This is a genomic window from Pseudomonas sp. PvP100, from assembly GCF_017833055.1.
GTDB classification, from domain to species: Bacteria; Pseudomonadota; Gammaproteobacteria; order Pseudomonadales; family Pseudomonadaceae; genus Aquipseudomonas; species Aquipseudomonas syringae.
This window is the reverse complement of the sequence record NZ_JAFIBO010000001.1, coordinates 4039494-4154836: the sequence shown is the minus strand read 5'-3', so window position 1 is coordinate 4154836 and position 115343 is coordinate 4039494. Positions and strand designations below refer to the sequence as shown.

Sequence of the window (115343 nt, the reverse complement as noted above, 5' to 3'; positions counted from 1 at the left end):
CACTCCGAACGCGTGGTGCGCAAGATCATGGGCGAGAACTGGGTCAACGTTCTGGCCGACGTCTGGGGCGAGTAACCCGCCCGCCATACCTTATCGAATTGAACCCCCACGGCCCTTCGAGCGGTGGGTGTAGCCCGAATCATCTGGAGTTTGACCGCCATGGCTAAAATCGCCCCGCAACTGCCCATCGAAGTCGACAGCGAAACCGGCGTCTGGACCTCCGATGCGTTGCCGATGCTCTACGTGCCCCGGCACTTTTTCGTCAACAACCATAGGGGCATCGAGGAGGTGCTGGGCGCCGATGCCTACGCCGACATCCTCTACAAGGCGGGTTACAAATCCGCCTGGCACTGGTGCGAAAAGGAAGCCGAATGCCATGGCCTGGAAGGCGTTGCGGTGTTCGAGCACTACATGAAGCGTCTGTCGCAGCGCGGCTGGGGCCTGTTCAAGATCCAGGACATCGACATCGAGAAAGGCACTGCCAGTGTGAAGCTGGAACACTCCTGTTTCGTGTACGTCTACGGCAAGGTCGGGCGCAAGGTCGATTACATGTTCACCGGCTGGTTCGCCGGGGCCATGGATCAGATCCTCGCTGCCAGCGGCAGCGCTGTGCGCACGGTTGCCGAGCAGGTTTACGGTGGTTCCGAAGAAGGTCATGACGACGGTCTGTTCGTCGTCAAGCCGCTGTAAATCGAGGATCGGGTTATGGCTTTCGAAGCGATGTTCCAGCCGATCCAGATCGGCAAACTCACCATCCGCAATCGCGTGCTGAGCACCGCGCACGCCGAGGTTTACGCCACCGATGGCGGCATGACCACGGATCGTTACGTGAAGTACTACGAGGAGAAAGCCAAGGGCGGCATCGGTCTGGCCATTTGTGGCGGCTCTTCAAGCGTGGCCATCGACAGCCCGCAAAGCTGGTGGAAGTCGGTCAACCTGGCGACCGACAGAATCATCCCGCACTTCCAGAACCTCGCCGACGCCATGCACAAGCATGGCGCCAAGATCATGATCCAGATTACCCACATGGGCCGTCGCTCACGTTGGGATGGCGATCACTGGCCGACCCTGCTGTCGCCATCGGGCATCCGCGAGCCGGTACACCGGGCAACCTGCAAAACCATCGAGCCCGAAGAAATCTGGCGGGTGATCGGCAATTACGCCAGCGCTGCGGCGCGTGCCAAGGCCGGTGGTCTGGACGGCGTCGAGTTGTCGGCGGTGCATCAGCACATGATCGACCAGTTCTGGAGCCCGCGCGTCAACAAGCGTACCGACGAGTGGGGCGGCAGTTTCGAGAACCGCATGCGTTTCGGTCTGGAGGTGATCAAGGCGGTGCGCAAGGAAGTCGGCCCCGACTTCTGTGTGGGGCTGCGCCTCTGCGGCGACGAGTTTCATCCCGATGGCCTCAGCCACGAGGACATGAAACAGATCGCCAAGTATTACGACGACACCGGCATGATCGACTTCATCGGCGTGGTGGGCTCTGGGTGTGACACCCACAACACCCTGGCCAACGTCATTCCGAACATGAGTTATCCACCGGAGCCGTTCCTGCACCTGGCGGCCGGGATCAAGGAAGTGGTCAAGGCCCCGGTGCTGCACGCGCAGAACATCAAGGACCCGAACCAGGCAACCCGAATTCTGGAAGGCGGTTATGTCGACATGGTCGGCATGACCCGTGCGCACATTGCCGATCCGCACCTGATCGCCAAGATCAAGATGGGCCAGATCGATCAGATCAAACAGTGCGTCGGTGCCAACTACTGCATCGATCGCCAGTATCAGGGCCTGGATGTGCTGTGCATCCAGAACGCCGCCACATCCCGCGAATACATGGGCGTGCCGCACATCATCGAGAAATCCGCCGGACCCAGGCGCAAGGTCGTGGTGGTCGGCGCCGGTCCTGCCGGGATGGAAGCTGCGCGCGTCTCTGCAGAACGCGGCCATGACGTGACCCTGTTCGAGAAAAAGGACTTCATCGGCGGGCAGATCACCACCGCATCGAAGGCACCGCAGCGCGACCAGATCGCCGGCATCACGCGCTGGTTCCAGCTGGAGCTGGCGCGCCTGAAAGTCGACCTGCGTCTGGGGACCGCCGCGGATGCGGCAACCATTCTCGACCTGCGCCCGGACATCGTGGTGCTGGCGGTCGGCGGTCATCCGTTTCTGGAGCAGAACGAACACTGGGGGGCCGCTGAAGGCCTGGTGGTCAGCAGTTGGGATGTGCTGGACGGCAAGGTGGCGCCGGGCAAGAACGTACTGGTCTACGACACGATTTGCGAGTTTACCGGCATGTCGGTGGCCGACTTTCTGGCCGACAAAGGCTGCCAGGTCGAAATCGTCACCGATGACATCAAGCCGGGCGTCGCGATTGGCGGAACCTCGTTCCCGACCTACTACCGCAGCATGTACCCCAAGGAAGTGATCATGACTGGCGACATGATGCTGGAAAAGGTCTATCGCGAGGGCGACAAGCTGGTGGCGGTGCTGGAGAACGAATACACCGGCGCCAAGGAAGAGCGGGTCGTCGATCAGGTAGTGGTGGAAAACGGCGTGCGTCCAGACGAAGCGATCTATTACGCGCTCAAGGAGGGTTCGCGCAACAAGGGCCAGATTGACATCGACGCGCTGTTCGCCATTCAGCCACAGCCATCGTTGAGCCAGCCGGGTGACGGTTACCTGCTGTTTCGTATCGGCGATTGCGTGGCGCAGCGTAATACCCACGCGGCGATCTATGACGGCTTGCGGCTGTGCAAGGATTTTTAAAGGCAGCTGCAAGCTGTGAGCTGCAAGCGGCAAGTAAAAGCGTTTGCCCCGTGCTTTTTTCTTGAAGCTTGTAGCTTGACGCTTGCAGCTCGCACCTGAGGTCAACGTGATGCTAGACACCCTTCTTCCGATCCTGCTGTTCAGCGCCCTGGCCCTTGCGGCGCTGGGCGCCTGGCGGCGGGTAACCCTGTGGCGCAACGGTCGGTCCTCGAAAGTCGATTGGCTGGGTGGGCTGCTGGCCATGCCCAAGCGTTACATGGTCGATCTGCATCATGTGGTCGCGCGTGACAAATACATCGCCAACACCCACGTGGCCACCGCAGGCGGCGCGGTGGCCTCGATTGTGCTGGCGATTCTGGTGCACGGTTTCGGTCTGCATAATCGCCTGCTTGGCTATGCGCTGCTGTTGATGACGGCGGTGATGTTTGTCGGTGCGGTGTTTGTCTATCTTCGTCGTCTCAACCCGCCTGCGCGTCTGTCGAAAGGGCCGTGGATGCGCCTGCCGAAAAGCCTCATGGCGTTTTCCGCGAGCTTTTTTCTGGTCACGTTGCCGGTGGCGGGCATTCTTCCAGAGCACTTCGGCGGCTGGGTGCTGGTGGTCGTTCTTGGGCTGGGCGTACTGTGGGGCGTGAGCGAACTGTTTTTCGGCATGACCTGGGGCGGGCCGATGAAGCACGCCTTCGCCGGGGCGCTGCATCTGGCCTGGCATCGCCGGGCCGAGCGTTTTGGTGGCGGACGTTCTACGGGCCTGAAACCGCTGGACCTGAACGATCGCAGCGCGCCGCTGGGCGTGGAGAAACCCCAGGACTTCACCTGGAATCAACTGCTGGGCTTCGACGCCTGCGTGCAGTGCGGCAAGTGCGAGGCTGCCTGCCCGGCGTTTGCGGCAGGCCAGCCACTCAACCCCAAAAAGTTGATTCAGGACATGGTGGTCGGCCTTGCCGGTGGCACTGACGCAAAATTTGCGGGCAGTCCGTATCCATCGCTGGACGGCAAAGGCAAGCCGCTGGGCGAGCATGGCGGCAATCCTCATCAACCCATCGTCAACGGACTGGTGGATGCCGAAACGCTGTGGTCCTGCACCACATGCCGGGCCTGCGTCGAAGAGTGCCCGATGATGATCGAGCACGTCGATGCCATCGTCGATATGCGCCGCCACCTGACCCTCGAAAAAGGCGCAACGCCGAACAAGGGCGCCGAAGTGCTGGACAACCTGATCGCCACCGACAACCCCGGCGGGTTTGCGCCGGGCGGGCGAATGAACTGGGCGGCGGATCTGAACCTGACGCTGCTCAGCGAGAAAAAAACCGTGGATGTGCTGTTCTGGGTGGGTGATGGCGCGTTCGACATGCGTAACCAACGCACCCTGCGCGCGTTCGTCAAAGTCCTCAAGGCGGCCGGTGTGGATTTCGCCGTGCTGGGCCTCGAAGAACGCGACAGCGGCGACGTGGCGCGACGTTTGGGTGATGAAGCGACCTTCCAGACGCTCGCCCGACGCAACATTCAGACCCTGTCCCAGTACAGTTTCCAACGTATCGTGACTTGCGACCCGCACAGCTTTCATGTGCTGAAAAACGAATATGGCGCTTTTGGCGGTGACTATCAGGTGCAGCATCACAGCACCTTCATGGCCGAGCTGGTGCGCAACGGCGCCCTGACGCTGGGCCAGCACAAAGGCGCCAGCGTGACCTATCACGATCCGTGCTACCTGGGCCGTTACAACGGCGAGTACGAGGCGCCGCGTGAAGTGCTGCGTGCGCTGGGGATCGAGATCAGGGAAATGCAGCGCTCGGGCTTCCGTTCCCGCTGCTGCGGTGGCGGTGGCGGTGCGCCGATCACTGACATTCCCGGCAGACAACGGATTCCTGACATGCGCATGGACGACATTCGTGAAACGGCTGCCGAAGTGGTCGCGGTAGGTTGTCCACAGTGCACGGCCATGCTCGAAGGCGTTGTCGAACCGCGACCGCTGATCAAGGACATTGCCGAACTGGTGGCCGATGCGCTGATTGAGGACGTTATCCCCAACACGCAAGCGTCTGCCAAACGCGAACCTGCGGAGGTGCTCTGATGAGCGACATTATCCGCCGTGATCCACGCGCCGAGTGGATCGCCCGCAATCGACTGCATCCGTTGCACGCGGCCATGCAGCCTGCGCAGAGCAGCTGGATGGGACCGAACGGCCTGATGCGCAAAAACGTGCATGGTCAGGGTTTTATCGGCCCCAACGGTATCAAGCGCATTGACCGCAGCGGCGCTCAGCAGGGCGGCGCGGTCAAGCGTTCGGTTGCTGCCGATGTGCAGCTGCCGCTGCATACGGTGGCCGAGCCAGCGTTCTATATCACGGTGGTGCCCGATATGGTCGGCGGCCGCCTGAGCAGCCACGACCGTGACTTGCTGGGGCTGGCGCGTCAGTTGGCGGGGGCCGACGGTGCGGTGCTGGCGGTGGTGTTCGGCGAACACAAGGAAGCTGCATTCGACACCGCGGGCGTGGATCGGCTGTTGCTTATCGACGGTGCGGAGTTCGACGGTTACTCACCAGAACAGCGCGTGCAGGGTTTGCGGGCTGTGGATAACCAGTTCAACCCGCGCCATTGGCTATTGCCGGACAGCCGCAGCGGCGGTGGCGAACTGGGTAGACGTTTTGCCGCCAGCATCGGCGAGCGACCTGCAACGCGGGTCTGGCAGGTCAAGGACCAGCTGTGCACAAGTCGGGCGGGAGCGGGGCGCGAAGACCTGGTCCGGCCTCTGGGGCGCTTGATTCTGGCCGCTGTGGAGTGCGCCGAACCGGTCAGCGAAACCCGTCACGAGGTATTACCGGTCGAGTTGTCCACAGGCGTGGCGCGCAGTCTGCCGCGTATCGAGGACCTGGGGGCGGTAGCCGTCGATCCCCGGGTTATCCCCATGGCTGAGGCCGAATTCATTCTGTCTGGCGGCAATGGCGTCAGGGACTGGGACCTGTTTCATCAGGCCGCTTCGGCTCTCGGTGCCACCGAAGGGGCGTCGCGGGTGGCGGTGGACGATGGTTTCATGGGCCGCGAGCGTCAGGTAGGCGCGAGTGGCACCTGGGTGACCGCAAGGGTGTATGTTGCCGTCGGTATTTCCGGAGCCATTCAGCATCTGCAGGGCATCGGCGCCTGTGACAAGGTAATTGCGATCAATCTGGATGCGGGGTGCGACATGGTCAAGCGCGCTGATCTATCGGTCATCGGCGAGAGCGCCGAAGTGCTCACTGCGCTGATCGCCGCAGTCGAAGCCTGGCGCAGCGGAGGTAAACGCGATGCAGCTTGAAGTGTCTGTGGATAAGCATGCGGTACAGATCATCAGTCTGGTGTCCATCGGAGCGCACCCGACATCAGGTCGTGCGCGCCGCGCCGAACAGGATGCGCGGGCCGTCGAGCTCGGTTTGCAACTGGCTGGGGATAACTTGCAGGTGCTGCACGCCGGCAATGCCGAAGAACCGGCGCTGCGCGCTTACCTTGGCATGGGGCTCAACGAGCTGCATGTGCTGGAGCAACCCGAGGGCGCCGATGCGCTGGTTGCGTTGACTGACTACCTTCGCGATTCTGCCGCACAGGTGGTGTTGGCCGGCAGTCAGGCTGAAACCGGTGAAGGGTCGGGCATGCTGCCCTTTCTGTTGGCTGAGAGGCTGGGCTGGCCATTGGTGACCGGTCTGGCTGAAGTCGAGTCGCTTAACAACGGCACCGCGCTGGTCTTGCAGGCTCTGCCTCGCGGCCAGCGTCGCCGGCTGAAGGTTCGTCTGCCGTTTCTGGCCACTGTGGATAACGCAGCTCCCAAACCTCGACAGAGCGCGTTCGGGCCTGCACAGCGTGGCACGCTGGACACCGAAATCGTTCAGGTCGTTGCCGATGAGTTATTGACGCATCAAGCGCTGCAGCCCGCCAGACCGAGGCCCAAGCGCCTGAAGGTCATCAAGGCCAAGAGCGGCGCGGACCGTATGAAAGCCGCGACTGCCAAGGCCAGTGGCGGGGGGGGCCAGGTGCTTAAGGGGCTGCGCCCTGAAGAGGGCGCAGCCGCGATTCTGAAGCTGTTGATTGATGAGGGCGTCGTAAAGTAAGACTAGGGTCCTGTGCTGGCCTCTTTGATGGGCGGTTTGCCTTTCTGTTCGGAGGCGGGCCCGAAGTAGGCATAGGAAACACTCCCGTCCAGACCACCGCCATGGCTGACTGCAACTTTGACATCCGCGTTTTCGTAACTGCGATTGAAACTCGGAATCGTGATGGGTACCAAAATGGCTCGTTTGAACCTCACTTCTGTGAAGCCTTGACCAAAGGTTCCATCCGGCTTGCCAGTTACCGAAAACCACGATCCCTTGCCGGCCTTGAGTATTTTGGCAGAGCGCATTTCATCGTTGTCGCAGCCGTAGCTGTTATTGCCACTGCCCATCTTGAATTGCCTGTCGACGTTGAAGGGGACCGTGCAGACAATATTCTCTGTTGCCCCATTGCCTTCATAGAACACAATACTCGCGTCGCTGATGTCGTTATCGTCTGGCTTGTTAAACACTTTTATTCGGGAAACCTTACCGTCGAGCCCGTTATTGCGAGAGGCGAGCTTACGGTAATAGAACGTATCGCTTGTGCCCTCGAATGAATCGATTCGCACCCTTTTGCCCATGGGGATCGATTGTTTGACGTCGATGATTGTGAAGTCATCCTGCCGGTCCCCGTTGGGGTTGTCGTACAGTTCAATACGTGTGCCCGCTCGAACGCCCTCAAGTTCCATTGACTTGAGTTCGTCGTTCTCACACCCGCGCGAGGCAAGCTTCAGGTCATATTGAACGCCGCTGGTACCCCCGCTCTGATTGACCGGCACTACGCAGGACGTGTCCTCTGCACGGTTGGCCCGGTTGTCTTCATAGAAATAAAGACCGCCTTGAGAAAGCGTAGCGGCATAGGGAAGTGCGTCACCCACCTGGTTGAAATCAATGGCCAGGTAGTTGGGTTTGCGCCAACCGGTCGCTTCGCCGCAATAGTTTTCCACCCGGCGCTGCAACCAGGTCAGGTTATTGTCCATGTCTCCTGCATGCAGCGTGGTACTGCCCCAGGAATGGAATTGATTGAGAACGAATAACCGCGGCAGGCGGCCGTCACGGCGACGCAATGAAAGGTCCATGGAAGTGAAGCGGCTTTTGCATTGCCAGTCATGAACCAGCGACGTTGCACCCAGATCGTAGGTATTCTCAACCTGCGTTTTGGGTGCCCAAAGAACCTCGGCTTGTTTGCCGGCCAGCGTGTACCGCTTCGCCACCTCTCCTTGCGATAACATGACGAGGCGCTTGTTAGTGTCGATCATGTCCCCCAGTACTGGCCAGCTGTCGCCGTTGGACACATGGCTGTAGTCGGCTATTTCAGGGACTTGTTCCAGCACCGGGCGCAGCTGGTCTGAGGTCAACGTCGATTCGAACAGCAGGGAAATGACGGCGTTTCGATCTTTCTTCAAATAGGCAATGAACTCTTTGAGCACATCTTTTAACAAGGGAGCGCTCGACCAGCATCCGTAGTCCGCCGGCAGATGGCATACCCGAACTTGTTTTTTCCCGTTTTCATCGCCCCTATCCAGGTGGATATCCAGCATGAACCCTCTGATCCCACGCTCCAGTTGCGGGGTAATGGCGTCCAGATAGGCGTTGTGCGCGGTGACCCATGTGTACTGATCGAATGTCTTGGTAAAGTCATTGATGCCCGGTGCTGCATAGGCATCTTTGTTGACAATGAACCACTGGGCGTTTTCTTTTCCGGAGGTCGGGTAATACCAGTTATGCGCGGCCGCGTTGCCGGAAAATTTCGAACGGTAAAAGGTGATGTTATTCTGCGCGTGAATGGCACCGGGGTAAGTAGGTTCGTCCCATTCCTTCGGATCCTGCCATGTTCCCGCATGCTTGCCGACATAGGTCCAGTACATGTTGTTGGTGCCACCCGCCGGGTAGTACCAGTTAAGTTTGGCTGGGCTGCCTTCGTGCAAGGCCTGTAAGAACAATGCTTGGCCATTAACCTCGTGACGATGAATTTCCCCCTTACGCGTAAATTCGTTCCATGTTTTGGGATCGGCGTAATTACCTTCATTTCTGTAGAGGTATGTCCAGTCTGCCGTACTGTATTCCGAGGTTGGAAAGTACCGGCCATGGGCGGCTGGACGACCTTCTTTTTCAGCGCGGAATAACAACCGCTCGCCTTGGTAGTCGTAGCTGTAGATATCATCCGGATAGGCGTAGTCGTACCAGGTTTTGGGCTCTTTGAAGGTACCCTGTCCCTTGCTGAAGAACGTCCACCACGTAGAACTCTTGTCGTCAACGGGATCTTCTTTAGCCGGCTTATCCTGGGGGTAGTCTTTTTTCCCTGTAAATTTCGACGTGAACAACATGTTTTGATAAGCGATGCTTGTCTGATGGATAAGACCGTTCTGCGTCCAGTCAGACAGGCTTTTGGGCTGGTCGCGTGTTCCGTTAAGGTGCGTGACCTGAAGAAATTTCCAAGCGGGATACTTTGGGTCTGGAGCCGGAGGCTTCACTTCGTCAGCGTCCAGCGGCTGGCTCGGAGGCAGGGTCCATTTGTCCTGAGAAGGTATGCCTTCCCTATCGGAATTTACGCTAAACAATAAACGCATCCCTATGACTTTTCGCACATGCACGGCACCACGCCAGCTGACTTCGTCCCACTCCTTGGGGTCATCGAGCGTACCTGGGTTTCTCGAAATACCATAAAAAACCCAGTTTTCGGTGTCTACTTGTCCCGCGGGGAACGGCCAGTTGTTCGCTGAAGGAACGCCGCTGTTTTTGGCTATAAAATAATAATCACCGTCCTTACGCGCTTTTATTACATAGTCGCCGGGTATGACGGGCTCGTTCACCTCCTTGGGATCGCTGATGGTACCGGCGTGTCTTGCGGTTGCTATGTATATGTAATATTCATTGCTCGTGGCGCTTGTGGGGTAGGCCCAGTTCTGCTCGTTGGGTATACCCGCGATCCTCGCTTTGAAATAGAAGCGTATGCCGTCTTTTTCTACGCGATGAATCGCTCCGCCCCACGTGACTTCGTCAGCTGTATGAGGGTCGGCAAAAGTGCCTGCATGCAACGTCGTGCCGTAATAGGCCCACTGCTCTGTGCTGCTTTCATCGGTCGGGTAGTACCAGTAATGGTCTGAGGGTGTCCCCGTCATCTGTGCATGGAAATAGAGTGTTTTGCCACCATGCTCATAGCGGTGCAGCCGGCCGGGCCAGGTATATTCGTCCCATTCTTTGGGATCGCGCAAGACGCCTGAGTGCTTGCTGATGCCCAGGAAGTGCCAGGACTCGTTATCCGTCGGCGTCGTTGGGTGTTCGCCTACTTCTACACCCATTTGGCCGGATTTTTTGGCCTCGAACAGAAACTGTGTTTCCAGGTCCTGATGGATGGCGCCCACCCAGGTGGGTTGATGGAACATCTTGGGACTGTTCAGCGTGCCCTGGAAAATCGAATAACCAACGTGTTCGAAGTTGTTCGGGTTCAAGTAGCCGTATTCATCGTCCATGACATACCCCCAGATTTTCGATCTGTAAAACCATCGGGTAAAGCCTTCGCCAATGCCGGTGGGGATCTTCACCACATGCAGTGCGCCGGGCCAGGTTGCATCGAAGTCAGGTTTCGGATCGAGCCAATTGCCCGCGTGAATGCCCATGTCCAGATAAGACCATTGCTCGTTACTGTCAGGCGGTGCCGGATAGTGCCATCCGTCCTGGCCAGGTGCGCCCTCTACGAGGGATTTTGCGAAGTAAGCCTTTCCATCGACTTCAAAGCGGTGAATCGCGCCAGGCCAGGTGATTTCGTAAGCATCCTTGGGTGATTGCAAGGTGCCGGCGAACGCACTTTTGCCGATATACGACCAGTCTTCATTGTCTTTCTGCGAGTCGGGCAGTGCGCGTTCAGCGTTGAAAACCCCGGCAAAACGGGCCTGATAATACTCGTCTGCTGTGCGGGTAACCCTGACGGTTTCTCCAGGTCTGATCACCTCACCCGACTGGACCGGATCGCTCTGCGTGCCAGCGTGGGCAGCCCGGCCTATGAAGGACCACCAGGCATTGTCGGTTTCCGCCGCAGGCAGGGGATGGTCGGCGCCGATTGTTGCCAGGTTGCCCACAATTTTCGAGCTGTAATAGCGTCTGGTGTTTTCGTCTTGCCTCATGTGGATGGCACCGGTCCAGGTCACTTCCTGCTGGTCCTTGGGATCGATAATCTCGCCCGAATGCCTGGATGCCCCGACCACTGTCCAGTAATCATTTTCTCCGTCCAGCGGGATCGGCCAGTCGTTCTCGGCAAACAGCCCATCGACTTTGGAGAGCAGATACAGCGTACGGTCTCTGGCTTGCACCGCATGAATTCTTCCGGGCGATGTGAAACCAGAGGAGCCTTTCGGATCGGCCCAAGTGCCTTCTGGAACGTTTGCGCCCAGAGACTCCCAGTGTTCGTTGTCAGTCCCGGGCGCGGGGTAACTCCAGTTATTGGCTTGAGGTACGCCTCGTGCGAGGGAGCGGTAGTAGACGTCTTGGCCTTCAATAGTAGTGGCGTGAATCAACCCTTGGCTGGTCATTTCATCCAAGCCTTTCGGATCGGCAAAAGTACCTTTGTGTCGCACCAGGCCCATCACTTTCCAATACTCTGTGTCGCCCGCAGTCGGGAGAGGCCAATTGTCGGCGATCGGGTTTCCCGACTGCTGAGCGATGTAAAGCTGGCTCCTGCCTGATGAGCTGTACTCATGAACAGCGCCAATCCAGGTTTGGCCGCTCAATGATTTGGGGTCGGCGTAAGTGCCGGCCTGATCGGAAGTAAACATGAATTCCCAGAAGTCTGTGCTTGTCAGCCCTTCGGGGTAGGGTGTTTGCGAAGAGGGCTTTCCGGTCATCTTCGATTTGAGAAACGCCCGTTGCCCATTGATGGTGGCCACGTGTACCGCATCCGGCCAGGTAGGGTCGGTGAAGGGTTTGGGGTCAGAGAAAGTGCCTGCATGTTCTCCGGCGTACTCATAGAAGTCGTTGGACTCTTCACCGGAGGGATATATCGCTCCTGCATCCTGAGCAAATCCGGAAAACCTGCTGCGAAAGAGTTTTTGACGGGTCAGGCCAAGCTGGTCGGCAAAGATTGCGCCGGGCGTGTTGATGTCGTTACGTTCGCGTGGTGTTTCGGCGGTGCCGCCGTTGAGTGAGGACACGTAGCTCCATTGATCATCACTTGTTTCGCCCACCGGATAAACCCACCCCCCTGCAACCGGTTGAGCCTGCTGCCGGGCCGCAAAAATGAGGTGCTGATCTTCATCCAGGTGCAGCGCGCCCGGCCATGTGGCGTCATCACGGCCTTTGAAATCGTCTGCCGTACCGGCGTGTTTGAACACGGTGACGAACTCCCAGTGGGTGTTACTGGCAAGATCACTTGGGTAAGGCGTCGCGGCAGAGGGCATGCCGTCGAACAGTGAGCGCAGCGCTACACGCTGACCCTTGATCGAGGCTTCGTGCAGTGCACCGACCCGGGTGATGTCATCGAAAGGCTTGAAGTCACTCCATGTGCCTGCATGCCGGCCTGCGTAGATCCAATAAGGATCGACGGTACCCACCGTCGATAAGCTGTCGAGATCGTTGGCGGGATAGCCTTCGTAATTGGAAACATAGAATGTGCGCGAGCCTGGAACAGTGTCATCCACGTAGACCGAACCTGCCTGGCTGTAGTCATCGAAGCGCCTCGGGGCTTCGAAAGTGCCCAGCGGTTTTATCTCCGGAATATATGACCAATGCTCGTTGCTTTCTGGTGTGACTGGCAGCGGCCAGTCATGCTCGGAGGGAAAGCCTTCTGCCAGCGAGACAAAATAGACCGGGTTGTGGTCAATCAGCATTTCATGCACTGCACCGGGCCAGGTAAATTCTTGTTGGGTCTTCGGGTCGGCTACTGTTCCTGCATGGAGGGAAGTTCCCAGTGACTGAAACTCGTCGGTCTGGCTGTAATCCCAGCCGGTTTCGGGCGCGGTCCAGGATTTCAGCGCTCGGTACAGTGCTTTCCCCTGGCCCAGCGGTGTTGAATGGATAGCGCCTACCCAAGTGTCGGTGTCCAGATCAGTCCTGGGGTCCCACCAGGTTCCGGCATTCTGGGTGATGTGGCGCACCCCCCAATAAGTGGTATTGGTGGGCGACGTCGGGTAAGGCTGTTCAACCGGCCCTGAGAAATGGGCCGCGAACGAAACCCATTTGCCCTGCATTTTGGCCCGATGCAGTTTTTCCCGCGCCGTGTTTTCTCCAAAGGCCTTCTGGTCTATGTTTGAGCCTTCATGTACACCCCGATAATCCCAGTACTGATTGCTTTGCGGGCCGCTTGGGAATTCTGCGTTCAGAAGGGGCGCAAATCCGATAAACGTGGAGGCGTAGTAGCGACTGCGTAGCGGGGTCAGCGGGTTGCGGTAATAAGAGCCTTGCGACACGCTCATGTCGGTCCAGGGCTTGGTAAGGGCGGCCGGAATGTTTGACCGGGTTCCCGCCAACTTCCAGTACCCAGCGCCTTGCTCTGTGTCGGGTGCAGGCCATCTATCGACGCTTGGGCGTCCGGTGTGCTGCGCCAGATATACGGTCTTGGACTGTTCGAAATACACGAAGACGCCAGGCCATACCAGATCCTGATCGGTCTTCATCGCTTCAGGCGTGCCGGGCTTGTCAAAGAATCCGATGAAGTCCCAAAAATCATTGCTCTGTGCTGTCACCGGATAGGGCGTTTGCGGACCGGGGGCTCCGTTGATTTTCGAGCTCAGCAAGGCGTTTTTGCCTTCGATCATTGCCAGGTGAAGTGCCCTCTCTCGGGTTGGCTCGTCGAATGGCTTCAGGTCAGGGCCCAGACCTGAATGCTGACCTGCATAGGTCCAGAATTCCGTCGAATGGGGTGTGTCTGGAAGGGCTGGATCGAGTTGCTCAGGCTGGCTGTCGAAAGCTGCGATGTAGAACGCAGCAAACTGGCCCGTTTGGGCGAAGAACACGGCTCCCTTGAAAGCGGGTTCTCCGGCCAGTCGTGGTTGTTCGAACGTGCCCGCATTCACTTCTACGCCGACGGCCTGCACCTGCGCAACCGACACCGCTGGTGATGCTGTAGAGGAGGGGCCGTTATCTGGCGCAGCACTGACGAGCCAGGCCACTAGCAGGCCTGTGACGAACGCCACTGACCATACAGTCCTTTGGTATTTTTTCATGGTGATCGCGTCCATTCGCAGTGGCTCGGAATTGCGTTTTTGATTGAATAGAAGAGCGCTAAGACGAACCTATGCGCATGGCGCGCATCGAGATACTCGCAACCTTGATAGGTTGACGTGACTCCCCGCCTGGGTGGACTTACACACAATCCCTGTGCGTGTGCTTGTGGATAAAGTGTTCGTTAATCCCTGAAACTCCGGTGGGACGTGGCTTGTGTCATAGCGCTCAAAAATTGATCAATTCCAAGTTGTTATTTCCATTGAGCTTTTTGTGGATAAGCGTGCAGGTGCGTTCCTTCAAACGCTAACTTTGCCCACAATCTCTGTTGGTGTGACTGTGGACAACTTGTTCGTGGTTGTCTGCAGGCCTTATATTTAGAGGGTCTTGAGCTATTGTTCAAAAAATGATCAGGGTCGTGTGTTGCTCGTGAAATCTTCTAGAAAGCGAGGTTTTTTTGGCCATTTCAGATATTGTCCACAGCGGATTAGGGATCTGGATAAAGTTGTACCCAAAGTCTGTTGGCGCTTCTGTGGATAAGGTGTTCGTGCTCGTCTGTAGCCCAATGAAATGAAGCTCTACAGAGATTTGGTTAAAAAACATACAGACTCTGTGCCTAAGGTGTTCCACGGTAAGTCGTTGTTGTCCTGGCTATTTCCGGGTCCATGAAAAACGACTTACCCATAAACGCTGTTTGGGCGCTGTGGATAAGTCGTTCAGTTATTACATCGTCACCGTCTGTTTATGAGCCAGGATAGGGACGCACGAGGTTCACTGCCATTCTTTGGGCCAGTCGCGGAAACCTCTGCCGCCTGCTTGCTCGGTCCAGGGCGCCCATAGCGTCGGCGCACCGCCTGGGTACCAGTCTATTTGTGAATGGTGAGGATTGAGACAGATGTAAGAGGCACCAGCATGCATCACCTTATCCCCCTTGGCGTAGTCGGTATCTGTTTTCCATTCAGGCAATGCGGCGCTGGTTGAGGCCTGCACAACATTGCTGGGCCCAGACAATTCTGCATTTGCGTCACGCGCGCCGACCAGATGCTGATAGTTCTTGCCGGGACTCAGGCCTTCGACGGTATAAGCGAGTACCGTTGAGTCGACGTACACAGTAGGCGCGTTGAAAGTGTGAATCTGGTAGGAAGCAAGGTCCCCGTGACTGGCAGGTTCATCCCATGCAAGCGATATACTGGTGGTCGTCGAGCCTGTGTGGCGCAAATTTTGTGGAGGGCTAGGACGGTCCACGGATGGCTGGGAGTCTGTGGTGGCCAGAAGTTCTTCAGAGCGCTCTGAGCTGTTGCCCAGACCGTCGGTCGCTATGATGCGATAACCATAAAGTCGGCTTTGCCAAAGGCCTTCATCGACAAAGGGGGGAACCTTGTCCGTGCCTATCGAAATATCATTGCGGAACAGTTCGTAGTGATACGGACCGTTGGCATTCGCTGAAACACTCCAGTCCAGCGTCAACGATGTGGTGGTCCGTGCGGTTGACCTGAAGTCGACAGGCACTGAAGGTTTTTCGGGTGCTGGATCGGTTGAGACTTCCAACAGGTTACTGACCTCTGACCACTGAGACTGTGTGTCTTTTGCAACTACGTAGTAGGTGTACTTTTTACCCGCTGTAAGGCCAGTATCGGTATATTCGGGCGGCTGATCAGCGAGGACCGCTGCAATAGGCCAGCCATCCCGGCCAATTTGATACTTGTCGATTCCGTTTCCGTTTCCGATGTCGCTGGAAGACAGTGTCCATTTCAGCGATACACTTTTATCGGTGACGCCTGAAAGGCTCAAGACCGGTGTGGTCGGTTTCTCCCCCCCTCCACTTTCTGCCTGGGTACTCACGCTGATTGCTGCGGAGAATGCCGAGGTGTTGCCCATGATATCAATGGCACGTACCTGATAACTGTAAGTGGTGCCGGGCTGAAGGCCGATATCGTCATACGAAGGACTGTCCGCAAATAACGACACGCTGTTGTCGCGGCGCAGTTCATAGCGCAATACCGGGGGCACGCCCACTGACAGCGACCAGACGAGTTTCACCGACGTTGGGGTTTGCTCGATTGACCTGAGGTCAGCAGGGACTGTTGGCTTGCCGGGTACAGGCGTTTCGCCGCCAGTGAGATAACTGTAGCGTTTGGCAAACTCCCAGTTATAGGCGTGATCATCTTTACTGATGCCGTTATCCCAGTTGACCGACCAGGTCATCAGGCCGCGAATCGGGTTACCGTCGTGTTCCAGTTCTCGCAGTGCGTCTTTGACGTCCTGAGGGTTAATCACATAGCCGCTGCCGGCTGCGTCTTTATTGCTAGGTAAACCAATGGCCAGTCTATCGGCGGGGATTGTTGTGAAACCACGTGTTCCGTGGATCAGGCTGTCAGTCAGGTAGTAGAGAAACTCTTTCTTGACGGTGTCGTCGTTTTGAGGAATCCACAGGCCGTTGCCGTTGTTGGCTTCATCGGCCCATATGCCATCGGCGCCCTGGTTGTAATACTGCGGCGCGATAAAGTCATAAATGTCTTCGAGAGCATTGATGTAGGCCAGGTAAGCCCCGCCGCTTGTCAACGATTCCAGAAACGTCACAAAGTCTTTTAGAAACGGAAAGTACGTAGTGATTTCTTTCAATACAGGAAGTTTTTTGCTGGCTCTAAGGTAAGGAAACTCAGGGGCCATGCTGATAATGAAGTGCTTGCCTTCGGTGTTGTAATGCTCGCGCACCATTCTCAATGCGGCGGGTAATACGGTGCGGTTATCGGCAAAGGTTATGGCAGTCTGTTCGAGATCGATATCCAGGCCGTCAAAGCCATAGACTTCGACCAGCCGAATGATCTCGTACGCCAGCGCTTCTTCCTGACCGGCATGCAGCTCGATATGCGCATCAGCTCCGCCAAGAGAAATCAGCACCGCACGGCCTTGTGCATTGAGGGCTGCTACCTCGGCGCGAAACGCTTCATCACTCAGGTTATAAGGCTTGAAGGTCGGTATGCCGGAGCCTTTCATGAAGGCCACCGCCACGACGTTGTACGCTTCATGTATGCCTGTCAGCGCCATTTCCTCGAACATACCTTGCTGGTAACCCTGACCGGATTCGGAGGGCCAGTTATGCCAGAAACCCATGAGGATATTTTTCCCTGATATATCCGTCATGGTCGATGCGGCGTCGACCTTCTTGTTTTTATATTGATTGATGATTTTTGGGTTGAGCATGATTCGTGTCTCCGTCCGTTGGATTGACTGCAACGGGAGTTGATCACGAAAGTTTTTTTCACGTAACTGTCAGAAATGACGGTATCGGCGGGAGGGCTTTTATGTCGGCTTGGTCTGGGCAGACTCCCTTCCAGAATGAAGTGAGTCAGCCCTTGAGGATCGCGTTGCGGGGTAAACGCTACTCGTGATTGACCGCTACGCCTTTCAAATACGGCGCAGGTTCTGCTCCGAGGTTTTCCAGCATGCGCGAGCTGTACCAGTCGACGAAGTTGACCACGCCGAACTCGTAGGTTTTCGAGTAAGGGCCGGGTTGATAGGCGCTGGAGTTGATGCCGCGCTGGTTTTCCTCGGCCAGACGACGGTCCTGATCATTGGTGGCGTCCCAGACCTGGCGCATACGCTCGACGTCGTAATCCACACCTTCGACAGCATCCTTATGGACAATCCATTTGGTGGAGACCATGGTTTCCTGTGCACTGATCGGCCACACCGTGAAGACGATGATGTGATCGCCCATGCAGTGGTTCCAGGAGTGCGGCAAATGCAGAATGCGCATCGAGCCCAGGTCAGGGTTCTGGATCCGGCCCATCAGTTTCTTGCAGCCGACCTTGCCATCCATGGTCATCGACACTGTGCCTTTGAGCAGCGGCATGCGCACGATACGGTTACGCAGGCCGAAACTGGCGTGGGCGTAGGGAATTTTCTCTGCGTCCCAGGCCGCTGCGGACGCGGCCACATGATCCTTGAAGGTCTGATCGGCGCGGGGATCGGTGACGTCGTCCCATTCCAGCAGCGTCTTGAGCAATTCCGGGTGCGAGCCACTGCAGTGGTAGCACTCGCGGTTGTTTTCAAGCACCAGCTTCCAGTTGGCCTTCTCCATCAAGGTGGTTTGCACCGCCACCTTGGTGTTTTCCATGTCATAGGGTTCCATGTAATGGCGCAGTGTCGACAGGAACTCGTCGATGGCAGGCGGGTTCTCGGCCAGGCTGATGAAAATGTAGCCGCCCGCGGTCTTGACGTGGACCGGCTTGAGGCCGAACTGCTTCATGTCAAAGTCGTCGCCCATTTCAGTACCCGCATACAGCAGGCGACCGTCCAGTTCATACGTCCACTGGTGATAGTGGCAAACCAGTTTGGCGACTTTGCCTTTTTCGGCCGTGCACAGGCGCGAGCCGCGATGGCGGCATACGTTATGGAATGCGTTGACGGCACCGTCCGGGCCACGCACGACCAGGATCGGGTTCTTGCCGATCTGCAGCGTCAGGTAGTTGCCCTTGGTCGGGATTTCGCACGTCATCCCGGCAATCAGCCACTCTTTGTGAAAGATTTCCTGCATGTCGATTTCAAACAGTCGCTCATCACTGTAGAAGGGCTGCGGCAGCGAGTACGTGCGCTCGCGATTCTGCAGCATCTCGGCAGTGGCCTTGCGTGCAGGTTCTAGCGGATCGCCCAGGCTCAAGGTTGCGGTGACGTCCATCGATTGAATCCCTCATGACCGCGGCATGGGCGGCCTGCGAATGTGGCTGATACGGGTGTGATCGCGTTTCAAGCATGAGGATAGATCAGTCGATCATGCTGATGACCCTTGGTGGCGAGTGTGGAGCCGGGCGCGCAGTGAACCTTATCCATGGGCGACATGGCCGCATCCGTTCCCGACGCGACAGGCCTTGTTGGACGGGGCTGGTCGCGGTAAGTACGTGAATGTCGTTGATAGATAAATGGCCGCCTCGGGCGTTACGCAGAATCCGCAGCATGAGAGGCCGACAGTCGGCCGTGGAGATCGAGTATGTCCCAAAGTTTCCTGAGCCCGGTCACGACCCAGACATGGGCCAACGGGCGTCACCTGGTACGTGTCGTCAAAGTCATCCAGGAAACCTGGGACGTGCGCACGTTTTGCTTCATGGCCGACCAGCCGATCATGTTTTTCTTCAAGCCGGGCCAATTCGTGACCCTGGAGCTGGAGATCGACGGCCTGCCGATCATGCGTTCTTACACTATCTCCAGTTCGCCATCGGTACCGTACAGTTTCTCGATCACCGTCAAACGCGTGCCGGGCGGCAGGGTTTCCAACTACCTGCATGACACGCTGATTGAAGGGCAGGAGCTGGCGGTACATGGGCCGGTCGGGCTGTTCAACGCCATCGATTTCCCGAACCCGAAGATTCTCTACCTCAGCGGCGGTGTCGGTATCACGCCGGTGATGTCCATGGCGCGCTGGTTCTACGACACCAACGCCAACGTCGACATGGTTTTCGTGCACAGCGCGCGTTCACCGAAAGACATCATCTACCATCGCGAGCTGGAGCACATGGCGTCGCGGATCGACAACTTCAACCTGCACCTGGTCTGTGAAAAACACGGGCTGGGCGAGCCGTGGGCGGGTTATCGCGGCTACCTGAACCAGAAGATGCTTGAACTGATGGCGCCCGACTTCATGGAGCGCGAGGTGTTCTGCTGCGGGCCGACGCCGTACATGACCGCGGTCAAGCGTCTGTTGCAGGAAAACGGCTTCAACATGGCGCAGTACCATGAAGAGTCGTTCGGTGCGACACCGCCAGAAGCCCGCGCCGACGCCGTCGAGCAGGCCGAAATCGCTGCCGACGCGCCGGATGTCGATGCTGCTGACCTGCATCAGGTGGAGTTCACCGACACTGGCAAGAGCATCCGCGTGGGACCGGGCGAAACCGTGCATGCCGCCGCCGCCAAACTCGGCCTGATGATCCCCAAAGCCTGCGGCATGGGCATCTGCGGGACCTGCAAGGTCATGAAACTGAGCGGAGAAGTCGAGATGGAGCACAACGGCGGCATCACCGACGAGGATGTTGCAGAGGGGTACATTCTGTCCTGCTGCAGCGTGCCGAAGGGCGATGTGCGGATTGAGTATTGAGCACGCCTGAAACCCTGTGACGCAGCGCATCACGAACGGCATACCCACGCGGAGCATGGGTACGATAGACGTTCTTGAGGGCGCCTATCGGCTAAGATCCACTGTGACTCTGCTTATAAGCCGCCAGCGCGGGCAGCAGTTGCTGGTCGATGGCCTGGCGGACGGCGGGGAGGAGGGTGGCGCTGCCGGTCAGGAGTTGTTCTACCAGGCGTCGCAAGGCGGTCGCGCGTTCGGCGTTGAGGCCGCAGACGGCGTTTGCGCAGGCTTGTTCAGCGGTTGCGCCGCCGGGTGCTTCGAAGCCCAGGGCTCTGAGCTGGCCGAGCAGGTCTTCCTGGTCAATCAAATCCGCATGCATCATGACGTCTGTTCCTTTGATCGGGCTTTTTCCGATTCTGGAAGGACAACCGCCTGCGGGCAACCCCTGCCTGTCGTGAGTGGCAGGATTGGCTACAAGTGCGTCGTTTTCAGTTCATGCGGTCATTCGGTTTGCAGGTTGTCTATGGTTCTGTCGACCATGACCTTGGCCATTTCCACCAGGTGCATGATCGACAGCGTCATGTCGCGCTGGGTGCCGGTCATGCTGTCGCTGAATTCACAGGCGCTGGTGGCTGCGCAGCGCAGCAAGTCACTGGCATGCATCAGGGCGTCTTCAGGGCTGACATCGGGGTTGGCGGTGAAGAGGGGCGGATCGGGGACGATTTTCAGCATGTGATGTATCTCCTGGAGTTTTAGAAGACCATCACCGTCGGCTACTAATCGAGGGTGGTGATCATGCGCAGGTAGTAGCCCGGTCCAGGAACCCCGGTGCATCCAAAGATGCCCCACGCACGACCACCATAAAAGCGCAGGCCGTGAAAGGGCACCTGCACAAGGTGGCGCAATGCGCCTGGATAACGAGGGCTACTAATCCTCACCGCTGAATATGCAGCGACGGGCGCAGAGTAGAGATCGAAACAGGCAGGCACAAGGGGCCGGGAGTTTCTCGGAAATTTCCTTCAAGTGAAAGAGACGAGTCCCGCAAATTCGTTACAAATTCTTGTTCATTGCTCAGGTTTGCTAAACTGCGCTGCTTGCCAGGAGCTGCCATGAATTATCGTCACGCCTACCACGCCGGCAACCACGCCGACGTCTTCAAACACCTGACTCTGACTCGCCTGATCGCCCTCATGGCGCGCAAGGAGCAGCCGTTCGCCTATCTCGACACCCACGCCGGGCTCGGCCTGTACGACCTCAAAGGCGATCAGGCCTCGCGCACCGGAGAATGGCTGGAAGGTATCGGCCGTCTGTGGAACGCCACGGATCTGCCTGCGCTGGCGTCCGACTATCTGCAAGTGCTGCACGACATGAACCCGGATGGCGAGCTGCGCTACTACCCCGGTTCGCCGGAACTGGCTCGCCGCCTGACCCGCGAGCGCGAGCGTGTGCTGCTCAACGAGAAGCACCCCGAAGACGGGCGTCTGCTCAAGGAGAACATGAAAGGCGACCGCCGCGTGGCGGTGCATCTTGGGGAAGGCTGGCATGTCCCGCGTGCCTTGCTGCCTGTGGCTGAAAAGCGCGCCGTGATGCTCATCGACCCGCCATTCGAGCAACTCGATGAAATGAAGCGTTGCGCGGTTGCGCTCAAGGAAACCATCGGGCGCATGCGTCAGACAGTGGCGGCGATCTGGTACCCGATCAAGGATACCCGCCTGCTGCGCCGCTTCTATCAGGACCTGGCGGAAACTGGCGCGCCCAAGCTGTTGCGCGTTGAATTGTTCGTCCACCCGCTGGACACCCCGGCCAGCCTCAACGGTTCAGGCCTGGCCATCGCCAACCCGCCATGGGGTCTGGAAGAAGAACTGCGCGAACTGATGCCATACCTCGCCCAGAAACTGGGCCAGACGCAAGGCGGCTGGAAGATGGACTGGTTGATTGCGGAGTAGGCGTGTTCATAGCCAGGCCGAGTTGCGCTGCCTAGCGGACGCAGAGCGTCCAGAACTGCATTCCCACGCGGAGCTCAGCGTTATACATAAGCCCGCTTTTGATTCTGACCGTAGGTCGTAGGAGCGAACTTGTTCGCGAAAGGGCCAGTATATTCGGTGAAAATGCGTCACCTGGACTACTATCTTCGCGAACAAGTTCGCTCCTACGCCCTGCGGGCAGAAGCCTGAAAAACGCTGTTTTCGGGCCGCCAGGCGCGAATCAAGCCGGCATGCAGACCCCGGTGCCGCCCAGCCCGCAGTAGCCCTGTGGGTTCTTGGCCAGGTATTGCTGGTGGTAGGCTTCGGCAAAGTAAACCGTCGGGGCCTGCTCGATTTCGGTGGTGATGGTGCCCTTTCCGGCCTTGGTCAGTTCCGCCTGGAACGTTTCGGCACTGGCTTTGGCTGCGTCGAGCTGTTCGGGCGTCGTGCAGTAAATCACCGAGCGATACTGGGTGCCGATGTCATTGCCCTGACGCATGCCTTGAGTCGGGTTATGCACTTCCCAGAACACTTTCAGCAGTGCTTCATAGCTGATTTTTGCTGGCTCGTAGACCACCAGCACCACTTCGGTGTGGCCGGTCAGCCCGGAGCAGACTTCTTCGTAAGTCGGGTTCGGGGTAAGTCCGCCCGCGTAGCCGGCGACAGTGCTCACCACACCTTCCTGTTGCCACAGACGACGTTCTGCGCCCCAGAAGCAACCCATGCCGAAGATGGCGAATTCGACATCGCTCGAAAACGGCCCCAACAGCGGATTGCCGTTGACGAAGTGAGTTTCCGGAAGCGCCATAGGTATTTCACGACCCGGTAGTGCTTGTTCGGCGGTAGGCAGTACGTTTTTATTCACTAGAATTTCCGAGCGCAAAGTCATGAACCAAATCCTCTCGTGTGGAGACAGGCAGCGGCGGTCAGGACGGATGATCAATACAAATGTATAGGTCCCGTTACACGCAGAAACAAGTGCTGCCGTGTAATAACAGATCGACAGTGTGCCCGAGACAGCGGGGTGCAGGGAAGGTTGTCAGGCGGATGGGCGACGAGGGTAACGCTTCAGTTTCTCGATCAGCTCTTCGCCGGGGATAGGTCTGTCGAACAGATAGCCCTGGCCGACATCGCAGCGATGGCGCCGCAGGAAGGCCAGCTGAGCCGCGGTTTCAATGCCTTCGGCGACCACTTTGAGCTTTAGGTTGTGGGCCATGGCGATGACCGCAGAGGTGATTTCCATGTCGTCTTCATCATCCGGAATATCGCGGATGAAACTGCGATCGATCTTGATCACATCGATGGGGAATTTCTTCAGGTAACTGAATGACGAGTAACCGGTGCCGAAGTCGTCCATGGCCAACGACAGGCCGAGCTTCTTCAACGAGTCGAGTTGCTGGCGGGTGTCTTCTGTCGCTTCCAGCAACAGGCCTTCGGTCAGCTCCAGCTCCAGCAGCGAAGGGTCAAGCTCTTCTTCTTTGAGGATGGCGGCAATCGACGACACCAGTTCCGGGTCGGAGAACTGCTTGGGCGATACATTGATGGCTACTTGCAGGTTGCCGAACCCTGCGGCGGTCAGGTCCTTGCTCATGCGACAGGACTGACGCGCGACCCATTTACCGATGGGGATGATCAGGCCGGTCTCTTCGGCCACGCTGATGAACTGGTCCGGTCGGATCATGCCTTTTTCAGGATGGTTCCAGCGCAACAGCGCCTCCATGCCCAGCAGACGACCGGTCAGCAGGCACAGCTTGGGCTGATAGAACACCTCCAGCTCGTTCTGGGTCAGGGCGCGGCGCAGGTTGTTTTCCACGAACAGTTTGTAGCTGGCCTCGGCATTCAATGCTTCGGTGAACACCTGAACCTGATGTTTGCCGTTGGCTTTGGCCTTGTGCAGGGCCAGACCGGCGTTTTTCATCAGGGTCTGCGGATCACGACCATGCAGCGGCGCGCAGGCGAGCCCCACCGAACCGGTGACGCTGATCAACTGATTGTCGACGAACATCGGCTTGTCCAGCGTGGCCAGCACCTGGGTGGCGGTGGCCTGTCCGGCTTCCTGATCGGTGTTGTCGATCAGCACGGCAAATTCATTACTGGCAAAGCGCGCCAGCACATCGGACGGGCTCAAGGTGTTGCGCAGGCGCCGCGCCAGGCTGATCAGCAGCTTGTCACCGGTCTGGTGGCCGAGGCTGTCGTTGATGCGCTTGAAATTATCGATGTCGACCAGCAACAGGCTCATCGGCGTATCGGTGTCGCGTGCAAAGCGTTCGTCCAGATTGCGGATAAAGGCCGGACGGTTGCCGAGGTTGGTCAGGTTATCGGTGTACGCCAGGCGCTCGATGCGCTGCTGGGCCAGCTTGCTCTGGGTGATGTCTTCGTAGATGCCGATATAGTGGGTCAGCTCGCGATTATCGCCATACACCTTGGAAATCGACAGCTGGCCCCAGTAGGGTTCGAGGTTCTTGCGCCGGCTTTTGAACTCGCCCTGCCAGCTGTTGCTGTTGGTCAGACTGGAGTTTGCTTCCAGCAGCAACTGGTTGAGGTTTTCCAGCGCGGGCAATTCCGACAGCTTGTGACCGGAGACTTCCTCCGAACTGTACTGGGTGATCGCCGTGAAACTCGGGTTTACGTATTCGACCACGCCGTTGCAGTTGACCAGCAGAAAGGCGTTGGCGCTTTGTTCTACCGCGCGCTGGAACAGGTGCAGTGCGTTGGTCGCAGCGCGACGGTTATGGTTGTTGATGACCTGGGCAAACTGGTCCGCCAGCTCGCCGGCGAAGGCGATCTCGTCGGACTGCCATTCGCGCGTCGAGCCGGACTGTTCCAGACACAGCACACCGATCACCTGACCATCGATGCGAATACTGGCATCGAGAACCGCCCTGGTTTCTCCCGGGTTCAGGATTTTGGCCATTTCGCAGGTACGCGGGTCAGTCTGGATATTGCTGGCGTCGATCGCCCGGCTGGTATTCAGCGCTTGCAGGTAGGTGGGGTAGGGGCTGATATCCACCGGCGTGCGCGACTGGTAGTCGCCGGTTTCGCGGCTGTAGTCGGTAATCGGCTCCAGGCGCTTGTCGTTGAGGTTCCAGATACTGACGTGGTCGACATCGTAAATATCGCAGGCGCTTTTGGTGATCAGCTCCGCCGCTTCGAGCAAGGTGTTGGCCGTGGTGTAGCGATGTCGGGTCAGGCGCAGGATCAGATCCTGCTGGGCACGCACGCGTTCCAGGTGGGCAAACTGGTCGCGCTGGGCGCGCTGATTGAGTTCCAGGGCAATCTGCAGGCGCAGGTTGCGGGTTTCCAGATCGGAGTCCGTGACGGGTTCGCCAGTCGTGACAAGGCCTTCGACGATCAGAAAATAACCACGTAATAGATGGCGGTTGTGCTGTTTGTAGGCTTCGCCGATTTCCAGCAGGCCAAGGGGGCCTTTGGGGGTGTGAAGGGTGTAGCGGATCAGGTAATTCGGGGAAGAGGCCAGTTGCTGCTGGATGTCATCGTGCAGTTGATAACGAGCTTCCGGCTCCATGAGGCTGGCGTAAGGGGATCCAATCAAGGCACAAAGGTCAACGGCTGCCAGTCCGAACTGCCTTTCGCAATTTGGATCGAGAAACAATAGCGCCCAATTGGCTTCATTCAGCCGCTCGAAACGCAGCATTCCCAGGCGCGAAGGCACTGGCAATTGCGTCACTACCTCGGCTGCGGATCTACCGGCAGCATCGGTTTGGCTTTTCATGAACAAACTCGCTTCCGAAATACTAGTCGCGACGGGGGTAAAACCCACTTTCGCGTATGGCAAGGTTGCATCATGCGGCCCGTGCTTACAAGAGACCACAGTGGCTTAGTGCTATAAAAGTGTCGGCCGATTGTCCAGGTTCTTCAGTGTATCTGGTCGGATACTCAAATTCGTTGATTTTTCGGGCGAACCCCCCGTTTTTCAGGGGAATTCGCTTTGCAGATTTGCTCTAGTCACGTGCCGTTGTCAATCAGGCTTTGGCCACGCGGTGTTCCTTCGCTGGCAATTGCAGAAAAATACCTGCTGCAAACATCGCCAGCACCCCGACACTCAGGAAGGTCAGCTGGAATGCCCCCAACATGCTGCTGACCTCGCCGGTGGCAACTTCTTCGCTGAAACCACCCAGCAAGGCTGCTGCGCTTGCCACGCCAAGACTCAGCGACAGCTGTGCCACCACCGAAAGCAGGCTGTTGCCACTTGCTGCACTGGCATCGTCCAGATCGATCAGTGTGACCGTATTCATGGCCGTGAACTGCAAGGAGTTGACCGCGCCGAGCAGTCCCAGATGCACGAGCAATACCCAGTAGGGGGTTTGCACATCCACCAGCGCCAGGCTGGCCAGGAGGATGCCCAGCAGCAGTGTGTTGCCGGTCAGAATCGTGCGATAGCCCAGCCGCTCGATCAGCCAGCGGGCGACGGTCTTGGCGAACATGCCCGCGGCCGCCAGCGGCAACATGCTCATACCCGCCTGAGATGGCGAATATCCCAGCGCTACTTGCAGCAGCAACGGCACCAGAAACGGCAGGGCACCGCTGCCCAGGCGGGCGAACAGGTTGCCCATGATGCCGACCGCAAACGTCCGGGTACGGAACAGTGACGGGGCAAACAACGGCGATTCTATGTGCCCGGCACGCAGCCAATACGCTGCCAGGCAGCCCATTCCGGCAAACAGCAGCAGCACCACGCGCATGTGTGGCAGGTGCAGCTCGCCCAGGCCCTCCAGGGCAATGGTGATCAATACCATCGCCGCGCCAAACAGGATGAAGCCGACGCCGTCAAACCGCGTTCGACCGCCTCCCGGAAGATCAGGGATGAAGTGTTTGACGGCATAGCAACCGAGGATGCCGACCGGAATGTTGATCAGGAAAATCCAGTGCCAGCTCAGGTACTCGACCATCCAGCCGCCAAGCGTCGGGCCCAGCAACGGACCCAAAAGGCCCGGCACGGTGATAAAACCCATGATCCGCACCAGCTCCGATCGCGGATAGGCGCGCAATACGATCAGGCGTCCGATGGGCAGCATCAGCGCGCCCCCCAGCCCCTGAATCACCCGGGCGGCCACCAATACGTTCAATGACCAGGACAGCGCACACAGCAACGATCCGAAGCTGAACAGCAGAATGGCGCTGAAGAAGATGCGCTTGATCCCGAACCGGTCGGCGATCCAGCCCGAAGCCGGGATCAGCAGCGCAATGGTCAGCATGTAGGCGATGACGACCGACTGCATGCGCAATGGGTCTTCTGCCAGCGAGCGGGCCATGGACGGCAAGGCGGTGTTGAGAATCGTGCCGTCCAGGCTTTGCATGAAGAATGCGATGGCGATGACCCAGGGCATCCAGCGCAGGGTCTTTTCGTCCATGATCGGCGCTGCTGAGTTCTGCATAGGCTCCTGCTATAGCGTGAGGGTAAGTCGGCTGATCAATGCGCCAGGCAACTGGATTGAACCAGTCTGGCGCTGACTGTAGGTACTCGATTGGAGAATCAGTTCCCTTTCTTTGGTCAGGTCCTCCAGTGCGCTGCCCAGCAGGCTGTAGGCGCTGTCATCGAAACGCATGGTGCTCACCGGCGCGACGATCTTGCCCTCTTCGACCCAGAACGTTGCGAAACGTGTCATTCCGGTGAGGCGCGCAGCGGCGCGGTCGGAGAAGTTCAGGTACCACAGGTTACTGATGTAAAGACCGGTACCGAGCCTTGCAAGGATCTGATCCAGCTCCAGCGAACCGCCGGCAATGCTCAACGCGCTTGGACCTTCGCCATCATCCGCGCCGTTGGCAGGCAGGTCGTATTCGGCAGCGCTGCTCGAATCCACCAGTCGATCGCGGGCTTGCCCGTCGACGATCAGTTTCAGGTCCTTGCGTGGGTAGCCTTCGCGTGAAAACGCCGGCGAGAGCGAACCGCTGACTTGCTCGTCGAAGTTGACCAGCGGGCTGAAAAGCGTCTCGCCGTCATACAGCCTTTGTAGCGGGCTGCGTTTACTGGCCAGTGACTGCGCGGAAAATCCGCCCCAGGTGAGCATGCCGATGACTTCGTCCAGAGCCGCTGGCGCCAGGTACGCGCGGTATTGTCCGGGCTTTAGCGCATGCAGCGGGCGGCCGAGAAATTCGAGCTGTTCGCGGGCCTGCTGAAAACGCTGCGCGAAGGCTTCGTCGCTCCAGTGGTGACCCGCGTAGTTGGCTTTCACTGCCTGGCCGTTTTCGTGAAACAGGCTCCAGTCGAAATTGAAGCTGTTGGCCTGATGCCAGCCCAGCGCGCCCCAGGAACTGGCGAAGCCCCGGTAAAGCGGGCCTGCCGCATAAAAGCCTACCAAGTCCAGATCGCCTGCCAGTTCGCTGATCTGCTCGATGACCCGGGCGCTGTCCGGCAGCGGCAAGTCCTGAACGTTACTGCTTTGCCAGGCATTCGTGTTGGGCAACAGATAGGGATCCCTGGCCAGCGACGGCAGTGTTTCGCGCAGTTGTTGCAGGGCGTCGACAAGGCGCTGCTGGTCGGTCTCGGCGTCGCCGGACAAGGTCAGTTCCAGATTGGCATGCCGGCCGTCATCGATCAGTTTGAACGTCACGATGACCTGCTGGACGCTCCCGGCCTGTCGAACCTGGCCGTGGTTGAACCGGATGAAGTCAGACGCCTCGGCGTCGTAGGCCAGAGTGAAGTGTTCCGTTGGGCTGATGGCAGCCTTGAGCACGGCGACCAGCGCCTCGAACTGCTGTTGGTGCGACATCAGGCATCTCCTCCAAACACATCGACATTGGCAAACACGCACGCCGGAGAGGCATGACCTACACGGATCACCTGGTTGGGTTCGCCCTTGCCGCAATTCGGTGTGCCGAGGACCTGGAAGGTGCTGGCATCACCGACTGCGCTGAGGTTTTTCCAGAATTGCGCAGAGATCGCCCGGTAATTGGGGTTCTTCACCACGCCCTTGAGCTCGCCGTTCTCGATCAGTTGGCCCCATTCGCAGCCGAACTGGAATTTGTTGCGTGCATCGTCGATGGACCAGGAGCGATTGCTCGACATCAGAATGCCGTGCTCGATGTTGCCGATCAGACTGTCCAGCGACTGGTTACCCGGTTCGATGTTCAGGTTAGCCATGCGATCGATGGGGGCACGGTTCCAGCTGGAGGCGCGGCTGTTGGCGACGCCCGCCAGGCCGCTGCGGTATTGCGACAGGGCACCGCCGAGCGGGCGTTGCAGCAGGCCGTCACGAATCAGGAACTGCTTGCTGGCTGACGTACCATCGTCATCGTGCGCGTAGCTGGCCAGCTGCTCGGGAATCTCCGGGTCGAAAGTTACGTTCAGCAGGCTGGAGCCGTACTGCAGGGTGCCGAAGTCAGTCGTTTTGACGAAACTGGTGCCTGCGTAATTGCGCTCGTCACCGAGAATCCGGTCCAGCTCCAGGGGATGGCCGATGGACTCGTGAATCTGCAGGACCATCTGATCGGGCATCAGCAGCAGGTCGCGTGGGCCTGATGGCGTGTTGGGGGCGAGGATGAGCTGCAACGCTTCGTCGGCGACGTTGGCGGCAGACCCGATCAGGCCACAACTGCTCAGCACTTCGATGCCACCTTGCTGGCCGAAGTTATGCCCGCCCAGAGTGCGCGTCTGGCTGTCGCGACCGTCGTAGGCCGTCACGCTCATGCCCGGAAACACAAAGCGCTGCGCCTGACGCAATTGCGCGCCCGCGCTGTTGAGGTAGATTTGCTCGACGGTTTCCAGCCCCAGTATGGCCTGCCAGTTGACCAGGCGTTCGTCTACAGGGACCGCGCTGCACTCGGCCATCAACAGGCCGATGCAGTCGCTCAGCGGCGGGAAGGCTCGATCCATGTTGGGCGACAGGTAGTCAGCTTTGGCGGTCGAGACAGCTTGATCGCTCAGGTCCAGCAGCGCATGCGGCGCCAGACGGCGGGCCAGCGTTTCGGCCTGCTGCAAGGCAGCCTGCAAACCCTTCAGGGAGATGTCGTTGGTGGCGGCGTAGGCTTCAACGCCATTCAGGCGCACGGTCAGCATGGCGCCCTCGTCGCTGATCAGTGACGGCGGCTCGGCCACATTCTTGCGCACGCACAGGCGTTGGCCGGTGCGGTGCACGTAACGTACGGAAAAGAATTGCGCTTCACTCTGCAGGGCAGCGAAATGCTGCTTGAGCCGGGCGGAGAAATCGAACATGCAGACAAGCTCCTTCTTGAGGGCGGTCGGTAAAGTCCGGACGGCCTTGTGGGCCGTTTGCCGTTGAGAAGGAGATTACCCCGTCGCTCGTCAGGCTGCACCTGCAAGCTTGATTTAGACGCTTCAGCCCTGCATCACCAGCCTGATATCGGCGGCCAGTTCACGCACGCGCTCTTCTTCGGTGTCCCACGAGCACATGAAACGTGCGCCGCCGTTGCCGATGAAGGTATAGAAACGCCAGCCCCGCGCGGTCAACGCAGCAATGGCCGGCTCCGACAGCTGCAGGAACACGCCATTGGCCTGTACCGGGAACATCAGCTCCACGCCAGGAATGTCCTTGACCAGTTCGGCGAGCAGTTGCGCGCAGCGGTTGGCATGACGGGCGTGTTTGAGCCAGGCGTCGTTTTCCAGCAGGCCGACCCACGGTGCAGACAGGAAGCGCATCTTCGACGCCAGTTGCCCGGCCTGCTTGCAGCGATAGTCGAAGTCTTCAGCCAGATCATGGTCGAAAAACAGAATGGCTTCGCCCACCGCCATACCGTTTTTGGTGCCGCCGAAGCACAACACGTCAACGCCGGACTTCCAGGTCAGTTCAGCCGGGGAGGCCTCCAGAAAGGCGCAGGCATTGGAGAAGCGGGCACCGTCCATGTGTAGATGCAGGCCCAGTTCTTTGCAGGTCGCGCTGATCGCCTTGAGTTCTTCCGGCTGATAGACGCCGCCCACCTCAGTGGCCTGGGTGAGGGTCACCACGCGCGGCTTGGGGTAGTGAATGTCCTGACGCTTGAGCGCCACTTCACGAATCGATTCCGGGGTCAGCTTGCCGCCCGCGCTGCGTGCGGTCAGCAGTTTGGAGCCGTTGGAGAAAAACTCCGGCGCACCGCATTCATCGGTTTCGACGTGAGCCGTTTCCGAACAGATGACACTGTGGTAACTCTGGCACAGCGATGACAGCGCCAGCGAGTTGGCCGCCGTGCCGTTGAAGGCGAAAAACACTTCGCAGTCGGTTTCGAACAGTCGGCGGAAATCATCCGAAGCGCGTGCAGTCCATTGATCATCACCATAAGCGCGTTGATGGCCCTTGTTCGCCTGCTCCATGGCTGCCCAGGCTTCAGGGCAGATACCGGAATAGTTGTCGCTGGCGAACTGTTGGCTTTGGTCTGTCATGGCCGATTCCTTATGGGCAATTATGGTGCGCACTGTAGCGACAATATAAGGTTCGGTCATGTGTTGGCTGCATGACGCAATTCCCCGTTCAGGAGCACTATGGATCTTTCCAACCCGCCTTTTCTGCCCGGACGCAACAAGGCGCTGGACCTGCTCAAGTGGCTGGCGATGTTGAGTATGGTGCTTGACCACCTTCGCTATGTGGGCTGGTCAGTCGATTTTCTTTACGTGCCGGGGCGTTTTGCCTTTCCCTGGTTCTGCCTGGCAATTGCCGTGAATCTTTCCCGGCGCAGCGCAGCGATTGTGGCCCCGCGGGTGCAATGGCGCTATCTGGGCTGGCTGCTGGTGTTTGCCGGGTTGTCGGAGATCCCGTATCGGCTGTTCATGGCTGACGCGAGCGTGCTGAATGTGATGCCGACCCTGCTGTTGGGGCTGGTGATTGCTCAGGGCTGGCAGCAGCGCAATCCGACAACCCGAGTGATGGCCCTTGTTGCACTGCTGCTGACGGCGATCCTCCAGAAATACCTGATGTTTGGCTTTGCCGGTGTGTTGCTGCCGCTGGTCTTTGTGCTGGTGCTGGAAAAGCGACTTTGGTGTGCGTTGTTCCCGGCGGTCTTTTGTCTGGCGGGTAATGCTTGGCCCCAGATGTTTGCCGGTGCGAGCTGGGGCGATCCGATTTCCATCGGTTCGATAGTGGCTTGCGTGTTGGCGCCTTTACTGGGCATCGCGCTGCTGCGGGCAAAGCCCGGGTTCGCAGTGATCCCGATGCGGCGCTGGGCCTATGCGATCTATCCGCTGCACTTTCTGCTGTTGCTGGGCGTGCGGGGAGTGTTGGGCAGGGTTTGATTGGGAGGACGCAGAGCGTCCTCACACACTTCTCGTTCCTCCGCGTGGGAATGCAGTTCGTGACGCTCTGCGTCACACAGGGGTTCTGCGATGTCAGGTGGATGGGGGGTCGGCTCCGGTCACCTTTTCGCCCCTCGGCGAGTTACTTTGATGAGGCCAAAGTAACCAAAACCTTTCGCTCCGGTTTCCGGCCCGACTTCGTCGGGTTCCTTCGCCCTGTCACTGATCCGGGGGTCGCCGCAACGCGCCATCCATGGCACGGTGCGGCTAGCCTGGCGTCCTGCCAGGCTACCCCCGGATCAGCGCCAGGACTCAGCCGTCACTAACGTCGCACTCTGCGTCGTCAGCGCCACCGTGGGAGAAAAGCACTTTTGCGGCAGTGGCTGCGGTCTTGACTATCGTTCCCATGCTCCGCGTGGGAATGCATTTCGCGACGCTCTGCGTCGCAAGAGGACGCAGAGCGTCCGGAACGGCGTGCCGACGCAGAGCATTGGCACGATAGTCATAGTCATAGTCAGGAACAGCGAGCGCTTGTAGGCGCGACGAGGCCGGGCGCTTCGGTGTCAGCTGTTGGGCAGCAGCCGGCAGGTGATGCTCTTGATGTAGCGCGTTTCGGCAATGGCCGGGTGTACCGGATGGTCCGGGCCCTGGCCGCCGCGTTCCAGCAGCTGGATGTTGCGGTCCAGATGGCGGGCGCTGGTCAGGAGGATGTTCTGCAGGTCGTCTTCCGGCAGGTGCATCGAGCACGACGCGCTGACCAGAATGCCGTCCTTGCTGAGCAGGCGCATGGCTTGCTCGTTCAGGCGGCGGTAGGCGCCTTCACCGTTTTTCATGTCTTTCTTGCGTTTGATGAACGCCGGCGGGTCGGCGACGATCACGTCGAAACGTTCTTCAGCGGCTTTCAGTTCCTTGAGTGCTTCGAAGACATCGCCTTCGATGCAGGTCATCTTTTCTGCAAAACCGTTCAGGGCTGCGTTGCGCTCCACGCCGTCGAGGGCGAAGGACGACGCGTCGACGCAGGTGACATCGCTGGCACCGAAAGCCGCTGCCTGAATCCCCCAGCCACCGATATAGCTGTAGAGGTCGAGCACCCGCTTGCCTTTGACGTAAGGGGCGATGCGCGCGCGGTTCATGCGGTGGTCATAGAACCAGCCGGTTTTTTGCCCGGCCATGACCGGTGCTTCGAACTTCACGCCGTTCTCTTCCAGCGCGACCCATTCCGGTACCAGACCGAACACGGTTTCGACGTAACGATTCAGGCCTTCCGCGTCGCGAGCCGCCGAATCGTTTTTGAACAGAATGCCGCTTGGCTTGATGACCTGGACCAGCGCCGCAATGATGTCTTCCTTGTGGTTTTCCATCGTGGCCGAGGCCAGCTGAACGACCAGAATGTCACCGAAACGATCGACCACCAGACCCGGCAGCAGGTCGGAATCTCCGTAGACCAGGCGATAGAAGGGCTTGTCGAACAGACGCTCACGCAGCGACAGCGCAACATTGAGGCGGTGGACGAGCAGAGACTTGTCGAGCGGCAGCTTGATGTCGCGGGACAGCAGGCGTGCGCAGATCAGGTTGTTGGGGCTCATGGCGACGATGCCCAGCGGCTTGCCGCCCGCAGCTTCGAGGATGGCTTGGTCACCGGCTGCAAAACCATGCAGTGGGGTGGCGGCTACATCGATCTCGTTGCTGTAGACCCACAGATGACCGGCGCGCAGGCGGCGGTCGGCGTTGGCTTTGAGGCGCAAGCTAGGCAGGGACATGACGTCGCTCCTGAAAAAAGAGCGGGATTATAGCGCGTCATCCCGGCGCTGGGCCGGGATGACTGCAATTAACTGACGGAATCTGTCAGGCAGACAGTGCTTCAATCAGTTTGCTGTTGAAGGCGGGGATGTCGTCGGGCTGGCGGCTGCTGATCAGCTTGCCGTCGGTGACGACTTCCTGATCGACCCATTTTGCGCCCGCGTTGACCAGGTCGTCTTTCAGGGAGTTGAAGCTCGTCAGCGTCTTGCCCTTAACCAGGCCGGCAGAAATCAACAGCCAGCCGCCATGACAGATGACGGCCAGCGGTTTGCCGGAAGCGTCTATGTCTTTGACGATTTGCTGCGCGTCAGTGTCGACGCGAATGGTGTCGGAATTCTGTACGCCGCCCGGCAGGACTACGCCGTGGTAGTCGCTGGCATTGGCAGCCTTGAAAGTCCGGTCGACCTTGAAGTCGTCAGCTGGCTTGTCGTGATTCCAGCCTTTGACTTTGCCTTCTTCAGCGGAAAGGATTTCCACAGTGGCGCCTGCTTGCTCCAGCGCTTCTTTCGGACCGGTCAATTCAACCTGTTCGAAACCGTCGGTTACAAGTATTGCGATGCGCTTGCCAGTCAGTGCTTTGGACATGGGATCCTCCAGTGTCAGGCTTGATGGATGACGCACGGCAGGCCTTTTTGAGGCTGCCGTCTACGCCATGTACTTAGGGTCCGAAGCTATATACAAGGCAAAGTTCCGAGAAAATCTTCGTCCGGAGTGATGGACCGTTCACGTCCAAGAGGGGAGAATCCAGCCATTACTGCGAGTGAATACCTATGTCCGAAGAGCTTACCTCCGAGCAGATACAGCTAGCGTTGCAGGGCATCAGCGTGCCTCCCCAGCCACAGATCATGGTTGATCTGCAGATGGAGCAGTACATGCCTGATCCGGATCTGGGTGCCATCGCGCGCTTGATTGCACAGGATCCGGGGTTGTCCGGGGCGCTGCTGAAGATCGTTAATTCGGCGCATTACGGTCTGTCCAGCAAGATCGCCTCGATCGATAAGGCGGTAAATCTGCTCGGCAGTCGTACCGTCATCAATCTGATCAACGCACAGTCGATCAGAGGCGAGATGACTGACGAGGCCATTGTGACGTTGAACCGCTTCTGGGACACGGCCCAGGATGTGGCGATGACCAGTCTGACGCTGGCCAAGCGCATCGGCTCGCAAACGGTGGATGAATCCTATGCGCTGGGTCTGTTTCATGACTGCGGTATCCCGCTGATGCTCAAGCGCTTTCCCGATTACATGACGGTGCTGGAGGAGGCCTACGCCAATGCCGGACCTGACTGTCGGGTGGTCGACACTGAAAACCGTGCGTTCGACACCAACCATTCTGTGGTGGGTTATTACACGGCCAAATCCTGGCGTTTGCCGGAGCACGTCACCAACGCCATCGCCAATCATCACAACGCATTGGCGATCTTTCAGGACGACTCAAGCCGCGATCCCACGCTCAAGAATCTGCTGGCTCCGCTGAAAATGGCTGAACATATCTGCCAGTCCTACCGTGTGCTGGGCAGTCAGGATGTTGATCACGAGTGGGAAAGTGTCGGGCCGCTGGTGCTGGATTACGTCGCGCTGTCCGAATATGACTTTGAATACCTGAGGGAAAGCATTCGCGAGCTGGGCGCGCGCTGATCCGGCGCCGTCCCGGCCTGTCCTTTCTGCACGACCGAGTTGTCCATGCCTGAATTACCTGAAGTCGAAACCACCCGTCGCGGCATTGCGCCGCATCTTGAAGGTCAGCGCGTCAGCCGCGTGATCGTGCGCGACAGCCGCTTGCGCTGGCCCATTCCCGAAGATCTGGATGTCCGCCTGTCCGGCCAGCGCATCGTGCAGGTCGATCGGCGCGCCAAGTACCTGCTGATCCAGGCTGAGGTGGGCACCTTGATCAGCCATCTGGGCATGTCCGGGAATCTGCGTCTGGTCGAAGCCGGGCTTCCGGCGCTCAAACACGAGCATGTCGATATCGAACTGGAGTCCGGGCTGGCCTTGCGTTACACCGACCCGCGTCGCTTTGGCGCGATGCTCTGGAGCCTTGATCCGCACAACCACGAACTGTTGATCCGCCTGGGGCCGGAGCCGCTGACCGATCTGTTCGATGGCGAGCGTCTTTACGAGCGTTCGCGTGGCAAGTCGATCGCGGTCAAGCCGTTCGTCATGGACAACGCCGTTGTGGTCGGGGTGGGCAATATCTATGCGACCGAAGCGCTGTTCGCCGCGGGCATCGACCCGCGCCGCGAAGCAGGGAGTGTGTCCCGGGCGCGTTACCTGAAGCTGGCCATCGAGATCAAGCGCATTCTGGCCTACGCGATAGAGCGTGGCGGCACCACCCTGCGTGACTTCATTGGCGGCGACGGCAAGCCCGGGTATTTCCAGCAGGAATTGTTTGCGTATGGGCGTGGCGGTCAGCCATGCAAGGTATGCGGTACGACGCTGCGTGAGGTCAAGCTGGGCCAGCGCGCCAGCGTTTACTGCCCGAAATGTCAGCGCTGAAATACGCATGACAGGGGCTCTGGGCCATTTGCTTAACCCACAGCCCTGTTTATAGTGATGGCACCTTAATTATTTGCTACGCCTGAAGGATCAAGCCATGAGCCCGTTTCGTATTCTCGCTGCCACGCTGGTGTTGTTCACCGGCCTGCAGGCGCTGCCAGCGGTTGCCGCCGATGTCACCACAGGCAGCGGCGATCCGGTCTACACCATCCAGAACCCGCCGGCGTTTGCCATGATCGGTGACTTGCTGATTGCCCGACCCTTGTTGATCGCGGCCACCGTTATCGGCACAGGCCTGTTCGTGATAGCCGCGCCTTTTGCGGCGGCAGGCGGCAACCTCGGGGCAACAGGCAAGGCGCTGGTGGTGGATCCGGGCAAGGCAGCCTTCGTGCGTTGTCTGGGTTGCACGGGCGACGGGTACGGCAAGCAGCAGTAAAGGCCGTTATCAGGCCTTGCTGGTGATGATCCGGTACTTGTCCATCAACTGTTCTTTACTCTCGACGTGATTCTCATCCAGAGGGATGCAGTCGACCGGGCAAACCTGCTGACATTGAGGCTCGTCGTAGTGACCGACGCATTCGGTGCACAGGTTCGGGTTGATCACGTAGATCTCCTCACCTTGTGAAATCGCCTCGTTTGGGCACTCGGGTTCGCAGACGTCGCAGTTTATGCAATCGTCAGTGATGATAAGGGACATGAATTGCTCCTGCCGCGGCCGACGCCGGGGCACATTAAAACCAATGCGGCGAATTGTGCCGCATTAGGCTTCGGGATGCACCTTCACATGCAGCGAGTCTAGCGCTTGAAGCGCTCGGTCAGCGCCTGGGCAACTGCAGGATGTACGAATTTGGTGATATCACCGCCCAACGCGGCGATTTCCCGCACTAAGGTCGAGGAAATGAACGAGTAGCGCTCCGAGGGCGTGAGGAACAGGCTTTCGACGTCCGGTGCCAGCTGACGATTCATATTGGCCAACTGAAACTCGTATTCGAAATCCGACACGGCACGAAGTCCGCGCAGAAAGACATTGGCATTCTGTTCCTTGGCAAAATGCGCCAGCAGGGTCGAAAAACCGACCACTTCCACATTGGGCAAGTGCTTGGTGACTTCGCGGGCCAGCTCGACGCGTTGCTCCAGAGGGAACAGCGGGTTTTTCTTCGGGCTGGCGGCAACCGCAATGACCACTTGGTCGAACAGGCGCGAGGCGCGCTCGACCAAATCTCCATGGCCCTTGGTAATCGGGTCGAAGGTGCCTGGGTACAACACTCGGTTCATCGCGTCGTCCTGGTCGGAGTCCGTTGTGGGACTCGGATGGTATCGCAGCCTTCCCGATGGGCCAAGCTGCGTAGCGGGTATCAAACGTCGTATTGCGCCGATTATCGGCCATGTTTCTGCTGAAATCCCTGACTTTGGGGCTATTTGGCGCAGTCATAGATGGCTGGTCAGCGGATGAAAAAGTTTGTAAGACGGACGCTGATTGACGAGCGGGGTGTTCTCGGGTTTTTCGATCCGTCCGGTATTGACCCAGATGTGTATGCCTGCGTCGACATGACACTCTCAACGCAACGATTCTGCCACCATTGCAGCATCAGCCTGCGCTAAGATTGCCATCATCTGATCAGCATAGAGTGGTCCGACCCAGCATGGCACCGCGTACCAAAACCCGTGAACGAATCGTGCAAACCAGTCTGGAACTGTTCAATCAGCAGGGCGAGCGTAGTGTGACCACCAATCACATCGCTGCGCACATGGAAATTTCGCCCGGCAATCTCTATTACCACTTCGCCAACAAGCAGGCGATCATCGCCGAACTGTTCTCCGAGTACGAGGTGCTGATCGGCAGTTTCCTGACCCTGCCAGCCGACCGTACGCCGACCATCGAGGACAAGCGCGATTATTTCCTGGCGATCATCGACGCCATGTGGCGCTACCGTTTTCTGCACCGTGACCTTGAGCACCTGCTGACGTCGGATGAGGAACTGGCGCGGCGTTATCGGCGTTTTTCATACCGCTGCCTGATGCAGGCGATGACCATCTACCGGGGATTCATCAAGGCAGGCATCCTGAAGATGGATGAGTCGCAGATCGAATGGACCAGTCTCAACACCTGGATCGTCCTGACGTCGTGGGTGCGTTTTCTGTGCACCAATCGGGAAAACTCCACGGAGATCAACCAGTCGGCTATTCGACGTGGCGTCTATCAGGTACTTATGCTCGAATCTGTTTTTGTCGCGCCTCAGGCTCGCGAAGCGTTCGATTCACTGTGCGAAACGTTTCACGCATCGCTGCCAGAGGTTCTGATGTGAATTCCGGGACCGACGAGCAGCCAGCTTGTCGGTTCTCTGCCACGGGAGAGTGTCATGTCCATTGCGCAACTGATCAACCCTGAGCAACTGGCTGAACGCCAGAAAACTCCAGGCCTGGTGATTCTCGATTGCCGCTACGCGCTCGAAGATTCCGACTATGGTCAACGCAGTTATGCCCAGGGGCGTATCGAAGGCGCGTCTTTTGCCGATCTGAAGCGCGACCTCAGCGGGCCTGTGATCAAGGGCAAGACCGGACGTCATCCACTGCCCGATCCCGCCGCTTTGCTGCAATGCTTTCAGGCATGGGGCATCAACGCCGACAGCGACGTGGTGCTCTATGACGATGGTCCGGGAATGTATGCCGCACGGGCCTGGTGGTTGCTGGCCTGGATGGGCAAGCGTGAAGGCGTCTACCTGCTAGATGGCGGGCTGAAGGCCTGGCACGCCGCGGGGCTGCCGTTGAGCCTGGATGCGCCCAACCGTGAAACCGGTCATTTCAGCGGTGAGCCGGACATGTCCATGGTGCTCAGCGGCAGTCGCTTGCAGGGGCGTCTGGGACGCCCGGAAATGACCTTGATCGACGCGCGCGCCGAAGCCCGCTTTCGAGGCGATGTAGAACCTCTGGATCCGGTGGCCGGGCATATTCCCGGTGCGCAGTGTGCGGCCTGCACTGACAACCTTGGCGCGGATGGACGATTTTTGCCGCCGGAGCAGCTCAGGCAGCGTTTCGCTGAAAAGCTGCAGGGCCGCCCGCCCGAGAGCCTGGTGTCCTATTGCGGTTCAGGTGTCACCGCCTGCCACAACCTGTTCGCCCTGTGTCTGGCCGGCTATCCGCTGGCAACGCTGTATGCGGGTTCGTGGAGCGAGTGGATCAACGATCCTGAGCGTGAAATCGCCACGGGCGCCGATTGATTCGTTATCAGTTATCAACTAGTGGGCGAGCCGTCGCGCTCTTGGGTGGCGCATAGCCACAGCGGGATGCGACGTTCGAGGTAATAGCGCGGATTACGAAGCGAGCCTTCGACGAAGCCTACATGCCCGCCCTTGGTGTGCAGTTCGAATTCGGTGCAGGACGATAGCTCGCTGGGCTCCGGCAGGCTGTGAGGGAACACGAACGGGTCGTCGCTCGACTGGATGATCAGCGTCGGCGTCTGAATCTGGCCCAGGTAGTAGCGGCTGGACGCCCTGCGGTAATAATCCGTGGCATCGGTAAAACCGTGCAGCGGCGCAGTCACCCGGCCATCGAAGTCCCAGAAGGTGCGCATGTTCTCCAGTGAGCCCAGCGCGGCGAGTTCGGCCAGGCCCTCGCTGATGCCTTCATGCTGGAACCGATGCTGCTTGTCACGGATATAGGCCAGCATTTCGCGCATGAAGTGGCGCTGATAAACCCGCGAGAAGCCTTGACCGATACGGTTGGCGCATTCGTCCAGACGAAACGGCACAGACACCGCCACGGCGCCCTGTAAATCACTGCCAGCGCCGGATTCGCCGAGGTACTTGAGCAGCACATTGCCGCCCAGCGAATACCCCGCCGCATAAATCGGGGCCAATGGCCGCAGCGAACGCAAATGGGCGATCACCTCGGCCAGATCCTCGCTCGCCCCGGAATGATAACTGCGCGACAGCAGGTTGGGTTCTCCCGAGCAACCGCGCCAGTTCAACGCCACACTCGGCCAGCCCAGCGCTGCCATGGCCTTTTGCAGGCCGGCAACATAGGGCGAGTTGGACGACCCGGTCAGGCCGTGCAATACCAGCACCAAGGGTTTATCGGACTCATCCGGACCATGCCAGTCCATGTCCAGAAAGTCCCCGTCCTGCAACCACAACCGCTCGCGCGTACGCGCCAGCAACGTCGGCTTGCGCAGCAGCGGCCCCCAAAGCGTCTGCAAATGCGGATTGCCCATGCCGACGGCCGGGACGAATGGATTGGCATGGGACAGAAAGGTAGGGCGTGTGGACACGTGCTTGCTCAACGATCAGTTCAGGGGTGACTGGCTATACGTTGCCACTAAGCAGTCCGGGATGTAAGGGGGAAGCGCCGGAATGTATTCATGACACTCTGCATGACCACGAGGACGCAGAGCGTCCAGAACTGCATGCCGACGCAGAGCATCGGCACGATAGTTACAAGAGTCTCGTTCCGCACGCTCCAGCGTGGGAATGCCGTTCATGACGCTCTGCGTCGTCAAGAGCTGCATGCCAAACGCGGAGCATTGGTACGTGAGCTGTCAGCCCTTGCCCCGCTGCCACAAGGCGTAATACACCTGCCCGGCCTTTTTCTCGCGGTGCAATCGCCAGCTGCCCGGCAAGCCGGTGGTCGATGGCGGTGTTTCGCTTTCGGTGTAGATCCAGGCGGTGTCGGCCAGCCAGCCGTGGCTTTCCAGCAGGTTGCAGGCTGATGCCAGCAGGCCCTGATGGAAGGGCGGGTCGAGGAACACGACGTCGAAGGGCGACGCGGTGGCGGTTTCCAGATGGCGCAGGGCGTCGGTCTGGGAGACCTGGCCGCTGGTGCAGTTCAGTGCATTGAGGTTCTGGCGCAGGCTGGCGATGGCTGCCGCGTTGCTGTCCAGGGCCAGGCCCATGCTGGCGCCACGCGACAAGGCTTCGAAATACAGCGCGCCGCTGCCCGTGAAAACGTCCAGCACCCTGGCGCCGGCGATGTAGGGGGCCAGCCAGTTGAACAGGGTTTCGCGCACGCGATCAGGTGTCGGGCGCAAGCCTGGGGCGTCGGGGAAGGTCAGGCGGCGGCTGCCCCACTCTCCGCCGATGATACGAAGCTGACCCAGGCCGTTGTGGCCCTTCGGACGTGGATTGGCCATCAGTGTTCCGGGACCCCTGCAGGTTGGCGGACGGGTTTGTCGGTCGGCGCCGGCAATGGTTTTTGCTCAACGGTCGGACCCACGGTGACGATGACCATCTTGTCGGCGCTCAGGTGCTTGCTCATTGCCGCTTTCACCTGTTCGACGGTCACGTTCTGGGCGGCGGCCATGTAGTCCTCGAGGTAGGTCAACGGCAGGTTGTAGAAGCCGATGGCGCCCAACTGTCCCACGATGGCCGAATTGCTGGCTGCGGTCAGCGGGAAGCTACCGGTCAGTTCGCGCTTAACATCGTCGACTTCTTTCTGGGTCGGACCATTGGCGAGGAAGTCTCGAATGATGTCCTGCACCAGCTTGAGGGTGTTTTCGCTCATTTCCGCGCGCGTCTGCAGGCCGATCATGAATGGGCCCGCCACCTGCATGGCGGTGAAGCCGGAAGACACGCCGTAGGTCAGGCCGCGTTTTTCCCGCACTTCGGTCATCAGCCGGCTGCCGAAGCCGCCACCGCCCAATACCGAGTTACCCACGGTCAGCGCCGCGTAGTCCGGATCGTTGCGGTCGACACCCAGCTGCGCGAGCATCAGGTGCGTCTGGTTGGAGGCAAATTCGATGTGCGTAGTGCCGGCCTTGGGCTCGACCGGATCAGCGACCTTGGCCAGCGCCGGGCCTTTGGGCAACGAGGCAGAGACCTGTGCCGCGATGGCCTGTGCTTCGTCTCGCGACAGGTCACCGACCAGAGCAATCACTGCATTGCCCGCCGCATAGCCCTTGGCGTGGAATGCCTTGAGCTGAGCCAGGGTGATGGCATTGACGCTCTTGGCGTCGCCTTCGCTCGGGTGAGCGTAGGGGTGATCACCGTACAGACGATTGAACAGTTCCTTGCTGGCGATAGCGCCTGGGTTCTGTTTCTGAGTCTCGAAGCTGGCGATCAACTGGTTCTTGATGCGGGCCAGAGAGTCGGCAGGGAAGGTGGGCTTGCCCACCACTTCACTGAACAGCTTCAGGGCCGGATCGCGCTTGTCCGCAGCGCTCAGGCTGCGTAACGAAGCCACCGCCATGTCGCGGTAGGATCCGTTGCTGAAGTCGGCGCCCAGACCTTCGAAACCCTGGGCGATCGCGTTGACGTCCTTGCCTTTGATGCCTTCGTTGAGCATGGCGTTGGTCAGCAGGGCAATGCCGGGCGATTTCTGGTCCTGGCTGCTGCCCGCAGCGAACGTCAGACGCATGTCGAACATCGGCAACTCGCGGGACTCCACGAACAGCACGCGAGCGCCCTCGGCGGTATTCCAGGTCTGGATATTCAGGGCGCGACGGGCCGGAGCCTTGCCGTCCAGTTCCTTGAGAGTCTGCAAGTTGCTGCCCAGCGCGGGAGCGGCCTGGCTTGGCTCGGCAGGGGCGTCGTCGGCCAGGGCTGGCAGTGCGACAAAGGCACCGAGCGAACCGGCCAGGATCAGGCCAAGCAGCGCATGACGTGGAGCATTGCGCGTGATCATTTGGCTTTCTCCTCAGGCAGAACGTGCGCAACGCTGAGGCGCTCACGGGTGAAATAGGTGTTGGCAGCTTTCTGGATGTCTTGCGGGGTTACGCTCTGCAGCGCCTCCAGTTCATTGTCCATCAGCTTCCAGGACAGGCCGACGGTTTCCAGCTCTCCGATCATGGTTGCCTGGCTGGTGATCGAGTCGCGCTCGTAGACCACACTGGCAATTACCTGAGCCCGGACACGCTCCAGCTCCTCGGCGGACGGTGCCTTGGTTTTCAGCTCATCGAGCAGGCGCCAGATTCCGGCTTCCACGTCGGCCAGGGTTTTCTTCTTCTGCAGGTTGGGTGTGGCGCTGATCATGAACAGGCTGTCGCCGCGAGCGAACGCGTCGTAACGCGACGAGGCACCGGAGACCAGCTCTTCGCCACGTTCCAGGCGTGAGGAAATGCGTGCGCTGTAACCACCGTCGAGCAGCGCTGCAATCAGGCGCAGTGCGTTGGCCGAGCGTGAATCCTCAGCAGTTGCGACACTCGGTACGTTGAAACCGTAGATCAGGCTCGGCAACTGGGTTTTGACGTGCAGGGTGATCTTGCGCTCGCCGGGTTCGGCCAGTTCAAGCGGTTTTTTCGAAGGCGGTACATCGCGGCGCGGGATCGATCCGAAGAAGCGTTCTGCCAGGGCTTTGACGTCGCCCGGCTGCACATCACCGACCACCACCAGCGTGGCGTTGTTCGGCGCATACCAGGATTCGTACCAGTGGCGCAGTTCTTCGACCTTCATGCGCTCCAGGTCCGCCATCCAGCCGATGGTCGGCGTGTGATAGCCGCTGGCAGGGTAGGCCATCGCCTTGAAGCGCTCGAACGCCTTGCCCATTGGCTGGTCATCGGTACGCAGGCGACGCTCTTCCTTGATAACCTCGATCTCGCGGCTGAACTCGTCGGCGGGCAGTTTCAGGGTCGCCATACGATCGGCTTCCAGTTCCAGCGCCACGCTCAGACGGTCTCGCGCCAGCACCTGGTAATAAGCGGTGTAGTCGTCGCTGGTGAACGCATTCTCTTCAGCGCCCAGATCGCGCAGAATCAGCGAAGACTCGCCCGGTCCGGTTTTGCTGCTGCCTTTGAACATCATGTGCTCAAGCGCGTGGGACAGACCGGTCTGGCCCGGCGTTTCGTAGCTGGAGCCGACTTTGTACCAGATCTGCGAAACCACCACTGGAGCCCGGTGGTCTTCGCGGACAACAACCTTCAGGCCATTGTCGAGGGTGAATTCGTGAGTCGGTTGCGGATCGGCAGCCAATGCTGTCAAAGGCAGACAAATTGTGCTGAGCAGCAGGCCTGCGGCGCGGCGGGCTAAAGCATTCATTCGTAGTTTGAACCTGTAGGACGGCCCGCTTGAACTTAGCGTCGGCGGGCGCGGGGGTGTTAGGATACTGATCCGTTTGCTTCAGAGACAGCCTTCACTGGCCGATTGCGAGTGAAACCTGTCTGAAACGCAGGTAAAGGTAGCTGCACAAGCGGCCGATGAGTGAACAAGAAGTCCTAAACGCAGTCTGTTTTGCATGTCAGAATTTTTCCGGGTCGCCCTCTGGCGCCCCGCAACCTTGAGATAGCCGTCATCCATGTTTGGTTCCAACGACGACAAGAAGACCCCAGCCGAGGCTGGAGAGAAGAAAGGCCTGTTCGGATGGCTGCGCAAGAAGCCGCAGCAAGCCGAGCCGAAGCCAGCAGAATCATCCCCGACGCAACCCGACCCGATCGCCGATCAGGTGGCCGCGACGCCGCAGGTTGAGCCTCATGTTGCCTCGCAATCGGTGCCCGAAGTCACTGTCGAAGCAGCTGCGCCTGCATCGCAACTGCATGTGGAGCCCGGCGCGCCGTCGCCTCAGCCCTGGTTGACCTTGCCGGTGACTGAAGAGCCGGTGGCCTTGAGTGACGAGCGCGAGCCGCATGTCACGCCGGCCATTCCTGAACAAAACCATGCCCAGGTTGTGCCCGAACCGCTGGAGCCTGAACCCGTCGTAGCGGAATCAGTAGCGGATATCTCGCCGCTGGCGATGCCTGAGCCGTTGCTGGTTCAACCCGTTGCAGAGCCACAGCCGCAGCCGGTTCAGCCTGCTGCGCAAGAGCTTGCAGTGCCGGCGCCTGCGCCGACACCTGAGCCGGAAACCGGCAAGGTCGGCTTCTTTGCACGTCTCAAGCAGGGCCTGTCGAAGACCAGCGCCAGCATCGGCGAGGGCATGGCCAGCCTGTTTCTGGGCAAGAAGGCCATCGATGACGACCTGCTGGAAGAAATCGAAACCCGTCTGCTGACCGCCGATGTCGGCGTTGAAGCCACCTCGGTGATCATCAAGAGCCTGACCCAGAAGGTCGCGCGCAAGCAGTTGACCGACGCCCAGGCACTGTACACCTCGTTGCAGGGCGAGCTGGCCGCGATGCTCAAGCCTGTCGAGCAACCGCTGGTGATCAAGTCCGAACACAGGCCGTTCGTGATTCTGGTGGTCGGCGTCAATGGCGCGGGCAAGACCACGACCATCGGCAAGCTGGCCAAGAAGCTGCAACTGGAAGGCAAGAAGGTCATGCTGGCGGCGGGCGACACGTTCCGCGCTGCAGCTGTCGAGCAATTGCAGGTCTGGGGTGAGCGTAATCACATACCGGTCATCGCCCAGCACACCGGTGCCGACTCGGCTTCTGTCATCTTCGATGCCGTGCAGGCCGCCAAGGCTCGTGGCATCGACGTGCTGATCGCCGACACCGCTGGTCGTCTGCACACCAAGGACAACCTGATGGAGGAGTTGAAGAAGGTTCGCCGTGTGATCGGCAAGCTGGACGCAGACGCTCCTCATGAAGTCCTGCTGGTCCTCGATGCGGGCACCGGGCAGAACGCTATCAATCAGGCCAAGCAATTCAACCAGACCGTCACGCTGACCGGGCTGGCGCTGACCAAGCTCGATGGCACCGCCAAGGGCGGCGTGATTTTCGCCCTGGCCAAGCAGTTCGGCTTGCCGATTCGCTATATCGGCGTCGGTGAAGGTATCGATGATCTGCGTACCTTCGAGGCCGAACCCTTTGTTCAGGCATTGTTTGCGGAGCGGGAGCGTCCATGATTCGATTCGAGCAGGTCGGTAAGCGCTACCCGAATGGACATGTCGGGTTGCATGAACTGAGCTTTCGAGTACGTCGCGGCGAGTTTTTGTTCGTCACCGGTCATTCCGGTGCCGGCAAAAGCACGCTGCTGCGCCTGTTGCTGGCCATGGAGCGTCCGACCACCGGCAAACTGATGCTGGCCGGTCAGGACCTTGGGCAAATCAGCAACGCACAAATCCCGTTTCTGCGTCGTCAGATCGGCGTGGTGTTCCAGAATCACCAGTTGCTCTTCGATCGCACGGTGTTCAACAACATCGCGTTGCCCTTGCAGATCCTCGGCCTGTCCAAGCCCGAGATCGCCAAGCGGGTCGACTCGGCGCTTGAGCGGGTGGCGTTGTCCGACAAGGCCGAGCTGTACCCGGGTGACCTCTCTACCGGTCAGCAGCAGCGTGTCGGCATTGCCCGCGCCATTGTTCACCGTCCGGCCCTGCTGCTTGCCGATGAACCGACCGGTAACCTCGATCCACGCCTGGCGGCGGAGATCATGGGGGTGTTTGAAGATATCAACCGACTGGGGACCAGCGTGCTGATTGCCAGTCACGACCTTGCATTGATCGCCCGTATGCGCCATCGCATGCTGACCCTGCAGCGCGGTCGTCTGATCGGTGACGGGGAGGCCGGAGTATGAGTGCCACACGCAGCCCCAAGGTTTCAGAGCGCGTCGCGCCAAAAGCCGCCGATCCGGTGCCGCCGAAACAGAAAAAGCAGCGCCATGACCACGATGACGACGGCCCTGATTTCAGCGCGCTGCTGTCCGCCTGGCTGGAAAGCCATCGCTCCAGTTTGCTGGACAGCCTGCGACGTCTGGGCAAGCAACCGATTGGCAGTTTCTTTACCTGTCTGGTGATGGCGATAGCCTTGAGCCTGCCGATGGGCTTGTCGTTGCTGCTGAGCAACGTCGAGCGTCTAGGCGGTTCGTGGCAGCGCGCGGCGCAGATTTCGATCTACCTGAACCTGGATGCCAGCACCGCTGATGGCACACGTTTGCGCGATGAGATCAAGGCAATGCCCGGTGTGGCAGATGCCGAGTACATCAGCAGCGAACAGGCGTTGGGTGAGTTCAAGCAACAGTCCGGGTTAGGCGAGGCGCTCAAGGAATTGCCGGAGAACCCGCTTCCGGGCGTGGTGCTGGTGACGCCGGACGAAGTGGACAAACCTGCGCTGGAAGCCTTGCGTACGCGACTGGCCGAATTGCCTAAAGTAGAACAGGCGCAACTGGACCTGGTCTGGGTTGAAAGGCTGGCCGCGATCCTCAAACTGGGTGACCGTTTCGTTTTCGGCTTGACGGTTTTGCTGGTCTCGGCTTTGCTGTTAGTAATTGGTAACACAATTCGTCTACACATTGAAAACCGCCGCATCGAAATCGAAGTCATCAAGCTGGTCGGCGGTACCGACAGCTACGTGCGCAGGCCTTTCCTTTATATGGGCGCGCTGTACGGCTTCGGGGCAGGCATCCTGTCCTGGGGCGTTCTGGCTTACGGCCTGAACTGGCTGAACGGCGCGGTTGTCGGACTGGCAGGTCTCTATGGAAGTGACTTTGCGCTGGCCGGTGTGCCGATGGGTGATGGTCTTTCCCTCTTGCTTGGAGCGGTTCTGTTAGGGTATATCGGTGCCTGGATTGCGGTGGCCCGACATCTTCGTGAACTGGCGCCCCGGTAGAGCCACATTATTGTTTCACCAGACTGGCCTCTGAATATCAAGGAACTTGGTTAGCGGTTCCGGGTCAATCTGGCTAATGCTGAACTGCACATTACCTGTGCGCTGGAGGTTTTTTCGTATGACCACTTCTTTGCAACCTGCTTATGCTCTAGTCCCGGGTGCGAACCTCGAGGCCTATGTGCACACGGTCAACAGCATTCCCTTGCTGACGCCCGAGCAGGAGCGTGAACTGGCTGAGAGTCTCTACTATGAGCAGGATCTGGACGCGGCCCGTCAAATGGTCCTCGCCCACCTGCGATTCGTCGTGCACATCGCGCGCAGTTATTCGGGTTACGGTCTGGCTCAGGCCGACCTGATCCAGGAAGGTAACGTCGGTCTGATGAAGGCCGTGAAGCGTTTCAACCCGGAAATGGGCGTGCGTCTGGTGTCTTTTGCTGTGCACTGGATCAAGGCCGAAATTCACGAGTTCATCCTGCGTAACTGGCGCATCGTCAAGGTCGCCACGACCAAGGCGCAACGCAAGCTGTTCTTCAACCTGCGCAGCCAGAAAAAGCGTCTGGCCTGGCTGAACAATGATGAAGTGCATCGTGTCGCAGAAAGCCTGGGCGTCGAGCCGCGTGAAGTGCGTGAGATGGAAAGCCGTCTGACGGGCCACGACATGGCGTTCGACCCGGCAGCCGAAGCGGACGACGACAGCGCGTTTCAGTCGCCGGCCAACTACCTGGAAGACCACCGCTACGACCCGGCGCGTCAACTGGAAGACTCCGACTGGACCGACAACTCCACCGCCAATCTGCATCAGGCGCTGGACGTGCTGGACGAACGCAGCCGTGACATCCTCTACCAGCGCTGGCTGGCAGAAGAAAAAGCCACGCTGCACGACCTGGCGCAGAAGTACAACGTCTCCGCCGAGCGTATTCGTCAGCTGGAAAAAAGCGCCATGAACAAGCTCAAGACGTCGATAGCTGCGTAAGGCTACCCGGCAACGAAAAACGCCCCGAGATGATCGGGGCGTTTTTGTTTCTGGTGACAGCTACCGGGTCGATGCTGTGCGTTTGCGCTCCAATGCCCAAACGTAGGAGCGAACTTGTTCGCGAAAGGGCCCGTACAGTCGCAGAAGATTTGGCGTTGAAAACGAAGCCTTCGCGAACAAGTTCGCTCCTACAAAAGCCATCCGGCTCCCATACCCAAACGTAGGAGCGAACCTGTTCGCGAAAGGGCCCGTACAGTCGCAGAAGATTTGGTGTTGAAAACAAAGCCTTCGCGAACAAGTTCGCTCCTACAAAAGCCCGTTCCCATGCCCGAACGTAGGAGCGAACTTGTTCGCGAAAGGGCCAGTACAGGCGCAGAAGATTTGCCGTTTGAAACAATGCCTTCGCGAACAAGTTCGCTCCTACAAAGGCCATCCGGCTCCCATGCCCAAACGTAGGAGCGAACTTGTTCGCGAAAGGGCTAGTACAGTCGCAGAAGATTTGTCGTTCGAAACAATGCCTTCGCGAACAGGTTCGCTCCTACAAAAGCCATCCGGCTCCCATGCCCAAACGTAGGAGATTCTATGGTTTTGGGAAAGCCCTCAAGCCACTTTTGTTTGATATTCGCTCTGGTTCTTTAACAGAGCGAAGACTACTCGAGCCAACTTTCGGGAGAGCATGACCAGCGCTTGAGTTGTACTAAAGCCACGCTTTCTCTGCTCTTCATAAAAAGGCTTCCAGGCCGGCGTACGGCTCCCGGACATAGCCGCGTTGTGCAGCAACCGTCGGGCTTCTGGATCGCCGCGTTTGGTCAATCGACGAGGTCCATCACTTTGCCCTGATTTGGATACTCTCAGGTCCAGCCCAAGAAACGCGATAAAGGCGTTCGCTGCGCTGAACTCGCCTCGCTGAAAAGAAGTGACCAAACGAGCTGCAGTCAGAAAGCCGATCCCTTCTACTTTCATACAGCGGTTGACCTGCCTCATCAGCCCGGCTTCCTGCAGTACATCGCGAATCTTCTTTTCAACGAGCGCCTCAAATCGTTTCATCGAGTTGACCTGATTGGCGAACGCTGTTCTCAGAAAAGGCTCGTTGGTCCAGCTTTGTACCAGGCCAGTACGAGCCTGAACCAAGGCTGCACGACGTCGGAACAGGCTCAGAAGCTGCCGATAAAGCGGGCTCGCAGGTATCCAGGGCCGCAACTCATCAAGCTCGTTTTTCAGGTATCGGGCCAACAAACGAGCATCTTGGGCATCGGTTTTGGCGCGTATGTTGACGCCTTTACGGTAATGACTGAGCTGATAGCCATCCACCATATAAACGTCACAGCCTGCTTCGTGGGCCGCATCCGCGAACAGGACGTGATAGACGTTAGTGGCTTCGATGGCGATGGCGCAGCTGCTCGCCAAGGCCTTCAGCCATTGGGTGATGGCGACTTTGGTATTGGGGATTGCCTCAAGTCGATCATATTGATCGTGGTAGATCACCAGCTCATTCTTGGCGACATCTACACCGATGATCGGTTTTTCCAGAGTAACCCGCATTGCCATAACGCCTCCTCGGGGATAAGGTTTACAGACTTGAAGGGGCCACCCAGAGGCGCAGGCTTGTTTCTATCGTAGGTTGTGAGCCTTAAGCATTCTTTATCGGCGCTTGGGTGAAAGGAGGAGGGGTGAAATCTCCTACGGGTCTGTACTGCGCGAACAGTCAGAAGCGAACTAAGTCCCTCCTCCTCCCTTCAAGTCTTACCATACAAGCGAACTTGTTCGCGAAAGGGCCCGTACAGTCGCAAAAGATTCGTCGTTTGAAACAAAGCCTTCGCGAACAAGTTCGCTCCTACAAAAGCCATCCGGCTCCCATGCCCAAACGTAGGAGCGAACTTGTTCGCGAAAGGGCCCGTACAGTCGCAGAAGATTTGGCGTTGAAAACAAAGCCTTCGCGAACAAGTTCGCTCCTACAAAGGCCCGTTCTCATGCTCGAACGTAGGTAGCGAGAGGCCATTGAAACCGAGCGCAAACATCACCAGCGACGGCTGCTATTCAGCCCCTGCAAATACTCATCCCCACCCAGCTGACGCATCTGCTGACGAATCCAGCCTGCGCGGCGAGAGACGTAGCTACTCGGGTGGCTGGCGCTCCACTGGCGCGGGTTGGGCAGGACGGCGGCGAGGTAGCTGGCCTGCTGCGCCGACAGCGCGCTGGCGTTGGTGCGGAAGTGGTGTTGCGCCGCGGCCTGGGCGCCGAATACACCTTCGTCCCACTCGACACTGTTGAGGTACACCTCAAGGATGCGCTCCTTGGACCAGAGCAGCTCGATAAGCAGGGTGAACCAGGCTTCCAGCCCCTTGCGCAGGTAGCTGCGGCCGGACCACAGGAACAGGTTTTTCGACACCTGCTGGCTGAGGGTGCTGGCGCCGCGTATCGAGCCGCCACGCTCGTTATGCAGAATGGCCGCTTGAATCGCGTCGACGTCGAAACCCCAGTGCTCGGCGAATTTCTGGTCTTCGCCGGCAATGACTGCGATTTTCAGGTTGTCGGAGATTTTGTCCAACGGTTCCCAGTCGCGTTGCAGGCCGATAGGCTCGCCGTCGAACCAGGATTCGACTTTGCGCTCGACCATCAGCGCGGTGCCCGGTGGCGGCACCCAGCGCAAAACCAGGACCACGAGAACACTGCCTGCGGCGAACCACAGCAGGGCTTTGAAGAGGCGACGAAGAATAGACTGCAGCATAGAGATGGCTTGGCCGAACCCGTTGAGCGGGCCATTATACAGACCGTGCGCCTTCCGACGATTTTTCACTGGAGTTCCTGATGCTTCGTAGCTTTTTGATGCTGGCCGCTTTCTTCGGCTTCACCGGTGTGGCCCTGGGCGCATTTGCCGCCCACGGCCTCAAGGAACGCCTGAGTGCCGAGTACCTGGCGGTGTTCCACACCGGTGTGCTTTATCAACTGATTCACGCGCTGGCCCTGCTCGGCGTGGCGATCCTGGCAACGCACATCCCCGGACGCCTGATAACCTGGGCCGGATTCTCCTTCGCGGTCGGCATTCTGCTGTTTTCCGGCAGCCTCTACGCCCTGACCCTCACCGGGTTCAGCAAGCTGGGCATCATCACGCCGTTCGGTGGTCTGGCATTTCTGTTCGGCTGGTCGATGCTGGGTCTGGCGGCCTGGAGGCTGGGTTCGCCTCCTTGAGTGTCTGCTCCCCGCAAAGCAAGCGCGCTTGAGACGAATGGCGTGGCTTTGCCTTGGTCATACCGGCTGATCGGGCTAGAATGCTGGCCCCCCAAAAATGATGGCTGCTCTCGCATGCACATTCAGTTGAACGGCGAACCCCATGAATTGCCCGATGGCGAAACCGTCGCGGCATTGCTGACCCGTCTGGACCTTGCAGGGCGCCGGGTCGCGGTGGAACTGAACCTGGATATCGTGCCGCGCAGTCAGCATGCGACGACCGTCTTGAGCGAAGGCGATCAGGTCGAAGTGGTTCATGCCATTGGCGGTGGCTAGTTCGCAATCCGCACTGCGCCCAACCCAATCTGCACGTTATGAGGATTTCCGATGAGCAATGTTCGCAGCGACAAGCCCTTCGTCCTGGCCGGTCGGACTTTCGAGTCGCGCCTGCTGGTAGGCACCGGCAAGTACATCGATATGGAACAGACCCGTCTGGCCATCGAAGCCTCGGGCGCCGAGATCGTGACCGTTGCCGTGCGCCGCACCAACCTGGGCCAGAACCCCGGCGAGCCGAACCTGCTGGACGTGCTGCCGCCTGATCGCTACACCATATTGCCGAACACCGCTGGCTGCTTCGATGCGACCGAGGCCGTACGCACTTGCCGCCTGTCCCGCGAATTGCTCGACGGGCGCAATCTGGTCAAGCTCGAAGTGCTGGCCGATCAGAAGACCCTGTTTCCGAATGTGATCGAAACCCTCAAGGCCGCCGAGATCCTGGTCAAGGACGGCTTCGACGTAATGGTCTACACCAGTGATGACCCGATCATCGCCCGCCAGCTGGCCGAAATCGGCTGTATCGCGATCATGCCGCTGGCCGGCCTGATCGGCAGCGGTCTGGGGATCTGCAACCCGTACAACCTGCAGATCATTCTTGAAGAAACCAAAGTGCCGGTGCTGGTCGATGCCGGCGTCGGTACTGCCTCCGACGCCACCATCGCGATGGAGCTGGGCTGTGAAGCCGTATTGATGAACTCGGCCATCGCCCACGCCCAGCAGCCGGTAATGATGGCTGAAGCCATGAAGCACGCCGTAATTGCCGGTCGTCTGGCCTACCTCGCCGGGCGCATGCCACGAAAACTCTATGCCAGCGCGTCTTCCCCGCTGGATGGCCTGATCAAGTAAGAGCCCGTTGATGACTGATTCGCACGTTCCGCACCCAGAGTCGCCTGCTGTCGAAGAAGGCGAAGAGCGCCCGCACCGCCGCATCAAGAGTTTCGTGATGCGAGCTGGCCGTATGACCGAAGGTCAGCAGCGCGGCCTCGATCAAGGCCTCCCGTTGTATGGCCTTTCGCTGACCGACACGCCGGTGGATTTCGATCAGGTGTTCGGTCGCGTTGCGCCGCGTACGTTGGAAATCGGCTTCGGCATGGGCCACTCGCTGCTGGAAATGGCCGCTGCGGCTCCCGAGCACGACTTCATCGGTGTCGAGGTGCATTCTCCAGGCGTAGGCGCGCTGCTTAACGGCGTCCTGACCCAGGGGCTGACCAATGTGCGCGTCTATGATTGCGACGCCATCGAAGTGCTGAACCGCTGCGTCGCGGATAACAGCCTGGATCGCCTGATGCTGTTCTTCCCGGACCCGTGGCACAAGAGTCGTCACCACAAGCGCCGCATCGTGCAGCCTGAATTCGCCGCACTGGTGCGCAGCAAGCTGAAGGTCGGCGGGGTGTTCCACATGGCCACCGATTGGGGCCCTTACGCGGAATACATGCTGGAAGTGATGAGCGTTGCGCCCGGTTATCGCAACCAGGCTGAAGACAACCAGTACGTCCCGCGCCCTGCGGAAAGGCCGATCACCAAGTTCGAGCGCCGTGGCGAGAAGCTCGGACACGGCGTTTGGGACCTGAAGTTCGAGAAAGTCGACTGACCGCGCTTGCGGGTTGCTGGCAACCCGCAATGTTGTGTCGCTTACTGAATCTCGTCCGGCTTGACGATCACCCAGTTCTTGTCCGCCGTGACCGGCAGCTTCTCTTTTGCCTGAGCTGCGGCATTGTCCTTGATCATGCCGTTCAGCTGGGTCATGTACTTGTCCTTGCGGTTGATCCACAAGTGCACGCCGCCCTTGCTCACATCGACGCTGTGAAACAGCATGTAGCCGTCGCTGGTCGGGGTATCGCCGCCGACCAGGACCGGTTTTTTCCACTGATCGATGTAGGTCAGGATGGCCGCCTGCTTGCCCGCCATCCAGGTTGCCGGCGTCCACAGGTATGGCGTCAGCTCCAGGCCCATGTTGCTTTTCGGATCGTATTTGCCCGCCGTGATCTGCTTGCGTGCGGTAGTTAGCTCGCCGGTCTTGCGGTCCTTGAGCAGCGTGCTCACGCCGATCACATTCTGCGGTTTGACGTTGTAGCCGTACTTGGGATCGGCAGCGACCATGCGTACCAGCTCTTCGGACGCCGCGGTCATCACATACACCTCGATGCCGTTTTCCATCAGCTTGTTGTAAAGCTCGGTCTGCCCGGTGAATACCCGCGGCGGTTCGACATTGAGCTGCTTGACGGTGTCGCCTTCGTAGTAGGTCGCAGGGATCGGCTTTTTCAGGGCCATCAGCTCATCGACGTAGCCCTTGAGCTCCTGAAGCGTAAAGCCGGAAAACACCTGCGCGACCCACGGGTAGCAGACCATGTCGTCTATTTCGCAAAGACGATAGTAGTAACTGAACAGGCTTTCCTTGTGCTCGGCGGTGTCTTTGAAGGGGATCAGCTTCAGCGAGGGATCGAGTTTTTCGCGGGTGATCAGGCCTTTGTTTTCCATGAACGGTAGCAGCGCCTCTTCGAGGTCGAAGCGGTAGCTGGTGTTGTCCATGTCGAAGACGGCGTAATTGCCCTTGTTGGCATTCGCCGCAATCATCGCGTCGAGCGCCTTGGCGGCAGGCTCGGGCCAATGCTTCAGTTCGGTGGCTGCGATAGCCTGGCTGGCAAGCCCGAAGCAGACGGCCGCGGCCAACAGTTTTGGCACGAGTTTCATAGGCGATTTCCCCTTGTCGAAAAAACGAAGGGGCAGACCGTAACAAATTATTGTGAAGGCAAAAGTACGTCAGCGACCCGAAAAAGGCCAAAAGACGCCGTTTGCCCCTTTATTTGCGACAGTGAAACCAAAAACGACACTTTTATTGCAGTTTTTCGTCAGCGGCCGAAATTTTGCCGAAATTTTGCCGAAAATTGCTGATCAGACCCGTTCCCACACTTCGAAGTTGTAAGCCGGTTTGTCATCGACGGCGGCGTTTTCGGTGTTGGATACCAGCGCCCACTGCGCCGTATCGAATTCCGGAAACCACGCGTCGCCATCAGGGCTAAGCGCCACGCGAGTCAGGTACAGGCGATCTGCCTGAGGGAGGCCCTGGGCGTAAAGCTGCGCGCCGCCAATCAGCATCACCTCGTCGACACCCTGTTCCTGCGCCCACTGCTCGGCCCGCACGACGGCGGCGTCCAGCGAAGCGAAGACTTCTGCGCCTTCAAGCTGCAGGTCGGTCTGGCGGCTGACCACCAGATTGAGGCGGCCGGGCAGCGGGCGGCCCAACGAATCCCAGGTCTTGCGACCCATGATGATCGGCTTGCCGAGCGTCGTTGCCTTGAAGTATTTGAAATCCCCCGGCAAATGCCAGGGCATGGAATTGTCGACGCCAATCACTCGGTTTTCACCGAGGGCGGCAATCAGGCTGAGGGGCAGATGAGTTTTCATGCCGCGAGGATATCAGAGGTCGCAGGGCAGGCGAATGAACTGACATGCGCCGTGCTCAGTCCCATGACTGCGGTTATGCTCACCGCTGAATTCAATCAAGAGACACTGTGTGACTGCACTGACCCCCCTCGATACCCTTTGGCTGACCGAAGCCGTACGCCTGCGCGAACAACAGGCTGGCGTGCTGGATGATCAGGAAGCCAATCGCCGTGCCCGCGCTGCCGGAGGCGACCTGACGGCGCGCATTACCCACCGCGCCCTCGGCCTGGCGCAGCGCGACGGCATGCTTGGCGCACTGCACCACTGGAAGCAGGGCGCGCGGCTGGCGTTGATTGCGCTGGCGGTGCTCTCGGTCATCAGTGGCGCGGGCCTGGCGTTCGCCGCAATGGGCGACGGGCAGGCACCGGTCAATGTGTTCTGGGCGCTGGGCAGCCTGCTTGGGCTGAACCTTGTGCTGTTGCTGACCTGGGCGCTGGGCCTGATCTTCGCCGGGCGCAGTAATACCGGGCTGGGCCGTGTGTGGCTGTGGCTGAGCGAAAAGCTCGCCCGTGATGCCCAGGCCGCGCAGCTCGCCCCGGCGCTGGTTTTGCTGCTGCAACGCCAGCGCCTGAATCGCTGGGCGCTCGGGCTGGTGGTTCACAGCCTGTGGCTGCTGGCGTTACTCACTGCGCTGGTGTTGCTGTTGATGCTGATGGCGACCCGACGTTACGGGTTTGTCTGGGAAACCACCATTCTGAGCAGCGACACGTTCGTCAGCCTTACCCAGACGCTCAGTACGATCCCGGCGTGGCTGGGGTTCAGCGTGCCGGACGAAACCATGATTCGTGCCAGCGGCAATGGCGCGTTGAGTATCGAGAACGCGCGTCAGGCCTGGGCGGCCTGGCTGGTGGGTGTGTTGCTGGTGTACGGCATCGTGCCGCGGCTGTTGCTGGCCGGGTTCTGCCTGTGGCGCTGGAAGCAGGGCAGGGCAGCGCTGCGCCTCGATCTGGATTTACCCGAATACCTTGAATTGCGTGAGCGCCTGATGCCCAGCAGCGAGCGCCTGGGTGTCAACGATGCCGAGCCTGCTGCGCTGCATCAGGTGCAGTCCGGGGCAGGAGCAACCGAAAGCAACGGCGCGCTGCTGGTGGCCATCGAGCTGGATGATCAGCAGGTCTGGCCGCCAGCGCTGCCGTCGGGTGTGGCCGATGCAGGCATTCTCGACAGCCGTGAGTCGCGCCACAAGCTGCTGGAGCAACTGACCCAGTATCCGCCTGCGCGCATGGTGATCGCCTGCGACCCGCGCCGCTCGCCGGACCGTGGCAGTCTGGCGTTGATCGCCGAACTGGCACGCTGCGCCGGTGCAGCGCGCATCTGGCTGCTGCCCGCGCCTGCCGGGCAGAGGCTTGACCCTGAGCGCCTCGGCGACTGGCACGTCGCGCTGGATCAATTGCAGTTGCCGCACGCCGACAGTGCGCCCTTGAACTGGCTGGAGACAGGCCATGACTGAAGCAGACAGCACTCGTGCGATCAGGTTGGCGGTGGTCGGTCATACCAACGTCGGCAAGACCTCGCTGCTGCGTACCCTGACGGGTGATGTCAGTTTCGGCGAAGTGTCCCATCGCCCCAGCACGACGCGTCATGTCGAGGGCGCACGCCTTTCTGTGGACGGCGAGGCGCTGGTCGAGCTGTACGACACGCCTGGCCTGGAGGACGCTATCGCGCTGCTCGATTATCTGGAGCGTCTGGACCGTCCCGGCGAGCGTCTGGACGGACCAGCGCGACTGACGCGTTTTCTGGAGGGCAGCGAGGCACGCCAGCGTTTTGAGCAAGAGGCCAAGGTCATGCGCCAGTTGCTCGACTCGGACGCGGGTCTTTATGTGATCGATGCGCGTGAGCCGGTGCTGGCCAAATACCGTGACGAACTGGCGGTTTTGGCAAGCTGCGGCAAGCCACTGCTGCCGGTGCTGAATTTCGTCAGTGCGCAGCAGCACCGCGAGCCTGAGTGGCGCGAAGCGCTTTCACGGTTGGGCCTGCATGCGCTGGTGCGTTTCGACAGCGTGGCGCCCCCGGAAGACGGCGGCCGTCGTCTGTATGAAAGCCTGGCACTGTTGCTGGAAAGCGCGCGGCCGCGGCTCGAACGTTTGATTGATGATCAGGAAAAACAGCGCACAGCCAAACGCCACAGCGCCGCTCGCCTGATCGCCGAACTGCTGATTGATTGCGCAGCTTGCCGGCGCAGTGTCGAAACCACCGCCGACCAGGAGCAGCAGGCTGTGGAAGCGCTGCGCAAGGCGGTTCGGCAGCGCGAGCAGCAATGTGTCGAGGCGCTGCTCAAGCTGTATGCGTTTCGCAAGGATGATGTGTCCAGCAGCGATTTGCCGCTGATGGACGGCCGTTGGGGCGATGACCTGTTCAACCCGGAAACCCTGAAGTTGATGGGCGTGCGCGTTGGCGGCGGTGTAGCGGCTGGTGCGGCGGCCGGAGCAGGTGTCGACCTGATGGTTGGCGGCGTGACGCTGGGTGCGGCGGCGCTGGTCGGGGCGATTGCCGGTGGTGCGTTATCCACAGCGCGCAGCTACGGAGGCCGGTTGCTCGGCAAGCTCAAGGGGCGCAGAGAACTGACCGTCGACGATGCGGTACTGCGCCTGCTCGCCCTGCGTCAACGCCACTTGCTGCTGGCGCTGGGTGTCAGGGGTCATGCTGCCCTGCACAGCATCGAACTGACCACACCGCAGGACAAGACCTGGCGCAAAGGCAAAATCCCCGAACCCCTGTCACGCGCCCGCGCCCACCCGCAGTGGTCGACACTCAACCCGCAGCCCAAACCGAATCAGGCTGAGCGGCAGGAAGCGATTGATGAGCTGGCGGCTGTGGTTTTGCAGGATTGAACTGTTCCGGCGCTGAAGACCGGACGCAGAGCGTCCAGAACGGCATGCGACGCGCAGCGTCGCACGATAGTTGAAGAGCACGATAGTTGAGGTCATCGCTCCTCACGCTCCAGCGTGGCAATGCCTGTCGTGACGCTCCGCGTCACACATATGCGCCTTGACGCATCCTCCAGCACACCCGCATTCAGGCGCTTTTCAACGTGTCGCTTGCCGCTAAAACTGGGCACGGATTTTTTATTGATTGATCGTTCAATAAAAAATCTTTAGACTGGTCTCGTCTTTTCGTTACAACGATCACTGCAGACACCCGGGAGAATCGCGCCAATGCCCAAGGTCGGAATGCAACCCATCCGCCGCCAACAGTTGATCCAGGCCACGCTGACTGCGGTCGATCAGGTCGGTATGGGCGATGCCAGCATTGCGCTGATCGCGCGACTGGCAGGCGTATCAAACGGCATCATCAGTCATTATTTTCAGGACAAGAACGGCCTGATCGCCGCCACGATGCGGCATCTGATGAACGCCTTGATCCAGAACGTCCGCGAACGCCGTCAGGCGCTGACCGAAGACAGCCCCAGGGCTCACCTGCAAGTGATCATCGAAGGCAACTTCGACGCCAGTCAGGTCAGCGGCCCGGCCATGAAAACCTGGCTGGCCTTCTGGGCGACCAGCATGCATCACCCTTCGCTGCACCGATTGCAGCGTATCAACGACCACCGTTTGTATTCGAACCTGTGCTGTCAGTTCCGCCGCACCTTGCCACTGGAACAGGCACGCAGCGCCGCCCGCGGGCTGGCAGCCCTGATAGACGGGTTGTGGCTGAGAGGCGCGCTGTCAGGCGATGCATTCGACACCGAGCAAGCGCAACGGATCGCTTACGAGTACATGGACTTTCAATTGGCGAAATCGGCGAGCTGACGCTTTCGAAGCGCCTCACCGAACGACTGTATAAGCCCGTGCCGAACCACCCCGGCACACTGAAAACAGTCATCGTCCCCCACTGAATTTGCGAGGACTTTATGGCCCGTTTTGAACTGCAGAAACTCTACATCGATGGCGGTTATGTCGATGCCAGCAACCCTGAAACTTTCGACGCCATCAATCCGGCGAACGGCGAAGTCCTGGCGCAGATCCAGCGTGCAGGCAAGGACGATGTCGAGCGCGCCGTCGTCGCGGCCGAAAAGGGTCAGAAAATCTGGGCCGCCATGACGGCGGTCGAGCGTTCGCGCATCCTGCGCCGTGCCGTCGACATCCTGCGTGAGCGCAACGATGAACTGGCTGCTCTGGAAACGCTGGACACCGGCAAGGCCATCTCCGAAACCCGCTACGTGGATATCGTGACCGGCGCCGACGTGCTGGAATATTACGCAGGTCTGGTGCCCGCCATCGAAGGCGAGCAGATCCCGCTGCGCGATTCTTCCTTCGTGTACACCCGTCGCGAGCCGCTGGGTGTGGTAGCCGGTATCGGCGCCTGGAACTACCCGATCCAGATCGCACTGTGGAAATCCGCCCCGGCACTGGCGGCGGGCAATGCGATGATCTTCAAGCCGAGTGAAGTCACTTCGCTGACGACCCTGAAGCTGGCAGAAATCTACACCGAAGCAGGCGTACCGAACGGCGTATTCAACGTGCTGACCGGCAGCGGCCGTGAAGTCGGCACCTGGATCACCGAGCACCCGCGCATCGAGAAAGTCTCATTCACTGGCGGCACCGACACCGGCAAGAAAGTCATGGCCAGCGCCTCGAGCTCGTCGCTCAAGGAAGTGACCATGGAGCTGGGCGGCAAGTCACCGCTGATCGTGTTTGATGACGCCGATCTGGACCGCGCCGCTGACATCGCGATGATGGCCAACTTCTACAGTTCCGGCCAGGTCTGCACCAACGGCACCCGCGTGTTCGTGCCGAACGCCCTGAAGGCCGAGTTCGAAGCGAAGATCCTCGAGCGTGTGAAGCGCATCCGCGCCGGCAACCCGGAAGACGAAAACATCAATTTCGGCCCGCTGGTCAGCTTCGAGCACATGGAAAGCGTGCTGGGCTATATCGCCAAGGGCAAAGAGCAGGGCGCACGTCTGTTGTGCGGCGGCGATCGCCTGACTGGCGGTGTGTTCGACAAGGGCGCGTTCGTTGCCCCGACCGTGTTCACCGACTGCACCGACGAGATGACCATCGTGCGTGAAGAAATCTTCGGCCCGGTGATGAGCATCCTCGGTTACGACACCGAAGATGAAGTGGTGCGCCGCGCCAACGACACCGACTTCGGCCTGGCCGCTGGCATCGTGACCCGCGACCTGAACCGCGCCCACCGCGTGATTCATCTGCTGGAAGCCGGTATCTGCTGGATCAACGCCTGGGGCGAGTCGGCGGCACAAATGCCGGTCGGCGGTTACAAGCAGTCGGGCGTTGGTCGTGAGAACGGCATCAGCTCGCTGGCCCAGTACACGCGCATCAAGTCGGTACAGATCGAGCTGGGCGATTACGCCTCGGTTTTCTAAACACGTTTTCAGTGGCACGCGGCAGGCCTCAAGCAGACGCACTCAAAAGCTGCCTGCCGCACCCCATTTTCACGAGTATCGCCTGGCTGCTTCTGCTTGCGGCCAAGGCTTGAAACTCGCAGCTCTATGAGGGAGCCTCTATGACAACTCAATCCGAATACGACTACATCATCATTGGTGCCGGCTCGGCCGGTAACACCCTGGCAGCCCGTCTCACCGAAGACGCAGGCGTCACTGTTCTGCTGCTCGAAGCCGGTGGCCCGGACTACCGTCTGGATTTCCGTACCCAGATGCCTGCCGCCTTGGCATTCCCGCTGCAGGGCCGTCGCTACAACTGGGCCTACGAGACCGAGCCAGAGCCGCACATGAACAACCGCCGGATGGAATGCGGTCGTGGTAAAGGCCTGGGCGGCTCATCGCTGATCAACGGCATGTGCTATATCCGCGGCAACGCGATGGACTACGACGGCTGGGCCAAGGAGCCGGGTCTCGAAGACTGGAGCTACCTCGATTGCCTGCCGTACTTCCGCAAGGCGGAAACCCGCGACATCGGCCCGAATGACTACCACGGTGGTGAAGGTCCGGTCAGCGTGGCCACACCCAAGGCGGGCAACAATCCGCTGTTCCACGCGATGGTCGAGGCCGGCGTACAAGCCGGTTTCCCGCGCACTGACGACCTCAACGGTTACCAGCAGGAAGGTTTTGGTCCAATGGACCGCACCGTGACGCCTAATGGCCGTCGCGCCAGTACCGCCCGTGGTTATCTGGACGAGGCCAAGAAGCGCTCGACCCTGACCATCGTCACTCACGCGCTGACCGATCGTATTCTGTTCGAAGGCAAGCGTGCCGTAGGCGTTGCCTATCTGGTGGGCGACAGCGACACCCGCATCCAGGCCCGTGCCCGCAAGGAAGTGCTGCTGTGCGGCGGCGCGATCGCTTCGCCACAGATTCTCCAGCGGTCCGGCGTCGGCCCGGCCGAAGTGCTGAACAAGCTGGATATTCCGGTGGTTCATGACCTGCCGGGCGTTGGCCAGAACCTTCAGGATCACCTGGAGATGTACTTGCAGTACGCCTGCACCCAGCCAGTGTCGCTGTATCCTTCGCTGAAGTGGTGGAACCAGCCTGCTATCGGTGCCGAGTGGATGTTCCTCGGTACAGGTATCGGTGCGAGCAACCAGTTTGAAGCCGGTGGTTTCATTCGCTCCAGTGAAGCGTTCGAATGGCCGAACATTCAGTACCACTTCCTGCCGGTCGCGATTAACTACAACGGCACCAAGGGCGTTCAGGAACACGGTTTCCAGGCTCACGTCGGCTCCATGCGTTCGCCGAGCCGTGGCCGCGTGCAGGTCAAATCCAAAGACCCGCGCGAGTACCCGAGCATCCTGTTCAACTACATGGCCAGCGAGCAGGACTGGCAGGAGTTCCGTGACGGCATCCGCCTGACTCGCGAGATCATGCAGCAACCGGCACTGGACCCGTACCGTGGCCGCGAAATCAGCCCCGGCATCGACGTGCAGTCCGACGAGGCGCTGGATCAGTTCGTGCGTGAGCATGCCGAAACGGCTTATCACCCGTCCTGCTCGTGCAAGATGGGCACCGACGAGATGGCGGTTGTCGATGGACAGGGTCGCGTGCATGGCCTGCAAAGCCTGCGTGTGGTCGATGCCTCGATCATGCCGATCATCACCACCGGTAACCTGAATGCACCGACGATCATGATCGCCGAGAAAATCGCCGACAAGATTCGTGGTCGCCAGCCTTTGCCACGCAGCACGGCCGACTACTTCGTCGCAGGCGACAAGCCGGCACGCGGCAAGCCGCTGCGCGAGATCAGCCACCAGGGTTGATCCGACGACCAGGCGTCCTCCCGGGACGCCTTTGGTTGTGCATGCTCCAGCGTGGAATGTATTTCACACTGGAGCATTGGCACGATAGTTACGAGATTCTCGTTCCTCACGCTCCAGCAATGCATTTTCCTACGCTCCGCGTCGCAATGGGCGCGGAGCATAGTTACGAGCGCCGACTCGATTCAGACCCTCCTCCCGACAGACGCGAATTGCCACTACCCCTCCGCTCTGCCACAATCGCGAATGATTCTCTTTAGTTAGAACTTTCTCATCGAGGCCATTCGTGTCGTCAGTCCCAAGCACTCATAGCGAGATCGTTGGTGCGCTGTATCGCGATCATCGCGGCTGGCTGCTGGCCTGGCTCAGACGCAATGTCGCCTGCCCGCAACGTGCTCAGGATTTGAGTCAGGACACGTTCTTGCGTTTGCTGGGGCGCCATGAATTGCTTGCGCCCAGAGAGCCGCGTGCTTTCCTGGCAACCGTCGCCAAAGGGTTGATGTTCGATCACTTCAGGCGCGCTGCGCTGGAGCAGGTCTATCTCGGGGAATTGATGCTGGTGCCTGAGGCCGAGCAGCCCTCTCCGGAAAAGCAGATGCTTATTCTGGAAGACCTCAAGGCCATCGACCGCATGCTCGGCACGCTGTCCAGCAAGGCGCGGGCGGCCTTTCTGTACAGTCGCCTCGACGGCATGAGTCACGCCGAGATTGCCGAGAAGCTGGGCGTTTCGGTCTCGCGCGTCAGGCAGTACCTGGCTCAGGCCATGCGGCAGTGCTACGTGGCGCTCTACGGTGAGCCGACGTGAACACCAGACCGGTCTCTGCCCGTGTGCTCGATGCGGCCATCGAGTGGCAGTTGAACATGGACAGCAACGGCGGCAATGACGCCGAGCTGGCGCGCTGGCTGGCCGCCGACGAAGAGCATGCCCGGGCCTGGAGCCAGTTGGGCATGGTCAATCAGCGCTTTGCTTTGCCCGCAGGTCCGGCACGCAAGGCGTTGCAACAGTCACCGGGTGCCCTGCGACACAGTTTGCGCAAGCTCGGTGGCGGTCTGGCCGGAGTGTTCATGGCCTTGGGCCTGGCATTGTTCGTCGGCGACCGCTATCTACCGATAGATTACTGGCTTGCCGACCAGCGCACGGCCACCGGTGAACAGCGCGACGTGCGTCTGGCGGACAACACCCTGATTCGTCTGAACACCCACAGCGCAATCGATGTGCGCTTCGATGCGCAGCAACGCCGGGTCATTCTGCAGGACGGTGAAATACTGGTGCAGACCGGCGATCATGACGACCCGCGGCCCTTCATCGTCGAGACGGCGGATGGAAAGATGCGCGCCCTGGGAACGCGTTTTCTGGTTCGGCGCGAGTCCGATGGAACCCTGCTCAGCGTGTTGCAATCGGCGGTTGTCGCCCACCCGCGCAATGCTCCCGGCGAACAGGTTCTGCGCGAAGGCCAACAGGTGCTGCTGAGCCGCAACGGACTTGGCCCGTTGCTTGGCATGCCTTCCGGCGCCGATGCCTGGACGCGCGGCATGCTGGTGGTGGACAACGCGCGGCTGGCGGACATGCTCGCTGAACTGGGGCGCTACCGGACAGGACATCTGGGCGTCGATCCGAAGGTGGCTGATCTGCGGGTGACCGGCACCTTCCCGTTGAATGACACAGATCTGGCGCTCAAGGCGCTGCTGCCGACCTTGCCTGTGCAGATAGAACAACACACAGCGTGGTGGGTGTCCGTGCTGCCCAGGGATCAACAGCCCGGTAATCCTCCGGCAAAACTCTGAAACATACCCATTCATGCAGACAGCGTATCGCCCTGACACTTTTTCGGTTTCGAGCGGCTTAGTCTTACAAGTCATTTCGGGGACGCGCTCAGCGCTGCGTCCCTTCGTCTGTGGATAAACCATGAAAAGCCAAACCGTGCGCCGCTGGTCCATCGTGCATACCTGGAGCAGTCTGATTTGCACCCTGTTCCTGTTGATGCTGGCTGTCACCGGCCTGCCGCTGATCTTTCATCATGAAATCGATCATCTGCTCGGCGACGCTCCGCATTACAAACAGATGCCTGCCGATACGCCACGCCTGGACCTGGAGCAACTGGCCAGGGCTGCTGAAGCGCATCGCCCTGGAGAGGTGATGCAGTACTTCGGCTGGGACGACGAAGACCCCAATGGCGTAATGGCAATCACCGCTGCAACCGCCGGCACCGAGCCCAACTCCTCGCACACCTTCGCCCTCGATGCGCGCACCGGTGAGGCACTGGAGATGCCTTCTGCCAACGGCGGCTTCATGATGGTCATGCTGCGCCTGCATGTAGACCTGTACGCCAACCTGCCCGGCAAACTGTTGCTGGCGTTCATGGGCTTGCTGTTTGTGGTGGCGATCGTTTCCGGGACCGTGTTGTATGCGCCGTTCATGCGCAAGCTGGAGTTCGGCCAGGTGCGGGTCAATAAATCCAGGCGTACGCGTTGGCTGGATCTGCACAACCTGATCGGCGTAGTGACACTGACCTGGGCGCTGGTGGTCGGCGTGACCGGGGTGATCAGCGCCTGTGCCGATCTGCTGATTGCCTCTTGGCGCAATGACGCGCTGGCCACCATGATCGCTCCTTACAAGGACGCGCCGCCATTGAGCCAGCGCGCCCCGGCGACACGATTGCTGGAGATTGCCGAATCCGCTGCGCCCGGCATGCAGGCCGATTTCATTGCCTTCCCCGGCACGCGCTTCTCCAGCGAGCATCATTACGCGGTGTTCCTCAAAGGCAATACGCACCTGACTGCGCACCTCGCCACCCCGGTGCTGATCGACGCCCGGACCCTGCAAGTCACCGCCGTGGTCGAACGTCCCTGGTACATGGACGCACTGGGCATGTCGCAACCTCTGCATTTCGGTGATTACGGCGGCATGCCGATGAAGATTCTCTGGGCAGTGCTGGACGTGCTGACCATCATCGTGCTCGGCAGCGGCGTTTATCTGTGGTGGGTAAGGCGTCGTGCCGCGCGCTCGGTGAGCACTGTTCAGGCTCAGGTGGCGCAATGAGCTCCAGGCCATCGCGATTCTGGAAGACCTTTGCGATACCCACCGTGATAGCGCTGCTTATCGGCGTCGGCTTGTTCGCCGCGCTGCTGGGTGACGGCTGGTGGGATACGCTGGCGTGGCTGGGCATGGGGACGGCAGCCCTGTTGAGTATCAAGGGCTTGCTGGTGCGGCGGGGCTGATTGAAACGCTGATTGCAGACGCGTCACAGGCTGACTAGTCTAGGATCCTGTCTCATTCGAGGAATACCCATGTCAGCGCCCACGATGACGTTGTACTTCAACGCGGCTTCACCCTTCGCCCGCAAGGTGATGGTGATGCTGCATGAAACGGCTCAGCTCGATCGCGTCGAGTTGCAGACCACAGTACTGACACCGGTCAGCCCGTCTGCCGAGCTCAACGAAGACAACCCGGCCGGCAAGCTTCCCGCGTTAAGGCTGGCCGACGGTAATGTCATTCATGACAGCCGTGTGATTCTTGATTATCTCGACCATCAGCACGTGGGCCTGCCACTGATCCCCCGGGAAGGCTCGGCCCGCTGGAGGCGCCTGACCCTGGCTTCGCTGGCCGATGCGTTGCTGGATGCGGCGGTGCTGATCCGCTACGAAACCGCCTTGCGTCCGCAGGAAAAACACTGGGACCAGTGGCTGGACAACCAGCAGCAGAAGATTGAACGCTCGCTGCATTACTTCGATAGCGACGCGATCACCGAGCTCAGCACGTCCTTCGATGTCGCATCGATCAGCGTCGCCGTTGCACTTGGATATCTGGATTTCCGCCAGCCGGATCTCAACTGGCGCAGTACTTATCCGCGACTGTCCGCCTGGTACCTGGACGTCAGTCAACGGCCATCGATGATCGCGACCCAGCCGCCGGTTTGAGTCAATCTGCGCCGCGCCCTATGTTCAGGATAGGACGCAGAGCGTCCTGAACGGCATACCCACGCGGAGCATGGGCACGATGGTGTTCTTACGGTCACCTATCGTTCCTCACTCCAGCGTGGGAATGCCGTGGGTGACGCTCTGCGTCACAGATATGCGCTGCGCCGGCGTGGAGCGTCACACGATACTGGGGACTATGAACAATCTCAGCAATCAGGCTCGTCAGCGGTGTAGCGACGGGCCGGATTGACCGCGGCGTCGAATTCACGCAGTGCCTTGGCACCGATCAACAGCGGGAAGTTGAAGTGGCTGCGGTCCACCAGATTGACCTCGACCGTACGCTTCTTGTCGCCCAGGCACAGTTCCAGGTCAACGACAGGACGCTTGGCAGGGTTGATGCCTTCGTCATCATCGTCATCACCTTCGGCGCGTCCCTTGATCTTGCTGATCCGCGAGACCTTGTGCTCATACACCTTGTCGTCCGCACCCTTGGTTGCCAGGCGGAAACGTACCCAGTCATCACCATCGCGCTTGAACAACTCGATGTCCTTCGCCGACAGCGAGGCGGTCAGTGCGCCGGTGTCCATCTTGGCCTTGAAGGTCTGGCCTATTTCCGCAACCTTGATGTTCTCGTAGCGACCATACAACGTCGGTTCAGCAGCCATGACCGGCAGGGCCAGCAAAGACAATAGCGCCAGGATCGGTTTCACGTGAGAGGTTCCTCGCAATAGTCAGCGCCTGATTGGCGCCCGGGTTTAGACAGCGAACCTGCTGTAGGTTCGTCAGGATAAATATGACGTCAGCATAAAGGCCGAGACGTGAAACATTTGTAAGCACCTGTGTAATTGGCGTAAAACGCGTGGGTCTTTATTATTGCCGCCCCTGAACCTTCAAGAGTCCGTTATGCGCCGTCTGCTCACCGGCTGTTTTGTTGCCTTGCTGTTACTGATCAATACGCTGGTGCTGATCGGTCCGCTATTGGTTTTTGCGCTGCTCAAGCTGCTGTTCAGAGGCCGGATGCGCGATCGCTGTTCGGCTGCGGTCATGTGGATCGCCGAAACCTGGGCCGAGATCGACAAGGTCATCTTCGCCACCTGCATACCGACGCAGTGGGACATTCGTGGCGATGAAGGGCTGCGTGGTGACACCTCCTACCTGGTCATCAGCAATCATCAGTCGTGGGTGGATATTCCCGCGCTGGTCCAGGCACTCAACCGGCGCACACCGTTCTTCAAGTTCTTCCTGAAAAAAGAACTGATCTGGGTACCGTTGCTGGGCCTCGCGTGGTGGGGGCTGGACTACCCGTTCATGAAGCGCTACAGCAAGGCGTTCCTGGCGAAGCATCCGCAGCTCAAGGGCAAGGACCTGGAAATCACCAAGGCCGCCTGTGAGCTGTTCAAGCGCCAGCCGGTGACCATCGTCAATTACCTGGAAGGCACGCGCTTCACCGCAGCCAAACATGCGGCCCAGGGCTCGCCGTATACACATCTGCTCAAACCCAAGGCCGGCGGCGTTGCCTTCGTGCTGGCGGCAATGGGCGAGCAACTCGATGCCATCCTGGACGTCACGGTCGTGTATCCCGAATCAGGCATTCCCGGTTTCTGGGACATGCTCTGCGGCCGGGTTTCCAACGTGATCGTCGACATCCGGACCCGCGAGCTGGACCCGGCGCTGTGGCAGGGCGATTACGAAAACGACCCTGTGTTTCGCGAGAAAGTGCAGGGTTGGGTCAATCAGCTCTGGGTCGAGAAAGATGCACGCATTGCGGCGTTGCGGCTGGAGTTGCCCGGGCACTGACAGTTCTGACAGAGAGACGAGGCGAAACTGGCGGATGAGACTGGCCTTTAATATTGCCGGAATCCGCTCTCATGTCATCGCCCGACGTTTCGCTGATCGGCTCATACCGTTACGACGCACTGGACCGACTGGCAAGCCTGGCCCCTGCGCCGCCATGCGTTTGTCTAAAGTCCTTATGGCATGCGATCCCTGCAAACATCCGCACTGGGCGTACCCGGTTTTGCAGGGCAGACGATTGATCCGATCACTGGATATTACTTGCTGGGCAATTACCTGAAGACCGCAGCACTGCCATGGTTGGCGCGGCCTTCAATTCAGCGGGTGCGTTGATCTCAGGCGCTATGCAAAAAAAGCAGTACAAAAGCGGAGATATATTGAGGGCGGCTACGCGTATAAGGTCCGGTTCAGCTCCCGGCACCCCATAACCCACTCAAACTCTGCAACGCCGAACCACTGGCACCTTGCTGCCCCAGGTACTGCAGAATCAGCGGGGCAAACTGGCTGACCATTGTGCTGTCCATACCCAACGCCTTGAAGGCGTTATTCACATCACCCATGCTCTGCACATTGCCCAGCGCGCTGTTGAGCATCGAGCTATTGCCCGATTTGCCGCCCAGCAGGCTGCCCAGCCCGTCGGCGCCGCCCAGGCTTTCCAGCGCGGACGTTCCGGACATTTGCTCCAGTCCCGGAACCGATTTGGCCAACTGCGAATAATCGGTGCTGGTCAGTTTGTTTTTCGCCAGCCCCAGCAATGCGCCCGTCCCGCCAACCGCTTGTTCCGAGGTGACATTGAGCTGCGTACCGAGGGTATTGAGCAGCCCCGCGACTTCGGGTGCCGCCGTGGCTTTCTGATTGCCATTGGTGGCATTGGAGACCGCGTTCGCGGCGTCATTCAGATTGAAGGCGAATGCAGGGCTTGCACCCACCGCCATCAACGTTGCCAAAGCCATTGCGCGTGCAGTTTTCATTGCGTCACCTTTATCGAACCGGAACCGCCCGTGAGTGGGCGATGAAGCAGAGGGTTTGACTGGAGGAACAGAAACTTGTTCCCGGTGTGCCCGGCGTAGTCACAGAACATCTATGTATTACCCGGCTTTTTCCGCGAAACAGCATGGTGTCGGTCATTTGGAATGCACGGAGCATCAGCAATGACCGACACCTACACCGCATCACTTCCTTCCATATCAGCTGCCGGCCGGGAAAGTCTTCAGCACATGCTGACAACTGAGGGTAGCGAGCAGCTGGCCGCCATTCTCCAACGGCCCCGGCCTGAAGGTTTTACGCTTCTGGACGAGATCCAGGTACTCGGGGCAGCCAGCTCGTTCGGGCGATGGGCCGACGACATCGAACTCCTGAATACCCTGAAATCAGTGCTGTTTGACGATGAGCTTAACGCGCTTGGCGACAGCACCGAACGTGTTACCCGTTCCGTCGATTCGCCAGTATCGGATGCGGGCCCCGAGCACGAACTGGCCAAGGCGGCGTTCGATATTGCGCAGAGTCATCAGCGCGAGTCCCATTCACCGAGCGTCCGAGCCGAGCGCATTGATCGCGCCCGGGGCGATTACCCCAGGTTGCTGAATACGCTGCGCGCACGCCTGCGGGACGTGAAGACCGGCACCTGTATGACCAACAGCGTGTTCATGGCCGTAGCTGACGACTCGCCGCTGTTTGCCGGCGTCGCTTTTGGCAGTTCGATATTGCAGCAGTTCAAGACGTTGCTGCGGGTTATCGCCCGCGTGGATCCGGCTGGCGATATCGATGAAGATCTGTTGCCCGGGGTACGCCGTAAAGACCTGCGCTACGTTCTGGATCTGGTCGACAAGACTCAGATGGACTTCAGACAGCCTTTCACCTGTGTGCTGCATGTCAGGATGAATGAAGGCCGGCCGGTTCACTCGCTGCAACTGCAGGGCGTCTCCCTGGGGCGGCAACCTGCGTATGCCACGTTGTCAGACCTGCACCTGCGGGTCATCCGTTTCACGGACAGCCTGACCCCGTTGGCGCCGCATCTGCAGTCGGCGGATGCCAGGTGCATTCTGGCCATTCGCGACGATCAAGCCGTTTCACTGCATGGTCTGCTCGATTACTACGGTGTCGACATTCCCTTGGCTGCCACACGAGACGATCTGCTGCAGGCGATCACTGCGCTGTTGCCCGGAGAGCGCGAAGCCCATCTCGCGATGCTTGCGCGCGCGTTGCCTTTCACCCTCGCAGAACACCAGCGTTTTATGCTCGATACGTCGCAGGTCTACACCTTTCGGCAGCACAAGGTCCAGGCGCATGGAACTGACGATTACGGTGTCATCGACCTTGAGCTGGAGAAGGAGATGCGGTGGCATCTTGATCGATGTCGCACTTTGCTGAACAGCTACCGGCATTTCGGTGCATCGCTGCAAGACAACGAAAACGCGCTGCTGGCAATGTTCCAGCAAGCCGGTGGCATCACCCTGAAACTGGTTGTCTACGACAGCGACGGCCACCACGATGTCTACCGCGAGCAGCACACCGTCAATCCCTGGCGCGCGAAGGATCTTGCCGGATACTTCGACGCGGCGCGCCAGGAACTGTCGTCTTACATGATCAACACCATTCGCTATGGCGAAGCCGAGGGGGCGATCAATATCGAACGGCTGATCGTGGAAGTGATCGTGCCCAATCCTGTCCAGCGTCGCCATTCGCTGAGCGATATCGACATCGAAGCCTTCGATATCCGCAGCAAAGAACCTCCGTTTCTGTACGTGGATCCCCTTGCGCTTGGGGCTTATGACGTCATCAGGTCGCGGTTTGTGGAACTGACCGAGGAGTTGCGCGAGGTGCAATGGGACGTCGGCCACTCGGTTACATTGCAGCGCGCGGTCCGTTATCTGCTGGCCCATTACCAGGAGGACCTGCCGGCTTTGCCGGAAGCACAGCGTCAGGCGGCCTATGCGCGGCGCTTGAATGACGCAGTCAACACCTACTACAGAGTGATTGCGCAGGACCTCGAGGATCAACAGCGACTGCAAGTCGTTCTGCAGCCTACCCAGCCGGAGTTCGTGGCGCGTGAACTGTGTCGTTATCTGGGGCTGAACGAATCCTGTTGGCCGGTGATTGCGCGGTCTTCGTTCGATATCAGTTACCAGGCCGGCTGGATCAATACCGGCACGTTTTTCAAGCATGAAGAGTCGGCCGGTTATCGAACACTGCTGAGTGTGGTGTATGACGAAGACCTGCGCCGCGAGCTGGCGCTTGCCGACAATCGTGATGAACGGCTCGGGCGACTGGCTCAGGCGCTCGCCGATAAAACCCGTTACACAGCAAGTCTGGATGCCCTGCAAGCGAAGCTGACCGGCTTATTCGACGCGAACATTGCCTTCGTCAACAACGGCCACCTGCCTGCTCGACTGACCGCGCCACAGGCAGCCTTCAGGCTAGACGCCGAGAACTACGCCATTCAGGCGACCGAAACCTACCAGACGCTGGAGGCCGAGCGGCTTGTGCTGGTTTCAGGTACGGCCGCCCAGCGCCTGCAGACTCTGGAAGGGGCTGCGCTGTCGGACAGTGACAGACCGGTTCATTGCATCGAGTTATTGAGCGCCGACGAGAAGGTCCGGCTTGAAGCCAGTGCTCTGGCGTTCAGGCAGATGTTGAGCGCCCGGGCGAACGACGATGACATTCAGAACATGTCGACCAGCGCACAGCATGTGCTGCAACTGGTGCATCAGGTCGGCGGACTGATTCCTGTGCTGGGCAACTTCATCAACCTGGGATTCGATATTTACGACGGCAATGATGAAGGCATCGCGATGGATGCACTCAACATCATTGCCGAGTTGGTGCTGTGCAAAATGCGCACGGTCCCTCCCAGGGTGCTGGGTGTACTGATGCTGCAAGGCACCAATATCTGGACGATGAGCCAGCAGGTCCAGGCCCTCGGCGAGTCGATCAAGGCCAACGACTACGAGGAGTCTGTGAAGAACTTCGGCTTTATGCTGGTCGGTCTGCATTCGGCGCTGCATTGCGGCATATCAGCGGTGAAGGGGCTCCGGTCCGCGAGACCGCATGATCAACAGACCGTCAGCCAGCGCGCCGTGCATGACCGGTCTGATCTGACCGAAACGGTTCGACACCCTGAGCACAGCGATGCCATCGAGGGCGAACACCTCGCGCGGCGTCGGCCGTCCACAAGCAGCTCTCACTGGCGGGTTTCCGAGGATGGGCAGATATCCGAGCGGCAAACGGGCAGGAAGGTCACGCGCATCGACTGGAACGGCAACGCGATGGTCGAGGGCGGCGCGCGGGCGGTGTTGCTGGGTGGAATAAGCGAGAAGATCTACATGCTCAACGGCTTTGCCTGCCGGGCGGTCAGCGGGGTGGCAGGAACGGAATTGCGACCTCTGCATGCGCTGGACCTGGAAGCAGGACAATGGCGCAGGCGCCCGCAGTCAACGGTCGACGCCCCGCAGCTTTCACGTTTTGCCCATACCGAAGCATTTCCGGTCGGTTTCAGCGGCAAGCCGGAGCGTTTTCTGGCTCCTGCCAACACGGTCAGCTGGTATGACAACTGTGTGGCGACGCTTGAAACAGTCCCTGCTCAGATCATCGACTCGGACAGCAATGCGAAACTGCAGACCACAGCGCTTGGCGTGATCGAGCACAAATACGTTACCGAGCGTAATGGCCACGTCGAGGTGCTCGAACATGCAGGTACTGAAGTGGAGACGACCGCCTTCATTCGCGCTGACGGCAGCCGCATGGAAGTCGCCAGAATGTTGCCTGCCATACCGGCCTACAAGCCTGAAATCCAGGCAGAGATTATCGCGGCTCAAGGCATGTTCGTGACCGTCCGGATAAGCGACACGCTGCAAGGTCTGGTCGGCAGAAAGACCGTGGCGGGTGTCCTGGCGACGCTCAGTGATGGCAGCGGACAGGAACTGGTGATCGAAGCGGATCGCGGTGTTCACTACCGCGGCACTGTGCCCATCGAGAACTTCCTGGCGCTGGCGCCGGGCGAGACGTTGCACGACCAGCCACCTGTTGCTCTGACTTTGCAGAAAATCAGTCCGAAAGCAGATCCCAAGCGAGCGTTGCCCCACCTGTGGCGCGACCAGTCGGATTATCGCAACGGGATTGCCCATGATGACTTTGCGCTGGAGCTGTTCTACGGTTCGAAGGCAGCGAACGAAGCCTACGCACGCAACCCTCAGTGGGTTGCCAGGAACATCGACGCTGTGGCCAAAATCAAATCGCGGCTGCCCTCGTCCATTACCACGTTGGAAAATCCCTTTTATGTACTCGATACCCCCGCAGAACTGGCCATTCTTTTTGCTGCGCGTAACCAGGCGGCGCTGGCCAACACCTTGCTGGGCCATACCATTGAGTGGGGGGCGGCATCGAGATCTCGGGAGTTGAGCCTGGGGGAAAATATCCTCAAACAGCTTCGTTTGAACGAGCCGCTTCTGGCTGCACAGGAAAACATTCCGCCGCTCGCCAGCGAGCGGAGCGGCTTCGTCAGTCAGCTTCAGGAGAAGCTGGCCCGGAACAACCTGATGATGGCAGAAGTCAGCCTGAAGTCAGGCGAGAAAGCCTGGTTCGCCCATTCGCCTGCCAGGCATCTCGGCATGCTGGCGGGGCATCTCCACGACGAGTTTTACCTGAGTCATTCGGGGTCTGTCATCGATGATATCGAAGCCTGTTTTACCGACCCGTCGAGAATCGAAAGTATCGCGGTGCTGTCCCTTGATGATGTCTCGGAAACCGATGCGCGACGCATTTTTCTCTCCTCGCAGCGCGGCTATACCTATGAGTCGGTCACCAGCCTGGAGCAGCCGGCCGAGCATGCACATCTGAGCGGTGCGCAACTGCAACTGCACATCGACGACGCCCTTTATCCCGAGCGCACCCGAGGTGTGGGGATTGCCAGCGCGGCTGTCGACCTGACCGGTGCCGAGGCGATCAGCAGCGGGCCAAAGCGCGGCAGTTACTCGATTGAAGGGCGTGACTACGTCAAGCTGGATAATGGCAGGATCTACCGGGCCGACTGGGATGAGCGCAGCGGGGTGTTTCTGCTGGTGCCGCCGCAAGGCCGGTCGCGCGCCGAGACTCTGGCACTGCCCTGGGTGCGTCACATCGGCGGGCATGAGTTCACGCTGATCAACCGGCCAGCGCTCAAGGGCGGCAATGTCATCGATCAGATGATCTGCAGCATCCGCACCCGGCGGCCGGCCGGTAGTTTGGCAACCCACGAGTCCCATTCCGCTCATGACACGGCGAGCGGAACGCTTCAGGTTCACCATGAAGACCTGCACATCATGAACGACGACGTTCTGGTGCCCGGCAAGCTCAATGTGCCATCGAGTCTGTTCCACTCCATCGCAGCGGATCGTGACGGTTATGTGAGGCTTGAAGCCAAGGCAGCGGTGCCTGAAAGCTGCATCTCCAGCACCGAATTTCTGGTCTCGAAATATGCCGGTGGGCAAGTCGCGTTCGATTACCGGGGCGAGAGCCTGGGCGATCCGACGCCCCTGGTGCCCAATGTCGAGGTCGTCGCCCTGCAGGATGGCCAGCCGGTGAGCCTGAATATCACGACAACAGCGCTCGATGACTGGATAAGTGCACGCGACCACTCTGACTACTTTGTCGGCGAGCAGTCATTTCCCGAGATCGGCGAAGGTATCGGTTTCATCGAGCGAGGTGGGCTGGAGGGCAGCCCGTCCTCTGACTACCCGTTTCATTTCATGTTCGTGGCCGGGAAAGTGCTGGACCAGAACGGGCAGATTACCGGCGTGCTGGCCTCGGATTTGTCCGAGCCTGCACGTGAGCCTGATCAAAATGGAGTCACGCCGCAATTGCCCGCCAGACGGAACTGGAACCTTGGTCTTTTCCCGTCAATCGACAGCATGCGCGGGTCGCCGGAACCTGACAGCAACGCCTACGTGCAGGAGCATTATTACTCGGTATGGGTGAGGGCTGTGCGGGAGTAGGGCGCGTCCCCGGCGTTTTTCGTCCTGCAGGCGGAACGGCCTAGTAGTTCTGCTAGCTGCGCGCAAGCACGGAGTCAGCCCAGACTTGCTGCCATGGGTGATTTCAAAGGAGTGACAACATGGCTTCGTCCGGGCAGTCCGTGCTCTGTGTCTATCGCTACGATCCATTGGATCGCCTGGCCGATTGCGCGCCTGCGGGGCAGGGTAGCACTCGCCTTTTTTATCAGAAGACACACCTGGCTATGCAGATTCAGGGGCAGGTCCAGCACACGCTTATGCGCACGGATGAGCATTTGCTGGCGTGCCTGAGTGCAGAAAATAATCAGCGCGACGGCGCGTTGTTGGTAACGGATCAACAGCAGTCAGTGACCGCCGCTCAGGGGTTGGAGTTTGCCTACACGCCTTACGGACATCGTCATCCTTCAGGCCCCGCAAGCCTGCCGGGCTTTACCGGCCAGCGGGTTGACCCGGTGACGGGGCACTATTTGCTGGGTAACGGGTATCGGGCGTTTAACCCGGTGTTGATGAGGTTTAACAGCCCGGACAGTCTGAGCCCGTTTGGTGAGGGTGGGGTGAATGCGTATGGGTATTGTGGGGGGGATCCGGTTAACTGGGTTGACTGGACAGGGAGTACACCCGCTTTATTGAAGGGGCTGTTGAGGGCATTGAAAGTAATGAAGCCTTCTCGGCGTTTATCATCGGGCAACGTTACTGGTACTTCTCTGCGGCCTCTTTCTGACGAAATAAACTCAGGATTAAGTGCGAGTGCGCCACAGTTAAGTCGCTCTGCAGCGGTGCGACAAGTCGAGTCAGTGACTGTGTCTGCAAAAAAATTGAATAAACAAGCAGGTCTTGACTCTAGAAAAGCTGCAAAAGAGTTTAAGGCCAATGATAAGCTTTATCGTGAATCTATCAAGAAGTCTAAAAAGCTGAAAAGTGATACGCAAGTCGGATTAAGTTTGTATGATGAGGATGATGTCGTTTATGAATATACACATGTTCAACAATACATAAGAGAGCAGCGAAAACTGGCTAAGCCTATTCAGGATCTGTCGACACCACCCTCTTACAAACTCGCTCTTGAAATTGTTGATGATGACGAGTTGAGCTTGATAACTAAGCAGATTCGAGGGGCTAAATGACCCGCTTCGAATCTGCTAACGTAAGTAGCCAAGAAACCGACTTTACTGTTGATGCTTACGCAGCACCAAACAACCCATGCGGATCAATCACAAACTTCTTCGGCACGCCCGAATCGAACTCGCCATACCCCCGCGGAGCATCATCCAGACTGATCACCTCGACACCCACTATGTCGGCGATCTTGATGCGGTCCCACATGATCGCCTGCATCAGCTGGCGGTTGTATTTCATGACCGGGGTCTGGCCGGTGTGGAAACTGTGGGATTTGGCCCAGCCCAGACCGAAGCGAATGCTCAGGCTGCCCATTTTTGCCGCGGCGTCCACGGCTCCCGGGTCTTCGGTGACGTACAGGCCGGGGATGCCGATCTTGCCTGCGACGCGCACTACGCCCATCAACGAGTTGAGAACGGTGGCGGGTGCTTCGGCCTGAGCGCCAGCATGGCCGTGACCGCGTGCTTCGAAGCCTACGGCGTCGATGGCGCAATCCACTTCAGGTTCGCCGAGCAGGGCAGCGATCTGTTCGTGCAAGGGAGTGTCCTGGGACAGGTCGGCAATTTCGAAGCCCTGGGCCTTGGCGTGAACCAGACGCGTCGGGTTCACGTCGCCGACGATCACCACAGCAGCGCCCAGCAAGCGTGCTGACGCCGCCGCAGCCAGGCCGACCGGGCCGGCGCCTGCAACATAAACCGTGCTGCCAGGGCCAACCCCGGCAGTCACTGCGCCGTGGTAGCCGGTGGGCAGGATGTCGGACAGGCAGGTCAGGTCGCGAATTTTCTCCATCGCCGCGTCGCGGTCCGGGAGTTTGAGCAGGTTGAAGTCCGCGTAAGGCACCAGCACGTATTCAGCCTGGCCCCCAACCCAGTCACCCATGTCGACATAGCCATAGGCTCCACCGGGACGCGCCGGATTGACCGTCAGGCAGACACCGGTGTTCTGTTCCTTGCAACTGCGGCAGCGACCGCACGCCACGTTGAATGGCACAGAAACCAGATCACCGACTTTCAGATGTTCCACGTCACGACCGGCTTCCAGCACCTCGCCAGTGATTTCATGACCGAGCACCAGCCCGGTTTGCGCCGTGGTGCGGCCGCGTACCATGTGCTGGTCGGAGCCGCAGATGTTGGTGGAGACCACGCGCAGAATCACGCCGTGTTCGATGCGCTTGCCGCGTGGATCTTCCATTTTCGGGAAAGGAATTGATTGCACTTCGACCTTGCCAGCGCCGAGATACACTACACCGCGATTACCAGACATACATGTCACCTCGCTTTTATTGTGGTGAAACAGATTTAGAGCAGAGAAGAACAGTTGCAAGCTTCAAGCGGCAAGAAATACGGATCGCTTGCAGCTTGCAGCTTGCAGCTTGCAGCTTGCGCCTATAAAACCACCGTCCTGTTGGCGTTGAGGAACACCCGCCGTTCGATGTGATAACCCACCGCGCGGGCCAGTGTCAGTCCTTCGATGTCTCGACCCTTGGCGATCAGGTCTTCGGGATAGTGGCTGTGATCGACCACTTCCACGCCCTGGGCAATGATCGGACCTTCGTCCAGATCGTTGTTGATGTAATGCGCCGTGGCACCGACCAGCTTCACCCCCTTGTTGTAAGCCTGATGGTAAGGCTTGGCGCCTTTGAAACCGGGCAGTAACGAGTGGTGGATATTGATCGCCTTGCCGTCCAGCTTGCGACACAGGTCCGGAGACAGGACCTGCATGTAGCGGGCAAGAATCACCAGTTCTGCACCAGACTCTTCGATGACCTGCCAGACTTTGGCTTCCTGCGCGGGCTTGTCGTTGGGGTCCAGTGGGAAATGGTAGTACGCAATGCCGTGCCAGCCAGCCAGTGGCTCAAGATCAGGGTGATTGGACACCACCGCGACCACGTCCATGGACAGTTGATTGATACGCTGGCGATAGAGCAGGTCATTGAGGCAGTGATCGGCTTTCGAGACCATGATCACGACTTTTGGCCTGTAGTTGGGCGCCGTGAGTTCGAAGATCATGCCAAACGTTTCGCCGCGCTCACTCAGCCCGGCCCTGAATCCCTGTTCGTCGAAAGCCTCAGGCTGACGAAACTCCACACGGATGAAGAAGCGTCCCGAGAGGCGGTCATCGAAGGAATGGTGTTCTGTGACGTAGCAACCCTGCTCGAACAGAAAGCGCGTCACTGCGTCTACCGTGCCCAGCATGCTGGGGCAGTCGGCGGTCAAAATCCATGTATCGGGCGCGCGGCTCATTAAATGAATGCTCCAGAGTATTCGTTATCCGCAAATCTGACTGACAGTGTCAGCCAGCATGCTCAAGCAGGACGCAGAGCGTCCGGAACTGCATTCCCACGCGGAGCGTGGGGACGATAATCACCGTGTCGGCTATCGTGCCAATGCTCCAGCAGGAGTCCTCATTAAGACTGACGCTGAGGTAGGTCCACGGCGCTTCACGCCTGAATACTCAGCCCGTACTCGGCACTCGCATCCTGCAGCCACAGCCACCAGTAATCCGAGAAGCTGCGGCGGACCAGCAGCTCCCAGGTTTCTTCACCGGTCCGGCGGATCACCAGTTGCGACTTGGCGAACACAGTGCCGACTGCCTTGCCCACCGGGAAGTTGTCCGGGTGCACGTCGTAGCTGGTGGACTTCATCAGTACCTGGCGCACCTTCGGCCCGCTCAGTTCAAGAATCGACTGCCCGCCGCTGACATTGACGATCGCGATGTGCTGCCCGCTCAGTTCGTCACGCAGCTTCTGTTCTGCCGCGAACTCTTCGCCGCTCGGCACGATCAGCAGCCATTCATCCGGGCCAAGCCATTGCAGTGAGCTTTCGCCGTTGATGACCAGCATCAGCGCGGCGGGCAGCTCCATGCCCAGCGCCTTGTGTACGCCAGCGGCGAAGGCCGGATCGTGGGCATTGCCACGAATCGTCAGGTGCCCCAGCAGCTTTTTCTCGCGCAGGAAAACCCCCGGGCTGGCGCGCCCCTTGCCAATCAGGCTGTCGAGGTTTGCATGGAACAGCGGCGACTCGGCTTTGACGTCGGTGGTCGGGCGCTGCTGGTAAACGTTGGCTGTGCTCATGATTCACCTGCTTGAATTCTGTGTGCTGCGGATGATCGACTCATCGCGTGCTACTCGATGTTTTGCCGCTCGCCCTTCGGATCGAAGAACACCGAAGAAACGATCTCGGCTTCGATCACGCTGCCATCGGCCAAGGGTGCGAAGACTCGCTCGCCCATACGCGCCAGGCCGCCTTTGACCACGCCCATCGCGAACGAATAGCCCAGCGAGTTGTGCGCGTAACTGGAGGTCACGTGGCCGACCATGCTCATCGGAATCGTCTGTTTGGTATCGAAGACCAGTTGCGCACCTTCCGGCAGCCATTTGGCAGGGTCCACCGGCTTTAGGCCGACCAGTTGCTTGCGCTGTTCACGCACGCAGTCTTCGCGATTCATGCCGCGCCAGCCGATCCAGGAGAACGGTTTGGTACGGCCCACACACCAGCCCATGTTCAGGTCGTCGGGCGTCATCGAGCCGTCAGTGTCCTGACCGACGATGATGAAACCCTTCTCTGCGCGCAGCACGTGCATGGTCTCGGTGCCGTAAGGCGTCAGGTTGTACTGCTTGCCTGCCTCGGCGATCTTTTCCAGAACGCCCATGGCGTAGTCGGCCTGAATGTTGACCTCGTAGGACAGCTCGCCGGTAAACGAGATACGGAATACCCGGGCCGGCACACCGGCGACCAGTCCTTCCTTCCAGGTCATGAACGGGAAGGCTTCACGGCCCAGATCAATATCGGTGACTTCGCTGAGCAGCTTGCGGCTGTTGGGGCCGGACAGTGTCAGGGTCGCCCAGTGATCGGTCACTGAGGTGAAATACACTTTCAGGTCCGGCCATTCGGTCTGTTGATAGATTTCCAGCCATTGCAGGACACGCGCTGCGCCGCCCGTGGTGGTGGTCATCAGGAAGTGGTTGTCAGCGAGACAGGCAGTGACCCCGTCATCGAAGACCATGCCGTCTTCCTTGCACATCAGGCCATAGCGGGCCTTGCCGACGTCCAGTTTGGTCCAGGCGTTGGTGTAGATGCGGTTGAGGAACTCGCGTGCATCCGGGCCTTGAATATCGATCTTGCCCAGCGTCGAAGCGTCCAGCAGGCCAACGCTGTCGCGCACCGCCTTGCATTCGCGAGCGACGGCTGCGGGCAGGTCTTCGCCGTTTTTCGGGAAGTACCACGGCCGTTTCCATTGGCCGACGTCCTCGAACTCGGCGCCGTTTTTGACATGCCAGGCGTGCAGCGCGGTGAACCGCACGGGTTCGAAGATGTGTTTGCAATGACGCCCGGCTATCGCGCCGAAGGTCACCGGCGTGTAGTTGGGGCGGAACATGGTGGTGCCCATTTCCGGGATCGTCACGTTCAGTGAACGGGCGGCGATGGCCAGACCGTTGACGTTGCCCAGCTTGCCCTGATCGGTGCCGAAACCCAACGCGGTGTAGCGCTTGACGTGCTCGACCGACTCGAAACCCTCGCGGGTTGCCAGTTCGATGGCGGCGGCGGTGACGTCGTTCTGGAAGTCCACGAACTGCTTGGGCGCCCGTGCGGTGCCTTTTTCGTGCGGCACCTGAAACAGCGCCAGCGTCGGTTCTTCAGCACGGCTGAGGGCTTTAGGCATCACGCCTTCGACCACCTTGAAGCCCGCTTCACTGGCAGCGCGCACGCCGCCTTCGAAGCCATCGGCCAGGCTGTCAGCCAGGCTGTAGACGCCGTTGACTCCGCCTACGCAGATACGTTTCTGTGGTGCTTCGCCCGGTACGAAGCCGAGTATGTCCTCGCGCCAGACCGGCTTGCCGCCCAGGTGCGAGGCCAGGTGCACGATCGGGCTGTAGCCGCCGGAGCTGGCAACCATGTCGCATTCAAGCCATTCGCCTGGGCTGGTCACGCTGTGCGTCTTGAGGTCGATGGCGGCAACGCGGGCAGCCGTCACGCGCTTGCTGCCGCGGGCCTCGATGACCGCGCTGCCGGTCAGGATGCGAATGCCTTTGGCCCGCGCTTCTTCAACCAGCGGCCCGCGCGGGTTATGCCGTGCATCCGCAATCGCGACCACGTGCAGGCTGGCGTCGAGCCAGTCCAGAGCGACGCGATAAGCGTGATCGTTGTTGGTGGAAAGCACCAGTTTCTTGCCCGGCGCCACGCCATAACGACGGACGTAAGTCGATACGGCACCGGCCAGCATGTTGCCGGGCACATCGTTGTTGCCGTAGACCAGCGGACGCTCGTGAGTACCCGCGGCCAGCACCACACGTTTGGCACGTACCCGGTGCATGCGCTGGCGGACCATGCCGATCGGCGCGCGATCACCCAGGTGGTCGGTGAGGCGCTCGTGGATGGTCAGGAAATTGTGATCGTGATAGCCATTGACCGTGGCACGTGGCAGCAGGGTGACGTTGCGCAGGCTTTTCAGCTCGGCGACGACCGTCGACACCCATTCAGTGGCGGGTTTGCCGTCGAGGCTTTCACGGCTGTCGAGCAGGCTGCCGCCGAACTCTTCCTGTTCATCGGCAATGATCACTCGGGCACCGCTGCGACCTGCTGCCAGGGCAGCGGCCAGACCGGCCGGGCCCGCACCGACGATCAACACGTCGCAGTGCTGGTTCATTGCATCGTAGCTGTCCGGGTCGTTCTCGGTCGGCGAGCGACCGAGGCCTGCAGCCTTGCGGATGTACTTCTCGTAAGTCATCCAGAACGATTGCGGATACATGAAGGTTTTGTAGTAGAAACCCGGCGGCATCAGCTTGCCGCCGACCTTGCCCAGAATGCCCATGACATCGGTATTCACGCTCGGCCAGCCGTTGGTGCTGGTCGCCACCAGTCCGGCATAGAGCGCCTGTTGCGTGGCACGCACGTTGGGGATCTGCGTCGCTTCGGTCGCGCCGATCTGCAGCACGGCATTGGGCTCTTCCGAACCCGCTGCGAAGATGCCGCGCGGGCGGGAGTATTTGAAGCTGCGGCCGATGATATCGACGCCGTTGGCGAGCAGGGCAGAGGCCAGCGAGTCACCTTCAAAGCCCTGGTAGGTCTGGCCATTGAAGGTAAAGTTGAGCACCTTGCTGCGATTGATACGGCCGCCGTTGGGCAGGCGATGGGTCTGGCTCATACCTTGTCTCCCTGATCCGTGAACTGCGGCCTGGTACCGATCGGATAGGTCTCGAGAATCTCGTAGGTCACGGTATTGCGCGTCATGTTGAAATACTGGCGGCAACCGGCGGCGTGTATCCACAGTTCGTGATGCAGGCCGCGCGGGTTATCGCGAAAGAACATGTAGTCGCCCCATTGCTCATCGGTGCAGGCACCGGGGTCCAGCGGGCGCGGGATGTGCGCCTGACCGGACGGGTGGAATTCCTCTTCGGAGCGCAGTTCGCCACAGTGAGGACAGAAGATATGCAGCATGGTCGGGTTCTCCTGTTAGTGGGCTACGGCTGCAGCGCCGTGTTCGTCGATGAGTGCACCGTTGTGGAAACGGTCGATGGAGAACGGCTTGGCCAGCGGATGCATCTCGCCCTTGGCCAGACTGGCGGCAAATACGTTGCCCGAGCCCGGCGTGGCCTTGAAGCCGCCTGTGCCCCAGCCGCAGTTGAAGAACATGTTCGGCACCGGGGTCTTGGAAATGATCGGGCAGGCGTCCGGCGTGGTGTCGACGATACCGCCCCATTGACGATTCATGCGCACGCGGGACAGCACCGGGAACATCTCGACGATGGCCTGGACGGTGTGTTCGATCACCGGGTACGAGCCGCGCTGGCCATAACCGACCCAACTGTCGATACCGGCACCGATCACCAAGTCGCCCTTGTCGGACTGGCTGATGTAGCCGTGTACCGCGTTGGACATGATGACGCTGTCGATAATCGGCTTGATCGGCTCGGAAACCAGTGCCTGCAACGGGTGTGATTCGATAGGCAGACGGAAGCCTGCCAGCTTGGCCATGTGCCCGGAATTACCGGCGGTTACCACACCAACACGTTTTGCACCGATGAAACCCTTGTTGGTTTCCACACCGATGCACACGCCGTTTTCCTTGCGAAAGCCGATGACTTCGGTCTGCTGAATCAGGTCGACGCCCAGCGCGTCGGCCGCGCGGGCGAAGCCCCAGGCCACCGCATCGTGGCGGGCGACGCCGCCACGGCGTTGGACCGTTGCGCCGATGATCGGGTAACGGGTGTTTTTCGAGCAGTCCAGGTACGGGATTTCCTCGGCGACCTGCTGACCGTTGAGCAATTCACCGTCCACGCCGTTAAGCCGGTTGGCGCTGACGCGGCGCTCGGAGTCGCGCATGTCCTGCAGGGTGTGGCACAGGTTGTAAACGCCGCGCTGGGAGAACATGACGTTGTAGTTGAGGTCTTGGGACAGGCCTTCCCACAGTTTCATCGCGTGTTCATAGAGGTGGGCCGACTCGTCCCACAGGTAGTTGGAGCGCACGATGGTGGTGTTGCGCGCAGTGTTGCCGCCGCCCAGCCAGCCTTTCTCGACCACGGCCACATTGGTGATGCCGTGCTCCTTGGCCAGATAATAGGCCGTGGCCAGACCGTGCCCGCCGCCGCCGACGATGACCACGTCATAGACCTTTTTCGGGGTCGGCGTGCGCCACATGCGCTGCCAGTTTTCATGGTGGCTGAGGGAATGCTTGAGAAGGCCGAAGCCTGAGTAATGCTGCATGTGAGGCTACTCCTGACTCAGCGATAAACCGGAAAATCGGCGCACAGGGCGGCGACCTGGCTGGCGACGTCGGCCTCGACATCGGCATCACCGAGGTTGTCGAGGATGTCGCAGATCCAGCCTGCCAGCTCGACGCACTGGGTCACCTTGAAGCCGCGGGTGGTAACAGCCGGTGTACCGATGCGCAGGCCGGACGTCACGAACGGCGACTGCGGGTCGTTGGGCACCGAGTTCTTGTTGACGGTAATGTGCGCACGCCCGAGCGCTGCGTCGGCGTCCTTGCCGGTCAGACCCTGACGGATCAGGCTGACCAGAAACAGATGGTTGTCGGTGCCGCCGGAGACCACGTCGAAGCCCCGATCGATGAACACCTGCGCCATCGCTTGCGCGTTGTCGATGACCTGCTGTTGATAGACCTTGAAGGCGGGCTCCATGGCTTCTTTGAAACACACGGCCTTGGCGGCGATGACGTGCATCAACGGGCCGCCCTGACCACCGGGGAAGACGGCGGAATTGAATTTCTTCTCCAGCTCTTCGTTGGCCTTGGCCAGGATCAGGCCGCCGCGTGGACCGCGCAGGGTCTTGTGGGTCGTGGTGGTGACTACGTCTGCGTAGGGCAGCGGATTCGGGTAAAGACCGGCGGCAACCAGACCGGCGACGTGCGCCATGTCGACGAACAGGTAAGCGCCTACCTTGTCGGCGATTTCACGGAAGCGCGGGAAGTCGAGGGTCTTGGAATAGGCCGAAAACCCGGCAATGATCATTTTCGGCTGGCATTCGACGGCAATGCGCTCGACTTCGTCGTAATCGATCAGCCCGGTCGCGGTGTCGATGCCGTACTGCACGGCGTTATAGAGCTTGCCCGAGAAGCTGACCTTGGCACCGTGGGTCAGGTGGCCGCCATGCGCCAGGCTCATGCCCAACACGGTATCGCCGGCCTGGAGCAGCGCCAGATAGACCGCTGCGTTGGCCTGACTGCCGGAGTGTGGCTGAACGTTGGCGTAGTCGGCACCAAACAGCTGTCTGGCGCGGTCGATGGCCAGCTGCTCGACCTTGTCGACGTGCTCGCAACCGCCGTAGTAACGCTTGCCGGGATAGCCCTCTGCGTACTTGTTGGTCAGACCGCTGCCCTGCGCCTGCATCACGCGTTTGCTGGTGTAGTTCTCCGAGGCGATCAGCTCGATATGGTCTTCCTGACGCTGCTCCTCGGCGTTCATCGCCGACAGCAGTGCATCGTCATAACCCTGGATCTGGTCTTGCTTGCTGAACATCGCGGATCTCCCAGCGGCGGCGCGGCGCCTGACTTGTCGTTCGGGCGGAACAGAGCCCTCTGAGAGCGATGGTAGGGCCGCACCGAAGACGCCAAATGCCTATGGACGCCACACAAAGGTGCGTTTACGACATGGGGGCTGAGGGAGCAGAAATAGCGGCAGGGGAGTTACCCGGGGGACAAGGCTGTGGACGAAAAAAAGCCCGCTCCCGGCTGGATGAGTCCAGCGCGGTGGAGCGGGCTTGTCGGTTACAGGCCTTGTCAGCCGTGGTTTTTGCCCAGCAACGCGTGATACAGCTCGGTATCACCCAGAATGCCGACCACTTTATTGCCTTCCTGCAGGACCAGTTTGTTACCGGTCTGGTAGCGGATCTGCAGCGCGTCGCGCATGCCGATGTTGGAATGCACAAGCGTAGGGCGTCGATCCAGAGTGGCGACGTCCTGACCGGGGGCCCAGTTCTGCAGATCGAGGGCCGTAGCACCTTGCCGCGCGCCTTTGATCACGTTGCCGTCGGCCAGATCGAGCCATGAGTCGCCGCTCGGGTCCAGGCACACCGAACCGTTGACGTGGGTGCACTCGTCGACGGTGCGCATCAGACTGCGCCCGCACAGCACGTTGAGCGGGTTGGTGTGTGCAACGAAGGTACGCACGTATTCATCTGCCGGATTGAGCACGATCTGCTCCGGCACGCTGTATTGCACGATACGGCCGTCTTTCATGATAGCGATCCGGCTGCCGAGCTTCAGTGCTTCATCCAGATCGTGGCTGACGAACACAATGGTCTTGCTCAACTTGGTTTGCAGGGCGAGCAGTTCGTCCTGCAACCCCTGGCGGATCAGGGGGTCGAGCGCCGAGAACGGTTCGTCCATCAGCAGGATGTCGGCGTCCATCGCCAGTGCCCGCGCCAGGCCCACTCGTTGCTGCATGCCGCCAGACAGTTCGTCGGGCTTCTTGTTGCGCCATTGGGTCAGGCCCACCAGTTCGAGCTTTTCATCCACCAGTTTGCGCCGTTCCTTTTCGGGGCGACCCTGCATCTCCAGGCCGAAGCTGATGTTCTCGCGCACCGTCAGCCAAGGCATCAGGGCGAACTTCTGGAAGACCATGGCAATGCGCTTGGTGCGCATCATTTTCAGTTCGGCTGCGCTGCAGTTGGCGATGTTGATCTGCGAGCCTTCATGCTCGACGAACAGTGAGCCACGGCTGACGGTGTTGAGGCCGTTGATACAGCGCAACAGGCTGGATTTGCCGGAGCCCGACAGGCCCATCAGGACGCAGATTTCGCCTTTTTCGATGTCCAGACTGGCGTTTTCGACGCCGACGATCTGTCCGGTTTTCTTGAGGATCTGGTCACGCGTGAGGCCTTCGTCGAGCAGCTTGAGGGCTTCACGCGGGTCCTTGGAGAAGATGACGTCTACCTTGTCGAATTTGATGATACTCATGCGTCGGACCCTACCTTGGCTTCGGGTTGTTTGCAGATGCGGTCGAGCATGATGGCCAGCAATACGATTGCCAGACCGGCTTCGAAACCGAGCGCGATGTCGGCCGTGTTCAGCGCGTTGACCACTGGTTTGCCCAGGCCGTCGGCACCGACCAGGGCCGCGATGACCACCATCGACAGCGACAGCATGATGCACTGGGTAATCCCGGCTGCAATGCTGGGCATCGCGTAGGGCAGTTCAATGCGCGTCAGCAACTGGCGACGTGACGAGCCGAAGGCCTTGCCGGCATCCAGCAACTCCTGAGGCACATCGCGAATACCCAGGTAGGTCAGGCGAATCGGCGCGGCAATGGCGAAAACCACCGTCGAGATCAGGCCGGGTACCACGCCCAGACCAAACAGCGTGAGCGTCGGAATCAGGTAGACGAAAGTAGGCACGGTCTGCATCAGGTCGAGTATCGGCCGGATGATGGTGTAGAACAGCGGCTTGTGCGCGGCAATGATGCCCAGCGGCACGCCGATGACGACACACACCAGCGTGGCGAAGAGCACCTGCGCCAGGGTTTCCATGGTTTCCTGCCAGTAATGCAGGTTGAGGATCAGCAGAAACGAAAGGATGACGAAAACCGTCAGGCCCCACTTGCGCTGGATGAAGTGCGCGAGGGCTGCGATAAGGCCGATCAGTACGAATGGATTGAACCAGGTCAGCGCGAAAGTGAACCCGTGGATCATCATTTCCAGTGTCGAGGCTATTGCGTCGAAGTAATCGGCGCCGTTGGCCGTCAACCAATCGACAAATGCGGCGATGTACTCGCCCAGAGGGATTTTATGGTCAGTCAGCATGATTTCGGGTGTCCGCTTGCGGAAGGTGAAGAGGGCAGCAGGCGGGTCAGCGCCGCCTGCTGTCGGCTTACTGGGTCAACTTGGCTTTGGCGGCCTCCAGGCCTGGCTTGCCATCGACGGTGGTCACGCCTGCGAGCCAGGTGTCGAGTACTTGAGGGTTTTTCTTGATCCACGCCTTGGCGGCTGCATCAGGCTTCATTTTGTCGTCCAGCACGTTACCCATCAGGGTGCTTTCCATGTTCAGCGTGAAGGACAGATTCTTGAGCAGCTGACCTACGTTGCTGCACTCCTGACTGTAGCCTTTGCGGGTGTTGGTGTAGATCGTCGCCTGGCCATAGTTGGGGCCGAAGAAGTCATCGCCGCCAGTCAGATATTTCATCTTGAAACGGGTGTTCATCGGGTGCGGTTCCCAACCGAGGAACACCACATCGTTTTTGCGTTTCACGGCGCGGTCGACCTGCGACAGCATTGCGGCTTCACTGGATTCCACGACCTTGAAACCTGCGTCTTTGAGGCCGAAGGCGTTCTTGTCGATCATGCTCTGGATCAGGCGATTGCCGTCATTGCCAGGCTCGATGCCGTAGATCTTGCCGCCCAGTTCCTTCTTGAATTTGGTGATGTCGGCGAAGTCATGCAGACCTTTGTCGTAAAGCGCTTCCGGCACCGCGAGGGTGTACTTGGCGTTCTCCAGATTGGCACGCACGGTTTCGACGGTCCCTGCTTCGCGATAGGGCTTGATGTCGTTTTCCATGGTCGGCATCCAGTTGCCGAGGAACACGTCCATGTTCTTGCCGTCGGCCAGCGACTTGTAGGTCACCGGTACGGAAATCATGGTGGTTTTGGTCTTGTAACCCAGTGACTCGAGTACGGCGCTGGTTACCGCAGTGGTGACGGTAATGTCAGTCCAGCCGACATCGGAGAAGTTGACCGTATGACAGGCCTCTGGCTCGGCTGCCTGGGCTAGCACCGGCATACAGAGCGTAGCGGCCAACAGCAACGATTTGGAACCTTTCATGGGGTGGACTCCTGTGAGTTTCTTTTAGTCATCAGCAGGTGAACGCTGACGCGGCTTATGGGTTGGCGAGGCTTTTCGCGAAGCTCCATCACTGCGCCGGGCGATCGAGTCGGAACCGATCATGTAACAGGGAAAATCAAACGCCTACAGGGGGCGTCGTATCCAGTGCAGGAGGCGTCGTATCCAGTGCGCGCAAGGTCGCTTACAGATTCGTTGCATCGTACGCACGCCCGGTTGCAGTGTCGGAACTGCGAAAAAACGGCCAGTACGTTACACAGTCGCTGCGCAGGTCGGCAGCGGTCGGTTGGCAGGTCGGTGCCTGCGCGAACGCGGTGTTTTGGAGGGGAGTAACGCCGACAAGTTCATTATCGGGTCGGATCCGGCAGTGGTCACGCCATGTCGGGTGTCATTTTTGGTGGCTGCGCGCTTTTCGATCACGCGCCCTGCAGGCCGCCACTTTTTAGCGCGAGCGTCTACCCTGCGCAGCGTTTCCTCGAGGTGTGCCTTGAGTAGCACTCGGCGTGACAAGACCCTTTGGTCGTTTCCGTCAAGTGCTACCGAACTGCTCATCGAGCTGCGCGATCCGCGGCCTCGCTGTCGCAAACAGGTAAGTGGGTCGCAGCCGGTTAGACGCTTCGCGACGTCGCTTTCGGGTGTTCTTGAATGAGCGATCAAATTCCGGCATGGGATTTGCGATGTCATCACAGCGCCTTCAGTGACGAGGGCTACAACAAGAGCCTGTACTGGGGCCAACCGTATGCCATATGAGAGGAGATAGTGTGATGACATCGTTCAATCAAGGGACTCAACCCCAGAATCGCGCGCCACAGTCCATCGGCTTTCTGCTGCTGGATAACTTCACCCTGATCTCCCTCGCATCGGCGGTAGAACCCCTTCGCATGGCCAACCAGCTGTCGGGTCGCGAGTTGTATCGCTGGACCACGCTGAGTGTCGACGGCGGCCAGGTCTGGGCCAGCGATGGTCTGCAGATCACGCCGGATGCGGCGATGCACAAGGCTCCTTTGCTCGATACCGTCATCGTCTGCGGCGGTGTCGGTATTCAACGCTCCGTCACGCGTGAACATGTCAGCTGGCTACAGGGCCAGGCGCGTCAGTCGCGTCGTCTGGGCGCCGTGTGCACCGGCAGTTGGGCGCTGGCGTGTGCGGGTTTGCTGGATGGTTTCGAGTGCAGCGTGCATTGGGAATGTCTGGCCTCGATGCAGGAAGCCTTTCCGCGCGTGTCGATGAGCACCCGGCTGTTCACGCTGGACCGCAATCGTTTCACCAGCTCGGGCGGCACCGCACCGCTGGACATGATGCTGCACCTGATCAGTCGTGATCATGGACGCGAGTTGTCGGCAGCCATTTCCGAGATGTTCGTCTACGAGCGCATTCGCAACGAACAGGACCATCAACGCGTGCCGCTCAAGCACATGCTGGGCACCAATCAGCCGAAGCTGCAGGAAATCGTGGCGCTGATGGAAGCCAATCTTGAAGAGCCGATCGATCTTGACGAACTGGCTGTGTATGTCGCCGTTTCGCGCAGGCAGCTGGAGCGGTTGTTCCAGAAATACCTGCACTGTTCGCCTTCGCGCTACTACCTGAAACTGCGCCTGATTCGCGCCCGACAGCTGCTCAAGCAGACACCGATGTCGATCATCGAAGTGGCATCGGTGTGCGGCTTCGTGTCGACACCGCACTTCTCCAAATGCTACCGCGAATACTTCGGCATCCCGCCACGTGACGAGCGCGTAGGGTCCAACACCGCACAGCAGGTCGCGATGATGCCAATCCCGCAGGCCCTGGTGCTCGCCCCGTTGTCCGGGCCGATGTCGGCACTGAGTCAGGCGCGTAATGAGTCGACGTTTGCGAGTGTGAGGCTTTAAAAAAGTCCGGTTTGCAAATGCCCACGACGAGAAAGCATCTCTCACAGGCTGTAAAACATTCGCTCTGCTCATCGCCCTACAGACGCTAAGGTTCAACGTTGAACCGGTTCTGGAGAGCGATGGAATGCCTGATTGCGCAACGACACGACACCTGCGCAAAGGCAGATGCTCGGCAGTCGGTCAGATTTACGTGGTCACTTCAGTGACGAAGGGCCGTGTACCTGTGTTCGCCGAAATGCAGCTGGGACGGCTGCTCGTACGAGAAATGAAGCGTTGCGAAGAGCAGGGGCTGGTCAAGTCTATGGCATGGGTAGTCATGCCTGACCATCTCCACTGGCTTTTTGAACTCAAGGCCGGTGATTTGCCCAGCCTGATGAAACAATTAAAGGCTCGAAGCTCGATTGCAGTTGGAAAACGGTGTGTCCGTCGTCACGCTTTGTGGCAATCCGGGTACCACGACAGAGCAATCCGCGACGAAAAGGATATTGCGCCGATAGCCCGTTATATAGTGGCCAACCCTTTACGTGCGGGCTTGGTTAAAAAGCTTGGGGATTACCCGCTGTGGGATGCTATCTGGGTTTGAGGCACGGGCAGCTTTCGCGAACAAGTTCGCTCCTACGGCCTGCGGCCAGAAGCTGAGGGATCACGGTTTGCTTCTGCCCTTAGGGCGTGAGCATTTTTCGTGAACAAGTTCGCTCCTGCGGCCTGCGGCCAGAAGCTGGGGGGCACGGTTTGCTTCTGCCGCAGGGCGTGAGAGTGTTTTTCGCGAACAAGTTCGCTCCTACGGCCTGCGGCCAGAAGCTGGGGGTTCACGGTCTGCTTCTGCCGTAGGGCGTGAGTGTTTTTCGCGAACAAGTTCGCTCCTACGGCCTGCGGCCAGAAGCTGAGGGATCACGGTTTGCTTCTGCCCGAAGGGCGTAGGAGCGAACTTGTTCGCGAAGACTGGCTTTCACACAACATAGCTTCCGGAAATAAAACGCCCGTTTTCAAGCATCAAAGCGCGAAGCGCGCCACCATGCCGTTAAGGTCGATTGCCAGGCGTGACAGCTCGGTGCTGGCTGCGCTGGTCTGGTTGGCGCCGTTGGTGGATTGTGCCGACAGGTCGCGGATGTTGACCAGGTTGCGGTCCACTTCGCGGGCGACCTGTGCCTGTTCTTCGGCGGCGCTGGCGATGACCATGTTACGTTCGTTGATCTCTTCGACCGCGCTGTTGATGGTGTTCAGTGCCTGGCCCGCGCCCTTGGCGATGTTCAGGGTCGATTCGGCGCGTTCAGTGCTGTTGCGCATCGAGCTGACGGCCTGTTCCGTGCCGGTCTGAATGCTGCTGATCATGCGTTCGATTTCGCTGGTCGATTGCTGGGTGCGGTGTGCCAGGGCACGCACTTCGTCGGCGACGACGGCAAAACCACGTCCAGCTTCACCGGCACGTGCGGCTTCGATGGCGGCGTTCAATGCCAGCAGGTTGGTCTGGTCGGCCAGGCCGCGAATCACGTCGAGCACCTTGCCGATATCACGCGACTCATTGGCCAGGCTGATGATCAGCTCGGCAGTGCCCTGCACGTCGCCACTCATGCGCTCGATGGCGCTGACGGTTTCCTGAACCAGGTCGCGGCCGTCGCCTGCAGAGGTCGCCGCGCTGCGCGAGGCCTGCGAGGTGCTGGTGGCGTTGCGCGCCACTTCTTCCACGGCGCTGGTCATCTGGTTGACCGCAGTGGCAGCCTGTTCTATTTCATCGTTCTGCTGCACCAGCCCGCGTGCGCTTTCGTCAGTGACGGCGTTCAGCTCCTCGGCTGCCGAGGCCAGTTGCGTGGCCGAGCCGGAAATACCCTGCAAGGTATCGCGCAGCTTGTCCTGCATGGTTTTCATGGCCAGCAGCAGACGACCGGCTTCATCGCTGCCGTCGATACTGATCGGCTTGGTCAGGTTGCCTTGCGCAATGGTCTCCGCTGCTAGCAGTGCGGTGGCGATCGGTGTGGTAATGCTCTTGATCAGCATCCAGGCAAACACGATCGTCAGTAGTGTGGCAGCGATCAGCAGTCCGATCACCATGTTGAATGCCGAGTCATACTCGATGGAGGCCTGTTCTTTGACCGCATTCAACTGCGCCGTATTGATATCCACCAGCTTGCGCAGCACAACGTTCATCTGGTCGGAGTTGTTGACCATTTCGTTGTTGAGCAAGCCCTGCAGTTCGTCGATGTTGTTGGCACGGGTCAGCGTTTTCAGGCGGTCTTCAAGCTGGCGATACTGGCTCAGCAACTGCACGTACTGGCTATAGAGATTACGCTCGTCGGGGGTGCTGATCAGCTTCTCGTAAATGGCCTGAGCGTCAGTGATCTGCTTGTTGCGCATCGCCATGAGTTCGATGGTTTTCTGCTGGGTTTCCGGATCGCGGTTGACCAGCAATCGGTAGGACAGCACCCGCAGACGAATACTGACTTCAGCAAAGCGATCAAGGCTCTTGATGCTGGGCACATTGCTGTCGGCCAGCACCTCGGTGGCGCTGCGGATCTTGCTCATCTGTGACAGTGCAAAGACGCCCAGAATCAGCATGAGGGTGCCGATCATGGCAAAACCAAGAAACGCTCGGGGCGCGATGTTCATATTTCGCAGGGACATAGAAAGCTTCCAGGGTCATTGACGCGTTCCATGCGATTTAGAGACGGGGATAAAGCCGTAAGTGGGGTGCCTATCGGACGTGCGACTAAAGTCTTGAGCCGATAGGCACGTATTGGGCGTGACTTAATCGTGACGATTTCTTCATTTCTCTCCCGGGTCGGGCGCAAGCCCTTGAAAAGACGGGGCGTAGGCTTTTTCCGAGATGGCAGTCTGCCCATTGCCTGCGCGCATTTGTCGCAGTTTCAGACGGTCTGACGAACAGCAGGAACCGGATACCGAATAAGGAGTCACAAGCCCCCTACGCGTCTACGTTATCGATGTGTCGATGTGATGACAGAGCGGTGAGCGCTGGTATGCGCAGCGACTTTTCTTTATCGTACGCGCCCGTTGAAATTTGCTCGAGAAATCAAAATGTTGGAAGCCTCCCTTAGCCAATTGGAACAACTTGTCGGCGATCTGGTGCAGCAGAACCAGGCCCTTCAGGAAACAAATGCACAGCTCGGTGCCGAGCTGGCAAAAGCCAAGGACGAGAACGAGAACTTGCAACTGAGTCTGATGGAGCAGGAAGAGAAGCATGGCAGCACTGCCGCGCGCATCCAGGCACTGGTTGATCGCGCGACCAGCGCAAGTGCTGTCGGCGCATGAACGTCGATGGCAGCGGTGTAACCGTTCTCACCATTCTGGGCAATGAGTACTCGGTCAAGGCGCCGGCTGGCGAAGACCTGACGCTCATGAAGGCCGCTGCGATGCTCAATGCGTCGCTGGCCGACACTAAGCGCAAATACCCGACGTTGATCGGTGACCGTCTGCTGGTACTCGCGGCGTTGAATCTGTGTTCGCAGCAGATCGAGCTTGAGCAACTGCACAAGGTCGAGCTCAAGCGCTACCGGGAGCAGGTCGAAGCGACGGTGGATGTGATCGCCAAGACCATCGCCCCGAACTGAACGTGATGCGCTGACGCAGTCGCAGTCAGAACGAATGCGACTGTCTGCGCCTGCGCCACTGCCCGAGTGCTTCCTCCAGCCGCAAGGGGCTGTCGATCTGCTGACGACGGGCGTGGCTGAACAGAATCAGCGCCAGTTCTGCGGTGACCAGCGCATCGGCGCTGGCATGGTGACGCTCTTCGGCATGCAGACCAAAGAAACGAGTCCAGTCATCCAGCCCGGCATGACGCAGGTTGGCGTGTTCGCATAGCATCGGGGCTATTTCGGCGACGTCGAAAAACGCATGCTGCAAGCGATAGCCCAGGCTTTCCTTCAAGGCGCGTGACAGCATGTGCTGATCGAATGGCGCATGAAAGCCGAGAATCGGGCTGTCACCGACGAACTCCATGAAGTCCAGCAAGGCTTCGACCGGCTCACTGCCAGCGGCAATCGCGCTAGGCGCCAGCCCATGAATCAGAACGGCCGGACTGATCTTGTGGTCGACGCGCAATAGCGTGCGCTCGAACTGCTGGCCCAGATCGATGGCGCCGTCTTCAATCACCACCGCACCAATGGACAGCACCTGATCACGGTTCATATTCAGGCCGCTAGTTTCCAGGTCGAGCACGACCCAGCGCTGTTCACGCAGTGACCGGTCGCTGAGGTTCGCGCACACCGGCAGCCGCTCCAGGCGATCCAGTTGATGCGCGTGCAAGGGTGTCTTTTTCGGCCGTGGTTTGAGCCATTCGAACAGGTTCATAGTTGATAACGCAGGGTCAGGCTGGTTTGCAATCGCTGCGCCTGGCGAAACGATTCGCGCAGAATGCGCCGGTCCAGATGGTTGAGTGTGTCGGGGTCGATGCGGTTGGAATACGCCAGGTTCTGGCGGCTCTGCAGTTGGTGCTGCTGCATGCGAGTCTGCTGAATGAAGTGATAAGCCTCTTCATACGCGGCACCGTCAAGCGGGTCGATGACTTCGCGCTCGACCAGCTGGCGCAAGCGTTCCTGCGTGTTGCTCACGCCGATACCGTTGGCCAGCGCCAGCAGGCGCGCCCCGTCGACGAAGGGCGTCAGGCCTTCGACCTTGAGGTCCAGGGTGTCCTTTTCACTGCCTTTGCGGGCCAGTACGAAATCCTTGAAACGACCCACTGGCGGACGCTGGCGCAATGCGTTGTCAGCCATCATGCGCTGGAACAGCCGGTTATCTGCGACCTGATCGAGAATGCTGCGGCGCAGTTGCTCGCCGCTGCTTTCATCACCCCAGACCACGCGCAGATCGAAATAGATACTCGAGGCCAGCAGGTTCTCCGGCGTCGCCTCGCGAATAAACGTCGAGAAGCGCTGCGACCATTCGAGTCGGGACAGGCACAGTTCGGGGTTGCCGGCCATGATGTTGCCCTTGCACAGGGTAAAACCGCACTGCGCGAGGTTCTGATTGATGCGTTCGGCAATCGGCAGCAGTACGTTGCGAATCTGCTCTGCCTCGGCTGCATCACGCGCTTCGAACAGAATGCCGTTGTCCTGATCGGTATGCAGCGTCTGCTCGCGACGGCCTTCGCTGCCAAAGCACAGCCAGCTGAAGGCAATGCCAGGGTCGCCTTTCTCTGCAAGCGTCAGCTCGATCACCCTGCATACGGTGTGGTCGTTGAGTAGGGTGATGATCTGGGTTATCTGGGTTGAAGACGCGCCGTGGGCGAGCATGCGATCGACCAACTGGACGATATCGCCCCGCAAGCCGGCGAGCACTTCAATACGTGGCGCGTTGCGGATGGTCCGCGCCAGGTGCACCAGGTCGACCCGTTGCAGGGAAAACAGATCCCGCTCCGACACCACGCCGCACAATCGCCCGTCGCGGACCAGGCACACGTGGGCGATGTGCCGACCGGTCATGGCGATGGCGGCGTCGAAGGCACTGGCGTCCGGGCTCAGGTGGAAAGGCGACAGGCTCATGGTGTGCCTGACCGGCGCGCTGAAGTCGGCATTCACATCGGCAACCGCCTCACGCAGGTCGCGCAGGGTAAAGATCCCCAGCGGCGACTGCCGCTCGTCGACAATCACGATGCTGCCTACTTGCTGCTCGTGCATCAGCCGCACGGCGTCGCGCATGGGCGTTTCCGGGCTGCACATCACCGGATGGCGCATGGCAAGTTCACCCAGCCGGGTGTTCAAAGAGTACTGCGTGCCGAGGGTTTCGACAGCGCGCTGCTGGACCTGTTGATTGACTTGGTCCAGCAAGCTGCTGACACCGCGCAGGGCAAAGTCGCGAAAGGTTGTGGAAAGCGCGAACAGTTTGATGAACGCCTGCTTGTTCAGCTGTAGGCAGAAGGTGTCCTCGGCAGCCAGATGCTCGGTGCGCGTGGCGCGCTCGCCGAGCAGGGCTGCGAGCGGAAAACACTCGCCTGTGGTTATTTCAAATGTCGTTTCCGTACCGCCTTTGGCAGAATGCGGACGCTCGCCGACGATGCGACCCTGCTTGACGATGTAAAAGTGCTCCACCGGCCCGTCGCCAGGCTTGATGATGCTTTCACCTGCAGCGTAGAAGCGCAGCTGACACTGCTCGACCAGATACGCCAGATGAGCGTTTTCCATCTGATTGAACGGCGGGAATTTTTGCAGAAACTGCATGGTGCCGTGTATGTTCTGCAGCACGGCTGTCTTGCCTGCCTGGGTGAAAGCATCTGCCTTGCTCATGGCCTGTTCCGCGTTCTTGTTATTGGTGCTCATGGTCGGCCGCTTGCAGCCAGGTGCCCATTGGACGTAAGTCTTACCTTGAACCCCGTGACACCGCCGTGCTGCTTGCGACATAACTGATTTGACGAGCGCAATGGATTGCGAGCGAAGACTGGCCAGGATGCCGACGAAATGCATCGCAGATTGACCCGTATCTGCTGTCGGATTAGTTCAGGGAATGATGAGACTGCAATGATTGACCACGATATTCTGAGCGACGATGAGCGCGATGCCCTCCATGAGGTCATGCTCACGCCCGACCGCAGCGCCCCGCAACGGGTCCTGATCGTCGATGACGACAGCGACGCGCGCGAACTGCTGGCCGAAATTCTGAGCCTCAATGACATCAGCTGCATGACCGCGCCCGGTGGCGATACTGCGCTCCAGATGATCCACTCGCGTCAGTCCATCGGACTGCTGATCACCGACCTGCGGATGGCTCCTTTTGACGGGCTGGATCTGATTCGCAAGGTTCGAGAGTCGGACCGCGCCGAACTGCCGATCATCATTGTTTCCGGCGACGCCAACGTGCGCGATGCCATCGATGCCATGCACCTGAACGTGGTGGACTTCCTTCTCAAACCGCTCAATACCAGGCAGTTGGTGAAGCTGGTCAAGCGGGAATTGGGGATAAGTTGAGGCGGTGAGCCGTTGCAGGTTCTGGTCCGGCTAGGACCAGAACCTGCAAGGAAGGTGTGCGACGCGTTACAGGCCGTTGATGGCCTTGAACTCCCGACGGCGACGATGCAGTACCGGCTCGGTATAGCCATTAGGCTGTCGCGTGCCTTCGATCACCAGTTCGACCGCCGCCTGGAAGGCGATGTTGTTGTCGAAGTCGGGTGCCAGCGGGTGATACAGCGGGTCGTTGGCGTTCTGGCGATCCACCACCGGGGCCATGCGCTTGAGGCTTTCCAGAACCTGAGTTTCGCTGACGACACCATGACGCAGCCAGTTGGCCATGTGCTGGCTGGAGATGCGCAGCGTGGCGCGGTCTTCCATCAGGCCGATGTCGTTGATGTCCGGTACTTTCGAACACCCCACGCCTTGATCGATCCAGCGCACGACATAGCCAAGAATGCCTTGTGCGTTGTTGTCCAGTTCGTTCTGGATTTCTTCCGGGGTCCAGTCAGTGTTCGGTGCCAGCGGAATGGTCAGAATGTCATCCACCGAGGCTTGCTCGCGCTTCGCCAGTTCGGCCTGACGGGCGAACACGTCGACTTTGTGATAATGCATGGCGTGCAGCGCAGCCGCGGTAGGCGAGGGGACCCAGGCTGTGTTCGCACCCGCCAGTGGATGAGCGATTTTCTGCTCCAGCATCGCCGCCATCAGGTCCGGCATGGCCCACATGCCTTTGCCGATCTGTGCGCGACCTTGCAGGCCGCATTTCAGGCCGATGTCGACGTTGGAGTTCTCGTAAGCAGCGATCCACTTCTCGGCTTTCATCTGGGCCTTGCGCACCACCGGACCCGCTTCCATGGAGGTATGGATTTCGTCACCGGTGCGGTCGAGGAAGCCGGTGTTGATGAACACCACGCGCTCGCTGGCGGCCTGAATGCAGGCTTTGAGGTTGACCGTAGTGCGGCGCTCCTCGTCCATGATCCCGACCTTCAAGGTGTTACGCGGCAAGCCCAGCACCTGCTCGATACGCTCGAACAGTTCGTTGGTGAATGCCGCTTCCTCCGGGCCGTGCATCTTCGGTTTGACGATGTACATCGAGCCGCTGCGGCTGTTGCTGCGCGAGGTGTTGCCGTTGAGGTTGTGGATGGCGGCGAGGCTGGTCAGCAGCCCATCGAGAATGCCTTCCGGCACTTCGTTGCCGTGTTTGTCGAGAATCGCATCGATGGTCATCAAGTGGCCCACGTTGCGAATGAACAACAGCGAGCGACCGTGCAGCGTGACTTCGCCGCCCTCTGGCGTGGTATAGACGCGGTCCGGGTTCATGGTGCGGGTAAAGGTTTCTCCGCCCTTGGACACCGACTCGGCCAGATCGCCCTTCATCAGGCCCAGCCAGTTGCGGTAGACGACCACTTTGTCGTCGGCATCCACAGCGGCGATGGAGTCTTCGCAGTCCATGATAGTGGTCAGCGCAGCTTCCATGAGAATGTCTTTCACGCCCGCCGGATCGGTCTGACCGACCGGGCTGGCGGCGTCGATCTGCAGTTCGAAGTGCAGACCGTTGTGCTTGAGCAGCAAGGCAAACGGCGCCAGGGCATCGCCTTGAAAACCCACAAGTTGGGCGTCATCGTGCAGGCCGGTATTGCTGCCACCCTTGAGACTGACGACCAGCTTGCCGTCGATCAGCTTATAAGCCGTCGAGTCGGCATGTGAACCTGCTGACAGAGGCGCTGCCTGATCGAGAAAGGCACGAGCGAAAGCAATCACTTTGTCGCCACGCACCTTGTTGTAGCCTTTACCCTTTTCCGCGCCACCTGCTTCGCTGATGGCGTCGGTGCCGTAGAGCGCGTCATACAGCGAACCCCAGCGGGCGTTTGACGCATTGAGCGCAAACCGGGCGTTCATCACCGGCACGACCAGTTGCGGACCCGCCATGGTGGCGATTTCTTCATCGACGTTTTGCGTGGTGATCTGGAAGTCCGCTGCTTCTGGCAGCAGGTAGCCAATCTCTTGAAGGAAGGCTTTGTAGGCCGAGGCGTCGTGAGCCTGCCCTGCATGCGACTGGTGCCAGGCGTCGATTTTCGCCTGTAACTCATCACGTTTGGCGAGCAGTGCCTTGTTCTTCGGCGCAAGGTCATGGATCAGTTTGTCTGCACCGGCCCAGAACGCAGTGGCGTCGACGCCGGTTCCGGGGGTGGCTTCGTTCTGCACGAAGTCGAACAGGACTCTGGCGACTTGCAGGTCACCGACTTGAACGTACTCAGTCATTGCACTTGCCTCACTCTGCTCAGCAGGGTCGAGCACACTCGGGGAGCGCTCTGTTATTGATCCGGGTGTCATGTAGTGCGCGATTCGGGATACTACATGAGCCGTCGTCGCGTGAAAACGTCGCTGAATATGTCACTAAACGACCGGATATTCATATCGGGTCACGATGATTATTCAGCGTGTTCCCAAAAGCATTCAGGATTGTTCCATAAAGCGTGGCAAACGGTACACGATTTACCGTGTGCGAGCTGCCTCTCCGGGATGCCTATACTGGTATGACCGACGCTGTCTCCAAACCATCTGTGCAGAAAGAGGAATTGACCGTGGATCATCTCGTCGTAACGCTGGTTGCCCCCGATAAACCGGGCCAGGTCGAACGCATCGCGCGGTGCATTGCCGAGCATGGCGGCAACTGGCTGGAAAGCCGCATGTCGCGCATGGCCGGGCAATTTGCCGGGATCCTCAAGGTAGGTGTCGAGGCCGAAAAGTATGACGACCTGATCAAAGCGCTGAACGGCCTGTCAGCCCATGGCATCCGCATGTTGCTGGCCGAGAGCGTGGTCGAGACGTCCGATACCACCCGCCTGATCAGCATGGAACTGGTCGGCAACGACCGCCCCGGCATCGTGCGCGACATCACCCGTTTGCTGGCCGGGCAGGGCGTCAACGTCGAACACCTGATCACCGACGTGTCCCCTGCGCCCATGAGCAGCGAACTGCTGTTCCAGGCCAAAGCAGTGCTGGGCGTCCCGCAGGAATTGTCACTGGATGACCTGCAGATGGCGCTCGAGACCCTGGCGGATGATTTGATGGTGGAGTTGGTGCTGGGAGCCAAGGAGTAAGCCCGACGACTGGTTTTATTCAGTTGTGGACTGCTTCTCGCTCTGGTACCAGCCTGACTTCTACACGTTGCCCCAGCGCTCTTGCTGCGCTGGCCAGCGTCGCAAGAGTCATTCCTGGATCGTTTTGATCCAGAGCCCTGTCCACTGCCGTCCGGCTTGTGTGCATACGCTCGGCAAGAGCCTTCTTGGTCACCTTTTGCTGTTTCATGACTTCGGCGATCTGCCAAGAGATGACTCGCTTCAGAGCTGCGGCAGAAACCTCCTCGGCAAAACCTTGCTCGGCAAGGAAGTCATCGAAGTCGGAGCCAATGTGCTCGTTCATTACCTTTTCCTCTTCAGTGCTGCCTTGCGCTGTCTGGCAGTTTCCAGATCGGACGCGGGAGTTTTTTCACTTTTTTTGATGAAGCCATGAAGCAAAACCATTGTGCGGGCTTCGACGGTAAACAGTACTCGTGCAATCTTTTCCTTCAAATCTATTCTGACTTCCCAAAGGTCTGGCTCCATTTTACGGACCACAGGCATACCTATTGGCCATCCGAACTGGACCGTCTTGATGTCAGTGCCGACTGCCTTACGATCATCGCGTGGCAGATCGATCAGCCATTCACGTACAGGTTCATTGCCTGTTTCGGTCCGGAAAAACTTGACGGTCAAAGTGGGTGGGAGATTACTCATATCTGGAGTGTACCAAAAAATGTGCATAATTCAATACTTGGAAAGGTATCCGGGTTATCCAAGTTAATCGTGCACCTGCCTGTGGATAACCTGGGGGAATAGCCTTGCGCGCCACACCCGCCGTGGCCTGGCGTGTATTGATCAAAAATTCAACAGTTTCAAGGGCTTGTGCACAGATAAGGTCAGTCTGCCTGTGGATAACCTTTGGAGAACCTCTTGCAGCCCACGTGCTGCGCGGTCTGCGAGGTGTTGACTGTTTTTTGATCAGTGACGGCTGCGGGAGTTCAGCCAGATATCCACACTGTAGATGGCCAGCCCCGTCCAGATGAAGGCGAAGGTGATGATGGTGCTGGTGGTCAGGTGTTCGCCATACAGCAGCACGGCCAACAGCAGTACCAGCGTGGGCGCGATGTACTGCAGGAAGCCCAGGGTGGTGAAAGGCAGATGGCGTGCGGCGGCGTTGAAGCACACCAGCGGTACCAGCGTGACCGGGCCGGCAGCGGCGAGCCAGATCGCTTGAGTCGTGGTCCAGAATTCTGGCTGGGCGCTCACGGCCGTCGGGTTGAGCGTCAGCCAGATCAGCGCCAGTGGTACAAGCATCCAGGTTTCCACCACCAGGCCGGGGAGGGCGGCGACCGGGGCTTTTTTACGGATCAGCCCGTAGAACGCGAAGGTCAGCGCCAGCGCCAGTGACACCCACGGCAGGCTGCCAACGTGCCAGACATGCTGGGCAACACCAATGGCGGCGAAGGCGACCGCCAGCATTTGCAGGCGTCTGAGGCGCTCGCCCAGCAGCAACATGGCGAGCAGCACATTGACCAATGGGTTGATGTAATAGCCCAGGCTGGCCTCAAGCATGCGTCCGTTGTTCACCGCCCAGACATAGACGATCCAGTTCGCAGCGATCAGCGTACCGCTCAATGCCAGCACGGCCAGGCGTTGCGGATTGTTGCGCAGGTCGCGCCACCAGCCGGGATGTTTCCAGAACATCAGCACAATCGAGCCGAACAGCGCCGACCAGAGCGCGCGATGGATGATGATCTCGATGGCCGGAACCGCGGCGATGGCTTTGAAGTAGATGGGGAACAGGCCCCAGATGATGTAAGCACTCAGGCCCAGAATGTATCCACGGCGTGGATTGGCAGCTTGCATGGAGCGTCGTCCCTTTAATACAGAAAATTCCGGTTTTATTATGGGGTGATGCGGTGGATGGTTTTGATTGTACTGACGCTGGAGCGCTCGATGTTATACACAGGTTCGACTGATTCTCGACATTTGTGCCGCGCCGCTTGCTCAGGATCGGACGCAGAGCGTCGCACGATAGTCGGGGTTATCGTTCTGCACGCTCATCAGGTCAAAACAGTTTCAACGGCTCTTCATTCAGTGCGGCCATCTGCTCGCGCAGGGCCAGGATATGGTCGCCCCAGTAACGCTCCGTGCCGAACCACGGAAAGCTGTGCGGAAAGGCCGGGTCATCCCAGCGACGGGCCAGCCAGGCGCTGTAGTGCATCAGGCGCAGGGCCCGCAGCGGTTCGATCAGGGCCAGTTCGCGAGGGTCGAAATCATGGAATTCGTTGTAGCCGTCCATCAGCTCCGATAGCTGACCCAGACGTTCCTGGCGGTCGCCGGCCAGCATCATCCAGATATCCTGGACGGCAGGGCCAAGGCGGCAATCGTCCAGATCGACGATGTGGAACATCTCGTCGCGGCACATCATGTTGCCGGGGTGGCAGTCGCCATGCATGCGGATGTTGGTGTGCGGTGTGGCTGTGTAAACGTCTTCGACACGTTTGAGCAGGTCGCGGGCCACCGACTCGTAAGCCGGCAGCAGGCTGCGCGGGATGCAGTCGTTTTCCAACAGAAAATTGACCGAGTCATGACCAAAGTTCTTCACGCCCAGGGCTTCACGGTGGGCGAACGGTTTGGTCGAGCCGACGGCATGCAGACGCCCCAATAACTGGCCCAGGCGATACAGCTGATCAAGGTTGCCCGGCTCTGGCGCTCGTCCACCGCGACGCGGGAACAGCGTGAAACGAAAACCGGCGTGCTCGAACAGGGTTGCGCAGTTGTGCACCATGGGTGCGACCACCGGCACTTCGACCTCGACCAGTTCAGCGGTGAAGCTGTGCTCTTCAAGGATGGCTTCGTTGCTCCAGCGCTGTGGGCGATAGAACTTGGCGATCAGCGGTTGGCCGTCTTCGATACCGACCTGATACACGCGGTTTTCGTAACTGTTGAGCGCCAGGATGCGGGCATCGCTGAGAAAACCGATGCTTTCGACAGCATCCAGAACCAGATCGGGAGTAAGTGTTGCAAACGGGTGAGCCATGACTACTCCTGCGCGCAGCAGGTTGCCGCGTCGGAACGCTGATGGTAACGCAGACCGGTCCCGCTTCGCCAAACCCCGTCCGTTTAATCTGCCTTGGTTCTCTTTTGTCATCAAAAAGTCATGAGTCGTTAGCGAGATAGCCATGTTCGGCGCCTAGAGTCGCCGTCAATGAGATCGATCTCAAGCGAGTGACAATGACTGATCTGAAAGAGGTAGCGCATCTGGCCGGGGTTTCCCGAGCCACGGCGGCACGTGCCTTCGCAAGCCCCGACGTCGTGCGCTTGGAGACCCGCGAGCGGGTATTCGCCGCGGCCCGCGCCTTGGGTTTTCGTCCCAACCGGCTGGGCCGCCAGTTGCGTCTGCAAACCACCAATCTGATTGGCGTGGTGGTGCCCAACCTGCTCAACCCGGTGTTTGCCGAGCAGTTTCAGGCCATGGAGCGGGCGGCTCGGGCGCGGGGTTATAACCTGCTGCTGGCAACCACCGACTACACCGCAGAGCGTGAAAGCGCCGTGGTTGAGGAATTGTTACGTCAACGGGTCGACGGGCTGGTGCTGACGGTGACCGACGCCGAGCACAACCGAGTGCTGCAAGACCTGATCAGTGAAGACACCCCGTTCGTGCTGGCCTATCACCAGACCGACAATCCGGATTACAGCTCGGTGTCTGTGGATAACCGCGCGGGGATGGCGCTGGCTACTCGATACCTGATCGATGCAGGCCATCAGCGAGTCGCCATGGTCGCAGGCCCGGCCATGCAGTCCGACCGCGCCCGACTGCGTTATGAAGGTTATCGCGACGCCATGGCCGAGTGTGGGCTTGAAGCTCGTCCGGTGATTGAAATGCCTGCTCATACAAGCGCCGATTTCGCTGCACTCGAACCGCTGCTACGTGGGCCGGACGCGCCCAGCGCGCTGGTCTGTTCCAACGATCTGCTGGCCATCAGCCTGATTGCCGAATTGCGCCGCAACGGCTGGGGCGTTCCCGAGCGCCTGTCGGTGATCGGCTTCGACGGTATCGCCCTCGGCACGCAGATGCACCCGACCTTGTGCAGCGTGGTTCAGCCCATCGCCGAGCTGGCGCACATCGTCATCGACCAATTACTGGCACGGATTGCTGGCGCAGTACCTGTTTCTCATTGTCTGCCGTGCCACATCCGGCCCGGCGAAAGCACCCAGCCCTACCAGGAGATGCTTCATGCTCAGCCTCAGTAAAACCCTCGCGGCACTGCTGTTATGCGGTGCGGCCAGCCTCGCCCAGGCCGCCGAAACCGCCATCTGCTACAACTGCCCGCCCGAATGGGCCGACTGGGGAACGCAGCTCAAGGCAATTGCCGACAGCACCGGTGTGCAGGTGCCGCTGGACAACAAGAACTCCGGCCAGGCGCTGGCGCAGATCGTTGCCGAGCAAGCCGCACCAGTCGCTGACGTGGTCTATTACGGCGTGACATTCGGCTTGCAGGCGCAGAAGGCCGGCGTGGTCGACACCTACAAACCCAAGCACTGGGACGAGATTCCGGCAGGTCTTAAGGACCCCGAAGGGCACTGGTTCGCCATTCACTCCGGGACCCTCGGCATCATGGTCAACGTCGACGCACTGGGCGGTCTGCCGGTGCCGCAAAGCTGGGCGGATCTGCTCAAGCCCGAGTACAAGGGCATGGTCGGTTACCTCGACCCGTCCAGCGCGTTCGTCGGTTACGTGTCCGCCGTGGCGATCAACCAAGCCATGGGCGGCACGCTGGACAACTTCGGTCCGGCCATCGACTACTTCCAGAAACTGGCGAAAAACTCGCCCATCGTGCCCAAGCAAACCGCCTATGCACGCGTGCTGTCCGGCGAGCTGCCGATTCTGGTCGACTATGACTTCAACGCCTATCGCGCTCGCTACAAGGACAAGGCCAACGTCGCCTTCGTGATTCCCAAGGAAGGCACCATCGGCGTTCCGTACGTGATGAGCCTGGTGGCCAAGGCGCCGCATCGTGCCAACGCCGAGAAGGTGCTGGACTTCGTATTGTCCGACGAAGGGCAGGCGCTGTGGGCCAAGGCCTATCTGCGTCCAGTGCGCTCGAAAATGCCTGCGGAAGTGGCTGCACAGTTCCTGCCGGACAGCGATTACGCCCGCTCCGGTGTGGTGGACTACCAGCACATGGCCGCGGTTCAGGAAGCTTTCGCTGCCCGTTATCTGCGTGAGGTGAAGTAATGTCGGCCTCGCCGGAACAAGCGCTGCCTCTGCGCAAGGGCGGATTTTTCAGGCTGCGGCTGCGCCCGACCGCTGCGGTGGCGTTGGCCCCGGCGATGGCCGTATTGCTGGCATTCTGGCTGCTGCCGCTGACCCACCTGATCATGCTCGGTACGCAAGGATCTGATGGCAATGGCAGCGCTTACTGGCAGGTCCTGAGCAGTGCTCAGTACCTCGGCAGTCTGCTGCAAACCTGCCTGCTGGCGCTGGTGGTAACGCTCGCGGCGTTGCTGGTCGGCGGCATCAGCGGTGTGTTTCTGGCCCGCAACCACTTTTTCGGACGCTCTGCGCTGGTGGCCTTGCTGACCTTCCCGCTGGCGTTTCCCGGTGTGGTGGTCGGCTTTCTGGTGATTCTGCTGGCCGGTCGACAGGGCATCTTCGCCGCGCTCGGGCTGCACCTGGCGGGCGAGCGCTGGGTGTTCGCCTATTCGCTGACCGGGCTGTTCATCGGCTATCTGTATTTCTCGATTCCGCGCGTGATTCTGACAGTCATGGCCGCTTGCGAAAGCCTGGACCGCAGCCTTGAAGAAGCTGCGCATTCGCTGGGTGCCGGTCATTGGCGGGTGGTGTGCGATGTGATCATTCCGGGGCTGGCGCCCGCGCTGGTGTCCTGCGGCGCGATCTGCTTCGCCACGTCGATGGGCGCCTTCGGCACGGCCTTTACCCTGGGCACGCGCCTGAACGTCACGCCGGTAGCGATCTACAACGTGTTCACCAATTACGCCAACTTCACCGTGGCCGCTGCGCTGTCAGTCATCCTCGGGCTGGTGACGTGGGCAGTGCTGTTGCTGGCGCGTCGTATGGTCGGTAAATCGGGAGTTGTCCTGTGAAACGTTCACCGTTGTTCGTGGCGCAACTGGCGTTCACCCTGTTGGTCTGTGCGTTCATGCTGGTGCCTGTGGTGCTGTCGCTGCTGGCCGGCCTGACGCGCAATTATTTTCTCGGTCTGTCGAGCGGTCTGACCTTCGACTGGCTGGTGCAGGTCTGGCAGGCCTATTCACCCACCGTCTGGCTGTCGTTGCAACTGGCCGTGGCCTGCGCAATCTGCGTGTGCCTGGTAGGGGTTCCGGCTGCGTATGCACTGGTGCGCATGAACAATCGCTTCAGCCGGGCCTTCGAGGAATTGATGGTCTTGCCCGTCGCCATGCCCGGTCTGGCCAGCGCCCTCGCGTTACTCCTGACCTACGGCCAGTTCGGCGGCTTTCGCAGCAGCTGGTTGTTCATTCTGGTCGGCCACGTGTTGTTCACCCTGCCGTTCCTGGTGCGTCCGGTCATGGCGGTGATGCAGCGTCAGCAACTGCCGGTGCTTGAAGAGGCGGCCGCCAGTCTGGGCGCCGGGCCGATCAAGCGTTTCTTCAGTGTGGTGGTGCCTAACTGCCGAGCCGGGATTCTTGCCGGTGTGCTGATGGTTGTGACCCTGTCGCTGGGCGAATTCAACCTGACCTGGATGCTGCACACGCCGATGACCAAAACCCTGCCGGTCGGTCTGGCCGATAGTTACGCCTCGGCGCGACTGGAAGTCGCCAGTGCCTACACCCTTCTTTTTCTGTTGCTGATTGTGCCGCTGCTGATTGCGTTGCAGGCCATCAGCGCGCGTCTTGCCCGTGGAGAGAGCCGATGAGCGGAACCACCATTCGCCTGAAAGGCTGCCGCAAGGCATTTGCCGACGGCACCGTTGCTGTAAAGGATCTGCACCTGACCATCGAGCCCGGCGAAACGCTGGCGATTCTCGGTCCGTCCGGTTGCGGCAAGACCACCACCTTGCGGCTGATTGCCGGGCTTGAACGTCCGGACGTCGGCCAGGTGCTGTTCGATGATCAGGACGTGACACGGCTGCCCATCGAGCGGCGCGACGTGGGCATGGTGTTTCAGAACTACGCGTTGTTTCCCAACCTCGATGTGGCCGGCAATATCGTTTACGGCCTGAAGATTCGTGGTCTGTCGGCTGCCGAGCGCAACAAGCGTTGCGATGAGTTGCTGGAACTGGTCGGTTTGACCGGCCACGGCAATCGCCGCGTCAACGAACTGTCTGGCGGGCAGCGCCAACGGGTCGCTCTGGCCCGTGCGCTGGCGCCGCGTCCTAGGGTGCTGTTGCTCGACGAACCGCTGGCGGCACTGGACGCGCAGTTGCGCGAGCGCTTGCGCAGTGAGCTGGACCAGTTGCTGCGTGGGCTGGGCATCACCTCGGTGTTCGTCACCCACGATCAGGGCGAGGCAATGGCTCTGGGCGACCGGATTCTGGTCATGGAAAAAGGCTGCGTCTCGCAATTGGCGACGCCGAGGGAAATCTATCAACAACCTGCCAATGCGTTCGTCGCCGGGTTTGTCGGCAATCTGAACGCGTTCAGCGTGGTCGAGCGCACCCCGTCAGGCCTCAAGGTGAGCGGTGGCGAGCTGCCGTGGCACGGGCCTGACGTACCGGGCACGGTCTACTGCCGCCCCGAGCACCTGCGTTTGATGTCAGGAAACGGCCATCTTCATGGGCGTCTGGTCGGGCAGTTTTTTCAGGGCGCGCAAAGTCGCTTGCTGGTCGATGTCGGTGGCCCGCAGCCGCTGCTGGTGGACAGCACCGACAACGTGATTTACGCCGCCAACGCAGTCATTGCCTTGAGTGTCGACCCGCAAGTGCTGTTTACCCTGCATTCGTGAACTCGTTTTTCGTAGAGAGATTATTTTGAATCGTTCGTTTCTCATTGCTCAGATCAGTGACCTGCACCTCAAAGCCGACGGCCGCCTGACTTATGGCGTGGTCGACACTCTGGGTGCGTTGCGCCGCGCTGTCGCGCACATCAATGCCAGCAAGCAGCGCCCCGACATCGTGGTGATCAGCGGTGACCTGGTGGACTTCGGTCGCGAAGACGAATACGCCGTACTCAAGCCAGAGCTGGAACGTCTGCAGATGCCGTTTTATCTGGTGCCCGGCAATCATGACGATCGACACAAGCTGCTGGCTGCGTTTGCCGAGCAGGTGTACCTGCCGTTGTCGGCCAGCGGACCTCTGGACTGGGTGGTGGAGAAATACCCGGTGCGCCTGATCGGCATGGACACGACCATTCCCGGCGAGCATGGCGGGCAACTGGATTACTGTCAGCTGGACTGGTTGCACGCGCAGCTGTCCCGTCGTCCTTACGTGCCGACCGTGATCGTCATGCACCATCCGCCGTTCATTACCGGCATAGGGCACATGGACCGCGAACCCTTCGGCAACGCGTCGGCGCTTGAGCGCGTGATCGCCCAGCATCCGCAAGTGGAGCGTTTGCTGTGCGGACATTTGCATCGACCGATGCAACGACGTTTCGGAGGCAGCCTGGCAAGCATCTGCCCTGGCACCTCACATCAGATTGTCCTCGACCTCGACGAAGCCGCGCCTGCGCATTTCAATCTGGAACCGGCAGGCTACGTGCTGCACCGCTGGCATTCGGAGCAGGGGTTTGTCAGCCATAACGCCGTGTTCGGCGACTATGAAGGGCCGTACCCGTTCTACGATGTGAACGGGTTGATTGATTAATTGATTACTCATCGCTCCCACGCTCTGCGCCCGGCGTGATGCTCGAGTCTTGATGAGCCCGGAAAGCGGGGCTCGACGCCCAGTATCAGGCGGAGTAAAGATCCTTGTGGGAGTGAGCTTGCTCACGAAGACGGTGTTTCAGTCGATGCATTTTCGACGATCATACAGCCCTCTTCGCGAACAAGTTCGCTCCCACGGCCTCCGGCCAGAATCAATAGCAGACCTTTATATAACGATGAGCGATCTGCGTCCTCTTCCTGATTGCCGATCAGGCGCCGATAACGCCGCCATCTTCCCGGGTGATGACCATTACCGATGAGCGCGGTTTGCCGTTGGGCAAATGCTCGGGGAAGGTAGAGCCGCCGTTCTCACCAGGATGCTGGATGCCGATAAACATCGTCCGGTAGTCAGGCGCAAAGCTGATACCGGTGATTTCGCAACCGACCGGGCCGACCAGAAAACGGCGGATCTCGCCGCTGGCAGGGTCGGCGCAGAGCATCTGGTTGTTGCCCATGCCAGCGAAGTCGCCCTTGTTGCTGGAATCGCCGTCGGTCTGAATCCACAGCCGACCCGACCGATCGAAACTCAGGCCGTCCGGGCTGTTGAACATATTCTGCGCGTTGATGTTGCTCGACCCGGCCTGTGGCGTGCCGGCGTGCACAGTCGGGTTGCCCGCGACCACAAACAGGTCCCACTCGAACGCCATCGCCGACGCATTGTTGCCGCCTTCGCGCCAGCGCAGGATCTGCCCGTACTGGTTCTTGGCGCGTGGATTCGGCCCGCCGACAGGTTGACCTTCTTCGCCGCGCTTGCTGTTGTTGGTCAGCGTGCAATACACCTGGCCATCCTTGGGGCTGACCACGATCCATTCCGGGCGGTCCATGCGCGTGGCCTTGACCACACTGGCGGCCAGGCGCGCATGAATCAACACTTCAGCCTGATTATTGAAACCAGCAGCGGCATCGAGGCCGTTCTTGCCGTGTTTCAGTTCGATCCACTGGCCATTGCCCTTTGGATGATCCGGGTTGCCGTTGCCAGCGTCGAATTGCGCCACGTACAAGGTGCCGTGGTCCAGCAGGTCGCGATTGGCTTTCGGGTTCTTGCGATCGATCCGGTCGCGGCTGATGAACTTGTAGATGAACTCGCCACGCTCGTCGTCGCCCATGTACACCACTGCGCGCCCGTCCCTGGTTTGCGTGAAGGCGGCGTTTTCGTGCTTGAAACGCCCGAGCGCCGTGCGCTTGACCGGCGTCGATTCAGGGTCGAACGGATCGATCTCGACCACCCAGCCATGACGATTGACCTCGTTGGGGTTTTTCGCCACGTCGAAGCGCGGGTCGTGCGGGTGCCAGTTGATCTCTTTGCTGGCAGCCACGACGCCGTAGCGCTTCATGCCCGCATCGAATGTCTGCTCCGCGTTGCTGCTGCCGAAGCAATCGGTGAAGTTCTCTTCACAGGTCAGGTACGTGCCCCACGGCGTCTGGCCGCTGGAGCAGTTCTGGAAAGTCCCCAGAACGCGGGTGCCGGTCTTGTCGGCGTCAGTCTTGAGCCAGTCGTGACCGGCCGCCGGGCCACTCAGCCTGATCGGCGTATTGCCATGCACGCGACGGTTGTAACGCGAGTCCTGCACGAACTGCCATTTGCCGTTTTTCTGCTGTACCTCGATCACTGACACGCCTTCTGCGGCGAGTGCCTTGCGTACTTCTTCGGCCGATTGCGGCTCCTTGCCATGCTCGAAGAGGTAGCGGTAGTTGGTGTATTCGTTGTTGATCGCCAGCAAAGCACGGTCTTTGCGACCCCGCATCGGGAACAGACACATGCCGTCGTTGTTGTCGCCGAACTGCACCTCCTGAGCCTGGGCAGTACCCTTGCCACTCGGGTCGAACGCCGGACCGCCCGCGCGCAGAGGCTGGCCCCAACTGATCAGTACCGAGGATCTGTAACCTGCCGGCAGGCTGATGCTGTCGGCGGTGGCAGCAGGGATGCTCTGGAAACCGAGCAATCTGCCAGACGCCGCGCTGACGCTGTCCGCCAGGACGGTGCGGCTGAGCAGGTTGCCGCCGAGGAACATCGCCGCGCCGCACAATGCGCCCGCGCTGATGAAACCGCGGCGGGTGAGGCCGACCTTGTCTGCGCCGACCATGTTTTCCAGATCGGTGGTTTGGTTTTCTTCTAATAGTTTCATCATCACGGCTCCCTCGAATATGGCAGCCACCTTAGTGCGCGCATATGACGAAAATGTGTCGCGGTGATGACTTGCCAGCGCTTACAGCGGTGTGCCCAGCAACACCAGTGAAGCTGCGAATCTTGCCTGCACCGTTGCGCCGGTTTTCAGCTGCTGTGCATGCAGGTGCTCAGGTGTCGCCAAGGCGCACAGTGTCTGGCCTCCGGGCAGTGTGATGCGTACTTCGCTTGGGCCATCTTCAGCGTCGGTCACGCTGTCGATTCGGCCGATCAGGCAATTGTTTCCAGTTGTTTCTTCGTCGTTGTCTGCGTGCAGTTCCAGCCAGCCGGCCTTGATCAGTGCAACCACCTCCGTGCCGTTCTCCAGCTCCAGACGCAGGGTGCTGTCATGGGTGACCTGCGCTTCGATAAACACCTCGTCAGCCAATTGCAGGCGAACCTGATCGTTGTGCCCCTGACGGGTGATGCTGACGATCCGCCCCAGCAACTGGTTACGTGCGCTGGTGCGCAGGGTCAGGCGATTGAGCAAGTCCAGATCGCTGCTGTCTTCGGCGGCTTCCAGCACCTGGGCCTGCAATGCCTGGACGCGCTGATAGAGACGCAGCACTCGCTGGCCCTCGACCGACAACTTCGCGCCGCCACCGCCGCGCCCGCCGACACTGCGCTCTACCAGCGGTTTTTGCGCCAGATTGTTCAGCTCGTCGATCGCGTCCCAGGCCGCCTTGTAACTCAGCCCTGCGCTTTTCGCAGCACGGGTGATCGAGCCCTGTTCGGCAATATGCTGCAGCAGCGCAATGCGTTGCGGGCGGCGGACCATGTGTTGCGTCAGCAAGGTGGGGAGGGACATGGAAATCCGGAGCGGTCGAGTGGGAGAGGGCAGTATGATCGCTCACGTGCATGACGTCGAAAACCGGACGCGGAGCGTCCCGAAAGGCATTACCACGCTGGAGCGTGGGAACGAATTTAAAGCAGGCGCGCAGGGGCCATTAGTCACCCGGCTTTGGCGTTCGTGCCAGGCAATACACGTCGACCCGCCGCGCACCGGCGTTGCTCAATAGACGTGCAATGACGTCGGCTGTCGAGCCCGTGGTGAGCACGTCATCGACCAGCGCCAGATGCCTGCCTTGTACCCAATCGGGATCAATCAGAGTGAAAGCGCCGCGCAGGTTGCGTTTACGGGCTTTGGCGTCCAGGCCCTGTTGTGCGGTTGTTTCCCGGCTGCGCAATACGTGCTCTTCGTCGACGGGGAGTTGCAGCTGTTTACCCAGCCAGCCGGCCAGCATTGCCGCCTGGTTGTAGCCGCGCTGGCGTAAGCGTTTGATGGCCAGCGGCACCGGAATGAGGCAGTCGGGACGTGGCAGGTCTTCCTCGAAACGGTGCTGCAGATAGTGCGCGCACAGTTCCGCCAGCAGTCGTCCCATGGGCCATTTACCGTTATGTTTAAAGCGGGTGATCAAACCGTCGACCGGGAAATCGTACAGCCAGGGCGCGATGACCTGAGTAAAGCCAGGCGGTTGTTTGCAGCATTGCGCGCAGCTCATGCCTGAACGGGGTAACGGTAGCGCACAGCACACACAAGCGTTGCCCAGCCACGGCAGCTCTGCTTCGCACGGCACGCAGATAGGCGTGGGCACCTCACTGCGTTCATCACATAACAAACACGATTGTTTGTTTTTTAACCAGATGTAAACCTCGTGCGGGTAGCTGGGTTGACAGCGCATGGCTCTTCCTTAAATATGCCCGACATCCGTGTAGCGCTTGGGGTCTTTCCCGCCCTCGCGCATTGCCCAGAAACACCAAGGAGCCGCCCGATGAGCGCCAGCACCACCGCCACTTTGCGTCACGACTGGACTTTAGCCGAGGTCAGGGCGCTGTTCGTACAGCCATTCAATGACCTGCTGTTTCAGGCGCAAACGGTGCACCGCGCTCATTTCGACGCCAACCGCGTGCAAGTCTCCACGCTGCTGTCGATCAAGACCGGCGCCTGCCCGGAAGACTGCAAGTACTGTCCGCAGTCCGGCCACTACAACACCGGTCTTGAGAAAGAAAAACTGCTGGAAGTGCAGAAGGTGCTTGAAGAAGCCGCGCGTGCCAAGGCCATTGGTTCGACCCGCTTCTGCATGGGCGCGGCCTGGAAACACCCCTCCGCCAAGGACATGCCTTACGTGCTGGAGATGGTCAAAGGCGTGAAAGCCATGGGCATGGAAACCTGCATGACCCTGGGCCGCCTCGATCAGGAACAGACCGAAGCGCTGGCCACTGCCGGGCTGGACTACTACAACCATAACCTCGACACCTCGCCGGAGTTCTACGGCAGCATCATCACCACCCGTACCTACGCCGAACGCCTGCAAACCCTGGCCTACGTGCGCGATGCGGGGATGAAGATCTGCTCCGGTGGCATTCTGGGCATGGGCGAGTCCCTCGATGACCGCGCAGGTCTGCTGATTCAACTGGCCAACCTGCCAGAGCACCCGGAGTCGGTGCCGATCAACATGTTGGTCAAGGTCGCCGGCACGCCGCTGGAAAACGCCGAAGATGTCGACCCGTTCGATTTCATTCGCATGCTCGCCGTGGCACGGATTCTCATGCCGAAATCCCACGTGCGCCTGTCCGCCGGTCGCGAAGCGATGAACGAGCAAATGCAGGCACTGGCGTTTTTCGCCGGGGCCAACTCGATTTTCTACGGCGACAAGCTGCTGACCACTGCCAACCCGCAAGCCGACAAGGACATGCTGCTGTTCTCGCGTCTGGGCATCAAGCCCGAAGCGGGCGAAGGGCATGCCGACGAAGTGCACCAGGCCGCTATCGAACAGGCGCTGGTCGAACAGCAAAGCAGCTCGATGTTCTACGACGCCGCCTCTGCCTGATTCGTTGAACGGGCCGGACTGTTCCGGCCCGTTTTGAATTGTCATTTTCCGGACCGGGGCCTGCATGTCTTTCGATCTCCGCACGCGCCTCGATGCCCGTCGCGCCGCCCACCTCTATCGTCAGCGTCCGCTGCTGCAAAGTCCGCAAGGGCCGCAGATCATCGTCGACGGCCAGCCTTTGCTGGCGTTCTGCAACAACGATTACATGGGGCTGGCCAATCATCCCGAGGTGATCGCTGCCTGGCAGGCGGGTGCCGAGCGCTGGGGCGTGGGCGGCGGGGCTTCGCATCTGGTGATCGGCCACAGCGCGCCACACCACGAACTGGAAGAAGCGCTGGCCGAGCTGACCGGCCGTCCGCGCGCACTGTTGTTCTCCAATGGCTACATGGCCAACCTCGGCGCGGTGACGGCGTTGGTCGGGCAGGGCGATACGGTGCTGGAAGACCGTCTCAACCACGCTTCGTTGCTGGATGCCGGTCTGCTCAGTGGCGCACGGTTTTCGCGCTATCTGCACAACGATGTGAGCAGCCTGGAAGCCCGCCTGGAAAAATCCGTGGGCGATACCCTTGTGGTCACCGACGGGGTGTTCAGCA

General features: G+C 59.6%; 95 protein-coding genes (2 of these 95 cut by a window edge). 49 read left to right on the top strand and 46 right to left on the bottom strand.

Annotated elements, in window-relative coordinates:
- The 6 genes from JOE39_RS17830 to JOE39_RS17805 form a co-directional block, all read left to right on the top strand.
- Window positions 1-75, top strand: partial view of a dipeptidase gene (locus JOE39_RS17830; RefSeq protein WP_003316346.1) — the 3' end only. 903 nt of this gene lie to the left of the window's left edge; 75 of the gene's 978 nt are visible here — the last part of the coding sequence; its start codon lies beyond the left edge, outside the window; its stop codon occupies window positions 73-75.
- 84 nt (window positions 76-159) lie between these two features.
- Window positions 160-690, top strand: a complete 531-nt coding sequence (locus tag JOE39_RS17825) for a DUF5943 domain-containing protein (RefSeq protein WP_003393682.1) — start codon at window positions 160-162, stop codon at window positions 688-690.
- 15 nt (window positions 691-705) lie between these two features.
- A complete protein-coding gene (gene dgcA, locus JOE39_RS17820; RefSeq protein ID WP_004415601.1) occupies window positions 706-2766 on the top strand; it encodes a dimethylglycine demethylation protein DgcA in 2061 nt (686 codons plus the stop codon).
- Between the two features lie 109 nt (window positions 2767-2875).
- Window positions 2876-4837: a (Fe-S)-binding protein gene (gene dgcB / locus JOE39_RS17815; protein WP_210078534.1), complete on the top strand. Its 1962-nt coding sequence runs from the start codon at window positions 2876-2878 to the stop codon at window positions 4835-4837.
- The gene (locus JOE39_RS17810) at window positions 4837-6057 is read left to right on the top strand and encodes an electron transfer flavoprotein subunit alpha/FixB family protein (RefSeq protein ID WP_096113024.1); all 1221 of its coding nucleotides are present in this window, start codon (window positions 4837-4839) and stop codon (window positions 6055-6057) included. The genes dgcB and JOE39_RS17810 overlap by 1 nt, the downstream gene beginning before the upstream one ends.
- Window positions 6047-6844 carry an electron transfer flavoprotein subunit beta gene (locus tag JOE39_RS17805; RefSeq protein ID WP_099314834.1) on the top strand — a complete coding sequence of 266 codons (798 nt, stop codon included), beginning with the start codon at window positions 6047-6049 and terminating at the stop codon, window positions 6842-6844. The genes JOE39_RS17810 and JOE39_RS17805 overlap by 11 nt, the downstream gene beginning before the upstream one ends.
- A 2-nt stretch (window positions 6845-6846) precedes the next feature.
- Here the strand turns inward: JOE39_RS17805 and JOE39_RS17800 are convergent, their stop codons facing one another.
- From JOE39_RS17800 to gbcA, 3 genes are all read right to left on the bottom strand, one after another.
- Window positions 6847-13980: a PI-PLC X phosphodiestherase-like domain protein gene (locus JOE39_RS17800; RefSeq protein WP_122335400.1), complete on the bottom strand. Its 7134-nt coding sequence runs from the start codon at window positions 13978-13980 to the stop codon at window positions 6847-6849.
- A gap of 769 nt (window positions 13981-14749) precedes the next feature.
- Complete coding sequence (locus JOE39_RS17795; protein WP_096116733.1) at window positions 14750-17182, bottom strand: fibronectin type III domain-containing protein; 2433 nt, start codon at window positions 17180-17182, stop codon at window positions 14750-14752.
- 178 nt (window positions 17183-17360) lie between these two features.
- Window positions 17361-18659 (bottom strand): glycine-betaine demethylase subunit GbcA, encoded by a 1299-nt coding sequence (gene gbcA / locus JOE39_RS17790; protein ID WP_003393670.1) that lies wholly within the window; start codon window positions 18657-18659, stop codon window positions 17361-17363.
- 309 nt (window positions 18660-18968) lie between these two features.
- Here gbcA and gbcB point away from each other — a divergent pair, with 309 nt between their 5' ends.
- Window positions 18969-20069 (top strand): glycine-betaine demethylase subunit GbcB, encoded by a 1101-nt coding sequence (gene gbcB / locus JOE39_RS17785; protein ID WP_003393669.1) that lies wholly within the window; start codon window positions 18969-18971, stop codon window positions 20067-20069.
- 91 nt (window positions 20070-20160) lie between these two features.
- Here the strand turns inward: gbcB and JOE39_RS17780 are convergent, their stop codons facing one another.
- The gene (locus tag JOE39_RS17780) at window positions 20161-20427 is read right to left on the bottom strand and encodes a hypothetical protein (RefSeq protein WP_003393668.1); all 267 of its coding nucleotides are present in this window, start codon (window positions 20425-20427) and stop codon (window positions 20161-20163) included.
- A 119-nt stretch (window positions 20428-20546) separates the two neighbouring features.
- Window positions 20547-20777, bottom strand: a complete 231-nt coding sequence (locus JOE39_RS17775; protein WP_003393667.1) for a DUF6124 family protein — start codon at window positions 20775-20777, stop codon at window positions 20547-20549.
- Window positions 20778-21154: 377 nt separating this feature from the next.
- Here JOE39_RS17775 and rlmJ point away from each other — a divergent pair, with 377 nt between their 5' ends.
- Window positions 21155-21991 (top strand): 23S rRNA (adenine(2030)-N(6))-methyltransferase RlmJ, encoded by an 837-nt coding sequence (rlmJ, locus tag JOE39_RS17770; RefSeq protein ID WP_003393665.1) that lies wholly within the window; start codon window positions 21155-21157, stop codon window positions 21989-21991.
- Window positions 21992-22250: 259 nt separating this feature from the next.
- Here rlmJ and msrA read toward each other — a convergent pair whose 3' ends face one another.
- From msrA to JOE39_RS17740, 6 genes are all read right to left on the bottom strand, one after another.
- On the bottom strand, window positions 22251-22898 hold the full coding sequence (msrA, locus tag JOE39_RS17765) for a peptide-methionine (S)-S-oxide reductase MsrA (protein WP_210078535.1): 648 nt from the start codon (window positions 22896-22898) through the stop codon (window positions 22251-22253).
- 150 nt (window positions 22899-23048) lie between these two features.
- Window positions 23049-25742, bottom strand: coding sequence for a GGDEF and EAL domain-containing protein (locus JOE39_RS17760; protein WP_032659365.1), 2694 nt, complete (start codon window positions 25740-25742; stop codon window positions 23049-23051).
- Window positions 25743-25992: 250 nt separating this feature from the next.
- Entirely contained in the window at window positions 25993-27405 is a 1413-nt protein-coding gene (mdtD, locus tag JOE39_RS17755) for a multidrug transporter subunit MdtD (protein WP_003393661.1), read from the bottom strand.
- 9 nt (window positions 27406-27414) lie between these two features.
- Window positions 27415-28740, bottom strand: a complete 1326-nt coding sequence (locus tag JOE39_RS17750) for a metallopeptidase TldD-related protein (protein WP_122335395.1) — start codon at window positions 28738-28740, stop codon at window positions 27415-27417.
- Complete coding sequence (locus tag JOE39_RS17745) at window positions 28740-30182, bottom strand: TldD/PmbA family protein (RefSeq protein ID WP_122335394.1); 1443 nt, start codon at window positions 30180-30182, stop codon at window positions 28740-28742. Before JOE39_RS17745 ends, JOE39_RS17750 begins: the two co-directional genes overlap by 1 nt.
- A gap of 123 nt (window positions 30183-30305) precedes the next feature.
- Window positions 30306-31346, bottom strand: coding sequence for a low specificity L-threonine aldolase (locus JOE39_RS17740; protein WP_003316332.1), 1041 nt, complete (start codon window positions 31344-31346; stop codon window positions 30306-30308).
- Between the two features lie 99 nt (window positions 31347-31445).
- On the opposite strand from JOE39_RS17740, the gene JOE39_RS17735 reads away from it, so the two are divergent.
- Window positions 31446-32192, top strand: a complete 747-nt coding sequence (locus JOE39_RS17735; protein ID WP_057407301.1) for a TraX family protein — start codon at window positions 31446-31448, stop codon at window positions 32190-32192.
- 563 nt (window positions 32193-32755) lie between these two features.
- On the opposite strand, the gene JOE39_RS17730 is transcribed toward JOE39_RS17735, so the two are convergent.
- Window positions 32756-33952, bottom strand: coding sequence for a class I SAM-dependent rRNA methyltransferase (locus JOE39_RS17730; RefSeq protein WP_003393654.1), 1197 nt, complete (start codon window positions 33950-33952; stop codon window positions 32756-32758).
- 85 nt (window positions 33953-34037) lie between these two features.
- Window positions 34038-34577 (bottom strand): type 1 glutamine amidotransferase domain-containing protein, encoded by a 540-nt coding sequence (locus tag JOE39_RS17725; protein ID WP_003348756.1) that lies wholly within the window; start codon window positions 34575-34577, stop codon window positions 34038-34040.
- A 239-nt stretch (window positions 34578-34816) separates the two neighbouring features.
- Here JOE39_RS17725 and JOE39_RS17720 point away from each other — a divergent pair, with 239 nt between their 5' ends.
- The 3 genes from JOE39_RS17720 to JOE39_RS17710 all read left to right on the top strand — a co-directional run bounded on the left by JOE39_RS17720 (window position 34817) and on the right by JOE39_RS17710 (window position 36923).
- On the top strand, window positions 34817-35629 hold the full coding sequence (locus tag JOE39_RS17720; RefSeq protein ID WP_170855983.1) for an HDOD domain-containing protein: 813 nt from the start codon (window positions 34817-34819) through the stop codon (window positions 35627-35629).
- 45 nt (window positions 35630-35674) lie between these two features.
- A complete protein-coding gene (gene mutM, locus JOE39_RS17715; RefSeq protein ID WP_003372546.1) occupies window positions 35675-36487 on the top strand; it encodes a bifunctional DNA-formamidopyrimidine glycosylase/DNA-(apurinic or apyrimidinic site) lyase in 813 nt (270 codons plus the stop codon).
- A 97-nt stretch (window positions 36488-36584) separates the two neighbouring features.
- On the top strand, window positions 36585-36923 hold the full coding sequence (locus tag JOE39_RS17710) for a hypothetical protein (protein ID WP_003348751.1): 339 nt from the start codon (window positions 36585-36587) through the stop codon (window positions 36921-36923).
- Between the two features lie 9 nt (window positions 36924-36932).
- On the opposite strand, the gene JOE39_RS17705 is transcribed toward JOE39_RS17710, so the two are convergent.
- Window positions 36933-37184 carry a YfhL family 4Fe-4S dicluster ferredoxin gene (locus JOE39_RS17705; RefSeq protein ID WP_003316325.1) on the bottom strand — a complete coding sequence of 84 codons (252 nt, stop codon included), beginning with the start codon at window positions 37182-37184 and terminating at the stop codon, window positions 36933-36935.
- A 98-nt stretch (window positions 37185-37282) separates the two neighbouring features.
- Complete coding sequence (gene coaD, locus JOE39_RS17700; RefSeq protein ID WP_003348749.1) at window positions 37283-37762, bottom strand: pantetheine-phosphate adenylyltransferase; 480 nt, start codon at window positions 37760-37762, stop codon at window positions 37283-37285.
- A 368-nt stretch (window positions 37763-38130) separates the two neighbouring features.
- Here coaD and JOE39_RS17695 point away from each other — a divergent pair, with 368 nt between their 5' ends.
- Window positions 38131-38793 carry a TetR/AcrR family transcriptional regulator gene (locus tag JOE39_RS17695; RefSeq protein ID WP_058446874.1) on the top strand — a complete coding sequence of 221 codons (663 nt, stop codon included), beginning with the start codon at window positions 38131-38133 and terminating at the stop codon, window positions 38791-38793.
- Between the two features lie 54 nt (window positions 38794-38847).
- The gene (locus JOE39_RS17690) at window positions 38848-39705 is read left to right on the top strand and encodes a sulfurtransferase (RefSeq protein WP_099314869.1); all 858 of its coding nucleotides are present in this window, start codon (window positions 38848-38850) and stop codon (window positions 39703-39705) included.
- A 14-nt stretch (window positions 39706-39719) separates the two neighbouring features.
- Here the strand turns inward: JOE39_RS17690 and JOE39_RS17685 are convergent, their stop codons facing one another.
- From JOE39_RS17685 to JOE39_RS17670, 4 genes are all read right to left on the bottom strand, one after another.
- Complete coding sequence (locus JOE39_RS17685) at window positions 39720-40754, bottom strand: hydrolase (protein WP_024664180.1); 1035 nt, start codon at window positions 40752-40754, stop codon at window positions 39720-39722.
- Window positions 40755-41021: 267 nt separating this feature from the next.
- Window positions 41022-41612, bottom strand: coding sequence for a 16S rRNA (guanine(966)-N(2))-methyltransferase RsmD (gene rsmD, locus JOE39_RS17680; RefSeq protein ID WP_096116738.1), 591 nt, complete (start codon window positions 41610-41612; stop codon window positions 41022-41024).
- A complete protein-coding gene (locus tag JOE39_RS17675) occupies window positions 41612-43102 on the bottom strand; it encodes a pitrilysin family protein (RefSeq protein WP_003393646.1) in 1491 nt (496 codons plus the stop codon). The genes rsmD and JOE39_RS17675 overlap by 1 nt, the downstream gene beginning before the upstream one ends.
- A complete protein-coding gene (locus JOE39_RS17670) occupies window positions 43099-44451 on the bottom strand; it encodes a pitrilysin family protein (protein WP_003393645.1) in 1353 nt (450 codons plus the stop codon). Before JOE39_RS17670 ends, JOE39_RS17675 begins: the two co-directional genes overlap by 4 nt.
- A 256-nt stretch (window positions 44452-44707) precedes the next feature.
- Here JOE39_RS17670 and ftsY point away from each other — a divergent pair, with 256 nt between their 5' ends.
- The 4 genes from ftsY (at window position 44708) to rpoH (ending at window position 48864) form a co-directional block, all read left to right on the top strand.
- A complete protein-coding gene (ftsY, locus tag JOE39_RS17665) occupies window positions 44708-46192 on the top strand; it encodes a signal recognition particle-docking protein FtsY (protein ID WP_057445891.1) in 1485 nt (494 codons plus the stop codon).
- A complete protein-coding gene (gene ftsE, locus JOE39_RS17660) occupies window positions 46189-46860 on the top strand; it encodes a cell division ATP-binding protein FtsE (RefSeq protein WP_002555631.1) in 672 nt (223 codons plus the stop codon). The genes ftsY and ftsE overlap by 4 nt, the downstream gene beginning before the upstream one ends.
- On the top strand, window positions 46857-47891 hold the full coding sequence (gene ftsX / locus JOE39_RS17655; RefSeq protein ID WP_003393643.1) for a permease-like cell division protein FtsX: 1035 nt from the start codon (window positions 46857-46859) through the stop codon (window positions 47889-47891). The genes ftsE and ftsX overlap by 4 nt, the downstream gene beginning before the upstream one ends.
- Before the next feature lie 118 nt (window positions 47892-48009).
- Complete coding sequence (gene rpoH / locus JOE39_RS17650) at window positions 48010-48864, top strand: RNA polymerase sigma factor RpoH (RefSeq protein WP_002555629.1); 855 nt, start codon at window positions 48010-48012, stop codon at window positions 48862-48864.
- 600 nt (window positions 48865-49464) lie between these two features.
- Here the strand turns inward: rpoH and JOE39_RS17645 are convergent.
- Window positions 49465-50412, bottom strand: a complete 948-nt coding sequence (locus JOE39_RS17645) for an IS110 family transposase (RefSeq protein ID WP_024648092.1) — start codon at window positions 50410-50412, stop codon at window positions 49465-49467.
- A 469-nt stretch (window positions 50413-50881) separates the two neighbouring features.
- Complete coding sequence (gene mtgA, locus JOE39_RS17640; RefSeq protein WP_096116824.1) at window positions 50882-51592, bottom strand: monofunctional biosynthetic peptidoglycan transglycosylase; 711 nt, start codon at window positions 51590-51592, stop codon at window positions 50882-50884.
- An 80-nt stretch (window positions 51593-51672) separates the two neighbouring features.
- On the opposite strand from mtgA, the gene JOE39_RS17635 reads away from it, so the two are divergent.
- The 4 genes from JOE39_RS17635 to trmB all read left to right on the top strand — a co-directional run bounded on the left by JOE39_RS17635 (window position 51673) and on the right by trmB (window position 53959).
- On the top strand, window positions 51673-52053 hold the full coding sequence (locus JOE39_RS17635; RefSeq protein WP_003372515.1) for a DUF423 domain-containing protein: 381 nt from the start codon (window positions 51673-51675) through the stop codon (window positions 52051-52053).
- 114 nt (window positions 52054-52167) lie between these two features.
- Window positions 52168-52368 carry a sulfur carrier protein ThiS gene (gene thiS / locus JOE39_RS17630; RefSeq protein ID WP_003341343.1) on the top strand — a complete coding sequence of 67 codons (201 nt, stop codon included), beginning with the start codon at window positions 52168-52170 and terminating at the stop codon, window positions 52366-52368.
- Window positions 52369-52419: 51 nt separating this feature from the next.
- Complete coding sequence (locus JOE39_RS17625; protein WP_003304387.1) at window positions 52420-53214, top strand: thiazole synthase; 795 nt, start codon at window positions 52420-52422, stop codon at window positions 53212-53214.
- A gap of 97 nt (window positions 53215-53311) precedes the next feature.
- On the top strand, window positions 53312-53959 hold the full coding sequence (gene trmB / locus JOE39_RS17620; RefSeq protein WP_213589853.1) for a tRNA (guanosine(46)-N7)-methyltransferase TrmB: 648 nt from the start codon (window positions 53312-53314) through the stop codon (window positions 53957-53959).
- A 41-nt stretch (window positions 53960-54000) separates the two neighbouring features.
- On the opposite strand, the gene JOE39_RS17615 is transcribed toward trmB, so the two are convergent.
- Together JOE39_RS17615 and JOE39_RS17610 are read right to left on the bottom strand one after the other, a co-directional pair.
- Window positions 54001-55059, bottom strand: a complete 1059-nt coding sequence (locus JOE39_RS17615; protein WP_032659731.1) for a phosphorylcholine phosphatase — start codon at window positions 55057-55059, stop codon at window positions 54001-54003.
- Between the two features lie 201 nt (window positions 55060-55260).
- The gene (locus JOE39_RS17610) at window positions 55261-55773 is read right to left on the bottom strand and encodes a dihydrofolate reductase (protein WP_003341335.1); all 513 of its coding nucleotides are present in this window, start codon (window positions 55771-55773) and stop codon (window positions 55261-55263) included.
- Window positions 55774-55882: 109 nt separating this feature from the next.
- Here JOE39_RS17610 and JOE39_RS17605 point away from each other — a divergent pair, with 109 nt between their 5' ends.
- The 10 genes from JOE39_RS17605 (at window position 55883) to JOE39_RS17560 (ending at window position 66897) form a co-directional block, all read left to right on the top strand.
- The gene (locus JOE39_RS17605; protein ID WP_096116823.1) at window positions 55883-57262 is read left to right on the top strand and encodes a DUF2868 domain-containing protein; all 1380 of its coding nucleotides are present in this window, start codon (window positions 55883-55885) and stop codon (window positions 57260-57262) included.
- A complete protein-coding gene (locus JOE39_RS17600; protein WP_017279252.1) occupies window positions 57255-58643 on the top strand; it encodes a GTPase/DUF3482 domain-containing protein in 1389 nt (462 codons plus the stop codon). The genes JOE39_RS17605 and JOE39_RS17600 overlap by 8 nt, the downstream gene beginning before the upstream one ends.
- A gap of 324 nt (window positions 58644-58967) precedes the next feature.
- Window positions 58968-59561: a transcriptional regulator BetI gene (gene betI / locus JOE39_RS17595; RefSeq protein ID WP_002555619.1), complete on the top strand. Its 594-nt coding sequence runs from the start codon at window positions 58968-58970 to the stop codon at window positions 59559-59561.
- A 101-nt stretch (window positions 59562-59662) separates the two neighbouring features.
- Entirely contained in the window at window positions 59663-61135 is a 1473-nt protein-coding gene (gene betB / locus JOE39_RS17590) for a betaine-aldehyde dehydrogenase (protein WP_003393629.1), read from the top strand.
- Between the two features lie 140 nt (window positions 61136-61275).
- The gene (betA, locus tag JOE39_RS17585) at window positions 61276-62982 is read left to right on the top strand and encodes a choline dehydrogenase (RefSeq protein WP_046265637.1); all 1707 of its coding nucleotides are present in this window, start codon (window positions 61276-61278) and stop codon (window positions 62980-62982) included.
- Window positions 62983-63265: 283 nt separating this feature from the next.
- Window positions 63266-63784, top strand: coding sequence for an RNA polymerase sigma factor (locus JOE39_RS17580; protein WP_046265638.1), 519 nt, complete (start codon window positions 63266-63268; stop codon window positions 63782-63784).
- A complete protein-coding gene (locus JOE39_RS17575) occupies window positions 63781-64764 on the top strand; it encodes a FecR family protein (RefSeq protein WP_024649532.1) in 984 nt (327 codons plus the stop codon). Before JOE39_RS17580 ends, JOE39_RS17575 begins: the two co-directional genes overlap by 4 nt.
- Window positions 64765-64885: 121 nt before the next feature.
- On the top strand, window positions 64886-66019 hold the full coding sequence (locus JOE39_RS17570) for a PepSY-associated TM helix domain-containing protein (RefSeq protein ID WP_046265639.1): 1134 nt from the start codon (window positions 64886-64888) through the stop codon (window positions 66017-66019).
- Complete coding sequence (locus JOE39_RS17565) at window positions 66016-66198, top strand: hypothetical protein (protein ID WP_003316145.1); 183 nt, start codon at window positions 66016-66018, stop codon at window positions 66196-66198. Before JOE39_RS17570 ends, JOE39_RS17565 begins: the two co-directional genes overlap by 4 nt.
- A 69-nt stretch (window positions 66199-66267) precedes the next feature.
- Window positions 66268-66897, top strand: a complete 630-nt coding sequence (locus JOE39_RS17560; RefSeq protein WP_024664141.1) for a glutathione S-transferase family protein — start codon at window positions 66268-66270, stop codon at window positions 66895-66897.
- Window positions 66898-67103: 206 nt separating this feature from the next.
- On the opposite strand, the gene JOE39_RS17555 is transcribed toward JOE39_RS17560, so the two are convergent.
- Entirely contained in the window at window positions 67104-67607 is a 504-nt protein-coding gene (locus JOE39_RS17555) for an ATP-dependent zinc protease (RefSeq protein ID WP_003393621.1), read from the bottom strand.
- 193 nt (window positions 67608-67800) lie between these two features.
- On the opposite strand from JOE39_RS17555, the gene JOE39_RS17550 reads away from it, so the two are divergent.
- On the top strand, window positions 67801-68694 hold the full coding sequence (locus JOE39_RS17550; protein ID WP_003341312.1) for an acyltransferase: 894 nt from the start codon (window positions 67801-67803) through the stop codon (window positions 68692-68694).
- Between the two features lie 404 nt (window positions 68695-69098).
- Here the strand turns inward: JOE39_RS17550 and JOE39_RS17545 are convergent, their stop codons facing one another.
- A complete protein-coding gene (locus tag JOE39_RS17545; RefSeq protein WP_074909656.1) occupies window positions 69099-69662 on the bottom strand; it encodes a DUF2780 domain-containing protein in 564 nt (187 codons plus the stop codon).
- Window positions 69663-69842: 180 nt separating this feature from the next.
- Here JOE39_RS17545 and JOE39_RS17540 point away from each other — a divergent pair, with 180 nt between their 5' ends.
- Window positions 69843-75659: a hypothetical protein gene (locus JOE39_RS17540; RefSeq protein ID WP_210078536.1), complete on the top strand. Its 5817-nt coding sequence runs from the start codon at window positions 69843-69845 to the stop codon at window positions 75657-75659.
- Window positions 75660-75778: 119 nt separating this feature from the next.
- On the top strand, window positions 75779-76801 hold the full coding sequence (locus JOE39_RS17535) for an RHS repeat-associated core domain-containing protein (RefSeq protein WP_210078537.1): 1023 nt from the start codon (window positions 75779-75781) through the stop codon (window positions 76799-76801).
- Window positions 76802-76856: 55 nt separating this feature from the next.
- On the opposite strand, the gene fdhA is transcribed toward JOE39_RS17535, so the two are convergent.
- From fdhA to JOE39_RS17485, 10 genes are all read right to left on the bottom strand, one after another.
- Complete coding sequence (gene fdhA, locus JOE39_RS17530; RefSeq protein ID WP_003316157.1) at window positions 76857-78056, bottom strand: formaldehyde dehydrogenase, glutathione-independent; 1200 nt, start codon at window positions 78054-78056, stop codon at window positions 76857-76859.
- Window positions 78057-78178: 122 nt separating this feature from the next.
- Window positions 78179-79036, bottom strand: a complete 858-nt coding sequence (gene purU / locus JOE39_RS17525) for a formyltetrahydrofolate deformylase (protein ID WP_003319123.1) — start codon at window positions 79034-79036, stop codon at window positions 78179-78181.
- 197 nt (window positions 79037-79233) lie between these two features.
- Window positions 79234-79866 (bottom strand): sarcosine oxidase subunit gamma family protein, encoded by a 633-nt coding sequence (soxG, locus tag JOE39_RS17520; protein WP_003420019.1) that lies wholly within the window; start codon window positions 79864-79866, stop codon window positions 79234-79236.
- Between the two features lie 50 nt (window positions 79867-79916).
- Window positions 79917-82937 (bottom strand): sarcosine oxidase subunit alpha, encoded by a 3021-nt coding sequence (locus JOE39_RS17515; protein ID WP_016569183.1) that lies wholly within the window; start codon window positions 82935-82937, stop codon window positions 79917-79919.
- A complete protein-coding gene (locus JOE39_RS17510; RefSeq protein WP_003316160.1) occupies window positions 82934-83230 on the bottom strand; it encodes a sarcosine oxidase subunit delta in 297 nt (98 codons plus the stop codon). The genes JOE39_RS17515 and JOE39_RS17510 overlap by 4 nt, the downstream gene beginning before the upstream one ends.
- Window positions 83231-83245: 15 nt before the next feature.
- Window positions 83246-84496, bottom strand: coding sequence for a sarcosine oxidase subunit beta family protein (locus JOE39_RS17505; RefSeq protein WP_003316161.1), 1251 nt, complete (start codon window positions 84494-84496; stop codon window positions 83246-83248).
- A gap of 17 nt (window positions 84497-84513) precedes the next feature.
- The gene (gene glyA / locus JOE39_RS17500) at window positions 84514-85767 is read right to left on the bottom strand and encodes a serine hydroxymethyltransferase (RefSeq protein ID WP_010407077.1); all 1254 of its coding nucleotides are present in this window, start codon (window positions 85765-85767) and stop codon (window positions 84514-84516) included.
- Between the two features lie 260 nt (window positions 85768-86027).
- The gene (gene choV, locus JOE39_RS17495; RefSeq protein ID WP_016569181.1) at window positions 86028-87206 is read right to left on the bottom strand and encodes a choline ABC transporter ATP-binding protein; all 1179 of its coding nucleotides are present in this window, start codon (window positions 87204-87206) and stop codon (window positions 86028-86030) included.
- Window positions 87203-88051: a choline ABC transporter permease subunit gene (gene choW / locus JOE39_RS17490; RefSeq protein WP_170855970.1), complete on the bottom strand. Its 849-nt coding sequence runs from the start codon at window positions 88049-88051 to the stop codon at window positions 87203-87205. Before choW ends, choV begins: the two co-directional genes overlap by 4 nt.
- A gap of 64 nt (window positions 88052-88115) precedes the next feature.
- A complete protein-coding gene (locus JOE39_RS17485; protein WP_003393608.1) occupies window positions 88116-89063 on the bottom strand; it encodes a choline ABC transporter substrate-binding protein in 948 nt (315 codons plus the stop codon).
- A gap of 782 nt (window positions 89064-89845) precedes the next feature.
- Here JOE39_RS17485 and JOE39_RS17480 point away from each other — a divergent pair.
- Complete coding sequence (locus JOE39_RS17480; RefSeq protein ID WP_003402189.1) at window positions 89846-90949, top strand: GlxA family transcriptional regulator; 1104 nt, start codon at window positions 89846-89848, stop codon at window positions 90947-90949.
- 124 nt (window positions 90950-91073) lie between these two features.
- Window positions 91074-91532 (top strand): transposase, encoded by a 459-nt coding sequence (locus JOE39_RS17475; protein WP_024665607.1) that lies wholly within the window; start codon window positions 91074-91076, stop codon window positions 91530-91532.
- 410 nt (window positions 91533-91942) lie between these two features.
- Here JOE39_RS17475 and JOE39_RS17470 read toward each other — a convergent pair whose 3' ends face one another.
- The gene (locus tag JOE39_RS17470) at window positions 91943-93568 is read right to left on the bottom strand and encodes a methyl-accepting chemotaxis protein (protein ID WP_003422609.1); all 1626 of its coding nucleotides are present in this window, start codon (window positions 93566-93568) and stop codon (window positions 91943-91945) included.
- Between the two features lie 411 nt (window positions 93569-93979).
- Here JOE39_RS17470 and JOE39_RS17465 point away from each other — a divergent pair, with 411 nt between their 5' ends.
- Together JOE39_RS17465 and JOE39_RS17460 are read left to right on the top strand one after the other, a co-directional pair.
- A complete protein-coding gene (locus JOE39_RS17465; protein ID WP_003316169.1) occupies window positions 93980-94213 on the top strand; it encodes a hypothetical protein in 234 nt (77 codons plus the stop codon).
- Window positions 94210-94512 (top strand): cell division protein ZapA, encoded by a 303-nt coding sequence (locus JOE39_RS17460; protein WP_003316170.1) that lies wholly within the window; start codon window positions 94210-94212, stop codon window positions 94510-94512. Before JOE39_RS17465 ends, JOE39_RS17460 begins: the two co-directional genes overlap by 4 nt.
- Window positions 94513-94537: 25 nt before the next feature.
- Here the strand turns inward: JOE39_RS17460 and JOE39_RS17455 are convergent, their stop codons facing one another.
- Both JOE39_RS17455 and JOE39_RS17450 read right to left on the bottom strand, forming a co-directional pair.
- Window positions 94538-95251, bottom strand: a complete 714-nt coding sequence (locus tag JOE39_RS17455; RefSeq protein ID WP_024961459.1) for a 3'-5' exonuclease — start codon at window positions 95249-95251, stop codon at window positions 94538-94540.
- The gene (locus tag JOE39_RS17450) at window positions 95248-97182 is read right to left on the bottom strand and encodes a DUF294 nucleotidyltransferase-like domain-containing protein (RefSeq protein ID WP_210078671.1); all 1935 of its coding nucleotides are present in this window, start codon (window positions 97180-97182) and stop codon (window positions 95248-95250) included. Before JOE39_RS17450 ends, JOE39_RS17455 begins: the two co-directional genes overlap by 4 nt.
- A 231-nt stretch (window positions 97183-97413) precedes the next feature.
- Here JOE39_RS17450 and JOE39_RS17445 point away from each other — a divergent pair, with 231 nt between their 5' ends.
- Entirely contained in the window at window positions 97414-97860 is a 447-nt protein-coding gene (locus tag JOE39_RS17445) for a response regulator (protein WP_003316174.1), read from the top strand.
- Window positions 97861-97926: 66 nt separating this feature from the next.
- Here JOE39_RS17445 and JOE39_RS17440 read toward each other — a convergent pair whose 3' ends face one another.
- Window positions 97927-100104: a malate synthase G gene (locus JOE39_RS17440; RefSeq protein WP_210078538.1), complete on the bottom strand. Its 2178-nt coding sequence runs from the start codon at window positions 100102-100104 to the stop codon at window positions 97927-97929.
- A 323-nt stretch (window positions 100105-100427) separates the two neighbouring features.
- Between JOE39_RS17440 and JOE39_RS17435 the strand changes: the two genes are divergently transcribed.
- Window positions 100428-100946 carry an ACT domain-containing protein gene (locus JOE39_RS17435; RefSeq protein ID WP_046266869.1) on the top strand — a complete coding sequence of 173 codons (519 nt, stop codon included), beginning with the start codon at window positions 100428-100430 and terminating at the stop codon, window positions 100944-100946.
- 19 nt (window positions 100947-100965) lie between these two features.
- Here the strand turns inward: JOE39_RS17435 and JOE39_RS17430 are convergent, their stop codons facing one another.
- The 4 genes from JOE39_RS17430 to JOE39_RS17415 all read right to left on the bottom strand — a co-directional run bounded on the left by JOE39_RS17430 (window position 100966) and on the right by JOE39_RS17415 (window position 103950).
- Window positions 100966-101268: an XRE family transcriptional regulator gene (locus tag JOE39_RS17430; protein WP_003393594.1), complete on the bottom strand. Its 303-nt coding sequence runs from the start codon at window positions 101266-101268 to the stop codon at window positions 100966-100968.
- Window positions 101268-101621: a type II toxin-antitoxin system RelE/ParE family toxin gene (locus JOE39_RS17425; protein ID WP_024649925.1), complete on the bottom strand. Its 354-nt coding sequence runs from the start codon at window positions 101619-101621 to the stop codon at window positions 101268-101270. The genes JOE39_RS17430 and JOE39_RS17425 overlap by 1 nt, the downstream gene beginning before the upstream one ends.
- Before the next feature lie 264 nt (window positions 101622-101885).
- Window positions 101886-102773 carry an EamA family transporter RarD gene (rarD, locus tag JOE39_RS17420; RefSeq protein ID WP_210078539.1) on the bottom strand — a complete coding sequence of 296 codons (888 nt, stop codon included), beginning with the start codon at window positions 102771-102773 and terminating at the stop codon, window positions 101886-101888.
- Between the two features lie 202 nt (window positions 102774-102975).
- Window positions 102976-103950, bottom strand: a complete 975-nt coding sequence (locus JOE39_RS17415) for a serine/threonine protein kinase (RefSeq protein ID WP_210078540.1) — start codon at window positions 103948-103950, stop codon at window positions 102976-102978.
- Window positions 103951-104144: 194 nt separating this feature from the next.
- On the opposite strand from JOE39_RS17415, the gene JOE39_RS17410 reads away from it, so the two are divergent.
- Genes JOE39_RS17410 through JOE39_RS17385 form a run of 6 tightly spaced genes read left to right on the top strand, consistent with a single transcriptional unit; the run spans window position 104145 to window position 109696 of the window.
- A complete protein-coding gene (locus JOE39_RS17410) occupies window positions 104145-105164 on the top strand; it encodes a substrate-binding domain-containing protein (RefSeq protein WP_024649924.1) in 1020 nt (339 codons plus the stop codon).
- Window positions 105148-106149, top strand: coding sequence for an ABC transporter substrate-binding protein (locus JOE39_RS17405; protein WP_003341267.1), 1002 nt, complete (start codon window positions 105148-105150; stop codon window positions 106147-106149). Before JOE39_RS17410 ends, JOE39_RS17405 begins: the two co-directional genes overlap by 17 nt.
- Entirely contained in the window at window positions 106149-107018 is an 870-nt protein-coding gene (locus JOE39_RS17400; protein WP_210078541.1) for an ABC transporter permease, read from the top strand. The genes JOE39_RS17405 and JOE39_RS17400 overlap by 1 nt, the downstream gene beginning before the upstream one ends.
- Window positions 107015-107809: an ABC transporter permease subunit gene (locus tag JOE39_RS17395; RefSeq protein WP_003316181.1), complete on the top strand. Its 795-nt coding sequence runs from the start codon at window positions 107015-107017 to the stop codon at window positions 107807-107809. Before JOE39_RS17400 ends, JOE39_RS17395 begins: the two co-directional genes overlap by 4 nt.
- Window positions 107806-108837, top strand: a complete 1032-nt coding sequence (locus JOE39_RS17390; RefSeq protein WP_004415692.1) for an ABC transporter ATP-binding protein — start codon at window positions 107806-107808, stop codon at window positions 108835-108837. Before JOE39_RS17395 ends, JOE39_RS17390 begins: the two co-directional genes overlap by 4 nt.
- Before the next feature lie 25 nt (window positions 108838-108862).
- On the top strand, window positions 108863-109696 hold the full coding sequence (locus JOE39_RS17385) for a phosphodiesterase (protein WP_024684126.1): 834 nt from the start codon (window positions 108863-108865) through the stop codon (window positions 109694-109696).
- A 268-nt stretch (window positions 109697-109964) separates the two neighbouring features.
- Here JOE39_RS17385 and JOE39_RS17380 read toward each other — a convergent pair whose 3' ends face one another.
- The 3 genes from JOE39_RS17380 to JOE39_RS17370 form a co-directional block, all read right to left on the bottom strand.
- A complete protein-coding gene (locus JOE39_RS17380; protein WP_024662215.1) occupies window positions 109965-111881 on the bottom strand; it encodes a PhoX family phosphatase in 1917 nt (638 codons plus the stop codon).
- 81 nt (window positions 111882-111962) lie between these two features.
- Window positions 111963-112727, bottom strand: coding sequence for a TOBE domain-containing protein (locus JOE39_RS17375; protein ID WP_134942626.1), 765 nt, complete (start codon window positions 112725-112727; stop codon window positions 111963-111965).
- Between the two features lie 139 nt (window positions 112728-112866).
- Window positions 112867-113601: a ComF family protein gene (locus tag JOE39_RS17370; RefSeq protein ID WP_057407269.1), complete on the bottom strand. Its 735-nt coding sequence runs from the start codon at window positions 113599-113601 to the stop codon at window positions 112867-112869.
- Window positions 113602-113691: 90 nt separating this feature from the next.
- Here JOE39_RS17370 and bioB point away from each other — a divergent pair, with 90 nt between their 5' ends.
- Both bioB and bioF read left to right on the top strand, forming a co-directional pair.
- On the top strand, window positions 113692-114750 hold the full coding sequence (bioB, locus tag JOE39_RS17365; protein WP_003316190.1) for a biotin synthase BioB: 1059 nt from the start codon (window positions 113692-113694) through the stop codon (window positions 114748-114750).
- Window positions 114751-114814: 64 nt separating this feature from the next.
- A protein-coding gene (bioF, locus tag JOE39_RS17360; RefSeq protein WP_210078542.1) for an 8-amino-7-oxononanoate synthase crosses the window boundary here: on the top strand, window positions 114815-115343 show its beginning. Its footprint extends 662 nt past the window's final position; the window shows 529 of its 1191 coding nt (coding positions 1-529); the start codon lies at window positions 114815-114817; the stop codon falls past the right edge of the window.

Excerpts from the sequence above, each read along its gene's own strand:
- JOE39_RS17825 (WP_003393682.1), top strand. The coding sequence starts at position 160 with ATGGCTAAAATCGCCCCGCAACTGCCCATCGAAGTCGACAGCGAAACC.
- dgcA (WP_004415601.1), top strand. The coding sequence starts at position 706 with ATGGCTTTCGAAGCGATGTTCCAGCCGATCCAGATCGGCAAACTCACC.
- dgcB (WP_210078534.1), top strand. The coding sequence starts at position 2,876 with ATGCTAGACACCCTTCTTCCGATCCTGCTGTTCAGCGCCCTGGCCCTT.
- JOE39_RS17810 (WP_096113024.1), top strand. The coding sequence starts at position 4,837 with ATGAGCGACATTATCCGCCGTGATCCACGCGCCGAGTGGATCGCCCGC.
- JOE39_RS17805 (WP_099314834.1), top strand. The coding sequence starts at position 6,047 with ATGCAGCTTGAAGTGTCTGTGGATAAGCATGCGGTACAGATCATCAGT.
- JOE39_RS17800 (WP_122335400.1), bottom strand. The coding sequence starts at position 13,980 with ATGAAAAAATACCAAAGGACTGTATGGTCAGTGGCGTTCGTCACAGGC.
- JOE39_RS17795 (WP_096116733.1), bottom strand. The coding sequence starts at position 17,182 with ATGCTCAACCCAAAAATCATCAATCAATATAAAAACAAGAAGGTCGAC.
- gbcA (WP_003393670.1), bottom strand. The coding sequence starts at position 18,659 with ATGGACGTCACCGCAACCTTGAGCCTGGGCGATCCGCTAGAACCTGCA.
- gbcB (WP_003393669.1), top strand. The coding sequence starts at position 18,969 with ATGTCCCAAAGTTTCCTGAGCCCGGTCACGACCCAGACATGGGCCAAC.
- JOE39_RS17780 (WP_003393668.1), bottom strand. The coding sequence starts at position 20,427 with ATGATGCATGCGGATTTGATTGACCAGGAAGACCTGCTCGGCCAGCTC.
- JOE39_RS17775 (WP_003393667.1), bottom strand. The coding sequence starts at position 20,777 with ATGCTGAAAATCGTCCCCGATCCGCCCCTCTTCACCGCCAACCCCGAT.
- rlmJ (WP_003393665.1), top strand. The coding sequence starts at position 21,155 with ATGAATTATCGTCACGCCTACCACGCCGGCAACCACGCCGACGTCTTC.
- msrA (WP_210078535.1), bottom strand. The coding sequence starts at position 22,898 with ATGACTTTGCGCTCGGAAATTCTAGTGAATAAAAACGTACTGCCTACC.
- JOE39_RS17760 (WP_032659365.1), bottom strand. The coding sequence starts at position 25,742 with ATGAAAAGCCAAACCGATGCTGCCGGTAGATCCGCAGCCGAGGTAGTG.
- mdtD (WP_003393661.1), bottom strand. The coding sequence starts at position 27,405 with ATGCAGAACTCAGCAGCGCCGATCATGGACGAAAAGACCCTGCGCTGG.
- JOE39_RS17750 (WP_122335395.1), bottom strand. The coding sequence starts at position 28,740 with ATGTCGCACCAACAGCAGTTCGAGGCGCTGGTCGCCGTGCTCAAGGCT.
- JOE39_RS17745 (WP_122335394.1), bottom strand. The coding sequence starts at position 30,182 with ATGTTCGATTTCTCCGCCCGGCTCAAGCAGCATTTCGCTGCCCTGCAG.
- JOE39_RS17740 (WP_003316332.1), bottom strand. The coding sequence starts at position 31,346 with ATGACAGACCAAAGCCAACAGTTCGCCAGCGACAACTATTCCGGTATC.
- JOE39_RS17735 (WP_057407301.1), top strand. The coding sequence starts at position 31,446 with ATGGATCTTTCCAACCCGCCTTTTCTGCCCGGACGCAACAAGGCGCTG.
- JOE39_RS17730 (WP_003393654.1), bottom strand. The coding sequence starts at position 33,952 with ATGTCCCTGCCTAGCTTGCGCCTCAAAGCCAACGCCGACCGCCGCCTG.
- JOE39_RS17725 (WP_003348756.1), bottom strand. The coding sequence starts at position 34,577 with ATGTCCAAAGCACTGACTGGCAAGCGCATCGCAATACTTGTAACCGAC.
- mutM (WP_003372546.1), top strand. The coding sequence starts at position 35,675 with ATGCCTGAATTACCTGAAGTCGAAACCACCCGTCGCGGCATTGCGCCG.
- JOE39_RS17710 (WP_003348751.1), top strand. The coding sequence starts at position 36,585 with ATGAGCCCGTTTCGTATTCTCGCTGCCACGCTGGTGTTGTTCACCGGC.
- JOE39_RS17705 (WP_003316325.1), bottom strand. The coding sequence starts at position 37,184 with ATGTCCCTTATCATCACTGACGATTGCATAAACTGCGACGTCTGCGAA.
- coaD (WP_003348749.1), bottom strand. The coding sequence starts at position 37,762 with ATGAACCGAGTGTTGTACCCAGGCACCTTCGACCCGATTACCAAGGGC.
- JOE39_RS17695 (WP_058446874.1), top strand. The coding sequence starts at position 38,131 with ATGGCACCGCGTACCAAAACCCGTGAACGAATCGTGCAAACCAGTCTG.
- JOE39_RS17690 (WP_099314869.1), top strand. The coding sequence starts at position 38,848 with ATGTCCATTGCGCAACTGATCAACCCTGAGCAACTGGCTGAACGCCAG.
- rsmD (WP_096116738.1), bottom strand. The coding sequence starts at position 41,612 with ATGGCCAATCCACGTCCGAAGGGCCACAACGGCCTGGGTCAGCTTCGT.
- JOE39_RS17675 (WP_003393646.1), bottom strand. The coding sequence starts at position 43,102 with ATGATCACGCGCAATGCTCCACGTCATGCGCTGCTTGGCCTGATCCTG.
- JOE39_RS17670 (WP_003393645.1), bottom strand. The coding sequence starts at position 44,451 with ATGAATGCTTTAGCCCGCCGCGCCGCAGGCCTGCTGCTCAGCACAATT.
- ftsY (WP_057445891.1), top strand. The coding sequence starts at position 44,708 with ATGTTTGGTTCCAACGACGACAAGAAGACCCCAGCCGAGGCTGGAGAG.
- ftsE (WP_002555631.1), top strand. The coding sequence starts at position 46,189 with ATGATTCGATTCGAGCAGGTCGGTAAGCGCTACCCGAATGGACATGTC.
- ftsX (WP_003393643.1), top strand. The coding sequence starts at position 46,857 with ATGAGTGCCACACGCAGCCCCAAGGTTTCAGAGCGCGTCGCGCCAAAA.
- rpoH (WP_002555629.1), top strand. The coding sequence starts at position 48,010 with ATGACCACTTCTTTGCAACCTGCTTATGCTCTAGTCCCGGGTGCGAAC.
- JOE39_RS17645 (WP_024648092.1), bottom strand. The coding sequence starts at position 50,412 with ATGGCAATGCGGGTTACTCTGGAAAAACCGATCATCGGTGTAGATGTC.
- mtgA (WP_096116824.1), bottom strand. The coding sequence starts at position 51,592 with ATGCTGCAGTCTATTCTTCGTCGCCTCTTCAAAGCCCTGCTGTGGTTC.
- JOE39_RS17635 (WP_003372515.1), top strand. The coding sequence starts at position 51,673 with ATGCTTCGTAGCTTTTTGATGCTGGCCGCTTTCTTCGGCTTCACCGGT.
- thiS (WP_003341343.1), top strand. The coding sequence starts at position 52,168 with ATGCACATTCAGTTGAACGGCGAACCCCATGAATTGCCCGATGGCGAA.
- JOE39_RS17625 (WP_003304387.1), top strand. The coding sequence starts at position 52,420 with ATGAGCAATGTTCGCAGCGACAAGCCCTTCGTCCTGGCCGGTCGGACT.
- trmB (WP_213589853.1), top strand. The coding sequence starts at position 53,312 with ATGCGAGCTGGCCGTATGACCGAAGGTCAGCAGCGCGGCCTCGATCAA.
- JOE39_RS17615 (WP_032659731.1), bottom strand. The coding sequence starts at position 55,059 with ATGAAACTCGTGCCAAAACTGTTGGCCGCGGCCGTCTGCTTCGGGCTT.
- JOE39_RS17610 (WP_003341335.1), bottom strand. The coding sequence starts at position 55,773 with ATGAAAACTCATCTGCCCCTCAGCCTGATTGCCGCCCTCGGTGAAAAC.
- JOE39_RS17600 (WP_017279252.1), top strand. The coding sequence starts at position 57,255 with ATGACTGAAGCAGACAGCACTCGTGCGATCAGGTTGGCGGTGGTCGGT.
- betI (WP_002555619.1), top strand. The coding sequence starts at position 58,968 with ATGCCCAAGGTCGGAATGCAACCCATCCGCCGCCAACAGTTGATCCAG.
- betB (WP_003393629.1), top strand. The coding sequence starts at position 59,663 with ATGGCCCGTTTTGAACTGCAGAAACTCTACATCGATGGCGGTTATGTC.
- betA (WP_046265637.1), top strand. The coding sequence starts at position 61,276 with ATGACAACTCAATCCGAATACGACTACATCATCATTGGTGCCGGCTCG.
- JOE39_RS17570 (WP_046265639.1), top strand. The coding sequence starts at position 64,886 with ATGAAAAGCCAAACCGTGCGCCGCTGGTCCATCGTGCATACCTGGAGC.
- JOE39_RS17565 (WP_003316145.1), top strand. The coding sequence starts at position 66,016 with ATGAGCTCCAGGCCATCGCGATTCTGGAAGACCTTTGCGATACCCACC.
- JOE39_RS17560 (WP_024664141.1), top strand. The coding sequence starts at position 66,268 with ATGTCAGCGCCCACGATGACGTTGTACTTCAACGCGGCTTCACCCTTC.
- JOE39_RS17550 (WP_003341312.1), top strand. The coding sequence starts at position 67,801 with ATGCGCCGTCTGCTCACCGGCTGTTTTGTTGCCTTGCTGTTACTGATC.
- JOE39_RS17545 (WP_074909656.1), bottom strand. The coding sequence starts at position 69,662 with ATGAAAACTGCACGCGCAATGGCTTTGGCAACGTTGATGGCGGTGGGT.
- JOE39_RS17540 (WP_210078536.1), top strand. The coding sequence starts at position 69,843 with ATGACCGACACCTACACCGCATCACTTCCTTCCATATCAGCTGCCGGC.
- JOE39_RS17535 (WP_210078537.1), top strand. The coding sequence starts at position 75,779 with ATGGCTTCGTCCGGGCAGTCCGTGCTCTGTGTCTATCGCTACGATCCA.
- fdhA (WP_003316157.1), bottom strand. The coding sequence starts at position 78,056 with ATGTCTGGTAATCGCGGTGTAGTGTATCTCGGCGCTGGCAAGGTCGAA.
- purU (WP_003319123.1), bottom strand. The coding sequence starts at position 79,036 with ATGAGCCGCGCGCCCGATACATGGATTTTGACCGCCGACTGCCCCAGC.
- soxG (WP_003420019.1), bottom strand. The coding sequence starts at position 79,866 with ATGAGCACAGCCAACGTTTACCAGCAGCGCCCGACCACCGACGTCAAA.
- JOE39_RS17515 (WP_016569183.1), bottom strand. The coding sequence starts at position 82,937 with ATGAGCCAGACCCATCGCCTGCCCAACGGCGGCCGTATCAATCGCAGC.
- JOE39_RS17510 (WP_003316160.1), bottom strand. The coding sequence starts at position 83,230 with ATGCTGCATATCTTCTGTCCTCACTGTGGCGAACTGCGCTCCGAAGAG.
- JOE39_RS17505 (WP_003316161.1), bottom strand. The coding sequence starts at position 84,496 with ATGCAGCATTACTCAGGCTTCGGCCTTCTCAAGCATTCCCTCAGCCAC.
- glyA (WP_010407077.1), bottom strand. The coding sequence starts at position 85,767 with ATGTTCAGCAAGCAAGACCAGATCCAGGGTTATGACGATGCACTGCTG.
- choV (WP_016569181.1), bottom strand. The coding sequence starts at position 87,206 with ATGAGTATCATCAAATTCGACAAGGTAGACGTCATCTTCTCCAAGGAC.
- JOE39_RS17485 (WP_003393608.1), bottom strand. The coding sequence starts at position 89,063 with ATGAAAGGTTCCAAATCGTTGCTGTTGGCCGCTACGCTCTGTATGCCG.
- JOE39_RS17480 (WP_003402189.1), top strand. The coding sequence starts at position 89,846 with ATGACATCGTTCAATCAAGGGACTCAACCCCAGAATCGCGCGCCACAG.
- JOE39_RS17475 (WP_024665607.1), top strand. The coding sequence starts at position 91,074 with ATGCCTGATTGCGCAACGACACGACACCTGCGCAAAGGCAGATGCTCG.
- JOE39_RS17470 (WP_003422609.1), bottom strand. The coding sequence starts at position 93,568 with ATGTCCCTGCGAAATATGAACATCGCGCCCCGAGCGTTTCTTGGTTTT.
- JOE39_RS17465 (WP_003316169.1), top strand. The coding sequence starts at position 93,980 with ATGTTGGAAGCCTCCCTTAGCCAATTGGAACAACTTGTCGGCGATCTG.
- JOE39_RS17460 (WP_003316170.1), top strand. The coding sequence starts at position 94,210 with ATGAACGTCGATGGCAGCGGTGTAACCGTTCTCACCATTCTGGGCAAT.
- JOE39_RS17455 (WP_024961459.1), bottom strand. The coding sequence starts at position 95,251 with ATGAACCTGTTCGAATGGCTCAAACCACGGCCGAAAAAGACACCCTTG.
- JOE39_RS17450 (WP_210078671.1), bottom strand. The coding sequence starts at position 97,182 with ATGAGCAAGGCAGATGCTTTCACCCAGGCAGGCAAGACAGCCGTGCTG.
- JOE39_RS17445 (WP_003316174.1), top strand. The coding sequence starts at position 97,414 with ATGATTGACCACGATATTCTGAGCGACGATGAGCGCGATGCCCTCCAT.
- JOE39_RS17440 (WP_210078538.1), bottom strand. The coding sequence starts at position 100,104 with ATGACTGAGTACGTTCAAGTCGGTGACCTGCAAGTCGCCAGAGTCCTG.
- JOE39_RS17430 (WP_003393594.1), bottom strand. The coding sequence starts at position 101,268 with ATGAACGAGCACATTGGCTCCGACTTCGATGACTTCCTTGCCGAGCAA.
- JOE39_RS17425 (WP_024649925.1), bottom strand. The coding sequence starts at position 101,621 with ATGAGTAATCTCCCACCCACTTTGACCGTCAAGTTTTTCCGGACCGAA.
- rarD (WP_210078539.1), bottom strand. The coding sequence starts at position 102,773 with ATGCAAGCTGCCAATCCACGCCGTGGATACATTCTGGGCCTGAGTGCT.
- JOE39_RS17415 (WP_210078540.1), bottom strand. The coding sequence starts at position 103,950 with ATGGCTCACCCGTTTGCAACACTTACTCCCGATCTGGTTCTGGATGCT.
- JOE39_RS17410 (WP_024649924.1), top strand. The coding sequence starts at position 104,145 with ATGACTGATCTGAAAGAGGTAGCGCATCTGGCCGGGGTTTCCCGAGCC.
- JOE39_RS17405 (WP_003341267.1), top strand. The coding sequence starts at position 105,148 with ATGCTCAGCCTCAGTAAAACCCTCGCGGCACTGCTGTTATGCGGTGCG.
- JOE39_RS17400 (WP_210078541.1), top strand. The coding sequence starts at position 106,149 with ATGTCGGCCTCGCCGGAACAAGCGCTGCCTCTGCGCAAGGGCGGATTT.
- JOE39_RS17390 (WP_004415692.1), top strand. The coding sequence starts at position 107,806 with ATGAGCGGAACCACCATTCGCCTGAAAGGCTGCCGCAAGGCATTTGCC.
- JOE39_RS17380 (WP_024662215.1), bottom strand. The coding sequence starts at position 111,881 with ATGAAACTATTAGAAGAAAACCAAACCACCGATCTGGAAAACATGGTC.
- JOE39_RS17375 (WP_134942626.1), bottom strand. The coding sequence starts at position 112,727 with ATGTCCCTCCCCACCTTGCTGACGCAACACATGGTCCGCCGCCCGCAA.
- JOE39_RS17370 (WP_057407269.1), bottom strand. The coding sequence starts at position 113,601 with ATGCGCTGTCAACCCAGCTACCCGCACGAGGTTTACATCTGGTTAAAA.
- bioB (WP_003316190.1), top strand. The coding sequence starts at position 113,692 with ATGAGCGCCAGCACCACCGCCACTTTGCGTCACGACTGGACTTTAGCC.